Genomic DNA, 115,343 nt, shown 5'->3' with positions numbered 1-115,343 from the left:
ATCCTGGAACTGTTGGCGGAATTCAGGCTGGCATTCTGTGCGGTTCTGGATTGATACAGCATATTGCGCTGCCGTTGATTGCTGCTGACAATCAGTGAATTTTGTTCTTCTTTGTCCAGCCAGTCCTGCGAGGTCAGCACGCTAAGCGGAGAACCGGACAGGCTCAGGCCGGATGCGGCAATATCAGCCACCCGTTGCCCGCGCTCCCTTTTCTGCTGTTTGCGCAGTAATTCCAGTTCCCGCTCATTCTCCCTCTTTTCCAGGGCAACGTTGCGTTTAGCCGCATCATCAGCCAACAGTGCGTTCTGCTCCTGAATCTTGGCATTGTACTCCAACCCCTTGTTCTGGGAATTTGTTGAGGCAACGGTTCCCAGAACGGAAGCCCCCAGCCCCAGAGTTGATACAGTCTGACCGATGGCAAAGGCTCCGCCGGAACCGAACAGCCCGGCTGTTGCCGCTTCTGTGGCGGTTGCGGCCGCTCCAAGTAAAATTGATCCCATAGCTACACCACCCAGGCAAAAGTATAACGGTCCAGATGATTGGGACCGCATTTCCGGTGATACCCCTCACAAAGAAACCCCATTGCTTCCAGCATCCTGATGCTGGCGGCATGTTCGGGCAGCACCGTGGTTTCAATGCGCACAAGTTCGAATTCCCTGATCACCCGGCGCATGCCAAGTCGCAGAATATTCAGGAACTGAAGGGCGTATTCCGGCACCAGATCACTGGTCAGCATCCATCCTTGAGCTATTCCGTATCCGGTACATAGAGCACCTCCGCTGGCGATGATAACCCCATCCTCACGAACCAGAGTCACCGAAAACTGGGACTGTTCAAGTCTTATTCCCTGTTCAAACAGATCGACCCCTTGCAGGTCTTTCGCATCCAGATCCCGGAGCTTGATATCAATGGCATCAGTGGCCATGAATCTGCGTTTGCTTGTCTTCATGTTGATTCCTATGTGTTTAAAACCTGCGTCGGGACAATCATGAGCACGGTCATGGGCAGCGGCTGATCCTGACGGATGTGGATGCAACCGTCCTTGTTCCAGCCGGATGGAGACACGATTTCTTTATCTCCTGAAGTAATCGGAACAGCTTTACCCACGGCCATCTGTGAAGTTCTGGAAAATATGGTGTCCAGCTTTTCAGGGGAAAGTCCCACCTTGCCGCCGACAGTGTTGTAAAAGCGTACGGATATTTTATTGATGAACTTGGATTTGGTCTGCGCGGTCCCGCGCTGGCTGCCCACTTCCAGGGGCATGGGTTCAAGCACGGAAGCATAACCGAAACCCACGTGTATTTTCTTTCCACCATTCTTCAGTTCCAGTGTCCCGTCTTCCTTGACCGTCTGGGAGGGAACCACCGCCCCGTCCACCAGAATATCGACCTCGGCACCGGCCAGATGTTCCAGCTCGTCCAGATATGTCGTCTTTTCAGCCAGGTCGAAAGTCACCGCAGCATCTAGGAAAAACGAGTCTTCGACTGTTTCATCTTTCGCGCTGTTGAATTCAGCTTCCAGATATTCGACAAACCGTTTTGTCACTCCGTTTACCTCTCTGGCCACAACCGCCCAGAGTTCATCACGGCCGATACTGTCGTTATGGATTGACGCGATGGATTCAACCTTTCCGTTGGTGATGATCCGGCTCCAGGCCACCACATCCTGCTCACGCATGAAGGTGCAGGCCAGCAAAACTCCGTCATTGCGCAGGGCGTAGACGATGGAATCCGGGGCAGCGCAATAGGCCATCTCCTTCAGCCCGCTGCGGGAGATGTGCTCGGCAAAGATGGTCATGTCACGGGAAGGATAGTTGTCGGTCTGGTAGTAATAGGCCATTTCCATGACCTGCCTGCCGGAACGCTGAACATAGAGGGCCGAGTCCTGCACCAGTAGCGGCGCGGAAGGCCCCGCGCCCACGGTACTGGCCTGCTGCGCCCTGACTCCGTCCGGGGTGATGGTGTCGTCGATTCCGTATATGGTCCAGGTACCGCCCCGTGTGCCCACATAAAGTTTGTCTTTAGGTTGCAGGAATTCAATGCGGTTGCCCTGGCCGGAACGGATGGTCACTTCCCCAGCTTCATCCGCTGCCGGTTCTTCTGTTAAGGCTGGCTGGGTGAAATTCCAGTAATCCCCGATTTTGGAGAAATGAATGGCTCCGTTAGGCAGAGCCAGCCACAGACGATCCTGATAAAAACAGCAGGCAATGGCATTGTTCCCGCCATCGGTAGGTGCGCCGCTGATGGCGGTAAGCGTCCAGTTATCGTGATCCGTCCTGGTCAAACGCTGCGGAGTATGACCGGGGCAGACCAGCACCAGCACATCAAGGGACTGACAGAAGCGCAGCCCCTGAATGTCTTCGGCGGTATAGGGAGTCTCCCGTTCATAGATCGCGCCTTCCTCGTTCAGCACCGCGCCCTGATCATGGAATACCCTCATTTTCAAAGGCGAGAATTCAAGGATGTAGGTCTGGTCAACCGAGAATTCAAAAGAAATCAGCCGGGATTCATCACTCTGACTGGCGGCCTCCATCACAAAACGCATGCCGCTGCGCCGGGTTACGCCGCCATGAGGATGGACATGGAAATTTTCCAGCTTCCTGCACCCGGCAAAGTACTTGGCCACATCCACGCGTCCAGCCAGACGCGGGGAAATTTCACCGCTGGTAAAACTGGTAATTGCCGGTGTCGCTATGCTCATCATCTGCCTCCGTATTTTGCGGCCAGCCAGTTGGATTGCTGGACCACCTTGTGGTTGTTGCCGGTTTCCCTGGCATTCACGCCCCGCGCCTGTTGCAGGGTCCGCTCATATTGACCGCGCATGGCCTCGGCCATGGAAGTGGAGCCGGTCAGCGGATAGGCAATCTTGCTTGCCAGGCATTCAGCCAGTGCGGCTTTCAGCATTGAGTCATACTTTACCGGGCTATCCTCCCGGCGTACGTACAGCAGACACAAGGGGGACGGTTCATTACAAAGTATATCTCCTCCCACTCGCTTCCAGTTATCAACAACAGAACCGGTACTACCGGCCACTTCGGAAATCCTGAGCAAATCAACTGGAACCGGGTAAGCATAATCCCAGCCCCAGGCCGGCTTTTCAGCCTTGGCAGCCAAGGTGCGCAGTTCCTGACAGCATACCCAGTCATGGGAACGCAGAACCTCATCACGCACATTATTCCAGTGCAGTGCGCACAGCCGCGCCCCCTGGATTTCTTCACTTGTGGAAGCGATGGTATCGGCACCCAGCAGGGTCAGAGCGGAATTACAGATCTCAACAACGCTGGCCATAAAAAACTCCTAAATAAAAAAGGGGAAGCCGTGCGGCCTCCCCGTTGGTAAGTAATATTTCGGTCAAGGCCGCCAGTTTACGCGCCGGCCACCACGGTCACGGTTCCGTTTGTGTTTGTGGCCACCAGAGTATCCACTGCGGCCGCACCATTTACTCCTGATGTGGCGATGATGGTATCGCCGGTATCAAGGTTGAATTCCTTGACCGCATCGTTGAAGTAGCCGCTGGCCTTGATGGTCGCCGCCACATCAGTGCTCTTATACAGAAAGAGCTGCTGGCCGGGGATTCCATCCATACGTCTCATCATTTCCCAATTATAAGCCATGTTAAATCCTCCGTTTAAGCGAGAGCTGCATCGTCATCGCATTTGATTTCAACAACGCCTTCGCCATCGATAAGAACAGCACCGGCGGAAATGTAGCTGTTCACCAGATGCGCCGCTTTCATGGGAACCCAGTCGATTTTGCATTTTACGTCACAGGCTTCAGCCAGACCGATGGCGGTTTTGTGATACAAGAAGCAACTGCGCACCCCGTCAACCAACGGCAGATCCGGCAGCATCAGCCAGGTGTAGCCGTTCCAGCTTTTGCCTTCTATGAACTGAAGCCAGGGAAAAAGGTCTTTGGAGTAATCACTGGAAGCGAACTCCTTGATGTTCATCAATTCTTCCCACTGGTTCGGGCCGACAAGGGCAAATCTGTTGCCGTCCTGCGGAACGCTGTTTCCGTTCAGGATTTTGTTTCCCTGCTGGAGTTTGACCTTGCTGAACCCATTGGCTCCGTCACCGACGATGTTGGTTGTCAGGCCCGCCTGACCGATGATCTGTCCATCAATAACGTCACCTATAGCAGAAGCCGCAATAATCTGGGCTGTCTTGCGCTCGTCATGCTGCATTTTGAATTCATCCAGCTCGTCCACCAGTTCAGGAGCGTACCAGTCTTCCAGTACGGCCTTTGCTGTAGAATGATCCGGGTTCATCAGCGGAACATCACCATTACGAGTTTTTTTACCCGCCTTGCCTTTGCCCTTTTTTTGAAAAGTGGTGTCCTTGCCCTTTACGTTGGTCTTAAGGCGCACACTATTACGCAGTTTGGAACCGCCCTGAGCCGAATATGCGATATGCACTCCGTCTTCGAATTCGGAAACAAAACCGGCACTGACATCATTATCAGCCATATCAACCTCTCTGTTCGTTTAGTTTTTCATATCCGGCCCGCACCTTTTTCACGTATGCTTCATCCCTTTTTGCGGGATCGCTGAAGCGCGGGTCCTGTTGCATCTTTCGCAGTTCTTCACGGGTATAAACACCCGATTTACCTTTCTTCGGCCCTTTAAGTTTGCCTTCAGTCACCTGCGGGGCCAGACGGGCAAAGGCATTCAGCACAATGGCGTTATTTCCGGCAGGACCGAGTGCTTCCACAAATTCAGGGCCGCCCATTTCCAGAGCAGCATTCATGGCGTTATTGAGCATTTCTGAGCTTTTCTTGCCGTGTTCCTGCTGAAACAATTTCAACTGTTCCTTCTGGTCAATTTCAGATTCGGTTTCCTGTGCGGCTTCACCAAGCTCGGCTGCCTGTTTTGCCGCCCAGTCGCATACTCCTTCAAACTGTTCGGGAGTCAGTCCCAGCTCACGGGCCTTGCCTTTAAAGCTATCACTGACCGCGTCTTCAAGTTCTGCCATTGCTTCCGGCACCGAGTAGCCGCTGTCTTCTTCCGGCACTCCCATAGCCTTAAAGAATTCTGCCCGTTCTTCCGGGCTGGCATCAGGACCGGGAATGAGAAACTTCGGTCCATCTCCAGGAGCAGCTTCAGCTTCCGCGCTTTCTTCACCGGAATCCTCGCTACCTCCTTCAGCAGAGTTGTCCTGTTCAAGCTCGGCGGAACTGTCCGCACCGGCTTCAGTTTCAGATCCTTCCTTCAGTACGGTATCCTCGGAACCGTCCACGCCTCCGGCCCCCTGTTCAAGCAGGGATTTATTCATGGGATTCCTCCTTCTTAGTCGGGGTAAAATTGTTAATGTCAGTCATGTGCATGATATGATTGACCATGGAACGCCTGCCTTCGTTAAAGTCCGTGCGTCCCGGCTCCAGGGAAAAAGAGCTTCTGCTGTAAAAGCCTCTGGCTTTCAAATCTTCCAGCACCTTTTGCCCGTCATCAGTTTCAAACACCCGCAGGTAACGCCGGTGCATTTCCATCAACTCCGGACTTGCATCATTTTCCGCCATTTCCTTCCTCCAGTTGCTGTGCCTGCTGGGCTATATTCATCAGCTGCCCGGCTTCTGCCGTGGCCTGCTGAGCCTGCATGGCCTGTTTTCTTTGCGCCCGCCGTTCTTCCACCTCATCAGGGTCACGCAGGTAAGAGGCGGGAAGCGCGTGAGACTCACTCAGGTGCCGGGTGATCTTGTCGGTATCAAAGTTGTCCATTGCTTCAACATCTCCAGCCTGAATAAACGGAGCCAGCAGCCCTATTACCTGCGGCAGACCTTCGCTTTCCTGAGCCTTGCGCAGCCTGGTGATTGCGGTCTGAACCACCATGACAATCACATCCGCCGCTTTGGCTGACTCAAAGGCCGGCAGCCTCCCGGCGCGGTCCAGAATGCCCAGCACCCTGTTCAGCAGCGGGAAAAGATATTCCGATGTCAGCCGGGAAAGGACCGGGCCGACAATGCGCAGTTTCTCGCTCTGGCGGATCAACCATTCCGTGGCTGTGGCCGAAGCTTCAGGCGGTGACATGATCTCAGCCAGAAAGATACGCAGGATGGACTGCTTGCGCCGTTCCAGCATGGCCTCTGTGGCAGAGAGATCCACCCGCACGGGCAGTTGCTTCACATCATCGCCGGTTCCCGTGCGGTAATAGGAAAGCCCGCCAGGACCGGAACGAATAGGCCCCAGAAAACTGTCATCGGGAACAAGCATGGGCGGGTCAGCCATCTTTTCCGCGCCCATGAGTCCGGTCTTGGACATGGCGTTCAGCACACGTACATCGGAAAGAGCGGTCATACCCGGACCGCGCCCGTAGACTTCCCCGGCAGACTTCCCCCAGCGCGGAACCATGAAAGGAAATTCGTGGTAGCCGGATTCTTCCAATACGGTCTTGGAGTCCTTTTCCATGTACACGGAAGCGAAGGGCATATTCTTCGCGCCCGGATCTGTGCTTTTGTCTTCTCTGGGATAAACAGCGTGCAGAATGGACACCTTGGTTTCCGGCTTCTTTTCCGCCAGTTCCTTCACCTTATCCGATGCGGTTTCCCATTCCTGAAGCACGGCCCGCGCACTCATCTCGTATTCACGGAACAAAGTGTCCACACGGCCTTTGGATGATTCACTGACCACACACTGGGCAAGCGGCAGGGTGGAAAAGCGGACCACGGTTTCAGGGTCGGCTTCCACGTACATGACCCCGGTTCCCAGCAGGGCCACATCCAACAGCAGTTCATGGTCGTACTGGGCAAAGCCGGTGGAAGTGTTGCTGAAGATCAGCTTGAACTCTTCCTCCACTGCGGCCAGTCCTTCCTTGATCCTGCTGTCATCCGCGCGGTTCTGATCCTTGAACCGGGCCGAGTACCAGGAGTCGCTGCCATCAGTCAGCAGACCTCCCAGACCGGAAGCCAGCAGATTCAGCGCGTATTCAGGTGTGCTGTCAAAGACCTTTTCATCACCCACCTGCCCCTTGCTGATGGAGGACTGTTTCATGGGCATGAAATAGCTGAACAGTTCATCCCAAAGTCCGGTCCACTGGTCACGGTCCTTCTTGGCATCCGTGTAGTGGGCAAGGATTTTATCAGCGAGATCCATCTATGCTCCCAGCTTGGTCTTTAGACCTTTGGTGCTTACATCGGCCTGGCTTTCCAGTCCCAAGGCCCCGGTGGCCAGAGTGGAACCACGCCCACGCTTGCGCTCGTTGCGCTCCCGTCTGGCTTTATCCTCAGCTTCCTGAGCCTCTTTGGCTTCCTGGGCCAAACGTTCTTCCTCAAGCCTTGCGGCCTCTTCATCCGCCTTGCGCTGCGCTTCAAGCTCTGCGGCAGATGGTCCGCTGGAAACCTTCGGTCCCCCTCCAAAAATTGCTTCAACTACTCCGCCCATTACATGCTCCATATTGTGTTTTCAGCTCTTGCCTGCTGGTGATTGTTTCCCACTGCAAGGCCTATAGAACTGTAAGTGTTAATCGTGTGGCTCTGACGTGGTCCGCGCCTGCGATCCTCACGAAAACCAACTGCAAAATATCTGAAGGCATCAACCGCATGGGATGACCAGTCATGTAAAGGTTTGCTGGCAAAATCTCCGGCCTTTTCCCTGAACTGACGGCGGTAGTGCAGCAGAGCTTCAATGCCGAGATCACAGCGGCTCTGGTCAAAATAGCAGTTGGGAATCATGGTACGCACGGCATTGATACCGTCCTGCACCGGAATGTTGGGAGCCACGTCAAAACGGATTCCCAGAGAACGGGCCACCTCAAGCCGGCTTTTTCCCGTGCCCAGTTCACGCACCCGGATATCGTGGGGCGCAATGTGCCTTCCGTAGCTGTAAGGTTTCTCACTGAGCACGTTGGCGTAATGGTCCAAACCTTCCCCGCTGGCCTCGTAGTAGTCGATCACAGCGTACTTGCCGCCGGGATACGCCTGCACGAACCAGATGGATGTGGAATCGCTCATGCCAAGGTCCCATGAAGTGTGAACCGGCAAGCTGGAATCGTAAGAAACGTTTGCGATACGTTTGTCCCGCTCGGCATCGGCCATCAATCTGCCGAAGAACGCGCCCTTGATTGCAGCCATGAAACTGCATTCCATCTCCTGTTCGTATTCCTCAGGAGACATATCCGCCTTCATGGCTTCCAGTTCTTCAGGATCAAGAATCCCAGTCTCGGAAGCGCGATAAAGTGCCGCAAACCAGTTCGGGTCATTCTTGGCCCTCTGGTACAGTTTCCAAAGGACGTTCTTGCCCTTGGGTGTGCCGATGAAATCTGCCCAGCCCTTACGGTCTGCTAATGCAGGGCGAACGATTTCAGTCCATGTATTCCATGGCATCTGTTCAATTTCGTCAAAGATCACGCCGTCAAAATACAAGCCGCGCAGGCTGTCGGGATTGTTGGCTCCAAGAAGCTGAATGACCTTTTGCCGTCCCCTGGAATCTCTGGGAAAGCATGCTTTCAACTCTGCTTCATTGAAGCTGATACCCGGATAGTTCCACAGGTAATATTTCAAATACGGCCATGCCACCGCTTTAGCCTGGCGGTAGAGCGGCGCAATGTATGAGCTGAAACAGTCCGGCAGTTCAGATTGAATACTGCGCCGGATCAACTTGTTGACGGACATAACCGTCTTGCCGAAACGCCTATGGCAGATCTCGACAGAAAAGCGATACGGCTTTTGATCCTTGTAAACCTGACGCTGAAGAATGCGCGGGGAATAAGGGATAACGACTTTCTGAGGCATCTTACTCATCGTCTTCATCCTCATCCGCCCAGGTGACAACAATGTCTCTAGGCTCATTGTCCTCGTCTGCCTTCTTGGCATCACGGGCCAGCAGCTCGAACTTGGCGCAGTCCATGGCGGCCTTCTGGACACGCTGGACAGACAGCGACAGATCTTTGAGGGATTCAGCATCCAGCTCTTCACCGGCCAGCATTTTATTAGCGGTCTTGAAAGTCAGGGTGCGGACCATCTCTACAGTTGCTCGGCCCAGATCTGAGTGGCGCACGTCACCGAGATCGCCCACAATCTGCTCCGCAACTTCACGGGCAACGCGCACTTCACGCGCAGCTCGTTCCGTGGCCATGGCAAAACGGTTAAGAGCTGACCGGCTGATCCTCTCTTCCATTTCCAGCTCTTCAAGCAACTCATTGGCTTGTTCCATAATCTGCTTCTGGGACAAACGATTGTCCCGCAGCGCGTCCACAACAAAGACCCGAACCTCTTCAGGCAGAGTGTGGATGGATGAGAGCCGACCACGGCCAACTTTATTGTCAGCCACTACAGCCTCGGCTCCGGCTTCTTAACGCCGTCATGCTTCTTGCCGCCCGCCACGTCCGAACCACGCTTGGTCAGGGTGGCAATGTAGATACCGTTCATGTCCTTGAGTTCCACCAGGCCCTGATCTTCCAGCCAGCGCAGTTCCTTGCGCAGCCTTGCGCTGTCACGGTCAAAGGCATATTCAACGGTCAAATCCAACAGGATGTCTTCATTGAGCGCGTAGTTTGCTTCCTCCTGCAGGAAGCGCAGAATGGTAATGCGCAGGTGTTCCAGTAGGGTTTCCGAGTAAGCCACTATTTTCCTCCATTCAGCAGGTGATCTTCCTGCCGTTCAACAATGCGATCCACCTTTTCCACCAGATTCTTCAGCCCGCCCAGTTCCGCCCCCATGCCCACCACATCACTGCGCAGCCTTTCCACGGCCAGGGCCAGATCATGCATGGCCTTGTTGTCCGGGAGGTTGCACAGGGCGGCTTCGTTTCTGGTGATCCTCTCGTTAAGCTCCTTCAGCTCCTTGTCCTTCTTGGCCTTGAACTCGGCCATATCAGACCGCAGACTGCTGAATTGGCTGCGGATGTAAAGGAACAAGGGGACCACCACGACCTGAAGCCAGCGTAGGGCATGATCTACGGTGTCCATGTCAAGATTCACTTTTCTGCCTCCAGGTCTTGACCACTTTCTCCGCGCTGCGCCCGACCACGTAACCACCCAGCCCCAGCTCCATCAGTGACCAGAGCTGTGCGGGCAGCTCAAGGTGCGGGGCCTTGGTCCAGAACAAAGCAAGATACGGGTACAGCAGGTAGTTGTTGGCCACGATGGCGATGATGGTCAGCATGAGAATGGGCCGCCATGAACGCTGCAACCAGTTGCCGTTCATCTCAGCCAGCATGATTTTTAAGCGGCCTTCCAGCTCGGCAAGCTGCCCGGACTGCTGTAATTCCATCAGCTTGAGTTTGGCCTTTTCGCGTTCACCGGCATCGGGCCAGATCTTGTCGATGATGGTGCTGCCGAGATCAAGAATTGAATCGATCACGACACGCCCCAAATTCCGTAGGCAATCCAGGAACCGGCATCCAACACGATGACAAGAATTGCGATGATCAGCGGTACAATTCCGCCATATTTGTGAGTCCCTTTGAATCGGGGAGAGAAACGAGCCCAAGCGGCAAGCCCCAGTGCTACGCCCAGAAGTACCCAGTTGATCCACAGCCACATATCGCTGGCAATCCAGAGATAGAGGGCCAAAATGTAAAAAGCACAGCCCAACCCCAGAGGGATGAGGGATCTATCTTTTCCTTCAAATCTGGGGTCAACACAGGGCCATACAACCAGAAACGTTGCCAGAATTATGATTATCCAGTTGAGCCAGAAAGACATTCTATTCGCCTCCTTCCTGTTTCTGAGCTTCTTCTTTTGCTTTCTTGGGCTTGGCCTTCTCGCCCTTGCTGCCGTCAACGTTGATAACTGTGATCTGCGCGGTGGCCTCGCTATCGCCCATGGCTTTTGTGAACTTGCCGAAAGCCCGCGCGCTGAATTCGACTTCACGCCTGTTATTTTTGGTTGTTGGTAGTTCGCCGGGAAGTACACAGCCTGCGGTGTCATCAACCGAGTTGCCGATGTGGATACGCACGTAGGACCTGCCCGGCACATCCTTGATGGTCCACAGTTCACGCCCTTTGCTGGGGGAATGTTCCAATGCCAGCGGATAAGTCCCCGCAGGAATGCAGGACACATTGGGTTCATTCTCGCGCCACGGCTCTTCAAGGCACCAGCAGACGCCTTCTCCGTCCACGACAAGAACACCGATGGTCACCTCTTCGGACTGTTCGACACGCTTCAATTCTACCTTCTTCATTCTTTCAGCCTCCGTAATGTTGTTCGTGTGGCTCTCTCGATTTTTGCAAAAGGGTGCTGCCGGGTTTAAATCGTAAAAACGAACAACGGTCCCATATGGGAAACAAAAACCGGGAGAGCGCATTTTCAGACTGAAGAATAGCAGGGGAAGTTTTGTTCTGCTGAACAGTAGAAACGTTATGGTACAGAATAAAAAACCTCCCCCGGCATGAATCCGGGGGAGGTTGAGAGGGGAGTTATAGTTTGTGATTTATTCGTCTACGTTCATCATTTCAGCTTTCACGCTGGCGGCGGTCACCCGCCATGGAGAACGATGATGGCGAACCAGCACACCTTCTTGAGCCAGGCGGTACGCATAGTTCTTGCCGATGCGCAGGCAGTACATAACTTCGTCAATGCGAAGCAGTGTCTTTTTCTCAACCATTTCTTCAGGGCTGATTGAGAACTGTGGAACAGCCTTGTCGTCCTTCTCTTCGGGAACAATAAGAACTTCCTGAAAGCCTTCTGTTTTTTGAGGTACACAACGCTTGCTGCAACCGAAGCAGTGCAGGATCGGCCAGCGACAAATCCAGAAAGCCTTTTCCGGGTGCCTGCACTCAAGGCGCACGTAAACAGCGGGATCAATGATCCCATAGTACACACGGAAACCCTTGCCGTATAAATCTGCAAAGTCCTTCAGGTTGCGCGTTGTCATTTTATCTTCCTGTTTTCAATCTTCTTTCAACTCGTTCCTGCCACTTCTTCAGCCTCTCAACCAGAATTGATGCCTGTTTGGGAGTAAGCCAGTTGGGATCGGCACAGCCTTCAGGCTGCTCGTCACTCACTGTCTGTTTCTGCACCCAGCTCACCGTGGCCTCGCGCGATCCGTCTCTGATCTCGCCCAGCTCTGCAAGCTGTCTCCAGAGAACGAAGATAAGCCGGACCTGCGCTTGCGAGGCTTTGGGCTTGGGAGTCCTGCCTTTCTTCGTCTTCGGCTTGGGTGTCCAGCCGAATTGCCTCGCGTAGAGGCCGAGAAGATCACCAAGCTGCTTGACGCTGAGGGCTTTGGAGCTTTCCACTCCGTAGCGGGTTCTGAGCAGCGTGTAATAAGCTTCATCAGCAATGGGGATCTGGCGGCGGCCTATGGCTGCTTTTTGGATTAATGCTTTTTTATGGTTGGTCATGCTGCACCTACTTCCGTGGTTCAATGACGACATTTACCCAAGGGGTAATGATTCCATCCTGCTCGTCATCTTCCACCCACAGCACAGCTATTACGCTGAAGTATGCCCCATTGAATCTGACATCATCACCAATTCGTGGGACATGTGCTCTTGTTCTGGATGCATATTTGGATGCCGTTGTTTCATCATCTTCAAGAATGGAATAATCTATACGAATTTCGTTCATGGTAATTCCTTATGGTTAAGCCGCCCATCATCTGACAGGCGGCCTTGCTGTTAATCGACAATTGCTTTCACCACACCGCTGGTCATGATGGATTCCAGGACATGGCGGTAATCTTCCGGGCTGGCACCGCCTTCAACGCAGACTTTCTTCCAGGCATCTTTAGTGCGCGGACTCATCTGGCTGATGTCAAACTCCTCGGCCTCCCGGGCTGCCGGAACATCCCGATGAATGGTGACGCCGGGCTGTTCAACTACAATGCGTCTTGTTTTACCCATGACTCTTGACTCCTTCAGCCTGTTCGAGCAATTTGGTTGTCTTCCGGGTCCAGTCTTTCGGCATTGCTTCGCTATGGACGGCAATCTTAAGCTGCTTTGCCATTGACTGGGCCACCTTCGCATTCTTCATGGCCTGAGTTTCACAAGCCACCAGTCTTGAAAGCGGGACCATCTTTTCACTGTCTTTGGTGTAGATCCCTTCGGCTTTAAGATGGGACACGACAAACTCCTTCCAATTCAATGAGCCCATATTCTTCTGTCTCTCTAGCGGTCATGGCAACAGTACCACCTTCAATAAGATCATCGGGATCGAGCTTTACATCACCCTGATAGCTTTCAATATCGTAAAGTTCGTCGCAGTAATCATCAGCCCAATCTCGGAGTTCATCTTCATCAATAGGCTTGTCTGTGGTTACCTTGATTGTTTTGGTAGTAGATTTGGTAATTTCAATTTCATAAACATGTTCAGCCATGACCTAATCCTCCAGAGTCTCACGCTTGATTTCATAGTAGAAAACGTCTTCTTCCTTGCGACGCATGCCAACAGCTTCCAGACGTTCGTCAGGCCATTCACGCATGGCTTCCTTGTTCACGCTTTCCTTGACCTTGATGCCATCGGTCAGGCCGAGGTTGCGCAGGGTTTCAATGACTTCAATCATCTTGGTCTTACCCTTGGCCAGCAGCTTGGTGGACTTGCGAAAACCGATGATGCCGAAGGTGGTATCCATGCTCTTGCGGTCCTTGAAAAGCTCCTGTTTATTCAGGTTGGCGTACGCGCCCAGAGCGGCTTCAATGACTTTGATTCGGGCCAGCTTCGGCTCAACCTTGAGCTTGTACAGAGTCTTGGCCTCATCTATCACGGTGTTCATTTCAGCTTCACGGTTTTCAATTTCGCGGTTCAACTCGGCCAGCTCCGCCATGCAGGCATCGACGCCTTTCATGTCCTTCACCACAACCACTTCAGGTTTCTTTCTGTTCTTGGTCATTTTAATTTTCCATCCTTCTGCCATGAGCAAGCTCATCGGCGATCTGTTTTGAGTTCATGGGCAGCCTGTATTCCCGAACAGGAACGTGCTGCTCAATCTCTTCCATGTGCAAAGCGCAGCCCTCAAGCTGGTTGATTACGGCCTTCATGGTCAGGAAGTCTTCTTCATTGGAAAACTTCTGCGACAGGCAGCGCAATTCAAGAATTGCGGATCTCATCTTTCCACCAACAGGACTGGGGACCGGGGTAGCTTTCTTACAACTGGACATAGTTTTCTCCTTAAACCTGTTTAATGATTTCAGGGGTGATGCTGGGTGCGCCGATGTTTGCGGCCAGGTTCATGGCGGCGGTAAGCAGGTTGCCCACTGCCAGCGGGTAGACCAGTGAGACGGATTCACGTGATCCTGAGCGGGGAGCCGGGCCGGTGAGCCTATCCCGCAGGGCTTCCATGCCCTCGGCGGAGATGACCTTTGTGGCATCCATGTCCAAACGGTTGAAGCGGAACTTCACGTAATCGGACAGGCTGGCACCATCCATTGGCGGCAATTCGATTACCTCGCACCTCTGTACAACCTCGCGCACCTGCGGGTTGGTTTCCGAGAGCTTGCGGGCCAGCTCTGTCTGCCCCAGCAGGATGATGGACATCAGCTTGCGGAAGCCGGATTCCAGCTCCAGAAAACGCTTCAGGTGCTTGAGAGTGGGAATGGACAAGCCATGAGCCTCCTCAATGATCAGGCAATGCATGTTGCCTGCCTGAGAACTCGCCTTGAGAACTCCATGCAACTGGCGGAACCGGGCTTCCGGGCTGGACTTGAGTCCGGCTGTGGGGTCAACAACTTCCATGATGGCTTCGGCAATGTGCAGGGACTTAAGGGTCTTGCCCTTTTTGTCGTCATCTTCCATGCCCAGCACGTAAGGCTCGATAATGAGAATGTTTTTGTTTTCTCTCTGAACCCGGTCAATCAGATCACGGCGCAGCGTACTTTTGCCGGAACCGCTCTCACCGACCACAGCCATGAATCCGCCCTGCCGGGCTGTGTGGTAGATGGCCTCACGCACATAGCGGATGTCGCTGGACAGGAACACATCATCCGGGCTGTTGACTTCATCAAAAGGGTTGCGCACAAGTCCAAAATGCCGTTTTGCTTCCGGGAACAGTCCCTGTTTTCTCAGCAGCATGATTTCCTTCTCCTTCTTTTCTTCCGGTTTTTCTTCGGTCTTTTCTTCAGGTCCGAAAATGTTTTCAAAATCTGACTCTTCCGCGCCGTTCTCACGCAGCTTTTCCTTAATTTTTTCCTGAATCTGCTGGGCAGTTATGCCGAGCCGGGGCCATTTACCCTTATTGATCATGTGGCTGATGGTGGTGGGCGAATAACCGAGATGGCGACCGAGTTCAGACTGTGAAACGCCATGCGCATCCATCAACTCCTTCAGTTTCTTTAAACTTGTCATTTTGTTACTCCTGTCCGCCGACTACGCGCAGCGGGGTAATCTCTGTTTCGGGCTTTGAAAAACGTTCAACAATGGAATCCATCTCACCGTGGGGTACGGACTTTCCGTATCGTTGTTCAAGCCAGGTGTATCCGTTTCTGGGCCACTGATCCCCCAGCCTCTGCTTAAGGATCATGGCCGCTTCCACCAGCTCGTAAGGGGCGATTTCGCGCTTGCTGGCATCAAGACCCAGCTCACGGCCCCGGCGCGGCAAGTATTCCGGCGCGGGTTTGATGTCGGCCATGGGATCGACGTTTTCAGGCGGTGCGCAGTGAGTGGCTCCCGGCTTGATGCTGGCGGTTGCCATTTCCTCAAACTTGTCGAAAATCTTTTCGGCCTTGGTTTCAACGTGAGACTTGTATTCCTCACCGATAATGGCAGCGTTTTCCCAGAATCCGGCCTCGTCCTTCTTCACCGGCTCAACGGTCCAGACAGATTCGTCACCAGTAAGGGGATCGGTAACAGTTACATCCACTGCTGGAGCGCGGTAGGGGTTAACCACCACCATGACCTGCATCTGCGGCATGATTCCATTGACCATGCGCAGGTCGTAATCATTGCGGCCATAGCCCTTGATGGTGTGGGAAATAGACAGATCAGCCCCGACCTTGGCTTTTTTGGGCTTGGTGGTGACCAGCTCCCGGCACAGTTCCAGTGAAGGGGCAAGACGCAGCTGCTCTTCGGTTATGGTCAGCCACATGGCATTCCGGCTTTTCCCGGTGCGGCTGTGGATGGCGTTGGCGTTGTAGTGCTGCCTCCATTTGTCCGCCTCGGACTGAAGCTGCTCAATGGAATTGATTTCCATGAACCGCAGGCGTGATTCAAACTGTGTTTCCACTATATTGTTGGCACACTCAACCTGCCCCTTGGAACGGGGGCTACCGGCCTGATGCGTGTCCCACCTGATGTAGAGGCGGTCCAGCAGGTTGGTGAACAGATGGGCCATGTTCGCGCTGCCTTTATCCATATAAAGAAAGTCCGGCAGCCCATGCATGGGATCATGCGGTCCACGCTTGATAATCGCGTCCAGAAACACATCAACCAGACCCTGTGCGGATTCACCTGCGGCCTGCACATAGCGCACATAGATAGTTCCTGAATAGTGATCAGTGATGACGTACCGCCACACCCGTTCCCGCTCCGCTTTCTTGAGGTTGTCAGGCTTGTTTTTATAGAAAGCTTTCTCGTCCACAATCTTGACCTTGCCTTTGGGCAGATAGAAGAGGACGCACAGGGACGGGTCAACCTGCCAGCAATGATTCGGACGTAAGCTTTTCATATGAATATGCGGGTTGCCGTTTTTGAGCTGGTCAGGGTGACAGCCGAGATCTTTCATGGTGCGGATAACTGCTGAAACTGAAGGCATGGTCACTTCACCGGTTTCAGGATTCACGACCCCTTGCCCGGATTCTTTCAGTATGTCACACGCAGTGCTGATGCTCATGCGCTTCTTGCCTGCCGCGCTGGCTCCCTTGGTCACCAGATATGAAACTTTCATAGCCAGCTCTTCATTGGTTAAACGTTTTCCGTAGTCACTGCGCTGCTTGCGCTTTGAATCCCTGCCGACCTGTTTGAGCCTGCGGTAGACCGTCTGTTCCGAACAGTTCAGCAGCCTGGCCACTTCCTGCACCAACGGCTTGCGCTTGCCATGCCCGGCACCATCCAGCCTTACTGCAAGGTTTCGCAGCACATCTATTTCTCCCAGACTCAAAGTCATGGCCTACCAGCTCCCGTGTGCGTCGTTGGGTTCTTCGGTGTTTCCGGCTTCCAGATCGGCCTTTGCAGCCCCGCGCATCCATTCCGGGTAGACCATTTCTTGAAAATCAACCGGGATGGAGCAGTCCAGCAGGAACTGGTTGATGGCTCCGCAGACCTGACGGGTCTCAAATACGGCATGTTCCTTGGTATGGGCGGAGACATCACCGTCACCCAGCACTTCGGAAACCACCTGCATAAACGGCTTGATTGCAGCCAGAATGGCAACGTGCTCCTTGTGCAGCCGTTCCACGGCCTGTTCTTCACGTTTCAGCTTGAGCTCCAGATCAGCATCCGGGGGCAGGCTTTTGAGCTTGAAGAGTTCTGTTTCAGTCTTTTCCAGACGGGCTGATTTGTCCTTGAGCAGCTTGTCACGGGCTTCAAGGTTGGCCTTGAGTTCGTCTGATTCCTTCCTGGCTTCTTCGCGCTCCTGCACATGTCGCTCAGTCATGTCCTGAAGGATGTCCAAGACTTCTTCTTTGTTCTCAGCGGCAATGGCTTCCTTGACCACGGCCTGTTCGTCTTCGGGGAGAGCCTTCAAAGCGCGGTAATCTTTGTTTCGGAGGCCCATCTTTTCGGCAGATTCGTATAGTTCAGGGCCGAGGGTGCGGAGGTTCTGGGCAAGCTCATGCACACGGCGATAAGATTTGCCCAGTTTAATTCTGCAAAACTCCTCTAAATCTGAAAACTGTCGCAGATTTCCATTTTCGTCCCGATAAGTCAGTTTCTTATAAGACTTCGATTTCTTTATTCTTTCGAAAGCTTGCGCGATTATGGAATCTGAAACGGTCGCAAAAAATGTTGCGGTTTCAATTCTTCCAAGATCTCTGAAAGCCTCTTCAGCTTCTTCAACAGCCTGAGCAACCAGAGCTTCTGTATTACTGATAACAGTCAACTCCGCTGCGCGTTCTTCGCTGATCTCAGCAGGGACGTTAGCTTCCATGGTTTCGATTTCTTCTGCCATATCAAGGATGTCAGGATCAGCGGCAGAGCTGGCAAGGTCGTTAAATCTGAAAAGGTCGTCACACAGACCTTCCGGGTGGATGCATTTGCCGTGGTAGCTTTGAACCAATTTACCCTTTGCGGGGTTGGACTTTGACTTGTGGTATTCACAATCTGCGCATGGATGGGACATGGGTTACTCCTCGATGTTTACGCTGGTAATGGCGATGCCGTTCAGGTTGCCGTTGCACTGGATAATGCTGCCGCCATTCACATGACCTATGGCCTGCTGACACCCGGATATAGAGACAGTCGAAGATGTAGGCATCCCGGCTTCAAGCCATTCAATAAAGCATTCAACGACTTCGTCATTTTCCAGAGCAGCATCAACAACATCCTGCATGACCTGGGTTACTTCGCACGAGGCTTCATGCAGAAGGAGCTGCACCGAAGACAGGTAAGCCAGTTCCTTGGCTGCGCTATTGTCCTTATTGCGTTCCATGACGAACTCAGAACTATAGACCTCGGCCCCATCCTTGTCGGTAATTACCAGTTTGAAATCACTCATGATTCACCTCGTTAATTGTATGCGGCTGCCCCGGCGGCAACTCTCTGGTTAAGTTCCATGATCCTATTCTGCGCCCGGTCCACTTCGTTGGCGTGGGCCTGTGCGATCTGGAGCATGGTGATGGAAAGAACAAAGCGTCCGGTTTCAAGCTTGGTGACCAGCCCCACATCCTGCAAAACTGCCAGAGCGCGGGTGATATTCACCGGTGTTTCGTTCAACCCCTGGGCCAGTTCTGAATTAGACAACCCGTTCAAACTATGACCTTTGAGGGCCACAAGGACGTTCAGTGTGCGGTGGGCGGCGGTTATTTTTTGCATATTGATTTCCTTTGTTTGATCCTGTTATGAGTTTCGAAACAGGAGAATTCGAAAATGGATTATTCAAAAAAAATACAAGAATTAAATCGTGATATGGATGCAGTGTATGATTCGCTGCTCGTATTAAATGACGCTGTAACAGCTATTATGAAACACCTTCCTGCTGAGTCTGCTGGGCCTGTGACCAAGTGTCTCGACGAATGTCTTGCAGAGCCAAAGGGTGAAAATCCTCCTGGCGAGCTGGCAGAAACGACTCTTCGTGCATGGCGGAACATGGCTGCGAAAAAAGCAGGATTGCCTCGAAAGTTGAAGAAAACATGAGCCGCTTGCCGCTTTGGCGGCTAGCCTGCTCAAACAGCATTTTTTTCATTTCCCGATCTTGTCCCATAATTCCTTCTTCCTCTTAGTTCTTCGTTTATCCTCAGCCGCCATGATCCCCAGTTCGAAGTATGCAACTTCATCCGGGCCAAGCAGCTTGCAACCTGTGCCTTCCAGAGCGGCCTTGATCAGACCATAGTTTTCCGTTATCTCCGTGAGCGCAGCCACGAAGTGCAGCGGGATCGGGCGGTCTTCTTTCCCAAGCGCAGCCCAGTTGTTGAGCTGGTGGATGGAAACCTGATGCCCGGTCAGGCGCGTCAGCTCCTCCGCAACCACGTCACGCGAAAGCCCACACTCTTTCAGTGCGTTGCCCAAAGCCTCTTTGACAGCCTCCATCCTGCGCAGTGAGCCACTTTCAAGGCTTTGCGATGGGAGGCTGGACAAAGGCAGGGTTAATTGCACCATGCGGTTGTCTGATTTGCGGTTTCTATTAGACATTGCGGTGGTTGCTGCTGGCTGCTATAGATTAGGCGTTGATGGCGGTGGCGAGATCCTGCACGATCTCACCATCTTTAAGACCAAGCCTGACTGCGATCTGGTGGGTCTTACCCCGTGTGGGGTTCCTTTTATTATTGATAACCTCGTAAACGAGATTGGGAGAAAACCCATTGGCAACAGCCCATGCAGAAATGGAGATGCCCTTTTTACGGAATTCTTCTTTTACTTCCTTGGAGGTTCTAACCATAAGTTAAGCTCCTTTTTTTAGCCGTGTTTGTGTGTACTGATTTGAACGTGTTGTGTGTTTGTGTGAACTAGTTATGCACCATATTTGAAACATCGTCAATCTCAAATTTGGTGCAAAGGGATATTTATGCGGTTTGAACGTTTAGGGGAAAGAATTTCATCTGTTCGTGGCAATATAAGCCAAGCTGAGTTCGCTAAGACCTTAGGGGTTAGTAGGAACACCTTAATTCGTTACGAAAAAAATGAAACAGAACCCACTGCGGGGTTCCTTGTCGGCTTGTCTGTAAACTATGGCACAGACGTCAACTGGTTATTGTTTGGCGAGGGTGCACCAGATTTGGTTAATTCTGAATCAAGTTTGAGCAATTGTGCGCATTATGATGATCTTGAAAAAGAGCTTTCCGATAAGAAATCCGAAATCCGAGAACTGACTGAAGAAAATCGACAATTGGTAAAAGAATTTAGGGAACAGGCCAAAGAAATCAGAGAAATAGGCAAGGAGAATCGGGAGTTGGTGAAAGAAAACCGGGAGCTAATGAAGGAAAACCGGAACCTTGGTAAGGAAAACGCCAAGCTCGTGCGCCAACTGGCACGCCATGACGCTGAAGACCTTTCTTCCATGCCCCGTTCCAGAAACACAAGACTGCACTTTGCCATGCCCGGAGCCGCAGGCGAGCACTGCCTCTTACCCGAAGATGAGCGGAACCAAGATAAGTATGAGGAGCGCCAAGAGTGACTTCTAGAGAATGGCCCTACCCCTGAAACAGACTATGTGCAGGACCAGGGTGCCATGTATACCGATGTGTACAGGGATAAATATGCTGAACCCAGAGACTGGTGGGAAGACATGGCTGAAGAGTATAGCAGGGGTCAGGCATAGAGCGGTGAACTGGAGCCGGGTAGCTGCGGTTGGGAATATAGATTGGGGAATTTTTAGGTAAGAGAATTGGGTTAGAGTTGTACAAAGCTGTATCTGTGATTATTAAAAGGAGGTTAAATGCAAAAGGTAAGAAGCGTTGAGGAACTTTTGGAATATGCTTCTCAAGTCGCCAAAGGTGAAGTTGAATATCAGCCCGTAGAAATCACAGCCGATAAACTGCTGGTTGAATTGAAGATTGACGGGGACAACTGGGACAAAAGAATCAATGTTACTCATGCAAAATATCTGATAGCATTACAAAAAGAATTTGATTATCTCCTTGATGAGTTTGCTCCAGAAGTGAGGATCAGTGGTGAAGAACCTCTGGTCCAGACCGAGGTGAAGGAAGGCAGCACAGATCTCTGGCAAGATGTCAAAGAAATTTTAGTCCCATTGCTTAGTAACATGACTAATACCCAAATATTCATATTAGCTATGACTGGAGTAGCTGCTACAACCGGGTTCCTAGCTTGGGGGCGTTGGTTAAACTATAAGGTCCAGCTCAAAGAAAAAAACATTGAGCAAGAATCTTTAACTGAGCACGAAGAAACTAAACGCCAGATACTTCAGCCCCTTATCGATATGGCCAACGCAGCTCCACAAGAATTTTCTCGTTACGAAAGACCTGTTGGCGGTTTGTTTCGTGCCTTAGAAGACGAGGATTCTGTTGCCTTAGTTGGAGAAGGCTACATCCCCGCAGAATCTACCAAAAAACTTAAGCCGCCGAGGGTCCGGTCTGAAAAGATGGCTACAAGTTGTGATGGTGATTTCCAGCTTATGGATGCGGACTATTCCTCCGGTGAGTATATCTTACACGTCAAACAAAATGGCATCCCATTAAAGGCATACACGACTGCGTTGGACGATGAAGCAAAAGATCATCTCATTAAATTCATTGCAGACAAAACCAATGAAGGTGATTTACCTTTTGACGTCCCACTCCAGATTACCGTTGAGCATACAAGCAAGAAAATTTTGAGTGGTAACATTATTGGACTCGGAGCACCTCGCCCAGGCAGGGCAATAAAAACGCTCTCCCAGTTACTACCAGAGGACTAATTCAGGTCGGGGTGGTGGAAGCGTAGACATGTGAACTATGTAGGATCCCATATGATGATATAGACACGTCTGATTCAGCATAAAAAAGACCTGGAAAGAGTCTTTGAACTGTTTCATATAGTGAAACACTATTTCAAAAACCTTTCCCAGATCATTCCGTGTCTTCCCGGTTAATCCCGAATTATCTCATCATTCCCCTTAATTTATATCACCAGTCTTCATTCATCTGCCATCCCCCAAGTTGGCCCCCAAGTCACCCCCCCAAGTTAAAGCATTGATTAAAGCCATGTCTGGTGAAATGAACCGTGATGAGCTGCAAACTGCTTTGGCCCTTAAAGACAGTAAATCATTCAGGGAGCTTTATCTCAAGCCAGCACTGGAAGAAGGGCTTGTGGAAATGACTATTCCCGACAAGCCCAATAGTAGGAATCAGAAGTATCGGTTGACTGAGATGGGGCAACTGGCTTTATATTGCTAACTGGTCCTTTGCTGAGTATTTTGAAACAGGTCTGGAATGGTGTTCCAATTGCCGGGCTTTGTTGAGGGCCGGGATACAGTATGTCTGGTTTTTGTAGAAAATTTGCTGTTGAAGCTGCTGAAATGAATAGTTATCAATCGCCGGTACGGAGACGTTGAGATGAAATCGCATTTTAATTTTGAAGATCTGAGCCAGATTTTTGTAGGGGCGTTTGCATTGGCGGTACCGATTTCCTTTTCCGAGGAAGCCTGGAGTATAGGCCCCTCTCTACCGTTGTTGAATTTGCTTTTGATTTTTACCCTGTCGGTTTTATTTTTAGCTTTTTTCACCTATGAAAGCGTCTTTCGAGGGAACGTGAAGTATAGGGTCGGAGCTTTCTTTTTTCGTCTTCTTGTTGCCTATACTATTGCAAGCCTAGTGGTTGCGCTCCTTCTTTTTGCCTTGGATAAGTTTCCGTTATTTTCAGCTCCTGAAGTCGCACTCAAACGTCTGATCGTTATCACTATGCCTGCTTCTATGGGCGCTATTGTCGTAGACAGTTTTGATAAGGAATAAATTAGCCCAGCCTGATAGTGTGTGCTCCTCTTTACTTAGGCCTTTGGTAGATGGATATATATAGTTGTTATTTTGGGGTTGGACCATCATCATGGCTAAGTATGTTCCCAGTCCAGTTCCGATTTTTTTGCTAGATGTGACCTGTTTGTTGAAAAAAGTGTCTCTTATGCTTTATGGCACTGAACCGTAATTGCTAATAGAGATGGAGCAATACTTGTTTTTACTAAGAATTACTGAAATAGGCCTTCCTTGTGGGGAATCCCATATGTCTGTTACAATAGTTGCAAATGTTCCAATAAGAATACCAATGAGTAAAGTTCCCAAAAGTACTAATGCACGTGATATTTTAATAGTCCAAAATAAGAATGCGATCTGAATCTTTTCAGTATGTTGGATAATGAACAATACGAAAATAGATCAATATGACGATAGCCAGGTATGTTTTCTGTATTATTTTGCCTGGAGTCTCCAGCATGACAGTCTCAGGAAATGTCCATCTTTTTTAGATTAGGAGGTTGGTCCTTTTTGGGAGAGTATTTGCCGCACCAGTCGTTCTTTTGTACTCTTGGCCAAACTCCCATGGCGTTTTCTGATGTTGTTGAAACTGTTGGAGGTGAGAACCTGCAAATTCCGTCTTCTTTGTAGTCCATTTGGCTTGGAAGGTAGTAACTACAGTTTTCGCATGCTTTATCCATTGAATTATCTCCTTAAAAAAGTATCATTATGGGTAAAGTTGTCTTCTTTTTATGATTATATATTTAACTTTATGACTTATGTAGTCTTAGGTCAATCGACATGCGAAAAAATTAAGGCTCAGTCCTGAACCCGTTCCTTGTTTTTGAAAATGATGTTTGAGCCCGTCTTAGTCCCTATGCCCGGCAACCTCACTGGTCGGTTGCACAGCGTTATCACGCAGGTGGGCATATCTTTGAACCATGGCGGGTGTTTTGTGGGTGGGAATCTTCTGCAGGGTGTACATATCTACCTTCCCGGAGCTGGCAAGGGTAGAGGCGAATACATGCCGGAGTCTACGCATGGGGCGGAAGTCGTTGGGCAGCCCCGCATTGGTGCGGATACGTTCAAAAGGTTCGCGCATATCCTTGACGTGTCCTTCACTCCTGCCGGGGGCCATATTAGAAAGCTTGTAGCAGCCATACACGGAACACAGGGTCTACTATTCGCCACTGGCCATCTTTTGTCTTTTCAATGATGTCCTGCTCACTGAGATGTTTCCGGGCCGACTGAACTCCACCAAGTGTAAGTTTGTGTGCTTGGAGAAAACTATTTGCAGTGAGGGACGCCTGTCCTTCCTCTGCGATTCCACGGAGCAATTTCAATTGCCCGGCACTGACTCCCTGGATAATGGCCTGATATCCGTACCGTTCGTTGCTGATAAGAGATTCGTATGCTTTCTGCACATTCCCGGATGAGCATTCTTTTTCACACAGTTCAAATGCTCTGTATGCTAAAGCCTGAAGATAATATGGATATTGTTCAATCTTTTGAACGATTTCCACGGCAACACTTCGCGGACACTGCTTACCTGCCTGCGCAAATTGGTTCACAATAAAATCCACACCCTCATTTTCCGGAAGTGCCTCCAGCTCCATCATTGTTGCGCTTTGATAAAAAGGCCTGCCCTTGTTGTTAAATATGTCCAGGAGAACACGGCGGCGACTTCCCAGAAAAAAATATGAGGCTTTATGTCTTTGAATGTGTTCACGAAGGAGAGCTTCAACTCGTGGTTCTTTTATGTCGACGATATCCTGAAATTCATCCAGAGCTATGCAAACCTGAAAATTCTCTTTTTCGAGAAATCTACCGACTTCTTCCAGAACGTTCTCAAGGGCGATCATGGGATCTGTTTGGCGAGTGGACATCTGAACCCCGACTGAAGGTAGTCCTGTAGCCGGGTCTATAGTGAAGCTGGTTTGTATTGAGGGAAAATGGCCGAGCCATCTTTTGCCCTTTTCCAAAAGAGACTCGTGTTCATGCAGTCCGCTTATGATGCCTTTTGCCAGTCTGTGAACAAGGTCTTCAACTGAAACAAGCCGCATAAATTGTGCATAAATTACACAAATACCTTCCTTGCGAAGTTGATGCTGTACCCGTGTGACAAGCGATGTTTTACCATAGCGTCTGGGGGCAAATAGCACTACATTCATACCATTTCTGGCATGGCTGGCCAATTCACTCAGTTCTGCGACGCGGTTGCAGAAAGGCTGATCCGGTTCAAGCGTGTCTGTATGGAAAGGATTTCTCATGACTATTGTTTTTAAATTATTGTAAGGCAATAGTCAATGTTATTGTAAGGCAATTATTCAAAGTTAATAGTCGGCGGATTGTGAAGATGAAGTGCGCATTTCAGTCATGATCACAGGCTGTCAGTTGAAACAGCCTATGTTCGCCTCACATATGGTCTCCACACTTAATACATTAATCAGTAACAAGAACCTTGATGGGCTCAGTAACCCCGACTTTATGGGCAAACATATGGATACGGTCAATCTTGCCCTTATCCAATTCAAGGCTTTTTCTTAAAAGCATAGCGCCTTTGTCTGAAAGAATATCTTCATATAGAATCATTCCGGGATGCAACTCCTTGAGAGTTAGCGACTTTACTTCATAACGGGCTTCAACTCCAAGCATACCTTCCAGATAGTATAACAGCTCAGGATCATATACCTGAGCTTGTTCTTCAAGTTTTCCAAATGCAATACGCTGATTTTCATAAAGATTGAGATAAAGGTCATAATCAAGCGCGATCCGTAAAATTCTTCCTCCAAGTGGAATATTTTCGCCTTCAATTCCATCTCTGGGAGTGCCGGATCCGTCAAACCCTTTTAATTGATAGGAGATCATCTCGGCGATACTCTGCATTCTGGGCAGCTTTGCAACCAGATCCTTGGCGACTACAGGATGCATAGCGAATAGTTCTGTCTGTTCTGCCGTAAGCTCTTTTCCCGCAATGTACGCTTCCATAGTTCCCGGAGGAAGTATTAAAAGTCCGAGCTGGGAAAGCATTGCGGCTATATCAAGCCGCCAGAGAGCCTTGATTTCCTTTTTTTGGGCCAGATATTTTACATACCTGCGGACTCTGCTGATACGTTCACCGGCTTGGGGGTTCACCAGCGAGGTTAATTCGGTCAGCAATTCAACACTGCCTTTCAGGGTCTGCTCCAGCAGAATCCTTTTACTCGTAATCAACTCATACTGTTTAGCGGCTTCACGAATATTTTGAAGCAGAGTCTCTTTCTCGCATGGCTTAGTCAGGAATCTGAATACATGTCCATCATTCACAGCCATAATGGCGTTATCCAGGTCGGCATACCCAGTAAGAATCATGCGGGTCGATTCCGGGCTGCGTGATTTCACTTCTTTGAGGAATTCTATTCCATTCATCTGGGGCATTCTAAAGTCAGAAATGACCACGGAAAAGGGTTTTCCGTTTTTTAAGTCCACAAGAGCTTTTTCAGGATCATTTGCAGTATGAACATCGTAGTAAGCACGTAACTGTCTTTTCAAAGAAGACAGAATGTTCGGCTCATCATCAACTAATAGAATTCGGTGTTTCATGGGGTATCCTATTCTCTCAGAAGATTAATCATTTCTCGGTCCAGCACATTAAATTCAACAATTCCGTCCCAATTTTCTGCAATATGTGCGATCCATTCTTCTAGTTTTTCGCCTCCGGGCCCATGGAGCATATTTTTATCTACCACAATTCTGTGATAGTCTTCATTAATAATTATGCATTGGTGATCAATCATATTAGCAATTGAGACCAGCATTGAAATGCTCATATCAAATTTATTATATGAATGATGGTGTCCTATTCCATAAACAATTTCACCTGACATTCCCCATAACCCCATAAGATAGGCACCAATCTGGGCATGAGTTGTTCTAAAAACACTGAATTCGGCTTCTCGAACAGGACATTTACTTTCGGACACTATTTTTAATACTTCATGATATCTGACGGGAAAAGAGTGCGCCAATACCAGTTTACCAACGTCGTGCAGTAAACCCGTCATACGAACCTGGATGACTGTTTCTCTGTCGAGCTGTTCGTATTGCGCTATAATCCTGGCTATATTTGAAACTCTGAAGCTATGCTCCCAAAGCATATTCAAAGAGAATCCCGGCATAGACTCGGAGTCGTATATTGAAAACAGATGAGTTCCGACTACTAAGGCACTGATTGTTTCAAGTCCGAGCAGGGTTATAGCCTGCAGAATGGATTCCACCTGCGAGGGAAGACCAAAATATGGAGAATTGATAAGTTTGATAATTTTGGCGACAAGACCGATATCCATAGATATCAGCTTTGCAATTTTATGTATTGATGGCTCTTGAGAATCCAGCTCTTCTTTGATTGATTTAAATACATGAGGCAGTACAGGCAGACTTTCCACCTCTGTGACAAGTTCCTGCATTACTGGATCATTCAAGATGCTGCGTGCCTTAAGGGCTCCTTCGATTTTATGGACCAACACTTCAGCATCACAAGGCTTGGATATATACTGATGAACAGACCGAAAACTCTGTATTACCTCTTCAAGTCCCACCTGGCCAGATAATGCTATACGGATTGTATTATGATATTCAGCTTTTATCCGGTTCAGCAGTTCAGGTCCGTCCATCTCAGGCATTCTAATATCGGAAACAATCACGTCAAAAGGTTCCTCGGAAAACAAATCAAGAGCTTCTGCGCCTGATTGTGCAAAAGCGAGGTCCCATTCATTCCTCTTGTAACGAAGCATGCGCCTGATTGCTCCAAGCACGTTGGGCTCATCGTCTACAAATATGATCCGTATTTTTTTGTGCATCTTCCCTGATTTCCATCCGCGCTTGTTTTGATTAAATCTGAGCAATAAATGTCATTGTTTTATTTTGTGTTTAAATTCTTGTCCGTACAGCTGTCAACAAAGTCATTGGACGTTTCATAAAAAAAAAGTAGCATGATATAGTTTATTTTATCATATGAGTCCCTTATTATGAAAGTACCTTCTTTTTACATATAAACTCGAGGGTGGGAGAAGTATGCATATACGAAACATGATTACTGCTAATTCTGTTATACTGGCGATCCTTATAGTTTGTTCCGTTTTAGTGATGACCGTCAATTTTGTACTGGGAGTTATATGCTTATTTTCAGTGTTTGCAGGAGCATATTTCGCCCGGAAATGCTGTCATCTTTTCTGCAGACCTACCAATCAAAAAGAATCCGAATATCAGTATCTGGTAGAAAATGTCAGCTCATTGATTCTCAAAATTGACAACAAAGGGGTTATTTCTTTCGCGAACAGTTTTGCAGTCGATTTTTTTGAGCTGGACCATGACAGTTTGGTTGGAATGCCTCTTTTGATGATTCTGTCGGGAGATACATATACTGAGCAGGCTAAGTGTAATGAGGTCATTGATTATTTGGGAAAAGGAGTTGGTCCTCATGAACGCCCCTACACAAAGAAGAATGGTGATATTCTCTGGATTGCATGGCGGACAACGGTTTCCGTTAATTCCAATGGAAAGTGTGAGGAGCTTCTCTGTGTGGGAAACGATATAACCTCGAAGTATAAAGCTCTTGAAAAATTGAAGAACAGCGAGGCTCGCTATAAAAGTATTTTTGAAAATGCACCGCTGGGAATTGTTTACTTCAATAAAGCAGGGCAAATTTTCGACTGTAATGATAATTTGGGTAACATTCTCGGTTCAAGTAAAGATCAATTAATCGGGATTAGCAAAGAGAACATAACTGACAGCCAAATGCGTGGAGCAATCGAAACTGCAATGATGGGACAGAATTCTATTTTTGAAGATAGTTATACCTCCATAACAAGCGGCAGGGAACTATTTCTGAGGGCTATCTTCAGTCCGGTTATATCCATGTCTCCTCCTTTCGATGTAATAGGTACTCTTGAAGATATAACTCCGCGCAAAACTGTTGAGCGCCAACTGGCTAAAAGTGAGCAGAGATTACAAGGGATATCAAAAGCTTCTCCTGTTGGTATCATTATAACCGATAGTTACGGCAAAGTTCAGTACGCGAATATTCAGGCAGTACACATGTGTAACCTGACTCTCGAACAAATGAAAAAACATGGTTGGACTCATTCACTGGGCCTGAAAGATAAGCTGATTATATTTCAGAAATGGTTCAATTCTGACCTAAATGAAAAAGACAATATTGAATTCAGAGTTAAGAAAGACGATGAAAATTACCTCTGGCTGCTGGGACAGATTGTCGAGCTGGATAATGCAGATGAAGAAGCGTCCGGTTATGTGATATCACTGACGGACATAAGCGCTCTTAAAGCCGCTGAATTTGAGCACAAACGTCTTACGGCCGTGATTGATCAGGTTGCGGAATCAATCATGATAACAAATACTTCCGGAGTTATAATCTATGTTAATCCCGCGTTTGAACAAATCAATGGGTATTCTGCAAAGGAAGCAATAGGAAACACTCCCGGCTTCTTGGAAAGTGGGGAACATGATGATTCCTTTTATTCAGAAATATGGGCGTCCATAAATCGAGGAAGCATATGGAAGGGTAGAATCGTAAACAAAAGTAAAGAGGGTAAAAGGTGTACTCAGGAAACAACAATAGCTCCTGTACGTGATGAGAGTGGTAAGATAGTGAACTTTGTCTCCGTTGCAAGGGATATCAGTCAGCAACTGATAATTGAAGCTCAACTGCGCCAGGCCCAGAAATTGGAATCAATAGGTGAACTGGCTGCGGGAATTGCTCACGAGATAAACACCCCTACGCAATATGTAACAACCAATGTCAAGTTTCTGGAGGACAATTTCCCGGAAATACTTGAAAACCTCGATAAGCTAAATACGATCAGAAATATGGGTGCAGAAAATTGCTCATGGGAGAAAGTTGAACCTGTTGTTGCTGATATGATGGATGAAGAAAACCTCATATTCCTTAACGAAGACATCCCCGATGCTATAAAAGAATCCACTGAGGGATTAAGAAGAATCGCTGAGATAGTGAAGTCGGTCAAGCAGTTGGCCCATCCGGGAGAAATGCAGAAGAGTTATCATGACTTAAACGGAATCATATATGATGCTGTTACTGTTTCAACAAATGAATGGAAATATGTAGCAGAGGTAGAAATGGAGTTAGATGATAAATTGCCCCCACTGTATTGTCTAAAAGGAGAAATGGGGCAGGTCATTCTGAATCTGATTGTTAACAGTGCTCACGCAATAGAACAAAGCAGCTGCAAAGATTCATCCATCAAAGGAAAAATTCTGGTGAAAAGTTATATTGAGGGGGACGCGATCATAATTAAGATAAAAGATACAGGATGCGGGATGCCGGAGCATGTGAAGCAAAAGGCCTTTGATCCTTTTTTTACAACCAAAAAAATCGGAAAAGGTACAGGTCAAGGCTTGGCTATTGCCTATAATGTTATTGTGAATATCCATAATGGCAGCATTGTGCTAGACTCCGAGGAAGGAGTGGGAACAACTGTAACTATGACCTTACCCCTTGTATGATATTTGAATTAGGCTGCGGGGAGTCCCGAGATAATAATCAGAGGGTTGGAAAATGTCTGAAAGGGGCAAAGATGCGCTAACCGGTTTTGCTAAACATAGTGGGGATGCTGTGGTGAATTCTAATGATTTGCATGGAGCTAATACAACTATCTCCAGTATATTTGCTATATTGGATAAGCAATACAGAATTATATACGCAAGTGACGATTTTTATGCGAAGGTAGGCAGAGCTCCGGATATTCTCAAAAGTAAAATTTTTCTGATTCCTCCTCCTTTTCAGGAAAAAGATGAGGATGATTACAAGGTATCTTTGGAAAAATCGTTGAAAAAGGTTGCGACTAAATTGGTCCCAGACATGATGCAACTCAGGAAAAATGTGACTCCCTGTCAACCTGAGAGTGAGGATGAAACCAAAGAGCAGTATATCAGCTATTCCAATTACCCTGTCCTGACTGAAAATGGAGAACTGTCCTGTCTGGTCTTTAAGGCTGAAGATGTTACAGCGTATGTTCAGGCCGGGAAAAAACTCACTGGCAGCAACTCAAAATCCCCGAATAGTCCCTCTTGCAATGTAAAAGAAGAAAATTATTCTCCTCTTGTCTTACTTTTCAGCAGCAATCCGGAAATAGAAAGAATAATTTTTTCAGCCCTTGTAGACAACTATAGAATTTTTCAACCCACCAGTTGTGAACATGCTTTACGTAGCTTGCACAAATTGGACCCTGCACTGATTATAATTAATTACAACTGTTCTTATGAAAGAGAATCACTCATTGATTCGCTTCGGACAGAAAAAAAGTTAGCCAATGTTCCCGTGCTTGTAATTGAAAGCGACACGGTAGAAATTAATGAGATAATCAGCAGAGACAGTATGACAGAACTGATCTGTAAACCTGTGTCTGCTGAGCAGGTGCGGACTCAGGTCGATAATGCGATAGCAAAAAACCATCGTCTGCAAATTGAACAATCCCGCCTGGCGGCAATAGTCGAATCTTCAGATGACGCGATCCTGGGAGCCACTCTTGATGGAACAATTACAGACTGGAATGCCGGAGCGGAAAGAATTTTCGGATATACCCATGACGAAATAGTCGGCAAGTCTGTACAGATTCTGGTTCCGCCTGAGATATCTAAGGACAAAGGGAAAATTTTGAATCGTATCGCTCAGGGAGAGCATATTCAGCAGTATGAAACTATCCGCATGAGTAAAGAAGGTAAGCGGATCAATGTTTCGACCAGCATTTCACCTATAAGAAATCATAAGGGACACATAATCGGGGCTTCAGCCATTACCCGAGACATCACCCGGCGGAAGAAAATCGAGCAGGAGATGAAATCGCAGGCTTTCCTCCTTGAAGAAATGGGACAGCTGGCAAAAGTCGGCGGCTGGGAGTTCGACCCCGTAACCGGCAACGGCGCATGGACTCGCGAGGTTGCCAGAATCCACGAGATTGACCCTGATACCCCTGCAACAGCAGAGTTGGGGATCTCTTTTTTTCATGAAGAAAACAGAGAGAAAATTGACGCGGCACTGAAGGAGGCAATGGAAAACGGAACTCCATATGATCTAGAATTGGAAATGGTCACCGCGACTGGGCAAAAAAAATGGATCAGGACCATCTGCAAACCCCGGGTCGAGGAAGGAAAAGTTGTCTCCATTCGGGGAGCGTTCCAGGACATCACTGATATAAAACAGGCTGAATTGAGAATCCGGAGCAGTGAAAAAAAACTTTATAATATTCTGGAAGCTATTTCTGACTCTTTGGTAGTTGTTAATGAAGAAGCCCGGATTTTAATGGTTAATTCTGCGACAGTTGAAATGTTCGGATACTCAAGGGAGTTCCTTGTAGGAGAGGATGTAAATGTACTGGTCCCGGAGCCTTACAAAAAAGATCATGCAGACAAATGTAAGGCCTATTTTAAATCACCAGGGCTTCATTCACCATTATGGAATAAGAATATAAGTATTCAGTCCAAAGACGGAAAAGAAATTCCGGTAGATATTGCGTTATCCCTGACCTCAATAGAAGGCCGTCCACATGCGGTTGCCTCTATCCGGGACATAAGCAGGAGAAGAAAGGCAGAGGATGCTCTCAAAGTCTCCGAAACAAAATTCAGAGTAATAACCGAAAACCTTAAAGAACTTATCTATAGGGCTGATTGTGAAACTTTAGCTGTCAATTATGTGAACAAAGCGGTTGAAGATATATATGGATATACTCCGGAAGAAAGGCTCAAACAACCAAGAATCTGGGAAGAAACGATACACCCGGATGACAAAGATCAGGTTCTTGATTCCTTTTTTAAGGCTGCAAAAGAAGTTAAAGATGCAAAGTTAGAGTACAGAATCCAGGATCGAAACGGCAATACTCACTGGGTATACGACAGTATGACCTGGGAAAAAGATGAATCCGGTAATCCCGTTGCCATACTGGGAGCTATGACGGACATTACTGAACAAAAACAAGCCGCTATATATATTGAGGAGCAGGAGAAATTTCTTAGGGATGTGTTGCATGGCATTAAAGCGGCAATTTTGATTATAGATTTTCAAAAGAAATCTGTTGCTGATGTAAACGATGAATTCTTAAGAATTGTCGGCAGGAAGAAAGAGCAGGTGGTTGGTCAATCCTGCGCCAAGGTTCTGCAGTGTAATTCAAACTGCCCAAAGTGTGGCGTAGATGAAGAAATAGTCCAAAACTACGTCTTTAGAGAGCGCAGCAGTATTAGAAATTGTGAGGGGAAACGAATCCCGCTGGAAGAAAGTTTTATCCCGGTAACAGTCCGTGGTCAAAAACAGGTTGTAGCTGTCTTGTTCGATGTAACTGAACAGGAAGACCTTGAACACCAACTGGCGTATGCGCAAAAACTGGAATCAATAGGGCAGCTCGCAGCGGGACTTGCCCATGAAATAAATACTCCAGTGCAATATGTTGCAGGCAATCTTGCTTACCTTCAAGAATCTTTTGCCAAGGTGATGAAACTTCTGTTTTTCTGTGATGATTTCTTCAGAAATATGGAGCTGGATATTGACCCGTCCATCCTAACGGAATGGGAAAAATCCAAAACCGATAATGATCTTGAATTTCTTCATACAGACGTTCCTGAAGCCTTCAAGGAAACATTGTTCGGAGTAGATCAGGTCAGTTCAATTGTTAAAGCGATGAGGAAATTTTCACATCCCGGCTCAGAGACAGAACAGACCATCAAGCTTGAAGAAACAATTGAAAATATAATCACGGTTTCACGTAATGAATGGAAATACTGTTCCGAGATTAAAACGGATTTTGAACCGGAGCTTACAACAATTTCATGCATGCCCGGAAGTTTTAATCAGGCCATATTGAATGTGCTGGTCAACGCGGCACACGCAAACGCAGATGCAGCTGTAAAAGGACAGAAAAAGAGTTTGACAATTAAGACGCACAAGAAAGGAAAATTTGCTGAAATCAGTATCAGTGACTCAGGGAAAGGAATTCCTGCCAACATACAGCACAGAATTTTCGATCCGTTTTTTACAACTAAAGAAGTGGGTAAAGGAACCGGCCAGGGATTGGGGATTGTACATTCTATAATGCAAAAGCATGGTGGAAATGTCAGTTTCAAGACCGTTGCTGGAGAAGGGACCACTTTCACTTTACGCTTTCCGATTGAGTCAGAACCGGAAGATTAATGGGTACAAATGAGTTTAAATGCCGGCTGATTTCCAAGGTTCAAAATTTGTAGGGGAATACTATGGACGACTCTTCCGTGAATATTAGCACCGTTTTGTTTGTAGATGACGAAAAAAGGATTTTAAGTACCCTTAAACGGCTTCTTATGGGCGAACCATTCAAAGTGCTGACTGCCGATTCCGCTGCTGCAGCCTTGAAAACACTCGAATCCACACCGGTGGATATTATAGTCAGCGATGAAAGAATGCCCGGCATGCGCGGGAGCGACCTGCTTACAGAGGTTAAGCGTCTTTATCCTGATATATGCAGAATAATGCTGACGGGGCATGCAAGTCTGGAGGCCAGCATAAGCGCAATAAATTCAGGCCGGATTTTTAGATTCCTGCTTAAGCCCGTAACAAAAGCAGATCTACTGGAAGCCCTGCATCAAGGGCTTGATGAACGTTTTCAATACAACAGATTGTTAAGTCTGTCTCAACAGGCAGGTAGTGTCTGCAGCTTCGAAATCAAAATTGACCATAAAGGGCGGCAGATATTTACCCGCTGGTCGGAGAACGCCCGGGACATGCTTGTTCTGGATAAGGATCGGCCATTGGATAATCTGGATATCCTCTTCGAGAAAGTTCATCCTGATGATGTTTCAACCGCGCGCAGAGGCAGCCTGTTCTGCATGGATAACAATCAATGCCCCTCCACGGAATTCCGCATAATACTGCCTGACGGACAATACAGGTGGATACTTCAGACAAGTGACATTGTTATGGATGTAAACGGCAATACTCTGCGTTTGCTTTCTGTCTTAACTGACATAACCGAACGAAAAAAACAGCAGGAGCAACTTGAATACCAGGCTTACCATGATGAGCTTACAGGGCTTGGTAATAGAGCACACCTGCTTAAATACCTAACTGAAATACTGAACAATACATCTGACACCAAGCGACAGATTGCCTTGCTTTTTATTGATTTAGATAATTTTAAATTGGTTAACGATAGTCTTGGTCACTCTTTTGGAGATTTGTTGCTCCAAAATTTTGCAAATCGTCTGATCTCCTTAATGCCTTTAGACACAGAAACTGTGCGTTTGGGAGGCGATGAATTTGCAATCATTTTTCGGGGATCAGAAACAGAGGCTGTCGCTCTATCCGAAAAGATTCAGCAAGCAATGGAACTGCCTTTCAAAATAGGCAAGATTGAAATTTATGTATCCAACTCAATAGGCATTGCATTTAATCAAGATCCAAATGACTCAGCCCTTAAAATGCTTCGAGATGCCGATACCGCAATGTATGAAGCCAAAGCACAGGGGAAAAATTCTGTCCGTATCTTTGATGAAAAAATGCATGATAAGGCTGCCCGGTATTTCAAATTGACAGGAGATATACGTAAGGGGATAGCTAATAACGAATTTTATCTGCTTTTTCAGCCGATAGTGGATATGAGTTCCCTGCGGGTAAAGGGATATGAAGCCTTGTTGCGCTGGCAGCATCCTGATGAAGGATTGATAATGCCGGAGATATTTATTCCGGTTGCGGAAGAAAGTGGATTGATTCTTCCTCTTGGGGATAAAGTAATAGAAATGGCCTGTAGACAAGCCAAGGAGTGGGCTGCCCGCGATTCTTCAATCCCGCTTTTCATCAGTTTCAATGTCTCGGTACACCAATTAAGGCAGACCGATTTTGCGGCACGTGTAACAGATACAATTAAAGCTTATGATCTTGATCCATTTTTGCTGAAAGTGGAAATTACGGAAAGTGGAGTAATGGAAGACGCAGAAGCATCTCTGCGTTTATTGCATAGTCTGAAAAAGGAGAACCTACATCTCCAGATTGATGACTTTGGGACAGGGTACTCATCCCTGAGTTATCTACGGAAAATACCGGCTGATAATTTGAAGATTGACCGCTCATTTGTTGATGGAATGGAAAATGATGACGATAAAATGGCTATAGTCAAAACAATTATAACTCTTGCAGATTCACTGGGCATGAACGTTGTTGCTGAAGGTATAGAGACTGTTGAGCAGTTGATTCGGCTACGGGAACTGGGGTGTAAATATGGTCAGGGTTTCCTTTTTGATAAGCCAATGAGCAAGGAAGAGGCTTTAATTAAGAATAGTTATTATGATATTTTAAAATAAACTATATGCAGCACTGTGCTTCATGCTGGCTACGGCATTTTAAAATAAAGCCTTTTTACTTTGTGTGGCAATTTTTCTTAGATTATAAAGTGTAATGATATCTGTTAAAACAAATTAAAATTATAATTAAATTCTTAAAAGTCGATAAAGTCATAGCGCTGTGTTTTTTACTGCCAGCATTTGATTGTTTTTTAAATATATGAGTAAATGAGTTTAAATAATTCAAAAAACTCATCACTTCTTAGGTACTGGATTGCCGGAAAACAGAAAAAGCCCTCGGGCTCTAATGCTGGCAATAAAAGACTATTGATTACGAAAGAAGTCGAAGATTCTTAAGCAGAATGCCCAAAGTCCAGGGCAGTTTAATGGAGTGTCTGTTGATTAAAAAAGTGCTGCCCCGAATCGCAATCATTTTCATTTTTATTCTGGCTTTGGATATTTTTCTGATAGGCCAGCTTTCAAGGGAAGAGTTGAGTGACAGCAGGGTGGACGTTTCCCTGCGACTCGCCGCTCTCAGGGCACGTCTGGAAAAGGAAGTCACAAAGAACCTGCTCCTTGTTGAAGGGACTGCCAATTATATTGCAGTTTCTCCTGATATGTCTCAGGAGCGATTTGCCCGGTACGCCAGGGAGGTGCTGTCTGGAGACAACCTCCTTAAGAATCTCGGTGCTGCTCCTGATTTCGTGATGCGCTTTGTATATCCGATTGAAGGAAACGAGGCGATTATCGGTATTAACTACAGAGAGTTGCCGAAGCAGTGGGGTCAGGTCCTGAAGGCTAGGGAATCCAATGAAATGGTTATTGCGGGGCCCTTGAAGCTGCTACAGGGCGGTACAGGGCTGATCGGTCGCGCTCCAGTTTTTGTGCAAAATGACACAGAGTCAGAATTCTGGGGTATTGTCTCTTCGGTTATTGATATTGAAAAGCTTTTTGAAGTTGTGGGGATAGGCGATTTCGATCTGGATATCGCAATTCGCGGAGTTGATGGTCTGGGTAAGGAAGGAGGTGTCTTTTACGGCGATCCGCAGCTTTTCACAACTGAAGGCGTGGTGCGTATGCCAGTCACATTACCGTCTGGAAACTGGATTATTGCCGCCATGCCACATGGCGGATGGACAAGCTCTCCTCCCATGGTATTTGTCGTCCACTCCCTTTTGGGGCTGCTTTTGGCTGCATCCTGTTTTGGCGTGTACCGTTCGGTAAAGCGGGATTCAGCAATTCAGGAAGTTCAGAAAAATTTGAATCATGCCCAATCCATAGCCCACCTCGGCAGTTGGCAGCTTAACCACTTAAGCGGAGAAGTATGGTGGTCGGATGAGACCTACCGTATTTTTGGTGTAGATAAGGAAGAGTTCATTCCTTCGCTTGATAATTTTCTCAAGATGGTTCACCCGGAAGACAGGCAAGAGGTTCTTGATCTGTTTCATACGTCTACTGAAACATGTTCCGGTTATGACGTGGATCATCGGATAATACGCCCTGACGGTGAAGTCCGCCATGTTCAAGAACGGGGTGAGACCGTTTGCCTTCTCGGCAGGAAAACACCGACACTTGCTATGGGAACCGTTCTTGATGTTACGGAACGTGTATTGGCTGAAGAGGAGCTACGGTCCAGTGAAGAGAAAATGAGGGCTATGTCCGAAGCCTCTAGTGATGCGGTCATTGTTGTAGACGTTGACGACATCATTTCGTTCTGGAATTCCGCAGCCGAAGAAATGTTTGGCTGGAAAGCGGAAGAGGTAATCGGCCAAAAACTCCATCCTTTGATTACCCCGGAAGAGTACCATGAAAAAATAATTCGCGGCATGAAAGAATTTGCCCAAACCGGGCAGGGGGAGGTCCTTGGGCAGGTTAAGGAAATGCCTGCGATCCGAAGAAATGGCGAAGTATTTGTTGTGGAAAGGTCTGTCACTTCTTTCAAGCTTGGCGACGCCTATCTGGCAGTGGGGAACTTACGTGACATTACAGAACGTAAACGTCTTGAGCAGGAGCTTCGAAACTATGCCAACCGTCTGACCCTTGCCTCAAAAGCAGGTGGAATCGGTGTTTGGGAATGGAATTTAAAGACCAATGTGCTGACATGGGATGACCAGATGTTCAGGATTTACAATCTGGAATCCGGTAGCTTTGACGGTATTTATGAGGCCTGGCAGAGCCGGGTGCATCCTGAGGATCTGCAGGAGGTAGAAAAGTCCCTGAAGAAGGCGATGGATTTTACCGGTTTTTGGGAGTCGGAATTTCGTGCGATATTGCCGGGCGGAGCGGTGCGTTACATCAAGGCTGCGGCACTTATTGAGAAAGATGAGAATGACAACGATGAATTTTTAATTGGAGTGAACTGGGACGTCACCGAGTCCAGAGAGAAAGAAAAGCAGTTACAGCTTATGGCCACTACGGATGATATGACAAAGCTCCACAACCGTCGCTACTTCATTGAACTGGCCAAACGCGAAATAGACCGGAGTATACGTTACACCAGACCGTTCTCGCTTATCATGTTCGATGCGGACAAGTTCAAAGTGGTTAATGACACCTACGGTCACGATGTAGGAGATATGGTGCTTAAGGCCATAGCGTCCACCTCCGGCAATGTTTTGCGTGATGTTGATATTCTTGGACGGCTCGGCGGAGAGGAATTCGCGGTCGGGCTTCCCGAAACCGACCTTGATGGTGCCATGGCTGTGGCGGAGCGGTTGCGTGTGGCCTTAGATGAAGCATTTGTTGAGCTTGCCAGCGGGGAACGAGTTGATTTCACAGTCAGTCTCGGGGTTGCCGTGCTCGATGATTCCAGTGCTGACGTGGATATCCTGCTCAAGCATGCGGATCTGGCGCTTTATGCCGCCAAAGAGAATGGCCGTAACCGCGTGGAGGGGTATTCCGAAACGATGGGGGCATAGCCATCATCATATGGGATTCGGGTTAATCTTCTACTAATCCGCAGGACAGTGGATTTGGACATTGGTTCTTCAACAACTCCCCGAAGGGGTGAGCCCTAGGACAGGGCGAATCAATCCTGCCGGGGTCACCATCTAGTACAAAAGTAGTACAATATTAAAGGGTTAACTTATTTTCTGGGTTAACCCTTTTTGTTTTTGGGGGAGTGTTAGCCAGAAGTGTGACACTTAATGCCAATGCTATTAGATTTTATTTTATGATTTTAATTTCGTCTGAGGTGGTGAGCTTGGTTTACCTAAGATCTCGGTGGAGTGGTAAACCAAGCAATAGATCCCGTAGCGGAGTACGAGATCTATTGCTGAACTTGATGAGTAGTGTAGAGCTAAGTTTAAAGAAAATTATATTGTCTTTTTTAGCGCATATTTGTTATGATTAATGTGTTATTCTGTAAATACAGGCAAAAATAAGTAAAATAGTTTAGAGGTTTATCACATATAATTGAATGTGGTAGGCTTTAATGGCTAATTCAGAATGTAAGTGTGTGGGTTTTGTCTGTTGTGATAAACGTTTTTATGAATGTGAGGTGGCGGTAATGAGATCTTCTGGTAAACTGAGCTTAAAAATCAAATTTTTGGTTTTAACTATTGTAACTATATTTCTTTTTGTAGGACTTGGTTTACTAGGTCATTTAGGTGATAAAAATATAATTTGGCCTGTTGTTCTCGGTGCAAGTGTTATTTCTCTGTTTTTTTATTTTTTGCAGATTAAGATGCTGATTAGTCCGTTGGCTGAAATTGAAGAGGTTGTTAATCTCGTAAAGCAGGGGGATTTGGAAGCCCGTCTTGATGTTGATTCTAGTGATGGGATTGGTGGTCTGGGTGCTAATTTGAACCTTGCTTTGGATAAGGTAATGGACAAAATTTATTGGTACGAAAGTATGCTTGATGCAATCCCGTGGGCTATTTCGGTTACTGACATGGATATGAATTGGACATTTATAAATAAAGCAGCAGAAGATATAACTTCTGCTACTCGAGAAGAGGTTCTTGGTAAGCAATGCAGTAACTGGGGAGCAGATATTTGCAAGACAGAACGATGCGGAGTTGAATGCTTGAGACGAGGAGAGGATGTATCCTTTTTTACTCAACCTGGGCTTAATATGGATTTTCAAGTTAATACCGCATATTTGACTGATAAAGAAGGAAATAACGTAGGTCATATTGAGATTGTTCAGGATATTACTGAAGCAAACGAGATGAAACGTAAAGCAGAACGGGCATTGAAGGATGGTATGCTCATGGCTGCGGATAAATTAGGGAGTATTGTCGAAAATATTACTTCTGCCTCTGAAGAACTTTCCAGCCAAGTTGAAGGAGCTAGTCAGGGGGCAGATACTCAGCGAGAACTTGCGGCTGAGACTGCAACAGCAATGGAAGAAATGAATACTACTGTTCTTGAGGTCGCTCGTAATGCCGGTGATGCCGCATCCAATGCTGATACCACACGTTCCAATGCGGAAGAAGGTGCTGAAGTAGTTGATAATGTGGTTAAATCTATTGCAGAAATTAGTAAACGAGTGGAAGGGATGCAGCAGAATGTTAATGAGTTAGGAGAACAGGCTCAAGGCATTGGTCAAATCATGAACGTGATTACGGATATTGCAGATCAAACTAATTTACTCGCTTTGAATGCTGCTATTGAAGCTGCTAGAGCTGGAGAAGCCGGCCGCGGGTTTGCTGTTGTCGCTGATGAAGTTCGTAAGTTGGCAGAGAAAACTATGCAGGCTACTACTGAGGTCGGGCAATCCGTCTCAGCAATTCAAGGTGGGACTAAGAGTAGTATAGAAAATATGGAGATGGTTGTAGATGTTGTTAATAAGAGTACTGACCTTGCTCAAAAGTCAGGAGTCGCTCTTGAAGGAATACTAAGACTTGCTGAAGGCACCTCAGATCAGGTGAGTGCAATTGCTACCGCTTCTGAAGAGCAGGCTGCCACTGCTGAAGAAATAGCAAGGCACACTGGACAAATAAATCAGATTTCCTCTGAGACAAGTGCTACAATGAGCGAGGCAACAGAGGCAATAACAGATTTGGCAAAGCAAGCGGGTGAGCTACAGAGATTGATAGAAGAATTGCGCAACGCTTAGTTCTTGTAGCTTATTTTATTATGAAGCTTCATCCTGAGATTCTTCACCAACGCCCCGAGGGGTGAGCCCTAGGACAGGGCGAATCAATCCTGCCGGGGTCACCATCTAGTACAAAAGTAGTACAATATTAAAGGTTTAACTCATTTTCTGGGTTAGCCCTTTTTTGCGTTTATTTGCGTTTTTTTTGGTGTGCTGCCAAGCTTTGGTGCCAACCAGGGTGGATGAGTAGTGTTGTGATTGTTGTTATAGTGTGTATTTACTTTGAGCTGTTTTGATTTGATAACTGTGTGATGTTTTGCATATAATTAGTAAAAAAATCTCTTCTTGTGGCATCCATATCTGGAGTATCCAGTAAGTGATTATTAATTGTTTGCTCAAGCGTATTTATGTTAAAGAGCTGTCTTAAAATTTTAAGTTGGAGATCATGGGGATAATTGTATTCTTGATTTCCAAAAAAACCGTTTGCTGTCATTAAAAAAACATGTAAGTTACAGTGATTTCTTGATATATTATTTGTAAAGTTTTGTATAGTATGGTTTTTATAAAGAATAATGCATGTTGCTACTGTTTTGTATGCACTTATGCTATCAATATTAGAAAAATTATTTTCAATTTTATGTAATAATTTTTTTGCATTACTTTTTTCTATTCTTTCATAGTCCTCTTGTTTCGTTGTCGTTAGAGTGTGTAATGCATGAGCTAGAACAATTATGTTATGATAATCTTCATTAAAACATGTTAGTGTTTCGATTGTGAAGTTTTTATCCTCAATATAGTAATATAGTACTCGCTCTAACCTCGATTTGATATGTTTATTGGTCTCATGAAACTCAAGATGAATTAAAAAAGACAAGTAACCACAAAACTTTTCATGTTCGTCAATATGTTTAAGGATATCTCCAAATGTATCAATTACTAACAATTTTGGGTGTTCTGTCGTGAGTTCATTATAAATATCAATTATAGACTCAGCGTCTTGTGCATACAAAAGTTTGCTTTTTTTGTATTCAGGAAGGTTTTGGTTTATATTTAAAATAAAATACTTGTCGAATGATTGGCTGCTAGATATGCATGCACTTGGTGAAGAATTAGGGCCAGCGGGCAACAGTGACTTCACTATCCTTTGAAATATATGTGCATAATTAGAATTTTTATAGGGGTATAAATCATCTAGCTTGATTTTTCCTTGTAGTCTATATATCTCATCATGTAGTTGAGGCTCAAAATATTTTATCCACTCTATGCATAGAACATCTATAAGGTCACATTCTAAATATCCATCATGAATGTGTAACGGTATAATTGTTCTTATTAAGTTGCAGTATCTTTTTACATCTCTGATAGTTTCAAATGGCGCTAGAAACCCCTTTTCAATGATGCCCCGAAATCTTTTTTCATCGAATCCTAGCCGATCATTGCTGCTCACATGCTGTTCAATTGCTAGTTTAATAATTTTTTCAGCATAATTATTTATGTTAATCTTATTTGATTTTGGCAACTCTATTGAGTGTTGAACTATTTTACTTAAAAAATTACTTGAGCTTACCTCTGGGTCTTTGGAAAGTAAGTTTTCGAGAATTGCCCTGTCAAATGATAGTAAGTAATTAGTGTTACAGAAATCAGCATTAATTTTTATCATGAGTAACAAATTTCTAACTTCAGATTTCGTGAGTCTATCAATATCGTCTATTATAATAATAAGTTTTTTTTCTTCTTTTTGCAGTATGTTTTGAATTTCGTTTTTTATATCTGAAGTTGATTTTGTTTCTGATAGAAAATTAAAATAACTTAAGACCGGATTGGCTAGAACTCCTAGGATAGGTATTGATATTAGTCCAATTGCAAAATATGGAGCAATTTCAACTAACAAGTTTATTTTTATGTAATTTAGGCTGTTGCTGAAACTCGGGTACATGGCACATAGTGTTCCGAGTCCAAGGAGTATATTGCTAAAAGTTTGGATTTCATTTTTTGTTTTTATCGTTCCGCCAATTAAATTTTTATATAGTTTAATTTTCTTTGCTGTTTTTTTGTAGTTGCCAGATGTTTTTACTTTGAATAATTTTGCAAGTTCTTCAAAAAAAGTATCTTGAATTTTGTTAGTTTCTGCAAAAGATGCAGGGTTAAATTCAAATATTAATTTGTCCTTGGATTCAAGTTCTTGTTTTACCAAGTTTATCACTGATGTCTTGCCTTCTCCCCATTTTCCAGTAAGTGCTACAATGAAAGTTTCATTTTGACTTCCCCAATTGAGTAAGCCATGTGCTAAATTTTTTACGAAATTTTCACGCTCAAGTTTATCTTCAGCTAAAGATTGGATTGGTCCATGTTTGTAGGAATTATCATCCCTGATTTCTGATTGGTGCTCAGACGACGATGTGATTTTAGAAAATAATTCAGTGATGCAATGTGGAAAGTATTGGTGGTATAGAAAAGGCACAAATTGCTCCGACTGTGATTCGTATTTGGTGAAATTTAAATTCGGTATAGCATATATCATTAACTGATTAAGATCGTCAAAATATAAGTTGTATGTATCAGGATACGTCACCGTCACCTTCGGTCAACCGAAGAGTTCACCACAAACCACACCACACATCCGATCCACAGAATCACCAAAAAAATCAACCCACCCCAGTGACCAAATCAAACCAATCAGGATAACCTTCAATTTTCATGATTATTCAACAATATGAAATTGAAGGAGATTTACTGATGCATGGACTTGACGATTCACTGTGGAGCGTAATCTTTTCCTATACCAGAAAACAAGCAATCGAAGACGGAAATTTAATCGATGTGACCGAACAGGCCAAACAGATCGGATTCAAGGTTTATGTCTTCCCCTGTTCTGTATCGGTTAACCCCAGAGAGGTTCGTCCTTCTGACTCAAACACGAATCATCATAATGAGTGATGGGTTGTTTGTTGTGCGATAGTATATTGCTATTATTTATTTTGGTTTAAAATATAAAGTTTTGTTAATGATGTGACGATATGGCTTATAATTAGTTTACTTTAATTATGTTGTTGGAGAGCACAATGACAGACGCCATATCATTTTCAGGATTCAAAAATATATATGTTTCGCGAGAGCCGATTGATGCGACTTCTTCTGCTGGTCAGGATTCAAATGATAAAGTTCAAAGAAAAAAGGATATTATAGACCTCTCCAAGGAAGCTGAGATTATCTTGAATGAGAAATCCAGAGAACCGACAGAAGAGGACCACTCCTGGGCTGCTTTTGGATTCGGGGACGGAAGCTTTAAGCTTGATAATGGCAACCATCAGCTGGTGACCATAAAAGATTCAAATCTCATTATTGAAGAATACGATGATAAAAACAAACTCGTGAGAAAAGTAGAAGGTAACCTGACTGATGAGGGTGCGGTTCTTAATACTCAGATATTCAACAAAAATAATAAAGTAATTCAGGAGATCACAACAAGTTTCACGGGGCTCACTACAGGCGATAACAGCTCCGCCAGAGTTTCTAGATTTGCGCAGTGGTTTGATGACGGCAAGGTGAAGCGGACCATGGAAGATTCCATGCTGCTCAAATCCAGATCTGTTGATATAGACTCTATGATGTCGTATGGAGCGCAAAAAATTACGGATGATTTTAATTCATTACTCGCAAAACAGACTCATGATTTAAATCGCACCAAGTATGAAGCTGCCATTGTTGAATACAATAACGGCAAGAAATCCAAGGAAGTTCATATTGAACAGAAGGGACAATTTGTTAATCAGAGCAACAGATCGTATCTGAAAGTGGATGGTATGGACGGCAAAACGACCAGAGAGTTATCCCAGAGTTCTTCCCTTGAATTAGTCACCGTGGATTATGATCTTGATGGAAATATTCAGCGGCAGGCCCGTTGGAATGAGTCTTTCTCGGATTCCATCGATTCGACTGGAGGGATTTTAAGACAGGGAATGGATGTGTCCTGGTATAACGATGGTGAATTGGTCAAGAATGAGCACAGTTCGGTCAAGGTTGAGGAAACAGAATCATCCAAGCTCCCGAAGAGGCCGAATATTCTCGAGGTGCTGGGAATTTCTCAAGAGGATTACACCCGTGGAGATACCCCGAAGTCCGCATCGCAGCTTTTGGCAGATCCGTTAATGGACAGTTCCGCCCGTTCTTCCTTTTTTGTTGATAATATAAAGAAGCATACTTCAAAAGGTGATTACAAAACTGCATCGATGGTTGAAAAAGATAACGTAGCGGACCGGCCTTATGATATGCAATGGTCCAACACTATTTATAAAGACGGCAAAATAGTCGCCAAACAGGAAGATACTGAAAAAGCCCGCAAGAATCCCCTTAAGCATGGCCTTGAATTCTGGACAGGCCACGGCCTGACGGAATCGGATGTGCCGGCAACTATAAAAAGTGCCTCACATACTGACATTAGTTATGAAAATGGGCAGGAGAAAAATTCAGCGACCATAAAAATATCCGAGAACGCGAATCTTAATCACAATGGTCCGGACTCCATAACAACTGATGTGCACGGAACGCAGAAAAAAGGCTTTCAGCAAACAGATATCCACAAGTCGGTTCACGGCAGAATCGAGGCAGCGGATACAGACCTTCACGCCGGTTCAAAAAGAATTTCAAAACTTGAAGGACAGCTTCTGGAAGATACCCTTGAAAATTTCAATCTGCTGGATAAAAATAATCCTGCACCAAAACTGAAAGAATATCATGTCCGACTTAAAACAGATTATTAACGCATATGCCCTAGTCTAATAATTTAGATTTGAAGAGTTCCGTTTCACTGTACAGTACAATAACGGCTGTATGTTTACTTCGGAGCTCTGTTCAAATTCCCATACAATTTCCCCTCGTGGTTTATTTAATCCCTCTATTATGTTATAGTGGATACAGCGGGCTTTTATCTGCCTGAGCAGTTCGGCACATGACCGGGTATCAGTCTTTAATAGAGGGAACGGGGTATGAGGTTTCGGTATTTATTTTTAGTTATCTGCCTGTTTTTATTCAGCAGCGCGGAATCAATGGCGGGAACTGTTGTAATCTCAACAGGGGAATATCCGCCTTTCTGTGGAAGTTGTCTGCCCCATCACGGTTTCATAAACCATGTGGTCAAGCGTTCTTTCGAGCGGGTGGGGATGAATGTCCGTTTTGAGTATTACCCCTGGGCAAGGGCTTTCAAGCTTGCTTCAAGCGGCGCTGTGCCCGCTGTTTCCTACGTTTATAATACTGAGCAGAGAAGAAAGAGTTTTCTGGTCAGTGAACTGATTACCTATGAAAAAATACATTTCATGCTGCGAAGAAACACTTCATTGAAAGGCGGGAATCTGAAAAAATCCTTCAGGGGCATGACAGTTGGACTCACAGTGGACTACTCCCAGCCGGAAGAATTCATGAAACTGGTAGATGCCGGGGATGTGAAATATGAATATGCCAAGAACGACCGCTTGAACATAGCCAAGCTGCTGAAGGCCAGAATAGACGCTGTTCTGATCAACAAGAATGTGGGAACCATCATACTGGAAAAGCATTTCCCGGAACAGATCACGAAGGTCTACTTTGATAAAAGGTTCATGTTCAAGCAGCAGGGGGTTCTCGGGTTTCCACTTCATCATCCTGATTCCGCTTTTCTGCAGAGAAAGTTCAATGAAGGATTACATCAGGTCAGGAAATCCGGGGAGTATGAGAAGATGTTCAAGGATTTTTTGAAAGGTGAATATTCTGAATGCCGCTGATATCCTTGCGATCAGGACGTTAGCTGATATGACATAAATTTTAAAAACTTCGCAGGGCGGACCTGAGTTGGGTTAAATATGTCCGCCCGCGGGGGGTATCCTGTTCTTTGAGCACTGGTGAAATGGTTCGCAAGTGCAAAAAGAAACAGGAGAAATTTATGGCAGTATCAGAAATCAAGATCTGCAACCTCGCTCTGCGCAAGCTCGGGGCAAGGCTCATTGAATCGCTCAGTGACAGCTCACAGGAGGCTGTTACCTGCAATCTCTTTTATGAACAGGTCCGTGACGCGGTCCTTCGTGAGCATCCATGGAACTTTGCCGCGGCCCGTGTGCGGCTGGCAAAGCTCGCCGATGCTCCGGCTTTCGGTTATTCCTTCCAGTATCAGCTTCCGGTGGACTGCCTTCATCTGCGACAGCTCAATTCGGCAGAAGACGAGTTCGTGGTGGAGGGCGACAAAATCCTCACCAACCGGGACGGCGCATCAGCTGTCTACACCATGAAAGTCACCAATCCGGTGCTTTTTGATCCTTCCTTTGTCATGGCCGTCTCGGCCCGTCTGGCCGCTGAGATGGCTGACGATATCACCGGTTCCACCAGTAAGGCCCGTGAGATGTGGACCCTCTACCTAAATGCGATGCAGTCGGCACGTCTGGCGGATTCCGCTGAAGGGCGTGAGGATGAAATCCTCAATGATCCGTGGCTGGAGGCCCGAGGCCTTCACGGCATTGATTCACCGCTGTGGAGGGCATAAACATGTCCGTTTCACTTATAATGACCAACTTCAGTGCGGGTGAGCTTTCTCCCCGGCTGGGCGGGCGTGTAGACCTCGCCAAATATACCAACGGGCTGTCCCTGCTGGAAAATATGTTCACCCATCCGCACGGCGGGGCTTCAAGGCGTCCGGGATTCCGTTTCATCTGTGAATCTCTGGGCCGCAACCTCGTGCCGGAGGGAGCTTTTGACGCTGATACAGACTGGACGGCAGGCCCGGGCTGGACTGTCTCCGAAGGCAGGGCCGCAAGTGACGGAAGCCAGAGCGCGCCATCGGTTCTCAGCCGTGACATCGGACTGGCGGAGGGTAAGTTGTATGAGATCGCCTTCACCGTCTCGGGCTGTGTAGCGGGTGAGTTGACCGTCTGCGCGGGAGGAGGGGCCTTGAGTATCCCGGTCACAGCTGACGGAAGCTACACTTTCCGTTCGGTCTGCGGAGCTTCATCTGCGGTTGAAATGACCGCGGACACAGATTTCACAGGTGCGGTCGAGGGATTTATCGTGCGTGAAACCGGACCGAAAACCCGGCTAATACCCTTTGAATTCTCCACCGAGCAGGCCTACGTGCTGGCCTTTACGGACAGGAATATCCGCATATTCAAAAACGGTGGTATGGTGGTGGATGAAGAAGGGCGTCCGGTGGAGATTTCAAGCCCTTATACCGAAGCCGATCTGGCGGGACTTCGTTACACCCAGTCCGCGGATGTGATGTATCTGGTTCACCCCGAAGTGCAGCCCTACAAGTTGTCACGCAGTTCGCATGTGGACTGGAAAATGGAGATCGTACCTTTCACCTCACCGCCTGCGGAATGGAACAGTGAAAAGGGCTATCCCTCCTGTGTGACGTTCTTTGAAGAGCGGCTGTGCTTTGCCGCCAGCCCGCAGAAGCCGCAGACCGTCTGGATGAGCAAGAGCGGTTCATACGAGGATTTCGGCATTTCCGATCCGCTGGTGGATGATGATGCCTGCACTTATACCCTTTCGGCGGATCAGGTTAACGCCATCCGCTGGATGGTCAGTTCCAAGAAGCTGATCATGGGTACTTCCGGCGGAGAATGGTGGCTCGGCGGGGGCAGCAGCGCGGATATGGTCACGCCGAACTCGGTCATGGTGCGCCGTGAAACCACCCACGGTTCATCTTCCATACCCCCTGTGGTGGTCGGCGGGATAATGATTTTCCTGCAGCGTGAAGGGCGCACTGTCCGTGAGCTTTCCTATTCGTTTGAAGCTGACGGTTATATCGCCCCTGACCTGACCATACTCGCGGAACATCTGACCCGCTCCAATTCCATAACCGAATGGGCCTACCAGCAGTCCCCGGATTCCATCATCTGGATGATCAGGGATGACGGCATGCTTATCGGGCTTACCTACCAGCGCGAACATGAAGTCGTTGGGTTCCACAGGCATGGCACTGATGGGCGGTTCCGCTCGGTCTGCACGATTCCCGGACCCACTCAGGAAGAGGTCTGGGCGGTGGTGGAGCGTGAGGTGGACGGCATAACCCGCTGTTATGTGGAACGCATGGAGAATCAGTTCGTCGGAGAGGACAGCCGTGATGCCTTTTTTGTGGATTCCGGCCTGACCTATGATCAGGAGATTGCGGATACCGTATTCACCGGGCTTGACCATCTTGAGGGGAAAACAGTCTCTGTTCTGGCTGACGGTGCGGTCCGTCCTGATGTTCCGGTTGTCGGCGGGAGCATCTCCCTTGCTGCTCCGGCAAAGGTCGTTCATGCGGGGCTGCCCTACACATCAAATATGCAGACCCTGCGTCTTGAGGGCAGCTCCATGAACGGCGGCACGGCGCAGGGACGCAAAAAACGCATTTCGCATGTGACGGTCCGGCTGTTCCAGTCTCTGGGGCTTCAGGTCGGTTATGACAGCGAGCACCTTGAGCGTGCTCCGTTCAGGACATCGGCGGATAAGGTAGGCGGAGCCCCGTCCCTTTACAGCGGCGATTATGAGGTCAAGTTCAACCGAGGTTACGACCGTGACGGACAGATCTATATCCGCCAGGATCAGCCCCTGCCCATGACGGTACTGGCCCTTATCCCTGAGGTTTCGGTCTACTCATGAGCAGGATGGGCAGAAAAACAAAGGTCACTCTGGGCATACCCACCATGGATGATCTGGAGTTTGTGGCGGCTATGGTGCGTCCTTCGGACAGGAATGACATGGAGGGGCTGCATCCGGGCAGGCCGCTCAAGGAAGTTATCCTTGAAGATGTGGAACATTCCCGAATGGTTTACGGGCTTTATCTCGGAGGAGTGGTGCATGCCGTTTTCGGTGTAATCCCCAGAGGGGAGGGACGTGGTACCCCATGGCTTGTGGGAACGTCCGCGGTGGAGCGTTGTCCCCTGCCGTTCACCAGAGCTTCCCGGGTGCTTCTGGATATGATCCAGAAAGTGTTTCCACTGCTGGATACATGGGTCTGCGCGGAAAATGAAATAAGCATCAACTGGCATTGCTGGTGCGGTTTCGAGTTCGCACCGGAACCTGTCCGGCTGGGGCGGGATCTTTATTACCGGGCGGTGCGAAGAATCAACAGCAAAGAATAATGGAGAATTGATAAATGGCAACAGGAGTAATGACAACAATGGCAATCAGCGCGGCAACCAATGTCGCGGTGGGAGTGGCCGGAAATGTGTTTTCCGGTCAGCCGGTGAGCATGGGCAGTGTTGCGGGCGATGCCCTGAACGGGGCCGCTAGCGGTGGAGCTTCCGCGGTCTCCGGTGGCGGCGGTGCAGGAGGCGGGGGTGGAGATTTCACCGCCAGTGACGCTTTTGGTATGATGTCCAGTTTCGGTAAATCCGTTCTGGGTAACAGCAAGGCTCTGGGAGAGACGCAGTATAATTCGCAGATGGCTGAACTCCGCAACTACCGGACCATGCAGCAGGGTATTTACGGTCACAATGTCAGCCGCAAGGAAGCTGAGATAGTCAAGAAACAGGCGGACATCAGGCTTGCCGCGCTTCGCAGGGAGATGTACCGCCGCAACCATTCAGTCGGCGGATACCGTGGGGTAAGGCTTGATTCCGGTTCGGTGGTGGCCGCAGAAGAGGATCTGATCAAACAGGCCGAATATGACATGGAGCTGGTCAAGTATCAGGCCGACATAGATGCCGGAAGGCATGAGGATCAGGGAAGAATGTCTCTCTGGAACGCTCAGAGTTCGACCACCCTGAACCAGAATGAGATTGATAAAAGGGAAAGTGATGCAAGGTCGTCCATCGGCCAGTCCGTAAAGAATTCAGGCATCAATATGGCTGAATCACTTCTGTCAGCAGGATAAGTTCATATTGAGACGAAATTGCTTTTTCGGCCTGCGGTTTGAATGATCTTTGACATATGTGCACAGCACTCGAAAAAACTGCATTTTTTTGCAAGGGCGGACCTGAGTTCTATGAACTATGTCCGCCCTTTTTTTTACAGTTGGAATCAAAGGCAGGAGCTGAACTAGTATTAATCAATAAAAGGAGATTTTTATGACAGTTGTTTCAAGTGGGAACACCATAACCTTTGCCGGGGACGGTGTTCAGACTTCCTTTGATTTCAATTTCCGAATCTTTCGGGAGGATGACCTGTGCGCTGTTTTGCGCAGCAGTTCCGGTGAAGAGCGGAAACTGAATCTTGGAAGTGATTTTCTGATCGTGTCCGGAGTGGGCAGCGATTCCGGGGGGAGAGTAAGTTATCCGGTTTCAGGCAGTCCCCTCTCTGAAGGGGAAACCATCACCCTTTACCGGGAGATTCCTTATTCACAGGAACTGGAACTGGTGGATAACGATCCCTTTTCCGCTTCACTGCTTAACGAGGCTTTTGACCGCGGCGTTATGCGTGACCAGCAGTTGCAGGAACAGGTCGACCGCGCACTCAAGTATGACATATCGACTCCGCTTGAGGAGCAGCTTTCACCGCAGGAATTCATGCGTTCCGTCAGGCAGACCCGTGACAGCGTTTCAGAGTCCATGGAAACGGCTGAAGCGGCCAGAGCGGGAGCGGTTGAAGCTGAAAACGGGGCATGCAGGGCAGAATCAGGTGCTCAGGATGCCCGTTCGGGAGCTGAGGCGGCAAGGGATGAAGCGCAGGCCGCCCGTGACGCCGCCCGTGAGATCGCCCTCGGGGATGTGGCGGCGTTGCGCAGTCCCACACCTGTTCTCTCCGGTCCTGTGGAAGCAGCCGAGGGAACCGCCATATCAATACAGATTACGGATTATCAGGAGGATCCGGTAACCAGTTACGACATTGATGTTTCAGGTTTCGGTTCCGTGTCCATTGCCGGGGGCGAAATTAGCTGGCAGCTCGGTAATGTTGATGCGGACGCAAACCGTTCCATAGAGGTGCTGCGCAGAAAACGGGGCGAATTCCATTCCGAGCTGGCCCGTCATACCGTGCTGGTGAGGAAGGTGGCTGTTCAGGACGGGCCGACAGTGGTCTTTGCCGACAGCTGTGCCGGATGGGATAAAGATCCTGATCAGGAAGGTATTCAGCCACCGGCCCGCTCTGTAGCAGCGGAAAACACCAATCAGGTGGCTTCCGCGCTTATGGAAATCACCTATACCGGAAGCGAAATTGCTGTACTCGCAGGAACAACAGCGGATGTTCTCCAACTGGCTGAACCTGTAGCAGTGAATGAGTTTCTTATTACCGATCAGGGGGAGACAAGTGTAGAGAGTGTCGCGGAAAACCAAACCGCAGGGGCGACAACCTTAAAGGAATACTGGGGAAGTGGTTCCGGTATTTCCTATTACACGCATATAGACACGGAGAACCCTCTTCCGGCAAATGCGACATTAACAAGAGCAAGAGGTAACTTTAATACCGGAGCTGTTTCCGTCCCGGCATGGTGTGTGTTCCGTCATGATGGAGGGGATAATTATACTTGCGTTTATCGTAAGGCATTCACACCAACTACGGGTTTTGTCCCTTGCGACTATAAAGTGCCGGACGATGGAGGTACTTATTATTTCGGCGTCACCACTGCCAGTATGAGTATGTACGGCGGTGTTTCAAGGGCGGGTGCTGTTTCGAACGCGACAGGTTTCAGTGCAGGCAACAGTGGATCTTTCATAGCGACACAAACAACGATGAGCACTGATTTTGAGTACACAGTTCCGGGTGTCACTGACTACGCCGCAACCATAAGTACAGCACTCCCCGCAACTCCGACAAAGGTGTTCAGGAATCCGCTCTGGCGGCCTTTGGCTCTGACTGGCACACAATCAGTCACAACCTTGAAAACTCAGGATGAGGTTGTTCAAGGCGAGAAACTTAAGTTGCCTGAAAAGGAAGTTATTGCGGGAGTAGTGGCCGAGGAGGTGATAAATACTGTTTCCGAGCAGCAACCTTTTGGTGACGATTCCTGCCTTGCTACCTATCAAATGAATAACGATGGTAACTGCCCGAGCCTTGGCCCTAATGGGGATACGATTTCCTCAGGGGTCGTTAGATGGGAGCCGGGAAAGTATGGGGAAGGTGCGGTCATAGGCCCAACTACTTCACAGGATTACGGGATAACCGTTGACTTCAATAACTTTGCTATAAGTTGGTATATTAACACAGCTAAGGGCGACACCAAGAGTTCTGTTATGAACTTTGCTGACGCTAATAGCTATGTAGGTCTATGGGTTAATCCAGATGCTTATGTTGAGTTGTTTGGTGATTCTCTTACGTTTGATACAGCCCTAGTTGATGATGGAACAGATCATCATCTGGTAATCACAGGAGACAAAACCAACGGACTGAAAGTCTACATTGATGGCAATGAGGTAGCGTCTAAGGCGACATACGGCACAACAGCCACCATCCCCTTGTATAAGTTTGGATACGGGGCGGGTAACGCAGCTATGTACTACGACCAACTTCGTTTCTTCAACAGGTCTTTGACTAGCGAAGAGGTTCAGAAGCTAACAAACGAGGTATCCACTATTTACTCCGTAGACCTCACCCACGAGAACTTGACACAGGTTCCCACAGCGGCAGCAAAGAAGTCTGACATTGCGCTAAAACTTGGTGCGGGGATAGCTGGTGAGTACCTTGGGCCGGAAGTGCCTTTGTCTCTAAAGAAGGTACAAAACGTAATTCCTGACATGAATGCTGCAACTACACAAGGATGCACAATAACTGCCTCAAGTATCTTGTCGCAGGATTATGTTGCTTGGCTTGCAGGCGCTCACGATCATCCGAATTGGGGATGGATTGCGGACAACTCTCTTTCTCCCCAGACTCTAACATGTCTGTTCGACTCTCCAGTTGATATCTATGAATATGAGATACAAGCTATCAATCTTAATTCGGTTGATTACAAAGGTACACCTACCGAATTTAGTGTAGAAACTTATGATGGCTCAACGTGGATGCAAGTCGACTATCAATCCGGCTTGGCAAATTGGAGTCAGGAAGAGAAACGAAAGTTTACTCTCTCAGCATTACAGGAAAATTGCTATGGAATAAGGATAAACTGCATGGACGCTGAAAGGCCAGAGTATAAGTCTATCGGTCAGTTCTCTGTTTTTCCAAAAGCAGAGTCAACAGCCTCAACCCTCGTATTCGAGTCCTCTGAATCCATCAAAGATAGAATATTTGTCAGTGGTGGGCTTCACAATGATATCGAAATTGACGGGGGCAGGCATGAATTATCGGCGGTTGCAGAAAACACTACCCAGATTACTGAAGGTGTTACACCTGCCCGAGACTTTTATTCATATGGATACGTTCACAAATACTATGTCAATAACAGGGTAAAAGTCCCGAATGGAAAAACCATAAGCGAGCTTGGCATATGGACAGATAGCGAAAACACTGTTCCTTATCGTTTGTGCATCTTTAAAAAGCTGAGTGGAGATAACCTTGAGATTGTTGCAAGAACCGCATCTCATGCTTTCTCTACTGGTGAAGAGTGGCAGCCTCTTGAATCTCCTTTCACTGTTCCTCAAACGGGGGACTACTATGTAGGTGCGGGGGTTCCCAGTGGTGCTAATGAAGGTCGTATAACATGGCCAGAAGCAACGGACCCGTTCAGTGGATGGTTGTGTGAAGACTTTGCATCTGATGCATTAGGGTCGACAGGGGCGTTTACCCTTTATCAATATACCTCAAATGTCGGGTATCGGTTTGCAGGAAGTCTATACACCACAACCGCAACCCTCGTGACCCCTCTTGCTCAGGCTCCCACCGGAACGGAAACGGTAATTATACCGGACCGCTGTAATTTGAGCCCTGCATCACTGGCCGCTCAGGTGGCAGGCGAAGAGCTCAAGATCACATCCGATATGATAACTCTGGAACAGGATCCGAATCTCAAGCGTTTGGCGATGGCGGTTAACGGACCTTCTGAAATGCGTTTCAAGTCCGGTAAAATCTACATTAAGGAGAATGTCTGATGGCCGATTACAAACATTTAGTGGAAGAGGGGAACGGGTATTCAATTCACCGTGAAGTCCCGGCCAAGCGGACTTCCGATGATTTTGATCTTACCCAGATAAGCAGTGAAACCAGACTGGCTTGCCGCAGGGTTATGATTGATGGCGGGGCCACCCCGGCAGATTACCGGCATGTGTTCGAGTCCCTTCTCGGACGGGAACTTGTGGAAGAAATATTGAAATAATAAAAAGAGGTTGGTCCGTAGGGGCCAACCTCTCCAACTGTCCGCATTCGGCAGTAACTCAAATAGAATCAGTCTATTGCTTTTCCATAAATGCCTTGCAGCGTAATTCTACATTTTCCTTAACATTTCCGAAAAAGAAGTCGTAATCATAACGATGGTAGACCTGTTCGCCAAGAGACATACTCAGCAGCACCGCAACATCCTGTCTGGGTGGAGGTATTTCAAGCGCGCCTTGACTGTTGATACGCGCGGCAGTGAACCCCGCAATCTGAAGCTGTCTTCCGGGAGCCAGAAAGATTCTTGCCATCCTGTTCATTGATGCCGGATATTCCTCCATGTCCGTAGTCCATGAAAGGGGATTCACACAGCGGGCTCCTTTCATGACGGTGGGGGATATCCCTCCGGGACCGATGGTATTCCAGGTCAGCAGGCATCCGGTCTGGTCGGGGCTTTCACCAAGGGGCAGGTTCATTTTTTCCAGATCGCTGTCAGTAAAAGTCCAGCCGGGCATATATGCTGCCACCAGTTTTGATTTATCCAGCAGATCCGGATTCTTGATAAGAACTTCCTGCAGAATGTTTGATCCCTGACTGTGGCTGGCAATGATAAAAGGGCGGCCCTTGTTCAAATTGGCCAGATAATACCTGAAAGCGTTTTCAATGTCGCTGATGCCCGCGGACATATATTCTTTCTTGTGTTTATCATCCATCTTCATGACTTCTATGTTCACCTGACGGTAGCGCGGTGCGAAAATATTGCAGCTGTCCTTGAATGCTTCGGTTATCCATTGCACCGTATCACGGTCAGTGACCATGTTAAGCTCTTCGTTATCAAGATCGGCGACCATTTTGTCATTGGCGGGCGGACCGTATGTGGTGGGGTGTACGAAGAAAACGTCTATTTTTTGGGTCGGTTCATCCTTGATGGACCAGTACCTGTCATTGGAATAGTCAGGGGCGGCGGGAAAAGAAGTATTGTTGTCAAGATAGCAGGCCACAAGCAGTGAAAGTCCTATTGTCGCTGATAAAAGTCCGAATACATTTTTCAAATTCATGGCATCCTCCCCTACAATGAATTTACACAAATGATATCATGGGCATAATCGAGATTAACCTACAATAGAAAAGTATATTGTTATTAATCTTTGTTTCTTTATCACACCCTATCTGCTTTGTCCTGATAAATTAGAGCTTTTTTTTTAAGTAAAATCATGGTTGCTATTCCGGCTTATGAGTTTTACCTTCTTTCTTTCATATTTTGAGCTTATATCCGATTATCTTTTAATACTTCCCTGACCAGCCAGGAATGCCGGAATTCGTTTTATATGGCCCCGAAAAGTATATACCGCCGCATAGAAGGCGAACTCAGCGAACTTCAATCCGCTTCGGCCCTTCGTACCGTGCCGCCGGTTGAGAATGGTGCGGATAAGGTCCTCTCTTTCAAAGGCAAACCGCTTCTCAATCTCGCCTCCAACGACTATCTCGGTTTTGCGGGAGAACAAAGTCTTAAGGATGCTGCCCGGGATGCTGTGAAGGAGTACGGCTGCGGAGCTGCCGCGTCACGTCTGGTTACCGGAAATTTCAGGCTTTATGATGAGTTGGAGCAGGAACTCGCAGACTTTCACGGTTACGGGGAAGCCATGCTTTTCAGCTCCGGCTATGCTGCCAACCTCGCCATAATGGACGCTTTTGCTGACAGGAAAAGCGTCGTTTTCTCCGACAAGCTGAACCACGCCAGTATCCTTGACGGAATCAGGATGTCCGGTGCAAAGCAGGTCCGCTACAGGCATAATGATCCCGAGCACCTTGAAAAACGTCTGGCGGCGTTCAGTTCCGTTGAAAACAAAATTCTGATCACGGACACGATTTTCAGTATGGATGGCGACCTCGCTCTCATGGAGCGTGTTGCGGAACTCTGCGACCGAAACGATGTAATGCTGGTGGTGGACGAGGCCCATGCCGAAGGCGTTTTCGGCGGCGGTCGAGGGTTATGCCGGGAAAGGGGGATCGCTGACAGGATCGACCTGCATATGGGAGCATTCTCCAAGGCTTTCGGTTCACTTGGCGGGGCTGTATCCGGCAGCAGCGATCTTATTTCCTATCTGCGTAACAAGGGTCGTTCTTTTGTCTTCAGCACCGCGCTGCCTCCGGCTGTTATCGGAGCCGCACTCGCGGGATTGCGTCTGGTGGTTTCCGAACCTTCACGCGGTGAAAGGCTTTTGAAAATGAGCGCTGAGCTCAAGGAATTTCTTGAATCGCTGGGATTTGACTGCGGCGATTCGCAAAGCCAGATCATCCCGGTAATTCTCGGTGATAACGATAAGGCTCTTCAGGCTCAGAAACTGTTGATGGTCGAGGGGCTCTATGTTGCCGCCATACGTCCGCCGACTGTCCCACCGGGAACGGCAAGACTGCGACTGTCACTCCGGGCTGATTTTGAGGAAGCCGACCTTGAGCGGATAAGAAAGGCTTTTGGCGTTCTGCAAAAGGAGGCCGCCCTGTGGAAATGATTTTTGTTACCGGATGGGCCGGAGATTCTGCCCAATACCCGTTGATTTCCGGGCAGTCCCGTTTTCTGGTCCCTTTCAAGGATTTTGAGCCCGGAGACTTGTCCCCCATGCTTGAAGAAGGCGGGGATGTTCTGGTGGGCTGGTCCACCGGGGCTCATATTTTGCTCAAAGAATGCCCGCACCTTTTTTCGAAGTTCAGGCGGGTTGTTCTGGTCGCTCCTTTTATGGCATTTACGGATTCATTCCCTGAAAGGCTCCTGCGGAACATGATTGCGGGCATGGATGATGATCCGGCTGAAGTTGTTTCTTCATTTCATGTAAATTGCGGTGAGGAACTGGAACTGGATTTTCAGGTTTCAAGAATCCCGGAACTTGTCAGGGGACTGGAGTTTCTTATCACTTCCAAAATAGAAAATGCTGTTCCGCCGGATTTCAGTAATCTTACTATCGTTCATGGGAAGAAGGACAGAATTGTAAGAAAAAAAGCTTTCAAGCGGGTAATGGAAACCGTTACCGGAACTGATATTATTGAACTCGATTGCGGTCACAAGGTCCCGGAAGACTTTCTGCTGCGTATTATAAACAATGAATGATTGCCTGAAGCTGTTTTTTGTAGAGTCGACAGGCCGGTACATAACAGAATCGTTTTTGGTTAAATTTTAAAAAACAGGTTTCTCTTTTATACTTAATCTTCAGCCGGGCTTTGCTGGTTTGTTCGTTGACTCAATTTATATCTTTGCAGATCTAAGCATTCTGAAGAGCTTTGGATTTTAAATCCCTTCGAAGTTTCCATACATCCGGAGGGAAGGGAATCACAATAAACGTTAAGCGCATTAAAATATTAATGAATTGTAACAAAGAAAGAATCCGCCAGTGTTTCGGCAAGGCCGCCGCAAGTTACAGCGATGCTGCTTCGGTCCAGCGTGAGGTCGCGGCCCGTTGTGCCGCATTGTGCCCTGCGGGTGATTATTCGAGGGTGCTTGATATAGGTTCCGGTGTGGGCTTCCTGCATGGCGAGCTTGAAAAGCGGATAGGTTTCGGTGAGTATGTTTCACTCGACCTTGTAAGACCTATGCTGCTTGAGCAGCGCAAGGTGGGCAATGCTTCGCTGGTGGCTGCAGACGGTGAACTCCTGCCTTTTGCTGAGAACAGCTTTGATCTTCTGGTAAGTTCTTCGGCCATGCAGTGGTTCAGTGATCCCGAAAAATCCATTGCTGAAAGCTTCAGAACTTTGAAACCCGGCGGAAGTTTCAGCATAGCCATTTTCAGCCGGGGGACACTGCGGGAACTTGCCGATGTCAGCGAAAGGACGGGATTCGGGTCGGTAAAGGAATTGAAAGATGATTCTTTCTACCGTGATATTTTCTCTTCAATTGAAGGTCTTGAGGTCAGTTTTGCCGAGGCTGCCCATGAAATCTGTTTTCCTTCAGTGAAGGCTTTTCTTAAAAAGCACAAGATGACCGGGGCGGTTGCTTCCAGCGGTAATATCTCCTGGGGCAAGAAAAAATACCTTCGGTTTGTTGAAGAATATGAGAGATTATACAGGGGAGAAGCGGGAATCAAGGCCACTTACATGGTCTTTCTCGCTTACGGACGGAAGTTGTAGCAGAGATTCAGTGAGAGTAACTCTGCCGCTGTGTATGCTTTCCAGCCGTGTTAAGTGAAAATTATCAGAAATATCTAGATGATGAATTTCAGGAGTTTTGTATGTTAGTAGGGGACTGGATGACCGAAGAGGTGTTCACCATTCTTCCGGGGGCACCTGTTTTCGAGGCCATGGAAATGATGCGCGACGCGGGAATAAGACAGATTCCGGTAGTGGAGCCCTCCGGGCTTGTTGCCGGTATTGTCTCGGACCGTGATGTGCGTGATGCCATGCCGTCCAAATTTCTGCCCGGTGACACAGCCAAAGCTCAGGGTGAAGGGCTCCTTGCTCTTAAGGTCAAGGATATCATGACCCACGATCCGATAGTTGTGGCTCCGGAAACATGTATGGAAGTGGCCGCCGAACTGCTGCTTGAAAACAAGATCGGCGGATTGCCTGTTGTTGATGATTACGGTCTGGCCGGGATTGTTACCGAGGTGGACATCTACCGTTTTCTGACCACCGTCACCGGCGTTGGCAAGGGCAGTTCACAGTTTGCTTTCGTACTTGAGGATACAGCCTCCGCACTGGAGGAACTGCTCAGTGATTTATGGGCGCGCGGCGTAAGGCTTTCAACTGTTTTCACATCCTACGAGAGGGTTGATCCCGGTCAGCGCAGGGTGTTTGTCTGGGTGCAGCGCATGGATGACAATACAGTTGAACAACTTGTGCTGCATCTTAAACGTGCTTACGATCTCAAGTACCACGTGCACCGGGGGCAGACCTACAAGACCGAATTCTAGTTCCCGGATGATTGTGCAGGCAAAAACGAACCCCGCCGTATCATGCTGATGCGGCGGGGTTTATCATGAAGTCTTGTTTTTACTGGTCCTGATACTTTTTGCGGACTTCCATAATCTTGTCCAGATTATCGAAGAACAGATCCACCAGATCGGGGTCGAACATTGTTTCACGGTTTTTCTTGAGATATTCCAGTGCCTGGTCAACAGACCATGCCTCCTTGTAAACTCTTTCGCTGCAAAGCGCGTCGAAAACGTCCGTTACGCAGAGAATACGTCCCGCGATACTTATCTGGTCACCTTTAAGTCCTTGCGGGTAGCCAGAACCGTCCCAGTATTCGTGGTGTTCGTGGGCAATGGTGGCCGCTGTCTTGAGCAGTTTGCGGTTGCTGGCCCGCAGGATGTTGTAGCCTATTTCAGTATGCGTGCGCATTACCTGGAGCTCTTCTTCAGTGAGCTTGCCGGGCTTGAGAAGAATGGAGTCGGGAATGCCTATTTTACCCACATCATGCATGGGTGAGGCGTAGTAAAGTTCATCCACTTCCATCTGATCCAGACCGCTGGCAATACCCAGAATTCTGGCAATTTCGGAGACTCTTATAACGTGAAATGCTGTTTCCTTGGACCGGAACTCGACAACTTCACCGAGCATTCTCACTATTTCCTTCTGGGTATCCAGAATTTCCTGATTCAGATAGATATTGTCGAAGGCGACACCTACATTGTCAGAAAAAATACGCAGCAGGTCTTCATCCTGTTCACAGAAATTTCTTTGCCCGCCCTCAACAAAAAGCAGATGCGATCCTTTCAATCTGGTCGGCAGGTATCCGATGTAATTGTTGCCCATGAAACAGCCGTGTCCAATCTTGCATACTTCTTCAAGTAAAGTTCTACTTTCATCTGTGAGTTCCTTGCATTCGTCAACGGAACTGGTGCAGGAGGAATATTTTCCGGTAGAGGCTATTATCTGCATTTCCTTCTTGTCCGGGCTGGAGACGGCGACCCCGTTTCCTTCCATGTATACGGAATCACGCAGCCCCATCAGGGAAATGACCTGAGTCAGCACCCCCTGAGCCAGTCGGCTTACTGATTTCTGCTGAAAAAGATTACTTGAGGCTTCAATGATGTGCTTAAGCCCCATGCGGTTCTGTTCAATGATCTGGATATCACGATACGAGCGGAGAGCGGAAAGCACTGAAGTGAATAGCCTCTGGGCTGTCAGTTCGGCCTTATGCTTGTAATCGTTGATATCATATTCAAGTATCACCTTGCGCTCCGGAGCCTGACCGGGCTGTCCTGTACGCAGGATTATCCTGACCCTGCGGTTTTTAAGTTCACCGCGTATAATGCGGACCAACTCCAGGCCTGCGTGGTTGGTTTCCATGACAACGTCAAGCAGTATAACCGCAATGTCATGGTCATTCTTGATAATTTCCAGAGCTTCTTCAGCGGTGTACGCACTGAAAAATTCCAGTCTGGCCCCTTCGAATTCAAAGTCGTCCAGAACAAGGCGGGTAGTGCTGTGCACGTCTTCTTCATCGTCAACGATGAGAATCTTCCAGCTTTTGGTTGGCCGCTTAGAATCCTCTTCCTCAACTGGGGTTTCTTCGGCAAACAGGAGTTCATCATCGTCAAATGGTCTGTCGTCAGCTATCATTTACTACCTCACTCTGATTATCACAGACAGTTACATTGGTATTCTCAGAGAAAATACAGCTCCATTTTCATCTGAGCGGCCGACATGCAGCATCCAGTTGTATCCGCTGACTATCCGGTCCACAATGCTCAGTCCCATACCCACAGCTTCCGGTCTTTTGGTGAAAAATGGATCAAAAATAAATGGCAGGTCAGTCTCGCTTACCCCGTCACCATTATCGCTGATGTCAATGATGCAGGAGTTGGGGGTTGCTTTTGCTGCGACCTGAACACGCGGAGAAGATTCATTGCAGAAAAACACCGCGTTTATCAAAATTTCTTCTAGAGTCTTCTGGAAAAGATCGGGCTTGGCATCGATCTCAGCATCCGCAAGCGAGACTTCAAATTCAACATTTTTGCCCATTTCCCGGGCATAGTCCCGTGCGGTCTCAACGGCTGCCTCAGCTACTTTACGCAGGTCGGTATCTGAATGATCACAGTAGCTTATTGCCGCGAACTCTGAAACGCTGTCCACTATTTCTTCCAACCTCCCGGATTCCTCGGAGATTGTTTCCAGATATTTGAGGGCGTCAGGCTGGCCTTCAATTTTTTTGGAAGCCAGATTGGCGAATCCGTTTATGGTCATGGTCCTATTGCGGATCTGGTGGGCTACTGACATGGCAAGCTGGGCAAGGCTGGTCCGGTTCTTCTCTATTTTGAGCAGATCACGGTAGGAGCGTAGGGCGGTTGTCATGGAAGTGGACAGTCGCTGGGATGTTATCTCCGCTTTCTGCCAGTAGTCGTTTATATCCAGTTCGGTGATTACCTTCTGTTCAGGAGCGAAGCCGGGTTGCCCTGTCCGCAGGATAATCCGCATGAACTGGTTGTTGAGGACTTCCCTTATCTGGCGGGCTACATCCAGTCCCGCTGTATTGGTTTCCATGACAACATCAAGAAGAATTATTGCAATTTCAGGGTCTTCCTTTATAATTTTCAGTGATTCTTCCCCGCTGTAGGCACTAATAAACTCGAGGCTTCTTCCTTCAAAAAAGAAGTCTCCGAGAACCATGCGGGTCATGGAATGAACGTCCGGTTCATCATCAACAATAAGAACTTTCCACTGGGTAAGCTGATCCGGCTCCAGTTCTTCTTCTGATTCTTCTCCGGAAAAGAGCAGTTCATCGTCTTCAAATATATCTGAGGTCTGCATTTAAGTCCTTTTGGAATCATTTTACATATAATTAATACCTTGGTTTAGACATTACCCTACTTTAATGAAAAGTTAAACATGTACTTCCAAGAAAGTTCAAAAAGTAGGTCCGATAAAATATGGTTTAATATGGTGTCATTATTGTAACATTTATTTTTTCTTGAATAATCGGAAAGGATAACTTAGTCTCCCGCAAGTAAGTAAAAAAAGGATGTGATTATGGTCGAACTGGTTTCAATAGCAGTTGCCTTTGTGGTGTTCGCATTTATTGTTTTCTCCACATATTCTTCAAGGAACGAGAAATTTGTCCAGCGGAAAAAAGCGTATGAACTTAAAGAAGCACATATGAGCAAATCCATGGATATGGTACGGTCCGAGATAGCTCTGTTGGAAAAGGAAATTCTTTCGACCCAGTCCCGTTTTGAAGAACTGGACAGTTTCTCCGGCTGATGCCGCTCAACCTGATACCGGAATTTATATTTCATGATATTAGCACTGATATTGATAACGGTCGGAGCGGTGGCTACGGTTCTGGCCTGCAAATCCATAATCTCCGGGTTTGAAGCCAAAGACGAAGCTCTTGACGGAAAGGAAAAGGCTCTCAATGATGAGCTCAAGGAGCTTCGGGAGAAACGCCGTGCCCTTAAAAGGGATCTTGAAATGCTGCAAAAGGAACTCAAGGACGGAGACAAAGCAGCTAAAGAAAAATCTGCCGCACCCAAAACATCACTGAAAGATTGGATGATCGACACCGGACAGATTGAATCCGTACAGTTTCAGAAGGCTGAAAGGTATGCGGATGAAAAGAACCTGGACCTGCTTTCGGCTCTCCTTACCTTGAATATGATCACTGTAGATACTTTTGAGAAAGCCAAGAAAATGAAGCTTAAATAAAAATATTTTTGCAGAATAATTAAAAGCCCCCGTTTTTCCATGAAAAAACGGGGGCTTTTAATTTTGTCTTTCAAGCGACTATTTTTTCTTCCAGGATATTTCCTCACCTTTGGCAAGCCGCTGGATGTTGGCGCGGTGGGTCCAGAAGAGGAGCAGTGTTACACCGCAGGCCAGAGGGACCATGCCGATTTTGCCGGTGATCAGGCAGAAGACCGGAAGGACTACAGCCAGAGTAAGTGAACCCATGGAAACAAATCCGGACAGGTAGATAACAGCAAAAAGGCAGATGATTGAATAGAGAATTGCAGCCGGGGCAAGGGCGAAGAAAACCCCTACGGTTGTGGCTACGGCCTTGCCGCCTTTCATGTCCATGAACATTGAGAAGACGTGCCCCAGAATAGCGGCCGCGCCCACCAGTGAAATGAAAATCCAGTTGTGGCTGTACTGTGAAGCCATGATCACCGGAATGAATCCTTTGGCTACATCAAGTACAAGAGCCGCGACACCGTATTTGAAGCCGCAGAGGCGGGCAACATTTGTCGCGCCGGTGCTCCTGCTGCCGTCATTGCGGATATCGATTCCGCAACAGATTTTACCGATGAAGAGCCCGAAGGGTATTGAACCCAGGAAATATGCGAAAATCAGCCAGAATATCCAGAGCATGCGCTAACTCCTTTCAGTCTTTTCCGTTTCCCGTCCCCGCAAGAGGGGTATGACACCTCTTTTCCGCATCAATGAAGTGCCGGCCATTGCAGGGAGCGTATATTTGATTGGTTACTGTCCGGTTATAAAGCCTTGAACGATGTATGTAAGTCGTTACTGTCTTTAAAAACCTGATTACATATATGATAAATTCAGCCAAAAAAACAGTCTGAAATTTCAGCCGCAAGACCCGGCTATTCCTCAAGAGCCTCCGCGACCCGCAGTTCGTTTGTAAGTGGATCAATCCGGTTGAAGCGGATCTGGAACATCTGTCCGGGATAAAGCTTCTCGCCGAGCATGGGCTTGGGAACACGCACGTTGATCTGTATATCGGGCATGGCCAGAGTCGCGAGCGGGCCGCTGGCGTCCACCAGTACGGAATGCTGCCACTTCTTTTTGTTCTGAAGCAGGTAAAGCAGCTTCCAGTAGCGAGGCCTGAACCGCTGAATCTTCAGCACCGACTGCAAGCGCAGCTGCAGTGAGTCTGCAAGCTCCTTGAGTTCGGCGACATCCCACCGGGGCTGTCCTTCAATCAGGAAATGGCTGAGCTGGGCCATGTTCAGAAAATCAGCGTAGCGTCTCAGGGGTGATGTTATGGGACTGTAGCCCTTAACAGCAAGCGTAGCGTGTTTTTTGGGCTGGGTGTCCATCTGGGGCGGAGTCATCTGCCGGACCCGTTCATATATTTCATGCGGCTCGGTTACTATGCCGCTGAGATCGGAAGGAAGCACGATATCCTGTGTGCGGTAAAGCAGGGGGAAGTCGTTCTCCCCGGCAAAACGGCCCAGGCCGGAGTTGGCCAGAATCATGAATTCACTGATGATCTGGTCGGCCCGGGTGGTCTTTTCCTTCTCACTCATCACCACTTTGGCCTGCTGGGGCCAGTTCTCAAGGGAAATTTCAGGCTCTGGTCTGCGGATAACAACAGCGCCTTCCTTGATACGGTTGGCCAGAAGCTTTTCGGAAAGTTCGAAAGCCAGCGCCATCTCATCGTCCGTGCCGTCTTCAAGCATCTGCTCAACTGCGAGATAAGTGGAGTTGTCTGTTATTTTCACCCAGCCGTTATGCGGGATAATTGAATCGGGATTGCCGCAGGAATCCAGCTCGAAGGTCGTGATCAGAGCTGGGCGGACTTCGCCGGAAAAAAGGCTGAACGCGCCTATCCCGAGGGCTTCGGGGAGCATGTGGCTGGTTCCTTCAGGCAGATAGATGCTTGTGCCGCGGTTCATGACTGCATGGTCCAGCGGGGAGCCGAATTCCCAGTCCATGCAGGGCCGTGCAAGGGCAATGGTCAGTGTATAACCGCCGTCTTCACGCTTTTTGAGATTAAAAGCATCATCAATGTCTTTGGTAGTGGCGGAGTCAATGCTGCGCATGGGAAGCGGATGGGGATCGCCCGCCTTTTCCTCCACGGAGCGGATGAGCTTTTCAATGGCTTCCCGGTGCTCTTCAGCCCATGAGTCGTCAAAAGAGTAATCAGCCTCATCAAGCAGAAAGTTGTGGTGGGGGTAAAGGATGCCCCAGCCCTGAGCCAGCAGAAGGGCAAGGTGCGGATGATCCGGAAGACCTTTTTTAAGTACTGTCCACATCTTGTTGGATTTTTCGTCCCCGTTACCGGAAATCCGCTCCATGAGCAGTTTTTTCAGGCCGTCCTTGACGTCTTCGGGCATGTCCGGGATGCGGTCGGCAGTTATCTGTGCCCCCTGTTCGCGGGCAGTCCAGATGTTTTTGAAAAGCTCCTGCCCGGCACTGAGAATTTCTTCGTAGGCTTTTTCTTCAGCCTGCTGCCTGAGGCGGGCTTCAACCTTCTCAGCGGTATAGATGATAAATTCGGGCTGCTGATATTTGAAATGGGTCTTGGCGGCGATCATAGCCCTGCCGAGCGCTGAAATCCTGTCGGGGTCCGGATCTTCCCAGATCAGCCCAGCAAACCACTCAAGGGGGGCTTTTTCCAGTTCTCCCTGAGACAGTTCCCAGATTTCCATGGTATCCAGACCTGCCTGAAGTTCACCCCTTTTTTCCTGATGGGTGACCATGTAATCAAGCATTTCCTGCCGTGTGGCTTCGGCGGAATATTGTGGTCCCACCCAGGGCAGCACTCGTGCCGCAGGCATTTTCATTTCACGCTTGTTGATGGTGTAGAGCTTGAGTTTGCCGGACTGTTCTTCCATTACAAAAGCAAGCTGCGGCTGGTTGCCGTGCATGAACTCCACAATATTGCCGGGCGCCACATAACGCCCATCCTTGAATAGGGACATGTAAATCCTTTCGGGAAAACACAGTTTCCCGCGCTCCGCCTGTGTCTCCGGCAGAGGGTCTATCTTTAAAAAAATGAAAATCCCGGATGCCGCGACCGACATCCGGGCAATCATTAACATAAATGTCCGATTATTGAAATGAGCTGAAAAGGGCAAAAATTGAAGAATTTATAAAAGTGAATTGGTTTGTAAAAAATAGGCGTATTTGTTGATATATATCTATAACGTTATATGTTGACTTTTTATTTTCAGTATTACAAAGATAAGTATGCGTGTGGTTATTTTGTTTTTATAGCTAGGATAGATTGTGAAAGAAATGAATTTTATTTTCAAATTATTTTTAACTCTTAATACTTCAGTCTTTATTTTAATTATTTATTTAATTAACAAGGATATAAACTTATTAGGAATTTATGTCATTCCTCAACCAGAAATGATTGGAGACTGGTGGTATAACGTCTACGTTTCCCTAGTTAAGCTCGACTATTTTAATTGGTTTGTTTATTTTTTGATACCTCTTTTGTGTTCGTATGTATCGATAAGATTATGTCGATTGCTGAGTTGTGATGAGGTAAAGGATGTGAAGAGTATAGAAATTGCGAGTAGTAATTTCTTAGTTAATTATTTAGCTCTTTTTTTTGTTGCTCTTAGTATAGAAAGTACAGGTCCCCTTATAGTTGTGTTCTGCCTGTCTTCTCTATTGATATTTATATCTACGGAAAATTACTTCAATCCCATGTTTTTGTTGTTTCGCTATAATTTTTACTATTTATATACAAATGAAAATGCCAAAGTACTTCTAATTACTAAAACAAAATTAAAAGCTCCCAATGATTTTCAAAGGATAGAAGCTAGTCGTATCAATGATTTCACATTTATGGAGGTTTGATTATGAATTTTGTGCTTGGAAAAGTGCGTGTATATAAAAAGATTTTAAGCCAAGCCGAAGAAATAATACCTATTTTTGATGATAATCAAATCTCTTCAGTTGAATTTACTAATGATTACAAGCTGGATGAGGAAGAGTGGTTCAAAATTTCAGCTTTTTCTGAAAGTTCTTTTGCGATTGATTTGTGCTCTAGCAGTCATAGCACCGCCAGTCTCATGGAGCTACCTACTAATGAGTTTTGTAAAATAAAAGTGTTAGTAATAAAGCAAAGTAACTCTTTGTATTTTCAACGTATTCTACCTTCTTTGTACATTTCGTCCAAAAAAATATTATGGACAATATCAGGAACTCCTTCGATAGTTGAGCAGCCGGAGCACATCGAAATTAAGAATGTTTCTGACGCTGTGTACCAGTCTTCGACCGACATCCTTTATTTTAAAGATTTAGCTAGAGTTAAACCTATTTTTCCTGGCATAGGAAGCCTACAAAGAGAAGCAACTCAAGCTGAAGTGAATGAATTTATGTCTATAAATGTTATTGAAATGAAAAATAATTATAGTTCGGATAAAGTCGATGTGCCAAATAGAAAGAGGATTACAAGTATTTTAGAAAAATACACAGAGTTGGATGAGAATAAAAAAGAAGTCTTACATGATTATGCAGTGAAGAATTCAGGTGTTGAAGTCGCAGATGGCAAATTTCAATTAACTTCAAATGAAGACTTGAAGAAATTGATATTCGCTTTAGATCAAAGATATTATACTGCTGAAATATATGATGAAAATAGAGTTGCTAATTCTATAAAAGTAATCTCAAAAACTAATTGAACTCATATTTTATGTTTCCATTTTTATAGTCCTAAAGGGCGCCACATAACGCCCATCCTTGAATAGGGACATGTAAATCCTTTCGGGAAAACACAGTTTCCCGCGCTCCGCCTGTGTCTCCGGCAGAGGGTCTATCTTTAAAAAAATGAAAATCCCGGATGCCGCGACCGACATCCGGGCAATCATTAACATAAATGTCCGATTATTGAAATGAGCTGAAAAGGGCAAAATTTATTATTGCGCTATTCAGTGAAAGTTCCTGACAGATTTCCGGCAATAAACATCGCTGAAGCGTGATAGACAGCATCCACAAGATCCTGTTCAGTCCAGCCTTCCGCTTTTAAATCCTCTAGGTCCTTCCTGTTGACCGCTTTAGGATTCTCGATGGAGTCTTTCACAAATTCAAGCAGCATGAGCTCTTTTTTTTCAAAAGCGGAATCTATGGGGGAATTGTTCAGCGACCGGACATCATCACTCTCCATACCCATAGCCGTCAGAAGCCCGGAGTTGAAATCAATGCAGGGCTGAAATCCTTTGAGGCTCGATACAATATAGCGGATGGCGGCAAGCATATGCGGTTCGAGAGTCTCATGGCCTGCAAAGTATTCCAGAATATTTGCATGCCGTTCGAAAAGCTTCGGGCTGGCGGAAGCTATGAGCAGTGGAGCCGGAATGTCAAAAGCTTCAGGAATTTTATCATAAAATTCTTTAACTTTGCTTTGTGCATTTTCACGGGTGCTGTGGTTGACCATGTACATTATCAATCTCCTTTTCCTGCTAGTAGACCAGTCGTCTATAAGTTGGTTAAAAAAATGACCCGAGAGTGAAACGGGTCCAAAATCCAATTATTTCAGAATATGTTCGAAAACAGTGTGCTCAAAATTATCTAGCGGATCTCCGTTTTTGTAGACTTTCATCTGGATCAGCGCTCCCTGCCATGCACCAAGAATGAATCTGGCTGTTATTGCCGGATCAAGCGATTTTGAAATCTGTCCCGAGTCTGCAGCTTCTTTGATCACCGCAGCCAAAGCCCCGGTCATGCCATCGAATATTAGTGTCAGCTCGGACTGCAATTGCTCGGAAAGATCGCCCATTTCCTGCGCAAGATTACCGATGGGACAACCGCGTGACCAGCCCTGTTCTTCGAAGTAGCAACGAAAGAATCCGAAAAACTTACGCAACCTTTGAAGCGGTGGCAGTGTCCCATCACGCAGAAGATGTCCGGAATTCTCAGCAAAACGGCTTGCGAGATACTTGGCAACTTCAACACCAAAAGCTTCCTTGGAATCAAAGTAGTAATAAAAAGATCCCTTGGGAACTCCACTGGCTTTGAGTATCGCCTGAAGCCCGGTATTGCTGAATCCATTTTTGTGGATAAGATCAGCTCCGGTTTCAATTATGTGCAGCTTGGTGTTTTCGCTCATATGGATTTAGAAATAGACCAGTCGTCTAGTAGGGTCAATACGATATTTATCGTAAAAGAGGGCGAAGCCTTAATAAAAGTTTCTGAAGGGGATGGGGTCCGGGGAAGGGGAAACTCTTGCAAGAGTTTCCCCTTCCCCGGCCGCCGGAGGCAAAATCCTAATGCTTGAAAGAACGCTGGCCGGTGAAGACCATGGCGACCTGCGGGGAGGCTTCGTTCACGGCCTGAATTACTTCATGGTCGCGGATGGAGCCGCCGGGCTGAGCTATGGCGGTGATGCCTTGAGCCATGCACAGGTCCACGCCGTCACGGAAGGGGAAGAAGCCGTCTGAAACGAGAACAGACCCTTTGAGTCCGCCTTTTTCAGCTACAGCCTGAGCTTCTATTTCAGCGAGATCTTTAGCAGCCTGCTCGTCCTTGAGGGCTTTGAGCTTCAGTTCGAACAGGGACATCTGGAATTTATCAAAGCAGATACCGTCAGCATACTTGGTGCGGGCCTTGGTGACTGCGAGTTCAACGCAGCCTACACGGTCCTGCTCACCGGTTCCGATGGCGGTGGTAGCACCGTCTTTCGCAAAAATAACGGAGTTGGAAGTAACACCCGCTTCAACCGCCCATGCGAAAAGCATGTCGTCAGCTTCCTGCTTGGTGGGGGTGCGTGCGGAGTAGGTGGAGCCGTCCTTTTCCGCTGTTGCGGGGATGAAATCTTCTGCATCGAGAATACGGTTGCGGAAAGAGAACTGCACAACCATGCCGCCGTCCATGAGCGACTTGATATCGAGGAAAGGCTGCCCGAGGAGCTTCTCAAGATCGTTGATACCGGGGATCTGCAGAATGCGCAGGTTCTTGCGCTTTTTGAGTACATCGAGAACACCGTCTTCGTAAGCGGGAGCTGCAACTACTTCAAAGTATGCGGAGTCCACAACTTCGGCAGCTTCCATGGTCATGGGACGGTTTACAACGATTGCTCCGCCGAAAGCGGCGATACGGTCGGCGTTGAAGGCATTGCGCAGAGCTGTGCCGACGCCTTCTTCGGTCCATGCCGCGCCGCAGGGGTTGTTATGCTTGAGGATAACTGCCGCGGGCTTTGCAGTGAGGTACTGCAGAATGTTGAGGGCGTTGTCCACATCGGTGAGGTTGGTTTTACCGGGATGTTTACCGGCCTGAATCATGTGATCTTCGGTGAGGGCGGAAACAAGTCCCTGACCTTCGCCGCGAAATTTGATTCCGTCATATTCAAGCGCACCTGAGGCAAGCTCGTAAAGTGCCGCGGGCTGATCCGGGTTTTCGCCGTAACGCAGACCTTTGGTCTCGCCGTCGATATCCCAGGTTCTTTTTTTGAAGGTGAGTTTCTGGTCGCCCATTGTGAGGGTCATGTCAGCGGGAAAGGGGTCCTGCTGCAAGGTCTTGTACATCTTTTTAAGATCGCTCATTTTAGTTCTCCGATAAGAGTTTACTGGAAGGTTGATGCGCTCATAGCATAGGCTTTTCCGGTGGGCAATTTTTTAAATTGCGGTATCGGGGACCTTTTTGCTAGGATCATTGCGCCGGAATGGTTAGAAAATTCAACAATATTTTTAACTCTTCCGATTTATCACCACTCAGGGAGAATATATGTCAGAAGGTTATATGGAAAAGGCTCTTTTGAAGCTTGCAAAACAGCTCAACGCCTACGATGAGGCTTCATTGGTCGAATTATGGAATAAATATGAAGCCGAGGTTGCCAACTTTGAGCCCACCCGTAAATGGGAAGAAGCCGCGGTTGTTTTCGGGATGATACAGGCTGTGCGTCTCAAGAACCAGCTTTTTAATTACCACTGGGCCGAATCCTGCGGACCTGAATCCATGTCTCCGCGTCCCGACTTTGTTCCCGGTAAGGGAGAGAATGACCTCTTTGAAGGAGCCCCTAAAAAGGACGGCAAATCATCAGGAACTTCCGGCAAGGGGGGCAAGGTACTTACGCTCAAGCCCCGGAAGGACAGCTAGTCCTTTCATAATATAGTAGTAGTAACGAACACTGTCCACGTAATCCACGGCTTCATACCCTCGTGTGTAGCCGTGGCGTGTTTTCGAATGGTATTTACTGCTGGTGAGCAGGGGGAAAACCTGTTTCAGAGAACGCCATGTCGCGGGATTCTTGCTAATGTATTTAGCGATATCAATGGCATCGTAAACGTGTCCCAGCCCCTGATTGTAAGCGGCAAGGGTAAACAGCCAGCGGTTCCATCCATCCACGTCCCTGTTTTCGAATTTATCCCATAAAAATCTCAGATACCGGGCACCGCCATAGATCGCCTGTTTGGGGTCTAGCCGGCTACTCAGTCCCAGAAGTTCTGCCGTATCCCGGGTTAGCTGCATCAGTCCGCGTACTCCGGTGCGGCTGTGCGCAAGGGGGTCAAAACGGGACTCCTGATACATCACTGCCGTAAGCAGCAGTGGGTCGACTTTATATTTTCGGGCTGCTTTCAGGATGTAGCCGGAGTAGAGCGGAAGCTTCTGCCGGATGTCCTTGCGCAGTGAATAAAGATCATAAAAGTCGGTTTCTTCGGGAATGAACCCGAAGTACATTTCCCTTTTGTCAGCCAGTGTTCCATTGCTGCTGACCATGTGCCAGTAGTCCTCAACGGTCTGGCTCAGACCCTGAACATCTTTGCGCAGGTACCAGCGGTATTCAAGATCGTCACCGAAACTGTCCGTGATGCGCAGCCTGTGCAGAAAGGGCTTGATGGGTTTCAGTGCTCCGGTTTCCACCAGTTGAAAGCGGACGGACTTGTCCTGATTCAGCTTTAACAGGGGGCCGAGATGGGTGGCGTTGTCAGTGGTAAGGAGTTGTGGATTACAGTCGAGATGTTCCTTGAGACCCTCAAAAACTTCAAGAAGGTCTGAGTTTCCGGGAACAAAAACTTCAAGTCCGCAAAGCTCGAAGGGGGTCCGCAGCTCAAAACGGCGGATGTGGTGCAGCATGGTCGGCGGATTCTTCTCATAGACCGGCCCCTTGGCGATGGGTACAGAACGTGGCAGGGAGTCGGGGTTGTATCCGCTGGCGAGCATGATGTCGGCTTCACCGGAGAGCAGTGCGCCAAGTGCTTCCCTGTGTGTAGGGAAGGCTGAGATTTCAATCTCAGATCCGCTGAAAGTCCCGAAGTCGTCAATCAGCTCGCGGTCAAAACCCGGTCCCCAGGGAGAAAGCCGGGGGAAAACTCGTTCAGTTTTGACAGCCGCAACACGTAAAATTTCGGGAAGAGGGATTTCATGTTTGATAAAATACAAGTGGTTAAAAAAAACAAAAATACCTAAATACACAACAATATTGACTAAATGTTGTGAAAAAAGTATCAAAGTCCCCCTCAGAGGGTGATTTAATTTACTTTGATGTATTGACATTTCCCCTAAAGATTTTTTACGCATAAAAACCCGTCTGCCGTGCTTTATGCTAGCATACCCCGTTCATGTGAGGTATCAAAATGATCGGCCGATGAAAAAGGATTTTTATTATGTACGCGTAATGACCCCTTTTTCAATTATATACGTCAGACGCAGTGCCGCTAGCAAGTAATCAAATTACAGAAAAAAATCCCGGTCTTCGGATAAGGCTTGAGGAAATACTGTAGAAGGAGCGCTTTAGCAATGTCTAATACCGTTATTGTTGGAACCCAGTGGGGGGACGAAGGCAAGGGTAAGATCGTCGATATGCTCGCTGAAAAAGCGGGTGCGATTGTTCGTTTTCAGGGTGGAAACAACGCAGGGCATACCCTTGTTGTAGAAGGGGAGCAGTGTATCCTGCACCTCATTCCTTCCGGAGTGCTCCATGAAGGGAAAAAGTGCCTTATCTCAAATGGTGTGGTTCTTGATCCCGAGGTATTCCTCAAGGAGATTGACGGACTGGCCGAAAAAGGTGTCGATGTTTCTCCTGAAAGACTGATGATCTCCAAGAAAACCCAGATCATCATGCCTTATCACAAGCTGATGGATAACTGCCGCGAGTCCATGAAATCCGAAGATAACAAGATCGGAACCACCGGCCGCGGCATCGGTCCCTGTTATGAGGACAAAATGAGCCGCATCGGTGTACGCGCCGCTGACCTCGCCGATCCCGAGCTGCTTCGTGATAAAATTGAAGCAGGGCTTATCGAAAAGAATGTTCTTTTTGAAAAACTTTTTAACGTGGAGCCTCTTGATGCCGAAAAGGTTTATCAGGACATGCTGCCCATCGCCGAACGTGTTGCCCCCTATCTCGCTGATGTTTCCAGCGTGATTCAGGATACAAACAAGGAAGGAAAGGACGTGCTTTTCGAAGGAGCGCAGGGCGTTCATCTCGATATCGATCACGGAACCTATCCTTTTGTTACCTCCTCCAACGTTGTAGCAGGTAACGCTGCCGCCGGTTCCGGATGCGGACCGCGTCAGCTTGAACGCATCATCGGTATCTGCAAGGCGTACACCACCCGTGTCGGTGCCGGACCTTTCCCCACCGAACTTTTTGACGAAGTGGGCGAAACCCTGCAGCAGAACGGTCACGAGTTCGGCGCAACAACCGGACGTAAACGCCGCTGTGGATGGCTTGATATGGTCGTTCTGCGCGAAACCGCGCGTCTCTGTGACCTCACCGAGTTCGCACTGACCAAGCTGGACGTACTTTCCGGCCTCGACGAAATCAAAATCGCCGTAGCCTACAAGTACCGCGGCGAAGAAGTTGCCTATCCTCCCCAGGAGCAGAACGGTATGGCCCACGTGGAACCTGTCTACGAATCCATGCCCGGCTGGAAGGAAGATATCACCAAGGTCTCATCCTACGATGAACTTCCCGAAGCTGCACGCAACTACATCGCGCGCATTGAAGAACTGTCAGGCGTAAAAGTGGGCATCGTATCCGTTGGCCCCGACCGCGCTCAGACTATTGTAAGATAATTTGGATGCCTCCGGCGGCTGGGGAAGGGGAAACTCTTGTAAGAGTTTTCCCTTCCCCAGACCCCTTCCCCTTCAGAACTTTTTATTAAAGCTTCGCTGCTGGGGACTTCTAAGAGTACATAATTTATTATATTTTTCTTTCCCTCGTAATTTCTGGCGCGGGATTGATTTTCCGGCTTCGAATCTGTTCTGTGAATAACTGGCGGGTTGCGAAGCTTTATTTTTTCGAATAATTTCTCAAAGTAATTGAAATTATATTTACCCAGACTTTACCGTTCCCGTTGTCGAAGACTTGTTAAAACGTCTTTTGGAGAGAGGGGATGGTGTAATCACCTTTGCAGAAATTTATTTTCTCAAAGTAATTTGAAATTATATTTACCCAGACTTTACCGTCCCCGTTGTCGAAGACTAAGTAAAACGTCTTTTGAAGAGAGTGGATGGTGTAATCACCTTTGCAGAAATTTATTTTCTCAAAGTAATTTGAAATTATATTTACCCAGACTTTACCGTTCCCGTTGTCGAAGACTTGTTAAAACGTCTTTTGGAGAGAGGGGAAGGGGAGTCCAGAGGGGAAGGGGAGAGTCCCTTTTTGGGCGTTAGCAAAAGGGTCTCTCCCCTTCCCCTCTGGCCGCCGGAGGCACAAAGTGTTCACTAGTATCAGAGAAACAGTAGACAGACAGAGTCTGGTTATACCGAGATTTGCTAAGCTTGCTTCCAAGCCGCCGCAGTGCCTGCTTATTGAGGGCGGCAGTGCGGAAGAGCGTCTGGACATGGCCCGTTACTGGGCCTGTGTGCTTAATTGTGAGCAGGGTCAGGACCCTTGCGGCAGTTGCCAGTCCTGTGTCCAGATTGCTGAGAATGCTTTTAATGATTTCCTGCTCATTGACCGTGAAGAGGACGAGAAGACTGGCAAGCTCAAGCAGGACATTTCCATCGAATCTATCAGAGAGCTTCTTCCTGTGTGGGGCCAGCCGCCGAATGGTGGCGGAACCCGTGTTACCGTTGTAGTGGAAGCCCAGAACCTGAATGGCAACTCCGCCAACGCCCTGCTGAAGACTCTTGAAGAACCGCGCCCGGGTAACGTATTTGTTCTGACTGCCCCGCAACGTGAAAGACTGCTGGAAACATTGGTCTCACGCAGCTGGGTGGTAACTCTTGCATGGCCTACTGATGCTGAAAATTCTCAGGAAGTGGCGGACTGGGTTGACGGCATGTTGAGATTCTGGCGTTCGGGGCAGGGCTGGTTTGAAAGGACATCCGCGAAAGGTGCCCTAGATAAGGAATTGGGCCTGAAAGTGGTGAACGGCTGCCAGCGAGAGCTCAAAAACGCGCTACTGAATCCACGATCCACACGCGCGGCAGACACTCTGTCCGGCCTGTTCGATCCAAAAGGATTGCGCCGCCTTGACCTTGTACTTGGTAAGGCGCAGGAATCACTGAACTATAATGTCAACCCCGCTTTGGTGATGGACTGGGTTGTTACTGCCGCCATGCCCAAGCGTAGGTAGGCGGAGTAACCCACTACTAAGATATTTTTTGATCAGTTCTCATTTAGGAAGACTCAAAACACCCGTGAAGCATTCTCTGCTTCACGGGTGTTTTTTTATGTGATCATACTGTTTCATTCTCACATCTGCAGGTTTGATAATGGTGCATAGTTAAAGTTGAATTTTTTTAATCATACTGATGGACTCTGCAATATCAGATGCCTTTTTGAATTGACTTGCCTTGGATTAAATCTATAATACATTGACTTTAATGTGAGGTGCTTATTTTGGAAATTGAAATATTGCTCGGGTTCTCGTTACTCGGCCTGTCACTCTATGCTGTTTCATATCTGGGTAGGAAAAAAGCCAGGCTTCCTGTCTGCAGTTGCTACGCTAATGGTAAAAGTGCTACCCGGCTTTCATCTACGCTTCACAGTTGCTACACTGACGAATCCATTTCTTTTTATATCTGCCAGTGTCAGGTCTGCGGAGGGGTGACCGGGCATCCGCTACCTCAGTTCAATCATTTTATGTCCCATGCCGATTCCGCTGAAATTGATCAGCTTATGGATAAATTCTACTCATCGATGCAGACCCCGCTTTAAATACGGCCCGCCCTGAATCAGAAACGGGCCGGAACTCTGTCCTTACTTCATGCCCCGTTTAGATGCTTTGAGCGGGTTCATCATTTTGCCTTTCGAAGCTGTGGTGGTCTTGATCAGATGCCTGTTCTCTTCAAACAATTCCGCCACATCAAAGCCTTTTTCATCCAGCAGCAGCCATACTTCCTGACGGCTGACACCATACCTGTTGATATCTGCGTGTTTTTTATCCACCCTGTGTTTATCTGTCAGGTAGATTCCCTTGTTATCAATAGCCATAAGCCTGTTTTCCCCGTCCATTTCCACTTCCTGAATGATCATGTCAGAGGTGGTTCCGAATCTGTTGATTCCGTCCAGCATAATGTGCTCCGTTAAATTTTATCTGGTTAATGCCTGAAAGGGCAGCATGCACCAGTGATAATCAATCTGTTTTGCTATCCCTTTTTTATATTACTGTGTTTATGTTGCGAAAACGAAATTCATTTTCAATTAATACTGAAGAATCAGGATGTCAACGTCATAAAACATTAACGTCCAGATAAGATGTCTGGCTAAAGAAAAAGGACGCACCTTTATATTTTAAAGGGCGTCCTTTTAGGGGGATGCGGGATTGATTGATATTAATAAACTTTTCTTCGTGAAAAACTGGAACCGATCACGGCGAACGTGTTTTCAACGATGAAGAGCACTTTGTCATCATGGCGGAAGGCAATTTCTTCGAGACGTTTAAGCTGAATGTTGTTGACTACGGTCATAAGGATGTTTTTGTCCTCACGAAGGTAGGCTCCCTGTCCCTTGATAAAGGTCGCACTCTGTTTGAGTTCATGCAGGATGTCGTGACAGATCATCTCGGCGTTATTCGAAATGATGAAGACTACTTTTCTCTGGTTGAACATGGAAAGCGTCTGCTCAACAACCTGCGCCGATATGTAGACGAGTATGAGAGAAGCAATGATTATATCGAGCGAAAGTTCAAGCAAACTGAAGCTGAACAAGGTGGCGTTGAATATAAGGTATACTTTGCCGATGCCGATATTGAAACGTTGGAAAAGGTAAACAGCAAGCACGTCCAGACCGCCGTTAGATCCCAGTGTCCTGAGCACAGTGCCGGCTCCGAAACCAAGCATAGCGCCGCAGGCTACCGCGGCATACAGATGGTTATGCACGGGCATGGGGATAGTCAGCAGTTCGTAAGCAAGGGTGGCAATTATTGTTGAGTACAGACTGTACCAGAAAAATCTCCTGCTTACGTGTACCCATGCGAAAACAAACAACGGTATACTGAGGATCATATAAAGCCAACCCGGCGAAAGTATATTCAGCTTGTAATAGACCAGGGAGGCGAGTCCGAAAATTCCACCCGCAAGGAACTCGTGGGGCACAGCGAGACTTTTCACCGCGATCGAGCATATTGTCGACCCGATAGTGATCAAAAGAAGGTTCCACCAGATAGAGTAGGTGAAATCGAAATTTATTGATGTTCCTTTACCAAGAACGGACTTGACTGGTTCGAGCATTTTTATCTTCGTGGTTTTGGGTTCAAGAAAAAACAGCTACGGACTAACAGGGATGGGCTTATGGTTCAAGCTCTAAAACCAATAGTATCAAATAAGTTATATCTGATTGATTTAATGTGATTTAAAGGTGTTTGTAACCCTCGTTTAACGCTTCTGTATCTTCTTTGTCGGGTATTTATCTGCAAATTGTTCCATTATTATCATAATGGAATTGATAACTGTAGTCATCTTTCAATCTGAGAAGGAGCGGATATGGACCCTTTGAGCAGATACTTCTGGAGCAAGGATGTCGATTCGGTGCTTGCGGAACTCAGCACCTGTACAGACGGTCTGATTGATGTCGAGGCCGGACAACGGCTTGAAAAATTCGGTCCCAATACTCTCAGGGAGACAAAAAGCCACGGCACAATGAGCCTTCTCATAGCTCAATTCAAAAGTCCCATCATCATAATTCTTATTTGTGCCGCTCTTTTATCCGTGGCCCTTGGCGACAGCACTGACGCGATCATAATCATGGCCATCATTCTGGTCAGCGGGCTTCTCGGCTTCTGGCAGGAGAAGGGGGCTGCGGGCGCGGTCGAATCGCTCCTTGAAGCAGTGGAAACCAAGGCTGAAGTCCTCAGGGGGGGACAGCACATGCAGGTTCCCGTGGACGAGGTTGTCCCGGGAGATGTGATCAAACTTCATGCGGGTAAAGGCATCCCCGGTGACTGCCGTATAATCGAGTCCCGTGACCTTTTTGTGAACGAGGCCGCTCTGACCGGGGAAACGTTTCCGGTGGAAAAGGAAAACAGCATATGTGAAAAGGACACACCACTGGCAGGCAGGATCAACACGCTTTTCATGGGAACCCATGTGGTCAGCGGCAAAGGCAAGGCTGTTGTCGCCGCCACCGGACTGGATACAGAGTTCGGTAAAATATCTAAACGCTTGAAGCTGCGTCCCGCAGAAACGGAGTTCGAGCGCGGAATCCGCAGATTCGGCTACCTGCTGATGGAAGTCACCCTTGTGCTGGTAGTGATCATTTTTGCGTTGAACGTTATTTTCCACAAACCAATTCTGGACTCCCTTCTTTTCTCACTCGCCCTCGCGGTGGGGCTTACCCCTCAACTGCTTCCCGCAATCATCAGTGTGAACCTTGCCAACGGTGCGAGACTTATGGCCGATCACAAGGTCATTGTGCGGCGTCTGTCATCCATCGAGAATTTCGGGAGCATGAATGTATTGTGCTCGGATAAAACAGGAACACTCACAGACGGAACGGTGCGGTTGAAGGGAGCGTATTCAATCAGCGGACAGGAGAATAAGGATGTACTGCGCCTTGCTTACTTGAATTCAAGTCTGGAAACCGGATATCCTAGCCCCATAGACGAGGCTATCCGGGTAAGCGGGGAATTCAATATTTCGGAATACGTCAAGACCGATGAGATACCTTACGACTTTATCCGTAAACGCCTTTCCGTGCTGGTCAGGAAGAACGGCGAAGATGGTTCAATGCTGATTTCAAAAGGCGCGTTGAGCAATATCCTCGACTGCTGCGCGAAAGCCTTGACTGCTGACGGCAGGAAAGTGGATGTCTCCGAAGTGAGGACTGAGGTCCAGGACAAGTTTGAGGAGTTCAGCTCTCAGGGGTTCAGGGTTCTGGGGGTGGCTACCAGAGATTTTCCCGCCGATGCGGAGGTCGGTAAGGATGATGAACAGGAGATGACTTTCCGGGGCTTTCTCGCTTTCTGGGACCCGCCCAAAAAGGGTATAGTGGAGACTGTCGCCAAGCTCGGGGCCATGGGGGTTTCCCTCAAGGTAATCACCGGGGATAACAGGCATATCGCGGCAAAGGTGGGCCATGAAATTGGTCTAAGAAATCCTGTTATTCTTACCGGAACCGAGATCAACCACATGCATGATGACGCGCTGGTCCGCAAGGTTCGCGAGGTGGATGTGTTCGCCGAGATTGAGCCTAACCAGAAAGAGGATATCGTACTTGCGCTCAAACAGGCCGGAGACGTGGTCGGCTACATGGGGGACGGCATCAATGATGCTTCTGCGCTGCGTGCCGCTGACGTGGGGATATCTGTTGACAGCGCGGTTGATGTAGCCAAGGAAACCGCTGATATTGTCCTGCTTGAAAAGGATCTCGCGGTTCTTGAACACGGTGTCATAGAAGGCCGGAAGACTTTTGCCAACACGCTGAAATACGTTTTCATGGCCACAAGTGCCAATTTCGGAAATATGTTTTCCATGGCCGGAGCAAGCCTGTTTCTTTCATTTCTGCCGCTGCTGCCCAAGCAGGTGCTGCTGACCAACCTTTTCACCGACCTGCCTGAAATGACCATTGCCACAGATAACGTGGATAACGACTACATTGACCGGCCCCGCCGCTGGGATATCTCTTTCATCAAAAAATTCATGATCGTATTCGGGCTGGTCAGCTCTGTGTTCGACTATCTGACCTTCGGGGTGCTGCTTTATATTCTGAATGCTTCACCGGAAGAGTTCAGGACAGGGTGGTTTCTGGAATCTATAGTTTCCGCGACACTCATTGTACTGGTGATCAGAACAAGATTGCCGTTTTACAGGAGCAGACCCGGCAGACACCTGATTCTGGCAACACTTGCGGTGGTTGGGCTTGTTCACCTGATTCCGTTCAGTCCGCTGGCCGGAGTGATGGGATTCAAGCCCTTGTCCTTCACTTTTCTGGCGGCCATGTGGGGAATTGTCGGTCTGTATGTCCTCGGTGCGGAATATGCCAAAAAGAAATTCTATGAAAAGGTGGGCGGATAGGGACGGATCATTTTTCGGGAGATTCGCCTGCAGCAGGGCGTTCTTCAAGGTTTCCGACAAGCTCAAGGATAACCTTGTTGATTCTTTGGATGACTTCCGGGGCTACTGATTTGGAAAAGATCAGGTATCTTTTGTTCCCTTTGGGGATGTCATCAAAGGAGATATGGGTAAAATTGTCCTGCTTGAATCCTGATTTTTGTATTAGAGGCTGCATCTCTTCCGGAGCAAGGATGACTCCGTCAACCCGTCCCGCCATAAGCATCCTTATCATCTGGATTTTGGTACCGGATATTTTTGTTACGTTTTCAGGGTGCTGTTTAAGTATCGGTTCCATGTAAGGTCCGGCAGAATGGCCCTTAAGATGTCCAATCTTGTAATTAGTGTTTTCCAGCAGAGATGCTATTGTGGAAAAATCTGAAAATTTATGGCGGTCTTTGAATCGTACAAGAAGGCCTATAGGTTTATTGATGTAAATCGGCAGTGAGAAGTTAGCGAATTTTTCTCTTTCCTTGTTTTTGAACCACCCGACCGAGGCATAGTTTTCAAGATATTTGAGATTGAGGAGGATTCTCGGGGCCGGAACTTTTAAATAATTGTACTCAACCCCGGCTTTATTGAATATTCTGTTTGTTAGTTCAATCAATGTGCCGTTGGCGGTTCCATTTTCAGTTGTGAATGAATGGGGCGGGAAATCAACATATCCGACATCAAGTTTGTAGGCATAGCTATTCGAAATAAAGATGATTTTGAAGGCAGCGAGTAGAGCAAGACTGAAAATAAATATTACTGCTACTCTTGATCTGTTGTTTCGAATTGATTTGTTAGGCATAGGACTGACAACCGGATTCTGGTGATTTTTGAAAATTATTCATATCCCAGTATGACACCTGTGGCGGTTTAAGTCTATTGGAGTTGTGTTTTGCTTTGCCATTTAATAATTCTTCAGCGGTAATGCCCGAATAATCAGTTAATTAGGGGCGTTTTCTTCGCGAACTTCATTTATCGCTTTATTTATCCTTCCAATGGTTTCATCCGAAACATTTTTTGAAAACATAAGGTAGCGCTTGTTGCCGACCGGAATATCATCAAGTGATCTGAAGATGTATTTGTCAGGGATGCAGCCGCATTTTTCAATAATCATGCGTACTTCTTCCGGAGCCAGCAGGCAGAAGTCGAAACGTCCGGCCTTTAACATCTTGACCAGCTGTTCCTGCTTTCCGGAAATATAACTGGTGTTGGCCGGAGAGCCTGAAATGAGCGAATCAATGTATTTTCCTTCCGAATGCCCTGAAATTAACCCCACCTTTAGTGACGTTTTCTGCAAGATATCCCGCAAGGTGTTGTAGTCCTTGAACTTGCGTTCATCTTTTTTCCGAAATAGAATTCCGATAGGTTTATTTTGATAAATCGGAATGGAGAATTTTGCGAAATTTTCACGAGCTGCAGTTTTGAACCATCCTATCGAGGCAATCTGGTGTCCATTTCTGATTCTGTACAGGATTCTTTTTGACGGCATGGAAATATATTTACAATTGACCCCGGCTTTCTTCATTACTTTTTCAGTCAGATCGAGAAGTAAGCCGGAAGGTCTGCCCTCGCATGTAAAATAGTAGGGTGGATATTCAATGTATTCGACACGCAAGGTTTTTGCGTAGGATTTATGGGCACAGGAAGTCAGAAAAATAAAAACGATGCAGGAGATCAGCAGCGGCAGGTTGATTTTTTGTAAAATGGTGATCTTATGTGTCACTTTCTTGCCTGCTTCATCCATCCGGTTACTCCAATCTTTAGGGTCGCTACAAATTCACAATCGTTATTGTTGTTTTTGCGTTACACAGTTGTCTGGAAATGTCTACAAATTAACGTACAGCTTTGTATTTCATGAATATTAAACATGTTGCAGGTTGTTGTCATAAAACTCGCCTTTGTTCCTGGCGTAAAATGCTTGTTTTTTGTCATTGCTGCCAAATCTGTATTCACTTAATCTTCAGTCATGAAGAAGCAGGTGGAATTTTATCTTTATGACGGTGTTGTCTCTCTTGATGTAAGCGGTCCTCTTGAAGTTTTTTATGCAGCAACGACTCTGCTGCACAACGGGGGGAGGACTGGGCACGGCTATGATGCTATTTTTTCCTCTTCGGTCCCTGGTCCGGTCCGGACTTCATCAGGACTGACCATGATTGCCGACTCTCAGGCGGGCAGCCATTCTCCGGATATTTTTGTAGTTCCGGGCGGGCTTGTTGCGGAGTCTGTTTCAGAAGATCCGGCTATACTTGAGACCGTTAAGAAGGCGGCAGCCAGAGCTGAGCGAATCGTTTCAGTGTGCAGCGGGGCGTTCATACTTGCAGCCTGCGGTCTGTTGGACGGCAGGAAGGTTACTACCCACTGGCTTGTGTCTGATCGTCTGGCCCGCCGTTACAGCTCACTTAAAGTGGATCCTGACGCAATTTATATTCAGGACGGTAATATCTCCACTAGCGGCGGGGTTACAGCGGGGATTGATCTGGCGCTGGCGATTGTCGAGGACGATTTCGGTCCCGAGCTGGCCATGGAGGTGGCCCGGATGCTTCTTCTTTACCGCAGACGGCCCGGAAACCAGAGCCAGTTCAGCGCTCCTCTTGCCATGCAGATGCGTTCGGGCAGCAGATTTTCCGGTCTCATTCATTGGATGGAGCAGAATCTTGACCGGAAGCTCACCGTGGATGAACTGGCAGAGCAGGCCAATATGAGCCCGCGTACTTTTTCACGAATTTTTCCGTCGGAAACGGGGTTCAGCCCCAGCCGTTTTGTTGAGCAATTGAGGATCGATCGTGCGCGCGAACTGATCGAATCCGGTGCTGATTCGCTTGATACGGTGGCACAGGAATCCGGCTTCGGCCGGGAGGAGAGGCTGCGCCGGGCTTTTCAGAGAAGGCTCGGAGTCAGTCCTGCCCAGTACCGGGCGCATTTCATAAATGGAGATAATCATGACTAAACAGATGACTTACGGAATATACATATATGAACAGGTGGCGGAGCTGGACTTCGTGGGACCGCAGCAGGTCTTCGCGGTTTCCAATCAGCTTGCCGGAGGCGGCAGGGTGGTCACCATAAGCCTCGGCACAGAGCCATTGCGGGGCATAGGAGGCTTGAAGATTATTCCCGATTATTCACTGGAAAACGCACCAGAGCTCGATGTGCTGCTCCTTCCGGGAACAGGTGAGGTCGAAAAATATGCCCTTAGCTGTCAGGAGGCCATTGAATGGGTGAAGGCTCAGTATGACAAGGTGGATTACATGACCGCTGTATGCACCGGAGGGCTTATCCTGCAAAAGGCCGGATTGCTCAAGGGGCGCAGGGCCACCACCCACTGGCAGCTTATGGATTACCTGACTAAGGATCCTGAAGTGACTGAGCTGCCCGAGATGCGTTATGTCCGTGATGGAAAGATAGTGACCTCGCAGGGAGTATCTGCGGGGATCGATATGGCCTTGTGGCTGGTGGGACAGATTCACGGTCCCGACCATGCCCGTACGGTTCGCAGGATTCTGCAGTATGATCCTGCTCCGCCATACACGGCTGAAGTGTAGGGAAAAAAGAAACCCCGGCCGGAACTTGCGTTACGGCCGGGGGCTTTTAAGATTTGCTTTAAGATTACTTAGTAACGCGTTTCAACCAAGTTAGCGGTTATTTCCAAATTGCTTTTGTACTTGCGCGTTCCAACCATGATTAGCGGTTGTTTTATCAGTTTTTTATACTAACGCGCCTTAACCGTTTGATTGTTTGTTACAAGTTGACCTTGCTACGAATTCTTGCCGTTCAAGAGGGGGGACCGTCTTCGCATTGCCGGAATAACCGGCGATTTCAGTCGCTCCTTGGGGCCCTCAGGAGGTCTCAATGAACTCTCGCGTTTGGCTCCCCTCAAATTGAGCCTCTACGTCAGGCTCTGTGTTGGAAAGTGACATCAGCGTTGATTTCACTCCCGTTGAGGGTTGATGATACCCGCCTTACTTCGGCGATTACCTTTGCCTTTGATTAGAACTTAACGCTGTTAAGTGGACTAGTCAACACCAAAAAAATATATTTTTTAAAAACTGGTTCATTTTTTTTAATCAGTAATTTTTTGATCATAAATAAATATTAAATATCAGATGTTTATATCACAGTAGTTTGTCACTGGTTAAGTGCAGATTCTTTGTTTCTGGACGGATTTTCTTGCCTTTGAAGGGCGGGTGAGCCGTGGTTTCTCGATTTTTGACTCAGGGCGGACCTGAGTTGCCTGATTTATGTCCGCCTTATCTCCTATACTGAATATTGAAACGGGTAAGGAACAGCTTTGAATCATTGGGATTATCACCAGATACCCCGCAATATCAAATGTAAGGAGAAAAAATGAAATCTATCGACCATTACAAAATGGAGCTTAGGCCCCGGAGTGAACTCACAACCGGACTTGTGCTTTACGGTGAGAACGAACCTGCTGAGAAACAGATTGAAAATCTCTGGAAGATCGTGGACCGCAGGACAGGGGAAGAACTATCAGAGCCGCAGATCGATTTTTCTGAATTTACAACCGGGGACATTCTATACCCTTCCATGATGAAGCCTGAAGTCAAAAGCAGATGGGACCGGAAGCAGTACGAGAAAGAGGAAGCCAGAGCGGCTTTTGCCCGGCTAAAACGCATGGTCCATGCCGAGTTCATGGAGCAGAACCCTAATCTGCCGGTGGTGCAGAAACTGAGGCAAACAACCTATGGCAATCAAATTCTGAACGAATTCAGGGGCCATTTCAAAGGCAGCGGTTCCACATTCAAGCCCGGAGCATTTCAGCCCGCAGCACCTCAGATTGGAACAGGAAAATCTATCCGTGATGAAATGGAACGTGACAATGTGGACATCAATGAAATTGCGGATGAGGTTTTACAGTTCCTGACACCGAAAACAGAAAACACCTACGCGGTACTTGCGGTCAACCGTGATGAAAATTTAAGGATTAAAGACAAGCTACTTGTGTCTGAGCAATCCAGTCACGTCCTTGAATACCAGTACGATGAAGGCGGGCGAATCCGGCTGGTCAAATACAACGGCGGTAATGTGGAAATATACGGGTACAACCAGCTGGGGCAGCGTGTTTCATCCCATGTCGCTGGTGGTAGGAAGCTGGAATACATGTATAACAATCTTGGGCAACTGGTCAGAGCCGGAGATACAACCTATATGTATGATGCCGATGGTGATCTGTCCGAAAAGAAATCATCCGAAGGTATCACCAGCTACGAATATCTGGAAACAGGTCAGCTTTGTGGAGTCCTGCTGCCGGATGGAACCGATATTGAATACCGTTTCGATGAACGAGGGTTCAGAACAGCCAAATACATCAACGGTCAACTTGTACAGCGCTATCTCTGGAAAGATTTGACCACCCTCGCAGCGGTAGAAGATGCCGGGGGTGTCAGCAGATTCTACTACAACGAACATGGTCGTCCAATAGGAATGGAACGCAATGGACGGGTGTTCCTTTTCGCAACCGATCAACTGGGCAGCATTTTTAATGTTGCCGACCCGTCAGGAAACAGTGTACAGGATATTCTATACGATTCTTTCGGTAGAAGGGTATATAACAGCAATCCCGAACATGAAGCGGTGCTCGGTTTCGGTGGCGGGCTGTATGATTCAGATACCGGCCTTGTGCATTTCGGTTACCGGGAATACGACCCTGTAATCGGGCGTTTCATTTCTCCTGATCCGCTCGGTTATGATGGCGGTGATGTAGATGTTTACGGTTTCTGTCTCGATGATCCGATTAACTTTGTTGACCGGGATGGGTTGAAGAACAGGACACAGGCTGCCGATGAGGGAGAGGAATCAGAGTCTGAGGATCAGGAATCCCGGAGTGATGAATCCAGTAAAAGGAAAAACGACTCCATTACTGGAATGGACATGCGCAAAGAGCTTCAGGCCCTGAAAAAGAGGAATGATAAACAGGAGTCCGAGACTGAATCCGAGAAAAGTGAATCTGCTCTTACGCAGGATAATAACAAGTATATAATAGGAGGTGGTGGGTCCGCAGCTATTCCAGGATTTGAGGGTTCTATAGGGCTTGATGCTGCATATATCAATAAAGATGAAGCTGCGGTATATTTCACATATGGACTGAAGGGCTCTTCTGGCTTTGGTTTTTCGGCAGATATCTCAGCAGGTACACATAATGCCACTAAAGCTAGTGACTTGGAAGGGGTTAGTACAACTGCATCCGGGGGGATAGCGATTCCGGGAACGCCTCTTGCCGTAGGTTATAGCAAAGATGTCAGCGAATCTAGTCAAGTCGACAAGCTGACCCTAAGTATAGGAAAAAAGAATCAATATCCACGTCCGGAAGTGAGTGGAGGGAGAGTTTATTCTAAAAAAATGTTCACAATTGATCCTTCCTTCGATGAACTGGGAGAGTCGGCTCAGAAAGCGGTTAGACTGATGAAAAAAGTGGCTCCTGAATCAAATAGTGTAGTTGATAAAAAATTAAGAAGACAAATTTTGGACAGAAAATTAAAATCAACAACTAAGACCATAACTAAAAAATAAGTATTAAGTAGAAGTATAATGATGTTTAAAATTATTAAAAAGAAATGTCTATGTTTATAATTAATTTGCAAAATAACATTATGTTGTTATTATGGTTAATAAGTGTAGTTTTTGGTGTATATGCAATGCTTATAGGAGGAGAGGTGGATGTCTTGTCTATATCTATTTCTTCTTTGTTGGTTCTCTTGGCATTAAAAACTAATATACTTATGTCTGAGTGCGATGAAAAAAAAGTAATTTTGAAATTCAGTGTATTCAAAATAAAAATATATACTGAAGATATAAATAAAATTGCACGACACGAAATTTTGATTTATCTCTCTCCTGGAAGATTAGACTCTTTCTTTTTATCAAGTAGAAAAGGATGGTATATTGTCAAATGTAATTCGCATCTAAATTGCTATTCATATCTTGAAAAAAAAATTATATGAAAATGTAAAATAAATATAAATTTAACTTATTATCATGTAATTTTAGGTGGTTTAATAGTAAATTATGGTTATTGTGTGGATTACCAAAGAGAAAACATGATGATTCAATATATATTGATATGATTTGCCCAAAATGCCAGCAAGTCTATCTGGCAGGACAAGCCCCTAAAGATTCTTGCTGCGAATCATGCGGAGTTAGTCTTGAGCCTCTAGAAGGATTTTATGAACGGCATCCAGAGCTGAGAGATGCTCCGGAGCCGTTTACCCAAGCAGAGAATGATTAATGATGACCCCGGACTTCGGTTCGGGGTTTTTTATTATGATTTCAGGCCCATCTCACTATTGCCGACCCGTCAGGAAACAGTGTACAGGAAATTCTATACGATTCTTTCGGTAGAAGGGTATATAACAGTAATCCCGAACATGAAGCGGTGCTCGGTTTCGGTGGCGGGCTGTATGATTCAGATACCGGCTTTGTGCATTTCGGTTACCGGGAATACGACCCTGTAATCGGGCGTTTCATCTCTCCTGATCCGCTCGGTTATGATGGCGGCGATGTAGATATTTACGGTTTCTGTCTCGATGATCCGATTAACTTTGTTGACCGGGATGGGTTGAAGAACAGGACACAGGCTGCCGATGAGGAAGAGAAAGCGAATGAGAGTTTGGAACCTGAAGGTGATGTATCTAGTTCAAACGAGCTTATAGATGCTGAACAGGGCACGGAAGTCGAAGATAAAGAAGAAAAATCTTCTGAAACAGAAAATGAAGAATCTAATGGAAATGAACAACAACCCCGATACGATAAAAAAGCCGGAGCGGATAATTCAAGACCTGCACCTTTAAAGAAGAAGTTTGCTGGCGCTGACCGAGAGGTCGTTAAGACAAAGAATAAACAGAAACCTAAGTTGACGCTTAAAGACCTTGGTAGTGCTGCATTTGAAGGTGTAGTGAAAGGAGCTCCAATTGGGGCTGTGTACGGTGGGACACTGGGCCCTTTGGGAAGTGCCGCAGGAGGGGCTACTGGGGCTGTTGCTGGTGCATCTATTAATATGCTTTACAAAGTGGGAGGACTAGTTCTATCCGAACTAACAGGAATAAACGAAGATTCTCAAAAGAGTTTGCGGGAAGCAATGGAAAAAATAAATGGTAATACTTCAAAAAGACCTAAAAAATGATTATATATATACTGTATACTTTATTCGGAATAGCTACAATTGCTGGTATGATTGTATATCTGACAAAATCAACGAAAACGATTGCATGTAAAAATTGCAATCAAGAATTTGGAGCTATTCCTAATAAAAATATGACCATAGTGTCTGTCTTTGTTTTTTGGGAGCTATTGATTGCTGGCATATTTATATTTGGTCACGGAATTTCATTTATGTGTTTACTCGCTGGCATTACAGTCATTTACTATCTTTTTAAAAAAGAGGGCTACAAGTGCCCGAACTGTAAAACAATCAATCAGCTATCATAAATCAATCACAACATATAATATATATGCCCCGGACTTCGGTTCGGGGTTCTCTTCTTGCTATCCATAAGTATTTAGGTGTCAGAAGATTTGCCCCACATCCATATCCGACTCTAGGTGGCGCAGTTAGTGCGATCAAACATTTCGTTGAAAAAGCAAAAGAAACTATAGATGATTATGGTAAATAAAAGAATAGAATCGCAAAACACTCGAGCTAGTAACGGCGGAACAGGTAGACTAATTCTTATTTTGTCAGGATGGTCTTTTTTTCTGTCTGGGGCTTTAACTCCCCTCGTTGGTGGAGGAGAATACAAAGGTTTTGAAGTATACGATTATGTGGGTTATATACAGTTGGTCGTAGGTTTTATAATACTGATTTATTTATGGAAAACTAAAGATGTCAGATCATTTAATTCTGACGGTAATATTGACCCAGAATATATAATTTGCCCAAAACGCCAGCAAGTCTACTTGGCAGGACAAGCCCCTAAAGACTCTGCATGCGAATCATGCGGAGTTAGCCTTGAACCCCTTGAAGGATTTTATGAACGGCATCCAGAGCTGAGAGATGCTCCGGAGCCGTTTACCCAATCTGAGAATGATTAATGATGACCCCGGACTTCGGTTCGGGGTTTTTTATTATGATTTCAGTCCCGTCTCACTATTGCCGACCCGTCAGGAAACAGTGTACAGGAAATTCTATACGATTCTTTCGGTAGAAGGGTATATAACAGTAATCTCGAACATGTAGCGGTGCTCGGTTTCGGCGGGGGGCTGTATGATTCAGATACCGGCCTTGTGCATTTCGGTTACCGGGAATACGACCCTGTAATCGGGCGTTTCATCTCTCCTGATCCGCTAGGTTATGAAGGCGGTGATGTAGATGTTTACGGTTTCTGTCTCGGTGATCCGATTAACTTTGTTGACCGGGATGGGTTGAAGAACAGGACGCAGGCTGACGATAAGGTATCAGAGTCTGAGGATCAGGAATCCCGGAGTGATGAATCTAGTAAAAGGAAAACCGACTCCATTACTGGAATGGACATGCGCAAAGAGCTTCAGGCCCTGAAAAAGAGGAATGATAAACAGGAGTCCGAGACTGAATCCGAGGAAAAAAACTCTGAGAGTGAGGAAGAAGAAGGAGCTCTAGAAAAGATTTATGATGGTATAGGCGAAGCCCTAACCAAAGGTGGTAAAGCAACAATTGAAGCCACATCCAAAGCAGGAGAAGCAATTATTAACGACCCAAAGATATTGGGCACTACTGTTGGTGCAGCTATATTACCTGCGGTAATTGCAGGAGGAGTACTTGGTGGTAAAGATGTTCTAGCTGCAGGAGCGGCAGGTGTCAGAAGATTTGCTCCCCATCTAGAAAAAGGTGTAAGCAGAATCAGTAAGGTTGTTAAGCGCGGCAGGAGTTTTATACGTGATGCAGAGAGTAAGGCTGATATAGGAATACGTACAAGCAAGATTGGAGAAAAGCATAAATTAAATCTTGAAAAAGTCGGCGAAGCAGCAACTGGACTTATTGATAATCAACCTCCTACCCCGACTCTAGGTGGCGCAGTTAGTATTGGTAAGGCTATCATCGAAGCAGGTGTCAAGTACATAGATGAATACTCTTCGAGAAAAGTTCAAAGTAAATAAAAAAAGAATTATTAAAATGAATATTGCAACATTGAAAATTGTTGGATGGTTGATAATCGTTTTTGGATTAGTCACTGCTTTGGGAGATGGCTCTTATTATAAAGGTTTTTATGTCTCACCTACCATTGGTTATGTAGAAATTGTTCTCGGTGTGATCATATTGCTATGGATACATAAAGATAAAGTAAATAAGATAGAAGATTCACAACGACCTGAGAGGACGAAAGATATGATTTGCCCAAAATGCCAGCAAGTCTATCTGGCAGGACAAGCCCCTAAAGATTCTTGCTGTGAATCATGCGGAGTTAGTCTTGAACCTCTAGAAGGATTTTATGAACGGCATCCGGAGCTGAAAGATGCCCCGGAGCCGTTTACCCAAGCAGATAACGATTAATGATGACCCCGGACTTCGGTTCGGGGTTTTTTATCATGATTTCAGCCCCATCTCACTATTGCCGACCCGTCAGGAAACAGTGTACAGGAAATTCTATACGATTCTTTCGGTAGAAGGGTATATAACAGCAATCCCGAACATGAAGCGGTGCTCGGTTTCGGCGGGGGGCTGTATGATTCAGATACCGGCTTTGTGTATTTCGGTTACCGGGAATACGCCCCTGTAATCGGGCGTTTCATCTCTCCTGATCCGCTCGGTTATGAAGGCGGCGATGTAGATGTTTACGGTTTCTGTCTCGATGATCCTATTAATTTTGTTGACCGGGATGGGTTGAAGAACAGGACACAGGCTGCCGATGAGGAAGAGAAAGCGAATGAGAGTTTGGAACCTGAAGGTGATGTATCTAGTTCAAACGAGCTTATAGATGCTGAACAGGGCACGGAAGTCGAAGATAAAGAAGAAAAATCTTCTGAAACAGAAAATGAAGAATCCAATGGAAATGAACAACAACCCCGATACGATAAAAAAGCCGGAGCGGATAACTCTAATCCGTCCCCACTGAAAAAGAAACTGGCTGGAGCAGATCGGGAACAGAAACCAGATGAATCCAGTTCCAAAAAGAAACCCAAATTAACTCTAGGTGACCTTGGAGAAGCCGCATGGGATGGGGCAAAAAAAGTTTAGTTCCCGGAGCAGTATATGGAACTACACTCGGTCCATGGGGTACCGTTGCTGGAGCTGCAACAGGGGCGGTCGCAGGTGCATCTGTTAATATGCTTTACAAAGTTGGAGGACTAGCAATTTCAGAGACAACAGGAATTAGCGAAGATAATCAGAAACGTTTGCGCGATTTTATGGAAAAATCAAATAAAAACCCCCGAAATCCTAAAAAGAGATAATGTCTTACTTAGTATATTCAATTGCGGAAATAGCATTCATTATAATCTTGGGCATTGTGCTTTCAAAAAAAACAACAATGATAACATGTAAAAACTGCAACCAAGAATTTGGAGCAATTCCTCAAAAAACAATCATAATTGTATCCTTTCTTGTTTTTTGCCAAATGTCCCTTGTAAATATTTTTATATACGGCAAAGGGCTATCTTTTATGTGCTACTTAGCTGGAATAACAGTTATTTACAATCTGTTCAAAAAGGAAGGGTATAAATGTGTCAACTGTAAAACAATAAACCAGTTACCTTTTATCAAGTAGGAAAGGATGGTATATTGAAAAATGTAATTCACATCTAAATTGCTATTCCTATTTTTAGTATCTCCACAACTGTTTATTAGGCAAGCCTAACTGTAAAAGCCGCATGGGGGTGTAGGCGAAGCCCAATGAATATTTTTTACCGTCTTTGGTTCTCTTCCTCGTCGATATAGAGGTAGCGCTTGATTTTTTTGGTGGGCGTTTTTTCAAACGGCTCTACCTGTTCGATTACCTTGGAGAGCTTTGCAAAGCTGGATACTTTACCGTTAACGGTCTTCTTGATGGAGTCGAGATGCTTCTGCACGGTTTCGCTGGCTTTGGATTCAATCATTTTGCCGGTGCCGAGTTCTTCATCAAGTTTCTCAGAGTCGAGATGAACGCGGGCAATGAGCTTGCCTTCAGCGCGATAAACAAGTGATTCCAATACATAGTCGCATTCGCCGATAATGGATTCGACTTCTTCGGGATAAATATTTTCGCCGCTGGGACCGATGATAACATTCTTCAGGCGACCGCGCAGGAAAATGTAGCCGTCTTCGTCAATGTAGCCGAGATCTCCGGTGCGCAGGAATCCGTCTTCCATGAGAACTTCTTCCGTTACTTTAGGAGCCTTATAGTAACCCTGCATGACGTTGGGGCCTTTGACCAGGATTTCGCCTTCGCCTGTTTCGGGATCAGGGTTGTCTATTTTTATTTCCATGCCCTTGAGAAGGCGACCTGCGGAACGAAAACGGGTGGTGCTGGCAGGCTCACCGGAGACAAGGGGGCTGGTCTCGGTCATACCATAGCCAACGGAATATGGCAGACCGGAGTGCATGAGAAATTCCTCGACTTCAGGAGCCAGAAACGCACCTCCGATGGGCATGCAGCGAAGTTCTCCGCCAAAGGCTTCCATGAGTTTTTTCCCAGCCACCCGGTAGAGTTTTTTTCGGGCGGCACCGAGCTTCATGACGTTACGCATGATACCGGAGCCTTTGAGTTTGGGCTGGACACGGTTCTTGAATATTTTTTCAATAATCAACGGTACGATGAGCAGAAAAGTTGGCTTGACCTTGCCCATAGCCGGAAGCAGGGTTTTGGGGGTGGGCGGCCTGTGAAGATAATGAATGGAAGCACCACGGATAATAGGCAGCACCATGCCCAGTGTGCATTCAAAGGTGTGTGCCAGCGGCAGGACTGAAATAAGACGGTCCTCTGTTGTTACGGCAACCATATCGGCAGTTCTGCTGGCGTTGAATACGATATTGCGGTGGGTGAGGATTACACCTTTGGAACTTCCCGTGGTTCCGGAGGTATAGAGTATCGCGGCAACGTCATCAACTTCTACTTCTGTAGACGGGCGTATGTATTGCTTGCCCTTATCAGTATATTTTTCAATTTCTTTGCTGATTCGTTCCTTGATCTGCTCTTTCACTTGTCCAAATGACTTGTATGCTTGAGCCATGCCTTCCTTGAAAGTCTGGCGCAGCCCGTCTTCGGTGTAAAGTGAAAAGTCATTGAGAATGATAATGGTGCGAAGGTTCTCAGATTCGTACTCCTCCAACTTGTGCATCAACCGCTTGGAAACGAATATGGCCTTGGTTTCGGAGTGGCGTAAAATGTGATGCACTGCACCTTCGTGAAATTCAGTCAGGATCGGAACGGCGACGGCGCCCATACAAGTGATGGCAAGGTAGGCTGCAGCCCAGTTGGGCATGTTTTCACTCAGGATGGCAACTTTGTCGCCCTTTGTGATGTCGCGGCTGTGGAGCAGCAGGGAAACGTCGTCTACCAGCTGTTTGAATTCGCGGTAGGTCATGGGGTTTTCACCCACAAAACAGACCGCGGGACGATCGGCATATTTTTCGGCACTAATTGTCAGCGCATTTTTCAGGGTCGGGGTGTCTTGCAAGGTCAAGGTCCAGTCTCCTTAGATGTAAATTGGTCAGTCAGTAGTGACCGCTAAATTGCATCGGGTCAAGTGCAACACGCAATCTGCTCTGTTAAAACCATAGATCATGATGGTTTAAAGTAGTCCAATTTACTGCATCTCAAACAGGAAAAGGGTGCAACCTCAAAGATTGCACCCTTTATTTTTAGTGGTTGCAGCAGAACTACATATTGCTCCAGCACTTATCCACATGTTCTTTGCCAAGCTTTGGCGTAACCATTGCCACCCCGATCGCCAGAGCAAGAGATACGGGCAGTGCAACCACGTTGGGGTCAACCCACTGCAGGAGCCATACCCATGAACCTTTGGCCGCGGATGATACCAGAGTACCCTGTCCGGTGAGTAACTGACAGAGTCCGATTGCTGTGGCTTCCTTGGCGTGCACGAAGAGCAGCCAGAACATGGAAGCGCAGAATCCGCCCACAAGTGATACCTTGGCGGCTTTCTTGGTCATCCCTTTCCAGTAAAGTCCCAGCAGATAGATGGGCAGGAACGATGCCGCACAGAGCCCGAAGAAGAATGCAGTAGCCCTTGCGATAATGGACGGCGGCAGCACCCATGCCCAGACAATTGCTGCCAGCAGGGTGATGGATACACCAAGCTTGGTGATCTTCACGGATTTTTCATTGGAGACTTTGACGAACCGTTCAAAGAAGTCACGTCCAAGGGCGGTTCCGCCTACGTGGTACTGGGAAGAAAGGGTGGACATACCCGCGGCAAGCATTGCCAGCAGGAAAAGGGATGAGAACCAGTCCGGCATCATCTGTTCTATGTAGAGAGGGATAATCTTGTCCATGTTTCCACCGGCGACAGCAATGGATATCTTGCCCAGTTCCTTGTAGAAAACAGCGTTGGAGAGTGCTCCGGTAAGGAAGGCCACCCCGGTCATGAGCGGGATGAAAATTCCACCGTAGAGAACGGCCCGGTTGAGTTCACGGTCGGAGGGAACGGTCATGAAGCGCACAACAAGCTGCGGCTGGGCCAGAACACCGATGCCTACTCCGTAAACAATAGTGGTATAGATAACCAGCCAGAGCGGGGTCCCGAACTCTGCTCCCTGAGTCCAGCCTATCATTCCGCCTTTTATAAGCTTGTCAGGCATGAGATGGACCATGTCGGTCAGGGTCTGATGTGCTTCGGTTATTCCGCCAAGCATGGAGTAGGTGGAAACGATGAGGATAAGCATCATCACCGCCATAATCATTCCCTGAAACGCGTCAGTGTACATTACCGCTTTCATGCCGCCTGTAATAACATAGACAGCCAGTATGAGACTGATGACGATAAGCGCTGTAGCATATGGGATACCGAATGATATCTCCATCATGCGGGAAATACCGATGAGTACCGCCGCGGCGTAAACGGGAATGAAAAGAAAGATGATTCCGCCCGAGAACCCCTGAATGAATCTGGAGTTGTAACGGCGTCCGAGCAGTTCGGGGAAAGTGTGGCTGCCGAGGGCGAGCCCCATGCGGCGGGTGCGTTTACCGAAGAAAACCATTGCGGTGAAGATACCCACAACGATTGTGGCAAGTGTGAGCCAGAGCAGGGGGAAACCGAAAAGTCCTGCCGCGCCGCCGAAACCGATAATTGCGGAAGTGGAGACAAAGGTGGCTCCGTAGGACATGGCCATGATGAAAGGGTTCATCTGCCGCCCTGCGAGCATGTAGTCAGTAGATTTTTTGGTTGATTGCCAGCCCTTGAATCCGAGGTAGAAAATTACAGCTAGATAAATAAGGGCGATGATAATTTTAACAGTCATTATTCCTCACCCTTGCCTTTCACTTCAACATTCAGGGCAGTGGCTTCAGGTTTGCCCTTGTTATTCCAGTTCAGGATTCCGTAAACCACACATCCGAGCGAAGAGAGCAGACACAGCCAGAAAACGACTGCTATCTCGACGCTTCCGAGTCCTAACATCATTTCAAAGCCTCCAGTTTGTTAAAAATGTAAAAAGTTGCCTTTGCAGAAGAAAATGAAGGAGATTTATCGAGGGGCAGGATGAAACCGGAGAACCCGGGCAATAAAAAAGGCCGCGGGCTTGGTGCCTGCGGCCTGGGTAAAACTCTTTCAGTTCGCGTTTACGCGAGTGAACACCTCCAGACCACAGGGCTGGTAAAGCTAAAAAAGTTAAAAAAGAAAAATAGATCTTTTATGGTGTTCATGAGGCTATAACTAAACGAGTATTTACTCACTGTCAACTTGTGCATGTTACAAAATTGGATCAAAGAGTAAGTTAATGACGATCAGTCTTTCAATAGACTGAAAATGAAGTAGAAAATGTGTCTACCCTTATTCGGCTGTATTTGATTCGTGAAATTTGGAAGTCAGGCAAAGAAAATTTTCAACACATAGGTCGTGACTCCTGTTTATCATCATTAAGTAAAAATTACATATTTGGCAAAAATATCGTGAAAAATAAAAGAGGTCATTTTTTTAAAAAGATGTGTGGACTTAGTCGTTTAGTGGTGGAATAAAGAAGTAAAAATTAATTGATGGCTGCTGAATTTTAATCTTTCAACTGCTTAAAGCCGATCAGGAGGCTTTGAATGGATATTTTGGAACTGGTCAAAAACAGGGACCCTAATGAACGTGAATTCCATCAGGCTGTGAGCGAGGTTGTAGAATCGATCAAGCCTGTTCTTGACCGCAACCCGGAATACCGCAGTGCCGGGATTATGGAGCGGATTGTGGAGCCGGAGCGGGTGATCATGTTTCGTGTTCCCTGGGCGGACGATGATGGTGATGTTCATGTCAACCGGGGCTTCCGGGTTGAAATGAACAGCGCGATAGGTCCCTATAAAGGCGGTCTGCGTTTTCACCCTTCGGTGAACCTCGGCATTCTCAAATTTCTGGCCTTTGAACAGGTCTTCAAGAACGCGCTGACTTCGCTTCCCATGGGCGGCGGCAAGGGGGGCTCCGATTTTGACCCCAAGGGCAAGTCGGATATGGAAGTGATGCGCTTCTGTCAGAGCTTCATGCTTGAGCTTTCCCGTCACATCGGCCCGGATACTGATATCCCCGCCGGCGATATCGGGGTCGGGGCTCGTGAAATTGGTTACATGTTTGGCATGTACAAGAAAGTGCGTAACGAGTTCACCGGAGTGCTTACCGGAAAAGGTCTCAACTGGGGCGGAAGCCTGATCAGGCCCGAGGCCACCGGTTACGGTTCGGTTTACTTTGCGGCTGAGATGCTGAATGCCAAGGGCAGAACCCTTGAAGGAACCACCTCGCTTGTTTCCGGTTCGGGCAACGTTGCCCAGTACACCATGGAAAAGTTGCTTGAGCTTGGTTCCATTCCGGTCACCTTTTCCGATTCATCCGGTTATATTTACGATGAAAAGGGCGTGGACCGCGAAAAGCTGGATTATATCATGCAGCTTAAAAATGTCCGCCGCGGCAGGGTGAAGGAGTATGTCGAAAAGTATCCTGAAGCTGTTTATACTCCCGTGGACCCGGATGGCGATTACAATCCTCTCTGGAGCCACAAGGCTGACTGCGCCTTTCCTTCCGCCACCCAGAACGAAATCAATGCCAAGGACGCAGCCAATCTGGTGTCCAATGGTGTAAAGGTTGTATCCGAAGGCGCGAATATGCCCACCATGCCCGAGGGTGTGGATATTTTCCTGAACAGCGGACTTCTCTACGGCCCGGGCAAGGCCGCCAACGCGGGCGGCGTGTCCGTATCCGGTCTTGAGATGAGCCAGAACAGCATGCGCCTGAACTGGACCCGTGATGAGGTGGATGAACGTCTCAAGATTATCATGCACAATATTCACAAGTCCTGCCTGCACACTGCTGAAAGCTACGGCACTCCCTTCAACTATGTGAACGGCGCTAATATCGCCGGATTCTCAAAGGTGGCTCAGGCGATGATTGATCAAGGTGTTGTGTAAAAACGTTCTGTCTTATATTCTGTGCTTTAATTTCCTGAAAGGGCGGACGGCGGAGCTCCCGCCGTCCGTTCCTGACAGTCTGTAAAGCACTGGACGCGGTGCAACCGGATAAACACTGAAACTTTTGTATAAGCAGTTATACTTTGTTCCGGTGTTTTCTTATTTTATAGCCCACGGGGGCAGTCTGCGGGGTAATCTCTGGGGCGGACCTCGGAAGATTTATGCGGTATGCTTCTTTTTATTGAATTCTTATGAATTACGGCAAACTCAGGTGAACAGCAGGCAGGGAGCGATGGAAGATAAAATGACCTTTCTGGAGGGGCAGAGCGGCAAGTTCACTCTCTATCATGATCTGATGCAGATCAAAGTCAGGGATATACTGCTTATCTCAAGCCCTTATGACGCATGGGTGATGGAAGAGGACAGCCGTATCTCCGAGAGGATCGTCAGCGAGTACCGAGGACTGAATCTCAGCCGTCCGCCGAGGCTCACCTGGGTCTCTAATATTGAAGAAGCACTGGACCTGCTGGACGTGCGCTTTTTTGATCTGGTCATCCTGATGCCGCATCTCACCAATATGAACTGCTGTTCCATGGGCAGGAGAATCAAGGAGAAGATTCCCGGCATTCCGGTCGCCATGCTTGCCCATAAGCAGCTTGCGGTATCGGATGAGGAGCTCTGCGACGGAACCGACCGCCAGTTTGTATGGTCCGGTGACGCCGAACTTCTGGTGGCCATCGTCAAAAACCTTGAGGACCTGCTGAACGTCGAGCACGATACCAGTGAGGTCGGAATCCGGGTCATTATCGTTGTCGAGGATTCCCCCCGTTATCTGGCATCCCTGCTGCCTATCCTCTACAAGGAACTTGTGCGCCAGACGCAGGCATTGATGGAGGAGGGACTTAATTCCGAGCACCGTTTACTGACCATGCGAGCCCGTCCCAAGATTCTTACGGCCAGAACATACGAGGAGGCTGTCGGTCTTTTTGAAAAATACGAGCCTTATATTCTCGGGGTAATTTCCGATGTGCGTTTTCCGAGGATGAACAGGCTGGACGGCAATGCAGGGATTGAGCTGCTCAAGGAAATCAAATCTCACCGCGCGGATATCCCTCTGCTGCTGGCGAGTAACGAGCCGGAAAACAGGGAACGGGCTGAATCGCTTCAGGCCTGTTTTGTGGATAAGAATTCACCGGAGCTGATGAGCGCGGTCCGCAAGTTCGTGGTCGACCATCTGGGGTTCGGTGATTTTGTTGTGCGTGACCTTGATGACAACGAGGTCGGACGCGCCGGAAGCCTGTATACTCTGGAACGCATTCTCGAAAACATGCCCGAGGATATTTTCAAGCGGCATTGCAGCCGTAATGATTTTTCCCGCTGGTTCTACGCCCGTACGGAAATCACTCTGGCCAACAGGATAAGGCCTTTGCGGGCCGGGGATTTTCCCGACTGGGAAAGCCACCGCACCCACCTCATCGGGCTTATTCGGCAAAGACGCATGCAAAGACAGCAGGGCGTCATTGTCTCCTTCAACCCCAAAGATTTTGATCCGGATACGGATTTCCTTAAAATCGGTTCTGGTTCCCTTGGCGGCAAGGCGAGGGGAATCGCTTTTATCTGTTCCATGATCAACCGTAACCAGTGGCTGCATGAAAAATATTCCGGGATGGTCATAAAGGCCCCCAGGACATTGACTATCGGAACATCAGGCTTTGATGATTTCATGGAGATGAACGACCTCTCCTACCTTGCTACCGCAGATGTGGAGGATGAGAAGGTTGCCGAAATTTTTGACGAAGCCTTTTTCCCCGGCTGGATTGAAGCTCAGCTCTGGGCTTATCTGCATGAAGTCCGCTATCCGCTTTCCATCCGTTCATCCAGCCTGCTGGAGGATGCCCAGTATCAGGCTTACGCCGGACTTTACTCCACCTATATGATTTCCAACGACCATCCGGATATCGAGCAGCGGCTGCGGCAGCTTGTGGATGCCATCAAGCTGGTCTGGGCTTCCACTTACTATAAAGCTCCGAAGTCGTTTTCCCGGCGGGTGAACCAGCGGACCGATGAAGAGAAAATGGCGGTCATTATTCAGGAGATGGTGGGCGAAAGGCATGGAGATTACTATTTTCCAGCCTTGTCCGGTGTGGGGCAGTCCTATAACTATTATCCCTTCGGTAAGATGAAGCCGGAACACGGGGTTGCCACAATCGCCCTCGGCATCGGAAAATCCGTGGTGGACGGGGAACAGTGTATCCGCTTCTCTCCCAGGTATCCCAAGATTCTGCCGCAGTGTCCGACCCTTTCCGATTCTCTCAAGAACGCCCAGACATCATTTTACGCCCTGCAGATGCAGAACGGGGAACTCCACAGCATTCACGACAACGCCAACCTCGAAAAACTCGACATCGCTGATTTTGAAGACTCCACTCCGGTAAAAATGCTTGCTTCCACCTATATTCCGGAAGAGGAAAGGATAAGGGATACGGCCCATGTCCCCGGCCCCAAGGTCATTCTTTTTGCTCCGGTTCTCAAACATAAACTGATTCCTCTGGCCTCGGTGCTTGGAGACGTGCTCAAACTGGCGGAGAAAGGTATGGGCGGTCCGGTGGAAATCGAGTTCGCGGTTAAGCTTTTTGAAGACAGCCGCAAACCGGAATTTCATCTGCTGCAACTGCGCCCCATGAGTGCTCGTGCGGACCTTAATCAGGTCAGTATTGAAGAGGATGATTTAAAAAATGCGGTCTGTATATCAACGCATGCCCTCGGCAACGCCGAAAAGACAGACATCGAAGACATACTCATCGTCCGCCCCGATTCCTTTGACGTTGCCAAAACCCGTGAAATTGCTCTTGAGATAGCGTCAATGAACGGTGCGCTGGTCAAACAGGAACGCAAGTACCTTCTTGCCGGTCCGGGGCGTTGGGGGTCCGCGGACCACTGGCTGGGTATTCCAGTTGAGTGGCCTGATATTTCCGGCGTTTCCGCCATAGTTGAAACTTCCACCGAAAGCCTGAAGGTTGAACCTTCCCAAGGCTCGCACTTTTTCCATAATATCACCACTCTGGGCATCAACTACCTGATGGTGCTTGATAAACCCGGTAATCTCATGGACTGGGACTGGTTCACTTCGCAGCATGCGGTCGAGTCCGGTAAGTATGTCAGCCACATCCGCCTGCCCGCTCCCATCACCCTTAAAGTTGACGGTCGCTCATCTCAGGGCGTGGTTCTTCCCGCAAAGGGCAGTGATGAATACTGCCTGCTGCAGGAGTGCGTTACCTGATTATCCTGCCGGAATATACCAGCAATGATTTTATTCTGACTTAACTTGGACTGATTGCTCATTATTAAGCCCAACTTCTTGTTTCTGTTTATTTTATATGTAAATAGCATTCCAAAACAGTATGTTTTTTGCTATGGTTTTCTCAGATATATGGAAACCATGCCGTACTGTGAATTGAGGGAGGGAGATTTTCAGTAAATGTAGGCACGGTTGCTGCAGAGAACGTATTATGACTAACATAGCAGAACGTAACATAAATACCGGTAGAGGGGTCAACATCCGGAATTTACACGCAAATCCGGTAGGACAAAATAATGACACAGGTCGGGATCTTGACCTGGACATCAATCATGTTGTTGACACTCCCTTTGACCTGATCGAACGCCAGAAGGGTGAATTCACCATTTTTGCGCCCAAGGGACCTCTCAACAACGCAACCAGAAAGTTTTTCAAGAAGGTTCTGTATAATGCTGCCGATGAGGTGGGCTGCAAGATTATCATCAACCTTCGGTTTGTGGATTCCATTGACAGCGTAGGGCTCGGCATTCTTATAACCGCTCATAAGAAGGCTAATGAAAACGGCGGTATGGTCGTTTTTACCGATATGAGTGAAAGAATCTCCAAGAATATGAAGATGCTGTACATGGACCGTTATTTGAATATCCGCCCTGACATGAAGAGTGCGGTAGAGATGATGGACTGGTAGTTTAACTACTGATTGAAAAGTTTAACTTACAACCCCGGACTGATGAATTTCAGTCCGGGGTTTTATTTTGCTGATCCGGTGTTTTCCCGGATTCTATGTGCTTATCCCTGATTGTCGAATTTGTGCGGGATACCGAGTAGTTCACGCTTGGCGCGGCCGCGTTCATAGGACCATTTCTGGTAGGAATCCATGTAAGTGTAAACTACAGGGGTAAGATAGAGTGTCACCACCTGCGATAGAATCAGTCCACCCACGATCGCAAGTCCCATGGGCTGGCGGGCCTGTGCTCCGGCTCCGAGGCCGAGGGCGATGGGCATGGCTCCGGCAATGGCGGCTATAGTGGTCATCATGATCGGTCGGAATCTTTCCAGTGATCCTTTCATGGCCGCTTCTGAGGGCGAAAGGTTGTCTTTCTCCTCTGCCTCCAAAGCAAAGTCCACGACCATGATAGCGTTTTTCTTGACGATACCGATCAGCATGATAACCCCCACAATGCCGAAAAGGTCGAGGTCCTTTCCGAACAGGGTCAGGGTCAGCAGTCCGCCGATCGCCGCCGAGGGCAGACCGGAGATGATTGTGATCGGATGGATTGCACTTTCATAGAGAATCCCCAGAATCATATAAATCACAAAGACCGCCACAATCAGCAGGAAAAATACGCTGGACATGGATTTCTGGAATTCGTCCGCTGTTCCTTCGAAGTTCGAAACAACGGTATCCGGCAGTTTGTCGAGCGCAAGTTTGTTGATGGCTCCGGTGGCGTCACTGAGTGAATAGCCGGGGGCAATGTTGAAAGAATAGGTTACAGAAGGCAGCATACCCGTATGGTTGACCTGCATGGGCCCGGGTTTTTCCTCAAATGTGGCAATGCTGTCCATGCGGATAAGGTCGCCATTTTTGTTGGCTACGTGCAGTTTCATGAGATCACGGGGGTCCCGCTGGTTGTAGGGAAGAACCTGCAGGATAACCCAGTACTGGTCAGTATCGCCGTAGATTGTTGAAACCTTGCGTTCCGAGTAAGCGGAGTTGAGAGTATTTTCAATATCATGGGCGGTTACATTGTAGAAGGAAGCCTTGTCCCGGTCTATCTTGACCCAGAGTTCCGGGTTGCTGTCCATGAGGTCCGAGGTCAGTCCGGTCAGGAACGGAATCTGCCGCAGGTCCATTTCGAATTCCGGAGCGATGGAATAAAGTTCCCTCTGGTCCGGAGCCTGCAGGGTATACTGGTACAGGTTCTTGGTTGATTTTGCCGAGAGCCTGATCATGGGCGGATTCTGAATCCAGCACATTATACCGGGGCTGTTGTTAAGCTTGTACATCAGGTTTCTCGCCACTTCATCAGCGGTCATCTTGCGTTCTCCGGGCGGAACGAGCATGGGGAATATGTAGCCCTGGTTTTTGACGGGTGCTCCGGCAACGGTAACAACGTCCTTGATGTTTTTGTCTGCCATCAGGATGGGCTCAAGTTCTTTGATGTGATCCTTCATTGAATCGTAGGATATTCCCTGTTTGGCCTGTGCGAATCCCTGACAGTAGCTCATATCGTCCGTTGGCAGAAAACCTTTGGGGATGGCGATAAAGAAATGGATGGTGGCGAGAAGAATCAATCCCGCGGCAACCATTGTCCAGTGCCGGTGGCGCATTACAAAGTGCAGGGAGCGGTCATACTGGCGGAGCAGGAAGTCAAAGAAGGGGTCTGATTCCGAAAGCTTGCTGCCCGGTTTGAGAATGCGGCTGGCCAGCATGGGGGTCATGGTCAGGGAGACAACGCCGGAAGCGAGGATTGCCACGGTGATGGTCATGGCGAATTCATGCAGTATGCGCCCGATGATCCCGGACATGTACATCAGCGGAATGAAGACCACCGCCAGTGAAAGGGTCATGGATATAATGGTGAAGGTGATCTGCTTTGCACCTTCCAGAGCGGCCTGATAGGGTTTCTTGCCCATCTCCAGATGGCGGACGATGTTCTCGATCATGACCACAGCGTCATCCACCACGAATCCCACCGACAGCGTCAGTGCCAGCAGCGAGAGCGTATCAAGCGAATAGCCCAGCACATACATGATGGCGAAAGTGAAAACGATGGAAACCGGAACCGCCACCGAAGCGATCAGTGTTGCGGAAAAGTTTTTCAGGAAAAAGAAAATTACGCAGATTACAAAGAAAATGGCCAGCATCAGGGTTACCTGAACATCATCCACAGCTTCTTCGATGGGAATTGAGCGGTCGTAGAGGACCTTCATGTTGATTCCGGCCGGAATCTGCTGCCGGATGGTGGGCAGCATGCTGATGATGGTTTTGCATACTTCTATTGTATTGGAGCCGGGCTGTTTCTTGATGGCGATGATGATAGCCCGTTTGCCGTTAACCCATGAACCGGACTTGTCCGATTGGACAGAGTTGATCACTTCACCGATTTCGGAAAGACGCACCGTGCGCCCGTCTTTGGATTCGAAAATCATGGGCATGAATTCATCGGCATTCTTGAGCTGCCCGGTGGCTTCCACGGTTACCGCCTGGAGTTTGTTGTCCAGTGTTCCCACAGGCTCCTTGACGTTCTGTTCTGCGATTGCCTCGCGTACGTCATCAATGTCTATTTTGCGGGCGGCAAGCTTCTGGGGATCGACCCTCACCCTCACCGCAAGCTTTGATTCACCGTATATATCGACCTTAGACACACCGTTGACCATTGAGATGGAGTCGGTCAGAAAAGTGGTGGTGTACTCGTTGACCTTGTGGATGGGCATTGATTCGGACCAGATAGCCATATAGAGCACCGGGTCGTCCGCCGGGTTTACTTTTTCGTAATAGGGGGGCTGGGGCAGGTCCGAAGGCAGGTTACCGCTGGCCCTTGATATGGCGGCCTGAGTATCCGAAGCCGCTCCGTCAATGTCCCGGTCAAGATCAAACTGCAGGGTGATCTGGGTCTGGCCCTGCGAGTTTACTGAACTCATGGAACGCAGTCCCGGGGTTGAAGTGAATTCCTTTTCCAATGGCGTTGCGACCGATGATGCCATGGTCGAGGGACTGGCTCCCGGCAGCGAGGCCGTTACCTGCAGGGTCGGGAATTCCACGGCGGGCAGGTAGCTCACCGGCAGGTTGAGGTAGCCGACTATCCCGAAAAACACCATGCCTATGACCACCAGTGTGGTCATGACCGGACGTCTGATAAAGGTTTCGGTGATATTCATGGCTAATCACCGCTTCCTTCTGCCGCGGTCCCGCCGGAGCTTTCAGTTTTTTTAACCGCTACTTTCGCGCCGGGGTAGAGCCTAAGCTGCCCGTCAGTAACGATGGTTTCCTGATCCTTGAGTCCTTCGGTGATGATATCGACCTTTCCGGAGCGGCGCTGCACAGTTACCGGGCGCATATCAACTGTGCTGTTGCTGTGCATTACCCAGACAAATTTTCCTTTCGGTCCGGTGCAGGTGGCCTGCATGGGAATCTGGATAACTTTTTCATTATAAAGTCTGAGCCTGATTTCCACATAGTTGCCGGGCCACAGGATGTGATCGCTGTTTTCAAAAGTTGCCTGCATCCAGACGGTTCCAGTGTTTATATCCACATTGTTATCAATGAAGTTCAGACTTCCGATTTCAGGGTGTTCGACTCCTTCGGTTATGGCGGTGACTTCCAGAGTGGCATTGGCGGCGTATTTCTGGACTTCCGGCAGGTATTTCTGCGGCAGGTAGAAGTTGACGGCTATGGGGGAGATTTTGTTGATTACAACCAGTTCGTCCTTGTTCTCTTCAATGAGGTTCCCTGCTGTAAGGTTGATGTATCCGGCAAGGCCGTCAATGGGGGAGCGGATAAAGCAGTAATTGAGATCGTTGCGCGCATTCTGCAGTTTGGCCTGTGTAACCGCAATGGCGTCACTGGCTGTTTTCATGTCCAGCCGTTTCTGTTCAAAGTTTTCTTCACTTACTACTTTACGCCTGACGAGGTCTCTGTACCTGTCGTAATCCTTTTTGGCCTGCTGGTATTTAGTGGTGTCTGAGGCAAGCTCAGCCTTGAGCTGGCGGATTGACGCCTCATAAGGGGATGGGTCCATGGTGAAGAGCTGCTGTCCTTTCTTGACGTATTCCCCGTTCTTTATGAAAATTTTGCTCAGGTAGCCGGTAACACGGGAGCGGACCGTGATGGAGTCGATGGCTTTCACGGTTCCGATCGCCTGCAGGTAGTAGGGAGTGTTCTTCAGTTCAGATTTACCTATTGCGACAGGGGCGGGCGGGGTCTGCTGTGTGGGCTGCTTCTTCTTGTCACAGCCGTACAGAATAGAGCATGTGAGTGACAGGGAAAGCATTAAGGCAAGTACCACTTTAACGGGAGGTGATTTTCTTGTTGTGCGGCCTTTCATCTGAAGAGTCTCCTTACACTTAAAATATTTGAACAAGATATACACCAAAGCTGAGCTGCTTTGAAGCGTCTTTGTTAAATTTAGTTGAACAGAAAAAGACATTGTTGTATTTATTTGCAAAATAACTTGCAAAGATACCCCATTGAAGGCACTAAGGGAAAGCCTGTGTTACATTATTGACACATGCTTTTCGAAAACATTAAGCCAGTCATAAATATATGGAATCAGCAAATACCGTAAAAATCGATTATGTTGACGGTGTGAGATTCAGAAGAGGGGTCGTGGCTGCTGCAAGCAAGCTTATCGCCAATTCTCCGCATCTGGATGCCATCAATGTCTTTCCCGTTCCCGACGGAGACACCGGGGCCAACATGGCCGGAACCATGCACAGTATCGTGAGTTCCACAGGTAAATCCGTAGAACGTTCACTTGAAAAAATGAGCAACATCATCGCGGAATCCGCCCTTGATGGAGCCAAAGGTAACTCCGGCGCGATTCTGGCGCAGTTTCTGTGCGGTTTTGCGGAAGGAGTCAAAGACCTTTCCAAGATTTCTCCCGCGGATTTCTCCCGGGCTGCGTCCATGGCCGCAAAGCGTTCATGTGAAGCTATTTCCGAGCCAAAGGAAGGAACCATTCTCAGTGTAATCAGAGATTGGGCCGCCCATCTGGACGCCAATGAGTCCAAATACAAGGACTTCTACCATCTTCTTTCCGATTCCCTTGAATTCGCGCGTGGATCTGCGAAATCCACCACCGAGAAACTCGCGGAACTCAAGACCGCCGGTGTTGTGGACGCCGGAGCGCAGGGCTTTGTTTACCTCCTTGAAGGTATTATGGAGCTTCTGGATAAAGGCAGAATCGAGAAAAGTTTTCTTTCCACTAAAAATTCCTCTCTGGATGTTCAGGGTGTTCAGGACAAAGTCGCGGTTGATAAACTGGACTTCAGATACTGCACCGAATTTCTCATCAAGGGCGAGTCCGTTGATAAGGAAGCTATCCGTGAGAACATCCGCGAAATGGGCGACAGCCTGATCGTGGCGGGTATGCCCGGTTCCGTTAAGGTGCATATCCATACCAACGATCCCGACGCGGTGGAGAAGATTGTTTCCGGTTACGGAAGAGTGGACAAACGCAAGGTTGATGACATGCTCGTTCAGCACAAGCGTCTGCTGGATGATAATGTTAAAGTGGGCATTGTTACAGACAGCACCTGCGATATTCCTGCCGAGATTTGTAAGGAGTATGACATCCGTGTTGTTCCCATGCGTCTTTCCATTGACGGTCGTGAGTTCATCGATCAGGTGACCATGACCCCGGCTGAATTTTACAAGGCGCTTCCCGATACTGAAAAAGCGCACACCTCCCAGCCTTCTCCGGGTGACATGAAGCGGGCCTATGCCGCTGCCAGTTCCGATTACAATGATGTTGTTTCATTGCACGTTGCAAAGGCTCTCAGCGGTACTTACCAGAATGCCCTGACAGCCAGCAGTTCTTTTGAAAATGTACGCGCCTTTGATGCCAAGCAGCTTTCGGTAGGTCTTGGACTCCCGGTTCTTGAAGCTGCCCGCGCCGCCAGAAACGGTGCTTCCGCTGCTGAAGTCAAACGTGTCGCGGACCGTGCCATTGAAAATGTCAAAATTTTCGTGACCATTGATACCCTTGATTATGCTGTCCGCGGCGGCCGCATGAGCAAAGGGCAGGGCTTCATTGCCAAGGCTCTCAATATCAAGCCGATTCTGCAGTTTGCCGGTGAAGGTAAACCCCGGGTTGTGGCTAAGTCCTTCGGACGTAAACGTCAGGAAGACGCTCTGCTGAAAATAGTCCGGGAAAACGCATACGGAAAAGGCAATATGCGCTACGCCATCTCTCACGCTGATGCTCCGAAAACTGCCGAGCATTTTGCCAGAATTCTTAAGGATGAGTTCGGTGTTGCGCCGGAGTTCATCACCGAAGCTTCCCCGGTGCTTGGCCTGCACAGTGGTCCCGGAGCCTGCGCGGTAGCTTTTATTGTCGATGATTAGAATTTAAAGTGTGCTGTTGATGGTGTTTTAAAGTTGCGGCTGTACAGTCGAAGCTGAATAAAAAGACTGAAACTCACGGGTGTCCAATAACGCTTCGTTGCGGTATGTTACCTATATATGGCATCTGGCACTTTCTAGCGATTGTTTTTAAATTAGTTGTCAGACTCAGGCGGGTCCGGTTTTACCGGGCCCGCCTTTTTTATGAGATGCGTTGTTAGCCGCCGTTCCTGATTTTATTACTGTTTCTTAGGGATGTTGCCGATTATTTCCTTTGAGTGCATGTATCCGATGCACAGTATCTTATTCGTTCAGAAATTCGAAAAGTTCCCGAATCAGTCTCGAGTGGATTTGGAATCTCCATTTCCTGTGCCTTTTAACCGAATTACTTTGGGAAGATTAAAGGCTTCATCTGTAGATTGTTTGATCAATCAACAAAATAACAACTTTGGAAAATCTGGTTTTAGCGTTGATTTGGGTGACTGGCTTGCGAAAAGCGGGACAGATAAAGGGATGTGTGGGGCAGGGGTGCTTCTTGGACGGGTAGAGCTCTTGGAGCATTAAGGAATTTTTGTCGGGATTAGCTTAAAATAGCACATAGTTCTTTGGTTTATTATTAAAAATAAGGAAAAAAAATATTTTTTCCTGTGTGACGCGGAAAAATATTTTCTTTTTTGTATATTTATTTTCTTCCTGTCAGGAAAGATGTTATAGAGTTCATCAGGTTGGCAGGTCTTGATTTTCAGGGCTTTGCATTCATTGGTGTATGTCTGTTATAGAAGGTCTATTTTCGCGGTTTAGCAAAATGGGGAGATTATTTTCACTATTGTACATAAATGGAAAAATGGTGCGATTTCCTTGACTTTTCCTTGTTTTAGGCTATAAAAATTTCTCACTCTTGAATTCTGGGCGTTCTTGCCGGGAATCTTAAAAAAGGCTGCCTCATCTTTAAAAAACCGGCTTTTTTCTGCATACGCAGCCTGTCCTGAATTTATAAACGGTACGGGAGTTTGGAGTTAAGCACTATGTCTATGATTGAAATTAAGAATCTCCACAAGTGGTACGGGGATTTCCATGTACTTAAAGGTATCAACGACCATGTCGATAAAGGTGAAGTTCTCGTAATATGCGGCCCCAGCGGGTCGGGTAAGAGTACCTTCATCAGATGTATCAACAGACTTGAAGACTACCAGAAAGGCACTATCACTTTCGACGGCAAGGACATTCTTGACAAGAGTGTAAACATCAATGAACTGCGGGCCGAAATCGGTATTGTTTTTCAGCAGTTCAACCTTTACCCCCATCTTTCTGTTCTCGATAACGTTACCCTCGCCCCTCTCAAGGTGCGCAATATGCCCAAGTCCGAGGCCGAGGAAACAGCACTTTACCTGCTTGAAAGGGTCGGCATCCACGATCAGGCCCATAAATATCCCGCTGAACTTTCCGGTGGACAGCAACAGCGTGTCGCCATTGCGAGGGCGCTTGCAATGAAGCCCAAGGCCATGCTCTTTGACGAGCCCACTTCTGCGCTCGATCCGGAAATGATCAACGAAGTTCTCAACGTAATGAAGGATCTTGCCCGTGAGGGCATGACCATGCTCTGCGTGACCCACGAAATGGGCTTTGCCCGTGAAGTGGCGGACCGTGTAATTTTCATGGATGGCGGGGAGGTTATTGAACAGGCTCCTCCTGAGGAGTTCTTCAAGAACCCCAGTCATGAAAGAACCAAGTTATTCTTGAAGGAGATTTTGTAGTCGCCAGCACGGACGGCGGCATTGAAACGGTAACCTTAACCTGTCCAGGAGGACCTGATGAGAAGACTCTCAATTGTTGTTGCGTTTGCTCTGGCAATGGCTCTTTGCGCATCTGCCGCAATGGCCGACAGACTGCAGGAAGTTAAAGAACGCGGTGTTCTTGTATGCGGCGTTAAAGACGCGGTTGTTCCTTTCGGTTATATTGATGAAGATACCAAAAAACTCGTTGGTATGGACATCGATATCTGTAGCTACATCGCCAAGGAACTCGGTGTTAAAGCTGAATTCAAGCCTGTTACTTCCGCAACCCGTATCCCCATGATTGTACAGGGCTCCATTGATCTGGCCGCTGCAACCATGACTCACAAGATCGCCCGCGATGACACCATCGACTTCTCCATCACATACTTCATGGATGGTCAGAAACTTCTGGTCAAGAAAGGTTCCGGTATCAACTCCGCTGCCGACCTCAAAGGCAAGAAAGTGGGTACTGCTAAAGGCTCCACTTCCGAGCAGAACATTCAGGCCGCACAGCCCGACTGCCGCGTGCTTTCCTTTGAAGGGTACCCTCAGGCTTTCCTCGCTCTCAAGCAGGGTAAGGTCAAGGCTGTAACCACTGACTCCACCATTCTCCTCGGGCTCAAAAATTCCGATCCCAATCCCGATAACTGGCAGATCGTTGGTGAGTTCATCTCTCCCGAGCCTTACGGTATCGGTCTTCCTGAAAATGAATCCAACTTCCGTGATGCAGTCAACGTTGCTCTCATCAAAATGTGGAAGAGCGGTGACTACAAGAAGATCTACAACAAGTGGTTCGGCGCAGACACCAAATATTACCTGCCTCTCACCTGGAACATGGAAGTTTGGCCTTAGCAGGTCAGCCGTCTAGGGAATTAGTGTAGATAACGGGGGGGCTCTGCTTGAAGGGTCCTCCCGAAAACAACGGATAGATGCTTTGAATTATCAGTTTGATTGGAATCTGGTTCTAACCGGCAAGAACGGTCAGTGGTTCATCGACGGGGTCATCACCACTTTACAGATCTCGGGTTTATCCATCGTGCTTACTCTGCTTCTGGGCACAGTTATCGCGGTGATGCGTATGTCCAAGTTCAAGCCGTTTGAGTGGTTCAGTTTCGCTTTTGTCGAATTTTTCCGGAATACCCCTTTGCTTATCCAGATATTTTTCTGGTATTTCGGCTCATATTCCATCCTGCCCGAAGCGGTGAACGAATGGCTTTACGACCATGATTTCGAATTTGCCGCCGGGGTTATCTCCCTGACCGTTTATACAGCCGCTTTTGTTGCCGAAGAGATCAGGGCCGGGATTTATTCAATTCCCAAGAACCAGCTTGAAGCTTCCCGCGCGACAGGGCTGTCTTTCCTGCAGGCCTACCGCTACGTGATTCTGCCGCAGGCGTTCAGAATTATTATTCCGCCGCTCATTTCACAGTCGCTCAACCTGATCAAAAACTCGTCTCTGGTTATGACCATCGGCGTTATGGACCTGACCTACATGGCGCGTCAGATCGAATCCTATACCTTCCATGGTTTCGAGGCATTCACTGTGGCGACCCTGATCTATCTGTGTATTTCGCTGATCGTGTCTTTCATGATCAATATGTACAACAAGCATTTCCTGCTGCAAATTAAATACTAGGAGTGGCGTCTCGTGCAATGGGATGTAGTTTGGAACAACTTTGATTATTTTCTCTGGGGCGCCTATCCTGATGGTCCGCTGGGTGGTCTGGCTGTCAGTATCATTCTGGCCGTGCTCGGTATTTTCGGTGCTTTCTGGATCGGTCTTGCCGCCGGACTGATGCGTCTTTCCCGCAATAAGCTGGTAAAAGGGATTTCGGTCTTCTATATTGAAGTCATCCGCGGAATTCCACTGCTCATGCTTATCTTCTGGTTTTACTTTCTTGCCCCGGTAATTTTCGGGCAGTCCCTGCCGGAATTTGACTGCGCGCTTGTGGCCTTCATCATTTTCACTGGAGCCTATATAGGTGAAATTGTAAAAGCCGGTGTACAGGCTCTGCCCAGCGGTCAGATGGAAGCTGCACGGGGAACAGGGCTTTCCCATGTTCAGGCCATGCGTTATGTTATTCTGCCTCAGGCTCTGCGAAACATGATTCCGTCCTTTGTGAACCAGTTTGTTTCTCTCACCAAGGATACCTCGCTGGCTTATATCATCGGGGTTAACGAGCTTACCCGCACAGCGACTCAGGTCAACAACAGGACGCTTACTTCACCGACAGAGATATTTCTCACCATCGCGTTTCTTTATTTCATTATCTGTTATGTGCTCACCTTTGCCAGTCGTAAAATGGAAGCGCATCTTGCAAGGTATCAGGCAAGAGATCGTTAACGCAGATAATAATGTTTTATTCAAACAGATTCTGGCATAGAATTAATAAAGAGCCCCGGTTTTGACCGGGGCTCTTTATTTTACTCAGCAGTTTAAGTTTCTTTTGACCGCATTCACTAATTAACATACTGTTTGTTTACTGGGAGATTTGCTTTAATTCCGGAAATAGTGTCTGTGGATGCAGGAGGGCTGCGCCACAGTTCCTTTTTGTGTTCCGGTAAAAAAAGGGAGAAGGTTATGGAGATTATCGAAAATCTGGCCGGGTACATTGATCACACTTTACTTGACGTTGCCGCGGGGACCGAAGCCGTGGAACAACTGTGCCGAGAGGCTGTACAATATGGGTTCGCTTCGGTATGCCTTCATCCCTGCCATGTTGTGCAGGCCGCGGAGATTCTGAAAGGCAAAGCACCGAAAGTGTGTTCTGTAATCGGCTTTCCCTGCGGTTCGAATATGTCCGAGGTAAAAATGCTGGAGGCCATGCGGGCGGTGGCAAAAGGCGCGCAGGAACTGGATATGGTGGTTAACCTTTCAGCGCTCAAGAACGGGGACCGCAAAACTTTCATGAACGATATTCTCATGACCGTTGAAGGAGCTGACGGTGTTCCGGTCAAAGCCATCATAGAGACAGGGCTGCTGGATGATGATCAGAAAAAGACCGCCTGTGAACTCGCCGCCGCAGCGGGTGTATCTTATGTGAAGACATGCACCGGGTTCGGTCCCGGATGTGCCAAAGTTGAAGATATCCGGCTGATGCGCTCTGTCGTGGGTGACTCCATCGGAGTAAAAGCCAGCGGTGGTATCAAGACCTATGAGCAGGCTTGCGAACTCATAGAGGCAGGAGCGTCAAGACTCGGAACCTCATCTTCAATCAATATTATAGGGAGCTGATTTTTGTCCGGAAAAGTAGAGCTGATGGCCGTGGGAAGACCCGGCGATATTGAGAAAAAATCGTTTGAAATAATAGATTCAGAAGTTCCCGAACCAAGAAAATATACAGGACTGCACTGGCAGATCGTGCGGCGTATGGTCCACACCACTGCGGACTTCGAGCTGATTGATCTGGTCCACTTTCATGAACTGGCGGTGGAAAATGGACTGAAGGCTCTCAGAAAGGGCTGTACCGTGGTCACTGATACGGAAATGGCCCGCTGCGGTATTCCTGTGCGGCGAATGAATCCGCTGGGCTGCGAAGTGCGCTGCCTGATGAATGATCCGGAGGTAATTGCCGCCGCCAAGTCGAACAATACCACGAGGGCCCATGCCGCTCTGGATATGATCGCCAACACGCTCAAGCCGGCGATTCATGTTATAGGCAATGCCCCAACTGCCCTGATCCGGCTGATCCGGCTTATTGAAGAGGGCAGGATGGATGTTCCGGCACTGGTTGTGGGAATGCCTGTAGGCTTTGTGAACGCAGCCGAATCCAAGGCCCTGCTTATGGATTACGCTGAAATTCCATATATCAGCATTGAAGGGCGTAAGGGAGGATCTGCCCTTGCTGCCTGTGTCATAAACGCGCTGGCCGAGGCTGTCCTTGCTGAAAAAGGGCTTTCGGGAGAAATGTGATTTTTCTGTGAATATTCAGTCCGTTCGTTGATCAGGATCTTTTTTGGGGTAATAAAAGCATATTTCTACTTTCCGGTGTGTGCGTCGGTATGGACTTTTTGTTCCAAATATGAATATTATGCCTGCATCTACTTGAATTTAAATCAGTAAATATCTACTTGTGGTGCTCTCTAAATGACGGAACAAAAGGCAGCTCGTAAAAAAAATATTTTCCCGTTCAAAAGAGGGGAAAGGTCAATCTCCAGAGATCTATCTGCATGTCTGGTTTTTGCCTTGGCTATAATTATCGGGCTAGTCACCGCCTATGAATATTTCGGGCGTTCCAAG

General features: G+C 47.6%; 108 protein-coding genes and 1 pseudogene (2 of these 109 running past the window's edge). 52 read left to right on the top strand and 57 right to left on the bottom strand.

Annotation, left to right across the window (positions count from 1 at the left end; genetic code table 11):
• The 30 genes from ACZ5PW_RS15150 to ACZ5PW_RS15005 all read right to left on the bottom strand — a co-directional run.
• A protein-coding gene (locus ACZ5PW_RS15150) for a hypothetical protein (protein ID WP_464555216.1) crosses the window boundary here: on the bottom strand, positions 1 to 500 show its 5' portion. Its footprint begins 73 nt before the window's first position; the window shows 500 of its 573 coding nt (coding positions 1-500); it begins with the start codon at positions 498 to 500; its stop codon lies beyond the left edge, outside the window.
• Between the two features lie 2 nt (positions 501 to 502).
• The gene (locus tag ACZ5PW_RS15145) at positions 503 to 949 is read right to left on the bottom strand and encodes a GNAT family N-acetyltransferase (RefSeq protein WP_464555213.1); all 447 of its coding nucleotides are present in this window, start codon (positions 947 to 949) and stop codon (positions 503 to 505) included.
• Between the two features lie 8 nt (positions 950 to 957).
• Positions 958 to 2,700 (bottom strand): phage tail protein, encoded by a 1,743-nt coding sequence (locus tag ACZ5PW_RS15140; RefSeq protein WP_464555211.1) that lies wholly within the window; start codon positions 2,698 to 2,700, stop codon positions 958 to 960.
• On the bottom strand, positions 2,700 to 3,287 hold the full coding sequence (locus tag ACZ5PW_RS15135; RefSeq protein WP_464555209.1) for a phage connector family protein: 588 nt from the start codon (positions 3,285 to 3,287) through the stop codon (positions 2,700 to 2,702). Before ACZ5PW_RS15135 ends, ACZ5PW_RS15140 begins: the two co-directional genes overlap by 1 nt.
• 77 nt (positions 3,288 to 3,364) lie before the next feature.
• Complete coding sequence (locus ACZ5PW_RS15130; protein WP_464555206.1) at positions 3,365 to 3,613, bottom strand: hypothetical protein; 249 nt, start codon at positions 3,611 to 3,613, stop codon at positions 3,365 to 3,367.
• Positions 3,614 to 3,627: 14 nt separating this feature from the next.
• The gene (locus tag ACZ5PW_RS15125; RefSeq protein WP_464555205.1) at positions 3,628 to 4,464 is read right to left on the bottom strand and encodes a phage capsid protein; all 837 of its coding nucleotides are present in this window, start codon (positions 4,462 to 4,464) and stop codon (positions 3,628 to 3,630) included.
• Position 4,465: 1 nt separating this feature from the next.
• Positions 4,466 to 5,269 (bottom strand): capsid assembly protein, encoded by an 804-nt coding sequence (locus tag ACZ5PW_RS15120; protein WP_464555204.1) that lies wholly within the window; start codon positions 5,267 to 5,269, stop codon positions 4,466 to 4,468.
• Positions 5,262 to 5,513 carry a Bbp19 family protein gene (locus ACZ5PW_RS15115; protein WP_464555203.1) on the bottom strand — a complete coding sequence of 84 codons (252 nt, stop codon included), beginning with the start codon at positions 5,511 to 5,513 and terminating at the stop codon, positions 5,262 to 5,264. Before ACZ5PW_RS15115 ends, ACZ5PW_RS15120 begins: the two co-directional genes overlap by 8 nt.
• Entirely contained in the window at positions 5,500 to 7,083 is a 1,584-nt protein-coding gene (locus ACZ5PW_RS15110) for a portal protein (protein WP_464555202.1), read from the bottom strand. Before ACZ5PW_RS15110 ends, ACZ5PW_RS15115 begins: the two co-directional genes overlap by 14 nt.
• Positions 7,084 to 7,371: a hypothetical protein gene (locus tag ACZ5PW_RS15105; RefSeq protein WP_464555201.1), complete on the bottom strand. Its 288-nt coding sequence runs from the start codon at positions 7,369 to 7,371 to the stop codon at positions 7,084 to 7,086.
• Positions 7,371 to 8,729 carry a terminase large subunit domain-containing protein gene (locus ACZ5PW_RS15100; protein WP_464555199.1) on the bottom strand — a complete coding sequence of 453 codons (1,359 nt, stop codon included), beginning with the start codon at positions 8,727 to 8,729 and terminating at the stop codon, positions 7,371 to 7,373. Before ACZ5PW_RS15100 ends, ACZ5PW_RS15105 begins: the two co-directional genes overlap by 1 nt.
• On the bottom strand, positions 8,722 to 9,258 hold the full coding sequence (locus ACZ5PW_RS15095; protein ID WP_464555198.1) for a phage protein Gp27 family protein: 537 nt from the start codon (positions 9,256 to 9,258) through the stop codon (positions 8,722 to 8,724). Before ACZ5PW_RS15095 ends, ACZ5PW_RS15100 begins: the two co-directional genes overlap by 8 nt.
• Entirely contained in the window at positions 9,258 to 9,551 is a 294-nt protein-coding gene (locus ACZ5PW_RS15090; protein ID WP_464555197.1) for a VpaChn25_0724 family phage protein, read from the bottom strand. The genes ACZ5PW_RS15095 and ACZ5PW_RS15090 overlap by 1 nt, the downstream gene beginning before the upstream one ends.
• Positions 9,551 to 9,907 carry a hypothetical protein gene (locus ACZ5PW_RS15085; protein ID WP_464555196.1) on the bottom strand — a complete coding sequence of 119 codons (357 nt, stop codon included), beginning with the start codon at positions 9,905 to 9,907 and terminating at the stop codon, positions 9,551 to 9,553. Before ACZ5PW_RS15085 ends, ACZ5PW_RS15090 begins: the two co-directional genes overlap by 1 nt.
• Positions 9,897 to 10,289, bottom strand: a complete 393-nt coding sequence (locus ACZ5PW_RS15080) for a holin family protein (protein ID WP_464555195.1) — start codon at positions 10,287 to 10,289, stop codon at positions 9,897 to 9,899. The genes ACZ5PW_RS15085 and ACZ5PW_RS15080 overlap by 11 nt, the downstream gene beginning before the upstream one ends.
• Positions 10,286 to 10,633, bottom strand: a complete 348-nt coding sequence (locus ACZ5PW_RS15075; RefSeq protein WP_464555194.1) for a hypothetical protein — start codon at positions 10,631 to 10,633, stop codon at positions 10,286 to 10,288. Before ACZ5PW_RS15075 ends, ACZ5PW_RS15080 begins: the two co-directional genes overlap by 4 nt.
• Before the next feature lies 1 nt (position 10,634).
• Positions 10,635 to 11,111, bottom strand: coding sequence for a DUF5675 family protein (locus tag ACZ5PW_RS15070; RefSeq protein WP_464555193.1), 477 nt, complete (start codon positions 11,109 to 11,111; stop codon positions 10,635 to 10,637).
• Positions 11,112 to 11,360: 249 nt separating this feature from the next.
• Positions 11,361 to 11,804 carry a helix-turn-helix domain-containing protein gene (locus tag ACZ5PW_RS15065; protein WP_464555191.1) on the bottom strand — a complete coding sequence of 148 codons (444 nt, stop codon included), beginning with the start codon at positions 11,802 to 11,804 and terminating at the stop codon, positions 11,361 to 11,363.
• A gap of 1 nt (position 11,805) precedes the next feature.
• On the bottom strand, positions 11,806 to 12,273 hold the full coding sequence (locus ACZ5PW_RS15060) for a phage protein GemA/Gp16 family protein (RefSeq protein ID WP_464555189.1): 468 nt from the start codon (positions 12,271 to 12,273) through the stop codon (positions 11,806 to 11,808).
• Between the two features lie 7 nt (positions 12,274 to 12,280).
• Positions 12,281 to 12,499 carry a hypothetical protein gene (locus tag ACZ5PW_RS15055; RefSeq protein ID WP_464555187.1) on the bottom strand — a complete coding sequence of 73 codons (219 nt, stop codon included), beginning with the start codon at positions 12,497 to 12,499 and terminating at the stop codon, positions 12,281 to 12,283.
• A gap of 50 nt (positions 12,500 to 12,549) precedes the next feature.
• Positions 12,550 to 12,774: a hypothetical protein gene (locus ACZ5PW_RS15050; RefSeq protein WP_464555184.1), complete on the bottom strand. Its 225-nt coding sequence runs from the start codon at positions 12,772 to 12,774 to the stop codon at positions 12,550 to 12,552.
• The gene (locus ACZ5PW_RS15045) at positions 12,767 to 12,994 is read right to left on the bottom strand and encodes a hypothetical protein (protein ID WP_464555182.1); all 228 of its coding nucleotides are present in this window, start codon (positions 12,992 to 12,994) and stop codon (positions 12,767 to 12,769) included. The genes ACZ5PW_RS15050 and ACZ5PW_RS15045 overlap by 8 nt, the downstream gene beginning before the upstream one ends.
• Entirely contained in the window at positions 12,981 to 13,247 is a 267-nt protein-coding gene (locus tag ACZ5PW_RS15040; protein WP_464555181.1) for a hypothetical protein, read from the bottom strand. Before ACZ5PW_RS15040 ends, ACZ5PW_RS15045 begins: the two co-directional genes overlap by 14 nt.
• Positions 13,248 to 13,250: 3 nt before the next feature.
• Complete coding sequence (locus ACZ5PW_RS15035; RefSeq protein ID WP_464555179.1) at positions 13,251 to 13,760, bottom strand: host-nuclease inhibitor Gam family protein; 510 nt, start codon at positions 13,758 to 13,760, stop codon at positions 13,251 to 13,253.
• A 1-nt stretch (position 13,761) separates the two neighbouring features.
• Complete coding sequence (locus tag ACZ5PW_RS15030) at positions 13,762 to 14,028, bottom strand: hypothetical protein (RefSeq protein ID WP_464555176.1); 267 nt, start codon at positions 14,026 to 14,028, stop codon at positions 13,762 to 13,764.
• Positions 14,029 to 14,038: 10 nt separating this feature from the next.
• Entirely contained in the window at positions 14,039 to 15,211 is a 1,173-nt protein-coding gene (locus ACZ5PW_RS15025; RefSeq protein ID WP_464555173.1) for an AAA family ATPase, read from the bottom strand.
• 4 nt (positions 15,212 to 15,215) lie between these two features.
• On the bottom strand, positions 15,216 to 16,967 hold the full coding sequence (locus ACZ5PW_RS15020; protein WP_464555170.1) for a hypothetical protein: 1,752 nt from the start codon (positions 16,965 to 16,967) through the stop codon (positions 15,216 to 15,218).
• A 3-nt stretch (positions 16,968 to 16,970) separates the two neighbouring features.
• On the bottom strand, positions 16,971 to 18,140 hold the full coding sequence (locus ACZ5PW_RS15015) for a hypothetical protein (RefSeq protein WP_464555166.1): 1,170 nt from the start codon (positions 18,138 to 18,140) through the stop codon (positions 16,971 to 16,973).
• Positions 18,141 to 18,143: 3 nt separating this feature from the next.
• Complete coding sequence (locus ACZ5PW_RS15010; protein ID WP_464555163.1) at positions 18,144 to 18,515, bottom strand: hypothetical protein; 372 nt, start codon at positions 18,513 to 18,515, stop codon at positions 18,144 to 18,146.
• 11 nt (positions 18,516 to 18,526) lie between these two features.
• Positions 18,527 to 18,832, bottom strand: a complete 306-nt coding sequence (locus ACZ5PW_RS15005; protein ID WP_464555159.1) for an IclR family transcriptional regulator — start codon at positions 18,830 to 18,832, stop codon at positions 18,527 to 18,529.
• Positions 18,833 to 18,886: 54 nt separating this feature from the next.
• On the opposite strand from ACZ5PW_RS15005, the gene ACZ5PW_RS15000 reads away from it, so the two are divergent.
• Complete coding sequence (locus ACZ5PW_RS15000; RefSeq protein ID WP_464555158.1) at positions 18,887 to 19,153, top strand: hypothetical protein; 267 nt, start codon at positions 18,887 to 18,889, stop codon at positions 19,151 to 19,153.
• 45 nt (positions 19,154 to 19,198) lie between these two features.
• On the opposite strand, the gene ACZ5PW_RS14995 is transcribed toward ACZ5PW_RS15000, so the two are convergent.
• On the bottom strand, positions 19,199 to 19,648 hold the full coding sequence (locus ACZ5PW_RS14995; protein ID WP_464555156.1) for a hypothetical protein: 450 nt from the start codon (positions 19,646 to 19,648) through the stop codon (positions 19,199 to 19,201).
• Between the two features lie 28 nt (positions 19,649 to 19,676).
• The gene (locus tag ACZ5PW_RS14990; RefSeq protein WP_464555155.1) at positions 19,677 to 19,895 is read right to left on the bottom strand and encodes a DNA-binding protein; all 219 of its coding nucleotides are present in this window, start codon (positions 19,893 to 19,895) and stop codon (positions 19,677 to 19,679) included.
• A 126-nt stretch (positions 19,896 to 20,021) separates the two neighbouring features.
• On the opposite strand from ACZ5PW_RS14990, the gene ACZ5PW_RS14985 reads away from it, so the two are divergent.
• The 4 genes from ACZ5PW_RS14985 (at position 20,022) to ACZ5PW_RS14970 (ending at position 22,905) form a co-directional block, all read left to right on the top strand.
• Complete coding sequence (locus ACZ5PW_RS14985; RefSeq protein WP_464555152.1) at positions 20,022 to 20,630, top strand: helix-turn-helix domain-containing protein; 609 nt, start codon at positions 20,022 to 20,024, stop codon at positions 20,628 to 20,630.
• A gap of 261 nt (positions 20,631 to 20,891) precedes the next feature.
• Positions 20,892 to 21,872, top strand: a complete 981-nt coding sequence (locus ACZ5PW_RS14980; protein WP_464555149.1) for a hypothetical protein — start codon at positions 20,892 to 20,894, stop codon at positions 21,870 to 21,872.
• Between the two features lie 286 nt (positions 21,873 to 22,158).
• Complete coding sequence (locus ACZ5PW_RS14975; protein WP_464555147.1) at positions 22,159 to 22,350, top strand: Fic family protein; 192 nt, start codon at positions 22,159 to 22,161, stop codon at positions 22,348 to 22,350.
• A gap of 159 nt (positions 22,351 to 22,509) precedes the next feature.
• Positions 22,510 to 22,905: a DUF2391 family protein gene (locus ACZ5PW_RS14970; protein WP_464555144.1), complete on the top strand. Its 396-nt coding sequence runs from the start codon at positions 22,510 to 22,512 to the stop codon at positions 22,903 to 22,905.
• A 171-nt stretch (positions 22,906 to 23,076) separates the two neighbouring features.
• On the opposite strand, the gene ACZ5PW_RS14965 is transcribed toward ACZ5PW_RS14970, so the two are convergent.
• From ACZ5PW_RS14965 to ACZ5PW_RS14940, 6 genes are all read right to left on the bottom strand, one after another.
• Positions 23,077 to 23,310 (bottom strand): lipopolysaccharide assembly protein LapA domain-containing protein, encoded by a 234-nt coding sequence (locus ACZ5PW_RS14965; RefSeq protein ID WP_464555142.1) that lies wholly within the window; start codon positions 23,308 to 23,310, stop codon positions 23,077 to 23,079.
• 77 nt (positions 23,311 to 23,387) lie between these two features.
• Positions 23,388 to 23,600, bottom strand: a complete 213-nt coding sequence (locus ACZ5PW_RS14960; protein ID WP_464555141.1) for a hypothetical protein — start codon at positions 23,598 to 23,600, stop codon at positions 23,388 to 23,390.
• A gap of 167 nt (positions 23,601 to 23,767) precedes the next feature.
• Positions 23,768 to 24,001 carry a tyrosine-type recombinase/integrase gene (locus tag ACZ5PW_RS14955; RefSeq protein WP_464555140.1) on the bottom strand — a complete coding sequence of 78 codons (234 nt, stop codon included), beginning with the start codon at positions 23,999 to 24,001 and terminating at the stop codon, positions 23,768 to 23,770.
• Positions 24,002 to 24,038: 37 nt separating this feature from the next.
• On the bottom strand, positions 24,039 to 25,169 hold the full coding sequence (locus ACZ5PW_RS14950; RefSeq protein ID WP_464555138.1) for an AAA family ATPase: 1,131 nt from the start codon (positions 25,167 to 25,169) through the stop codon (positions 24,039 to 24,041).
• Positions 25,170 to 25,341: 172 nt separating this feature from the next.
• Positions 25,342 to 26,481 carry an HD domain-containing phosphohydrolase gene (locus ACZ5PW_RS14945; protein WP_464555136.1) on the bottom strand — a complete coding sequence of 380 codons (1,140 nt, stop codon included), beginning with the start codon at positions 26,479 to 26,481 and terminating at the stop codon, positions 25,342 to 25,344.
• Between the two features lie 8 nt (positions 26,482 to 26,489).
• Positions 26,490 to 27,671 (bottom strand): HDOD domain-containing protein, encoded by a 1,182-nt coding sequence (locus ACZ5PW_RS14940; protein WP_464555134.1) that lies wholly within the window; start codon positions 27,669 to 27,671, stop codon positions 26,490 to 26,492.
• A gap of 280 nt (positions 27,672 to 27,951) precedes the next feature.
• Between ACZ5PW_RS14940 and ACZ5PW_RS14935 the strand changes: the two genes are divergently transcribed.
• The 6 genes and pseudogenes from ACZ5PW_RS14935 (at position 27,952) to ACZ5PW_RS14910 (ending at position 41,278) form a co-directional block, all read left to right on the top strand.
• Positions 27,952 to 30,423: a PAS domain S-box protein gene (locus ACZ5PW_RS14935; protein ID WP_464555132.1), complete on the top strand. Its 2,472-nt coding sequence runs from the start codon at positions 27,952 to 27,954 to the stop codon at positions 30,421 to 30,423.
• A 112-nt stretch (positions 30,424 to 30,535) separates the two neighbouring features.
• Positions 30,536 to 34,096, top strand: a complete 3,561-nt coding sequence (locus ACZ5PW_RS14930) for a PAS domain S-box protein (protein ID WP_464555129.1) — start codon at positions 30,536 to 30,538, stop codon at positions 34,094 to 34,096.
• A 62-nt stretch (positions 34,097 to 34,158) separates the two neighbouring features.
• A pseudogene (locus ACZ5PW_RS14925) lies at positions 34,159 to 34,461 on the top strand (response regulator); the annotation flags it as partial.
• A gap of 201 nt (positions 34,462 to 34,662) precedes the next feature.
• Positions 34,663 to 36,237, top strand: a complete 1,575-nt coding sequence (locus tag ACZ5PW_RS14920) for a bifunctional diguanylate cyclase/phosphodiesterase (RefSeq protein ID WP_464560431.1) — start codon at positions 34,663 to 34,665, stop codon at positions 36,235 to 36,237.
• Positions 36,238 to 36,614: 377 nt separating this feature from the next.
• Positions 36,615 to 39,134 carry a diguanylate cyclase gene (locus ACZ5PW_RS14915; protein WP_464555128.1) on the top strand — a complete coding sequence of 840 codons (2,520 nt, stop codon included), beginning with the start codon at positions 36,615 to 36,617 and terminating at the stop codon, positions 39,132 to 39,134.
• 515 nt (positions 39,135 to 39,649) lie between these two features.
• Complete coding sequence (locus tag ACZ5PW_RS14910) at positions 39,650 to 41,278, top strand: methyl-accepting chemotaxis protein (RefSeq protein ID WP_464555125.1); 1,629 nt, start codon at positions 39,650 to 39,652, stop codon at positions 41,276 to 41,278.
• A 256-nt stretch (positions 41,279 to 41,534) separates the two neighbouring features.
• On the opposite strand, the gene ACZ5PW_RS14905 is transcribed toward ACZ5PW_RS14910, so the two are convergent.
• Complete coding sequence (locus ACZ5PW_RS14905; protein WP_464555123.1) at positions 41,535 to 43,718, bottom strand: KAP family P-loop NTPase fold protein; 2,184 nt, start codon at positions 43,716 to 43,718, stop codon at positions 41,535 to 41,537.
• A gap of 275 nt (positions 43,719 to 43,993) precedes the next feature.
• Between ACZ5PW_RS14905 and ACZ5PW_RS14900 the strand changes: the two genes are divergently transcribed.
• From ACZ5PW_RS14900 to ACZ5PW_RS14860, 9 genes are all read left to right on the top strand, one after another.
• Positions 43,994 to 44,194, top strand: a complete 201-nt coding sequence (locus ACZ5PW_RS14900) for a hypothetical protein (RefSeq protein ID WP_464555120.1) — start codon at positions 43,994 to 43,996, stop codon at positions 44,192 to 44,194.
• 125 nt (positions 44,195 to 44,319) lie between these two features.
• On the top strand, positions 44,320 to 46,017 hold the full coding sequence (locus tag ACZ5PW_RS14895) for a hypothetical protein (protein ID WP_464555118.1): 1,698 nt from the start codon (positions 44,320 to 44,322) through the stop codon (positions 46,015 to 46,017).
• Between the two features lie 285 nt (positions 46,018 to 46,302).
• Complete coding sequence (locus ACZ5PW_RS14890) at positions 46,303 to 47,013, top strand: substrate-binding periplasmic protein (protein ID WP_464555116.1); 711 nt, start codon at positions 46,303 to 46,305, stop codon at positions 47,011 to 47,013.
• A gap of 158 nt (positions 47,014 to 47,171) precedes the next feature.
• Entirely contained in the window at positions 47,172 to 47,765 is a 594-nt protein-coding gene (locus ACZ5PW_RS14885) for a phage connector family protein (protein WP_464555114.1), read from the top strand.
• A 2-nt stretch (positions 47,766 to 47,767) separates the two neighbouring features.
• Positions 47,768 to 49,864: a phage tail protein gene (locus tag ACZ5PW_RS14880; RefSeq protein WP_464555113.1), complete on the top strand. Its 2,097-nt coding sequence runs from the start codon at positions 47,768 to 47,770 to the stop codon at positions 49,862 to 49,864.
• Positions 49,865 to 49,869: 5 nt separating this feature from the next.
• Complete coding sequence (locus ACZ5PW_RS14875; RefSeq protein ID WP_464555112.1) at positions 49,870 to 50,346, top strand: hypothetical protein; 477 nt, start codon at positions 49,870 to 49,872, stop codon at positions 50,344 to 50,346.
• Positions 50,347 to 50,360: 14 nt separating this feature from the next.
• Positions 50,361 to 51,080, top strand: coding sequence for a hypothetical protein (locus ACZ5PW_RS14870; protein ID WP_464555109.1), 720 nt, complete (start codon positions 50,361 to 50,363; stop codon positions 51,078 to 51,080).
• Between the two features lie 193 nt (positions 51,081 to 51,273).
• The gene (locus ACZ5PW_RS14865; protein ID WP_464555107.1) at positions 51,274 to 55,167 is read left to right on the top strand and encodes a LamG-like jellyroll fold domain-containing protein; all 3,894 of its coding nucleotides are present in this window, start codon (positions 51,274 to 51,276) and stop codon (positions 55,165 to 55,167) included.
• Complete coding sequence (locus tag ACZ5PW_RS14860) at positions 55,167 to 55,391, top strand: hypothetical protein (RefSeq protein WP_464555104.1); 225 nt, start codon at positions 55,167 to 55,169, stop codon at positions 55,389 to 55,391. Before ACZ5PW_RS14865 ends, ACZ5PW_RS14860 begins: the two co-directional genes overlap by 1 nt.
• Before the next feature lie 73 nt (positions 55,392 to 55,464).
• Here the strand turns inward: ACZ5PW_RS14860 and ACZ5PW_RS14855 are convergent, their stop codons facing one another.
• Positions 55,465 to 56,445 (bottom strand): DUF3089 domain-containing protein, encoded by a 981-nt coding sequence (locus tag ACZ5PW_RS14855; RefSeq protein WP_464555102.1) that lies wholly within the window; start codon positions 56,443 to 56,445, stop codon positions 55,465 to 55,467.
• A 270-nt stretch (positions 56,446 to 56,715) separates the two neighbouring features.
• Here ACZ5PW_RS14855 and ACZ5PW_RS14850 point away from each other — a divergent pair, with 270 nt between their 5' ends.
• The 4 genes from ACZ5PW_RS14850 to ACZ5PW_RS14835 all read left to right on the top strand — a co-directional run bounded on the left by ACZ5PW_RS14850 (position 56,716) and on the right by ACZ5PW_RS14835 (position 60,288).
• Positions 56,716 to 57,900, top strand: a complete 1,185-nt coding sequence (locus ACZ5PW_RS14850) for an aminotransferase class I/II-fold pyridoxal phosphate-dependent enzyme (RefSeq protein WP_464555100.1) — start codon at positions 56,716 to 56,718, stop codon at positions 57,898 to 57,900.
• A complete protein-coding gene (locus ACZ5PW_RS14845; RefSeq protein WP_464560429.1) occupies positions 57,897 to 58,493 on the top strand; it encodes an alpha/beta hydrolase in 597 nt (198 codons plus the stop codon). The genes ACZ5PW_RS14850 and ACZ5PW_RS14845 overlap by 4 nt, the downstream gene beginning before the upstream one ends.
• Before the next feature lie 251 nt (positions 58,494 to 58,744).
• Positions 58,745 to 59,506, top strand: coding sequence for a methyltransferase domain-containing protein (locus ACZ5PW_RS14840; protein ID WP_464555098.1), 762 nt, complete (start codon positions 58,745 to 58,747; stop codon positions 59,504 to 59,506).
• Positions 59,507 to 59,607: 101 nt separating this feature from the next.
• Entirely contained in the window at positions 59,608 to 60,288 is a 681-nt protein-coding gene (locus ACZ5PW_RS14835; protein ID WP_464555095.1) for a CBS domain-containing protein, read from the top strand.
• A 79-nt stretch (positions 60,289 to 60,367) separates the two neighbouring features.
• On the opposite strand, the gene ACZ5PW_RS14830 is transcribed toward ACZ5PW_RS14835, so the two are convergent.
• Entirely contained in the window at positions 60,368 to 61,942 is a 1,575-nt protein-coding gene (locus ACZ5PW_RS14830; RefSeq protein WP_464555093.1) for a DUF3369 domain-containing protein, read from the bottom strand.
• Positions 61,943 to 61,972: 30 nt separating this feature from the next.
• Positions 61,973 to 63,130, bottom strand: a complete 1,158-nt coding sequence (locus ACZ5PW_RS14825; RefSeq protein WP_464555092.1) for an ATP-binding response regulator — start codon at positions 63,128 to 63,130, stop codon at positions 61,973 to 61,975.
• 219 nt (positions 63,131 to 63,349) lie between these two features.
• On the opposite strand from ACZ5PW_RS14825, the gene ACZ5PW_RS14820 reads away from it, so the two are divergent.
• Positions 63,350 to 63,580, top strand: coding sequence for a hypothetical protein (locus ACZ5PW_RS14820; RefSeq protein ID WP_464555090.1), 231 nt, complete (start codon positions 63,350 to 63,352; stop codon positions 63,578 to 63,580).
• A gap of 33 nt (positions 63,581 to 63,613) precedes the next feature.
• Positions 63,614 to 64,024, top strand: coding sequence for a hypothetical protein (locus tag ACZ5PW_RS14815; protein WP_464555088.1), 411 nt, complete (start codon positions 63,614 to 63,616; stop codon positions 64,022 to 64,024).
• 78 nt (positions 64,025 to 64,102) lie between these two features.
• Here ACZ5PW_RS14815 and plsY read toward each other — a convergent pair whose 3' ends face one another.
• Together plsY and ACZ5PW_RS14805 are read right to left on the bottom strand one after the other, a co-directional pair.
• On the bottom strand, positions 64,103 to 64,687 hold the full coding sequence (plsY, locus tag ACZ5PW_RS14810) for a glycerol-3-phosphate 1-O-acyltransferase PlsY (RefSeq protein ID WP_464555086.1): 585 nt from the start codon (positions 64,685 to 64,687) through the stop codon (positions 64,103 to 64,105).
• A gap of 233 nt (positions 64,688 to 64,920) precedes the next feature.
• Positions 64,921 to 66,984: a ribonuclease catalytic domain-containing protein gene (locus ACZ5PW_RS14805; RefSeq protein WP_464555084.1), complete on the bottom strand. Its 2,064-nt coding sequence runs from the start codon at positions 66,982 to 66,984 to the stop codon at positions 64,921 to 64,923.
• An 891-nt stretch (positions 66,985 to 67,875) separates the two neighbouring features.
• Between ACZ5PW_RS14805 and ACZ5PW_RS14800 the strand changes: the two genes are divergently transcribed.
• Positions 67,876 to 68,700 carry a hypothetical protein gene (locus ACZ5PW_RS14800; protein WP_464555081.1) on the top strand — a complete coding sequence of 275 codons (825 nt, stop codon included), beginning with the start codon at positions 67,876 to 67,878 and terminating at the stop codon, positions 68,698 to 68,700.
• 242 nt (positions 68,701 to 68,942) lie between these two features.
• Here the strand turns inward: ACZ5PW_RS14800 and ACZ5PW_RS14795 are convergent, their stop codons facing one another.
• The 3 genes from ACZ5PW_RS14795 to ACZ5PW_RS14785 all read right to left on the bottom strand — a co-directional run bounded on the left by ACZ5PW_RS14795 (position 68,943) and on the right by ACZ5PW_RS14785 (position 71,556).
• Entirely contained in the window at positions 68,943 to 69,458 is a 516-nt protein-coding gene (locus tag ACZ5PW_RS14795) for a carboxymuconolactone decarboxylase family protein (RefSeq protein WP_464555078.1), read from the bottom strand.
• 87 nt (positions 69,459 to 69,545) lie between these two features.
• Positions 69,546 to 70,124, bottom strand: coding sequence for a TetR/AcrR family transcriptional regulator (locus ACZ5PW_RS14790; protein WP_464555075.1), 579 nt, complete (start codon positions 70,122 to 70,124; stop codon positions 69,546 to 69,548).
• Positions 70,125 to 70,281: 157 nt separating this feature from the next.
• Positions 70,282 to 71,556, bottom strand: a complete 1,275-nt coding sequence (locus ACZ5PW_RS14785) for an IMP cyclohydrolase (protein ID WP_464555072.1) — start codon at positions 71,554 to 71,556, stop codon at positions 70,282 to 70,284.
• 181 nt (positions 71,557 to 71,737) lie between these two features.
• On the opposite strand from ACZ5PW_RS14785, the gene ACZ5PW_RS14780 reads away from it, so the two are divergent.
• The gene (locus tag ACZ5PW_RS14780; RefSeq protein WP_464555069.1) at positions 71,738 to 72,109 is read left to right on the top strand and encodes a hypothetical protein; all 372 of its coding nucleotides are present in this window, start codon (positions 71,738 to 71,740) and stop codon (positions 72,107 to 72,109) included.
• Here ACZ5PW_RS14780 and ACZ5PW_RS14775 read toward each other — a convergent pair.
• A complete protein-coding gene (locus ACZ5PW_RS14775) occupies positions 72,050 to 73,393 on the bottom strand; it encodes an MltF family protein (protein WP_464555068.1) in 1,344 nt (447 codons plus the stop codon). The genes ACZ5PW_RS14780 and ACZ5PW_RS14775 overlap by 60 nt on opposite strands.
• A gap of 357 nt (positions 73,394 to 73,750) precedes the next feature.
• Between ACZ5PW_RS14775 and ACZ5PW_RS14770 the strand changes: the two genes are divergently transcribed.
• From ACZ5PW_RS14770 to ACZ5PW_RS14760, 3 genes are all read left to right on the top strand, one after another.
• Positions 73,751 to 75,031 (top strand): adenylosuccinate synthase, encoded by a 1,281-nt coding sequence (locus ACZ5PW_RS14770; protein ID WP_464555065.1) that lies wholly within the window; start codon positions 73,751 to 73,753, stop codon positions 75,029 to 75,031.
• A 644-nt stretch (positions 75,032 to 75,675) separates the two neighbouring features.
• Positions 75,676 to 76,539, top strand: a complete 864-nt coding sequence (locus tag ACZ5PW_RS14765; RefSeq protein ID WP_464555064.1) for a DNA polymerase III subunit delta' — start codon at positions 75,676 to 75,678, stop codon at positions 76,537 to 76,539.
• Between the two features lie 266 nt (positions 76,540 to 76,805).
• A complete protein-coding gene (locus tag ACZ5PW_RS14760; protein ID WP_464555062.1) occupies positions 76,806 to 77,123 on the top strand; it encodes a hypothetical protein in 318 nt (105 codons plus the stop codon).
• A 42-nt stretch (positions 77,124 to 77,165) separates the two neighbouring features.
• Here the strand turns inward: ACZ5PW_RS14760 and ACZ5PW_RS14755 are convergent, their stop codons facing one another.
• Entirely contained in the window at positions 77,166 to 77,480 is a 315-nt protein-coding gene (locus ACZ5PW_RS14755; protein WP_464555058.1) for a hypothetical protein, read from the bottom strand.
• Between the two features lie 260 nt (positions 77,481 to 77,740).
• On the bottom strand, positions 77,741 to 78,637 hold the full coding sequence (locus ACZ5PW_RS14750; RefSeq protein ID WP_464555055.1) for a YitT family protein: 897 nt from the start codon (positions 78,635 to 78,637) through the stop codon (positions 77,741 to 77,743).
• Positions 78,638 to 78,889: 252 nt separating this feature from the next.
• On the opposite strand from ACZ5PW_RS14750, the gene mgtA reads away from it, so the two are divergent.
• Positions 78,890 to 81,418 carry a magnesium-translocating P-type ATPase gene (gene mgtA / locus ACZ5PW_RS14745; protein ID WP_464555052.1) on the top strand — a complete coding sequence of 843 codons (2,529 nt, stop codon included), beginning with the start codon at positions 78,890 to 78,892 and terminating at the stop codon, positions 81,416 to 81,418.
• Positions 81,419 to 81,425: 7 nt separating this feature from the next.
• On the opposite strand, the gene ACZ5PW_RS14740 is transcribed toward mgtA, so the two are convergent.
• The gene (locus ACZ5PW_RS14740) at positions 81,426 to 82,247 is read right to left on the bottom strand and encodes a substrate-binding periplasmic protein (protein ID WP_464555048.1); all 822 of its coding nucleotides are present in this window, start codon (positions 82,245 to 82,247) and stop codon (positions 81,426 to 81,428) included.
• Positions 82,248 to 82,385: 138 nt separating this feature from the next.
• Positions 82,386 to 83,189, bottom strand: coding sequence for a substrate-binding periplasmic protein (locus tag ACZ5PW_RS14735; protein WP_464555046.1), 804 nt, complete (start codon positions 83,187 to 83,189; stop codon positions 82,386 to 82,388).
• A 234-nt stretch (positions 83,190 to 83,423) separates the two neighbouring features.
• On the opposite strand from ACZ5PW_RS14735, the gene ACZ5PW_RS14730 reads away from it, so the two are divergent.
• The 9 genes from ACZ5PW_RS14730 (at position 83,424) to ACZ5PW_RS14690 (ending at position 92,827) form a co-directional block, all read left to right on the top strand.
• On the top strand, positions 83,424 to 84,392 hold the full coding sequence (locus ACZ5PW_RS14730; RefSeq protein WP_464555044.1) for a GlxA family transcriptional regulator: 969 nt from the start codon (positions 83,424 to 83,426) through the stop codon (positions 84,390 to 84,392).
• Positions 84,385 to 84,987 (top strand): DJ-1/PfpI family protein, encoded by a 603-nt coding sequence (locus ACZ5PW_RS14725; RefSeq protein ID WP_464555042.1) that lies wholly within the window; start codon positions 84,385 to 84,387, stop codon positions 84,985 to 84,987. The genes ACZ5PW_RS14730 and ACZ5PW_RS14725 overlap by 8 nt, the downstream gene beginning before the upstream one ends.
• An 802-nt stretch (positions 84,988 to 85,789) precedes the next feature.
• Entirely contained in the window at positions 85,790 to 87,976 is a 2,187-nt protein-coding gene (locus ACZ5PW_RS14720; protein ID WP_464555040.1) for an RHS repeat domain-containing protein, read from the top strand.
• Between the two features lie 772 nt (positions 87,977 to 88,748).
• Positions 88,749 to 89,585 carry an RHS repeat domain-containing protein gene (locus tag ACZ5PW_RS14715; RefSeq protein ID WP_464560427.1) on the top strand — a complete coding sequence of 279 codons (837 nt, stop codon included), beginning with the start codon at positions 88,749 to 88,751 and terminating at the stop codon, positions 89,583 to 89,585.
• Between the two features lie 473 nt (positions 89,586 to 90,058).
• Complete coding sequence (locus tag ACZ5PW_RS14710) at positions 90,059 to 90,493, top strand: hypothetical protein (protein ID WP_464555036.1); 435 nt, start codon at positions 90,059 to 90,061, stop codon at positions 90,491 to 90,493.
• A gap of 57 nt (positions 90,494 to 90,550) precedes the next feature.
• Positions 90,551 to 91,534 carry an RHS repeat-associated core domain-containing protein gene (locus ACZ5PW_RS14705; protein ID WP_464560425.1) on the top strand — a complete coding sequence of 328 codons (984 nt, stop codon included), beginning with the start codon at positions 90,551 to 90,553 and terminating at the stop codon, positions 91,532 to 91,534.
• Positions 91,500 to 91,928, top strand: a complete 429-nt coding sequence (locus ACZ5PW_RS14700; RefSeq protein WP_464555032.1) for a hypothetical protein — start codon at positions 91,500 to 91,502, stop codon at positions 91,926 to 91,928. The genes ACZ5PW_RS14705 and ACZ5PW_RS14700 overlap by 35 nt, the downstream gene beginning before the upstream one ends.
• A 57-nt stretch (positions 91,929 to 91,985) precedes the next feature.
• Positions 91,986 to 92,612 carry an RHS repeat domain-containing protein gene (locus ACZ5PW_RS14695; RefSeq protein WP_464560423.1) on the top strand — a complete coding sequence of 209 codons (627 nt, stop codon included), beginning with the start codon at positions 91,986 to 91,988 and terminating at the stop codon, positions 92,610 to 92,612.
• Complete coding sequence (locus tag ACZ5PW_RS14690) at positions 92,588 to 92,827, top strand: hypothetical protein (RefSeq protein WP_464555028.1); 240 nt, start codon at positions 92,588 to 92,590, stop codon at positions 92,825 to 92,827. The genes ACZ5PW_RS14695 and ACZ5PW_RS14690 overlap by 25 nt, the downstream gene beginning before the upstream one ends.
• Before the next feature lie 450 nt (positions 92,828 to 93,277).
• On the opposite strand, the gene ACZ5PW_RS14685 is transcribed toward ACZ5PW_RS14690, so the two are convergent.
• The 3 genes from ACZ5PW_RS14685 to ACZ5PW_RS14675 all read right to left on the bottom strand — a co-directional run bounded on the left by ACZ5PW_RS14685 (position 93,278) and on the right by ACZ5PW_RS14675 (position 96,991).
• Entirely contained in the window at positions 93,278 to 95,035 is a 1,758-nt protein-coding gene (locus ACZ5PW_RS14685; RefSeq protein WP_464555026.1) for an AMP-binding protein, read from the bottom strand.
• A gap of 196 nt (positions 95,036 to 95,231) precedes the next feature.
• Positions 95,232 to 96,830, bottom strand: coding sequence for a sodium:solute symporter family protein (locus tag ACZ5PW_RS14680; protein WP_464555025.1), 1,599 nt, complete (start codon positions 96,828 to 96,830; stop codon positions 95,232 to 95,234).
• Positions 96,830 to 96,991 carry a symporter small accessory protein gene (locus ACZ5PW_RS14675; RefSeq protein WP_464555022.1) on the bottom strand — a complete coding sequence of 54 codons (162 nt, stop codon included), beginning with the start codon at positions 96,989 to 96,991 and terminating at the stop codon, positions 96,830 to 96,832. Before ACZ5PW_RS14675 ends, ACZ5PW_RS14680 begins: the two co-directional genes overlap by 1 nt.
• A 626-nt stretch (positions 96,992 to 97,617) precedes the next feature.
• Here ACZ5PW_RS14675 and gdhA point away from each other — a divergent pair.
• The 3 genes from gdhA (at position 97,618) to ACZ5PW_RS14660 (ending at position 102,950) form a co-directional block, all read left to right on the top strand.
• Complete coding sequence (gene gdhA, locus ACZ5PW_RS14670; RefSeq protein ID WP_464555019.1) at positions 97,618 to 98,964, top strand: NADP-specific glutamate dehydrogenase; 1,347 nt, start codon at positions 97,618 to 97,620, stop codon at positions 98,962 to 98,964.
• A gap of 292 nt (positions 98,965 to 99,256) precedes the next feature.
• On the top strand, positions 99,257 to 102,244 hold the full coding sequence (locus ACZ5PW_RS14665; RefSeq protein WP_464555016.1) for a PEP/pyruvate-binding domain-containing protein: 2,988 nt from the start codon (positions 99,257 to 99,259) through the stop codon (positions 102,242 to 102,244).
• Positions 102,245 to 102,473: 229 nt separating this feature from the next.
• Positions 102,474 to 102,950: an STAS domain-containing protein gene (locus ACZ5PW_RS14660; RefSeq protein WP_464555013.1), complete on the top strand. Its 477-nt coding sequence runs from the start codon at positions 102,474 to 102,476 to the stop codon at positions 102,948 to 102,950.
• 101 nt (positions 102,951 to 103,051) lie between these two features.
• Here ACZ5PW_RS14660 and ACZ5PW_RS14655 read toward each other — a convergent pair whose 3' ends face one another.
• Together ACZ5PW_RS14655 and ACZ5PW_RS14650 are read right to left on the bottom strand one after the other, a co-directional pair.
• Complete coding sequence (locus ACZ5PW_RS14655; protein WP_464555008.1) at positions 103,052 to 106,144, bottom strand: efflux RND transporter permease subunit; 3,093 nt, start codon at positions 106,142 to 106,144, stop codon at positions 103,052 to 103,054.
• Between the two features lie 2 nt (positions 106,145 to 106,146).
• Complete coding sequence (locus ACZ5PW_RS14650; protein ID WP_464555004.1) at positions 106,147 to 107,310, bottom strand: efflux RND transporter periplasmic adaptor subunit; 1,164 nt, start codon at positions 107,308 to 107,310, stop codon at positions 106,147 to 106,149.
• A gap of 218 nt (positions 107,311 to 107,528) precedes the next feature.
• Here ACZ5PW_RS14650 and ACZ5PW_RS14645 point away from each other — a divergent pair, with 218 nt between their 5' ends.
• The 8 genes from ACZ5PW_RS14645 to ACZ5PW_RS14610 all read left to right on the top strand — a co-directional run.
• Positions 107,529 to 109,331, top strand: a complete 1,803-nt coding sequence (locus tag ACZ5PW_RS14645; protein WP_464555001.1) for a DAK2 domain-containing protein — start codon at positions 107,529 to 107,531, stop codon at positions 109,329 to 109,331.
• Positions 109,332 to 110,353: 1,022 nt separating this feature from the next.
• Positions 110,354 to 111,082 carry an amino acid ABC transporter ATP-binding protein gene (locus tag ACZ5PW_RS14640; RefSeq protein ID WP_464554999.1) on the top strand — a complete coding sequence of 243 codons (729 nt, stop codon included), beginning with the start codon at positions 110,354 to 110,356 and terminating at the stop codon, positions 111,080 to 111,082.
• Positions 111,083 to 111,139: 57 nt separating this feature from the next.
• The gene (locus ACZ5PW_RS14635; RefSeq protein ID WP_464554996.1) at positions 111,140 to 111,955 is read left to right on the top strand and encodes an ABC transporter substrate-binding protein; all 816 of its coding nucleotides are present in this window, start codon (positions 111,140 to 111,142) and stop codon (positions 111,953 to 111,955) included.
• Between the two features lie 82 nt (positions 111,956 to 112,037).
• Positions 112,038 to 112,739 carry an amino acid ABC transporter permease gene (locus ACZ5PW_RS14630; protein WP_464554995.1) on the top strand — a complete coding sequence of 234 codons (702 nt, stop codon included), beginning with the start codon at positions 112,038 to 112,040 and terminating at the stop codon, positions 112,737 to 112,739.
• A gap of 12 nt (positions 112,740 to 112,751) precedes the next feature.
• Positions 112,752 to 113,447, top strand: a complete 696-nt coding sequence (locus ACZ5PW_RS14625) for an amino acid ABC transporter permease (RefSeq protein WP_464554993.1) — start codon at positions 112,752 to 112,754, stop codon at positions 113,445 to 113,447.
• A gap of 237 nt (positions 113,448 to 113,684) precedes the next feature.
• Positions 113,685 to 114,338 (top strand): deoxyribose-phosphate aldolase, encoded by a 654-nt coding sequence (gene deoC, locus ACZ5PW_RS14620; RefSeq protein WP_464554990.1) that lies wholly within the window; start codon positions 113,685 to 113,687, stop codon positions 114,336 to 114,338.
• Between the two features lie 3 nt (positions 114,339 to 114,341).
• Positions 114,342 to 115,016 carry a precorrin-8X methylmutase gene (locus ACZ5PW_RS14615; protein WP_464554988.1) on the top strand — a complete coding sequence of 225 codons (675 nt, stop codon included), beginning with the start codon at positions 114,342 to 114,344 and terminating at the stop codon, positions 115,014 to 115,016.
• 174 nt (positions 115,017 to 115,190) lie between these two features.
• Positions 115,191 to 115,343, top strand: partial view of an EAL domain-containing protein gene (locus ACZ5PW_RS14610; protein WP_464554985.1) — the 5' end (the start) only. 2,667 nt of this gene lie beyond the right edge of the window; the window shows 153 of its 2,820 coding nt (coding positions 1-153); the start codon lies at positions 115,191 to 115,193; the stop codon falls past the right edge of the window.

This window comes from Maridesulfovibrio salinus (assembly GCF_055394525.1).
Note: the sequence above shows the minus strand (reverse complement) of the source record. Positions and strands in the feature narration are given on the sequence as shown.

Bases quoted from the DNA above. Each gene is read 5' to 3' on its own strand.
- ACZ5PW_RS15145 (WP_464555213.1), bottom strand. From the start codon at position 949: ATGAAGACAAGCAAACGCAGATTCATGGCCACTGATGCCATTGATATC.
- ACZ5PW_RS15140 (WP_464555211.1), bottom strand. From the start codon at position 2,700: ATGAGCATAGCGACACCGGCAATTACCAGTTTTACCAGCGGTGAAATT.
- ACZ5PW_RS15135 (WP_464555209.1), bottom strand. From the start codon at position 3,287: ATGGCCAGCGTTGTTGAGATCTGTAATTCCGCTCTGACCCTGCTGGGT.
- ACZ5PW_RS15130 (WP_464555206.1), bottom strand. From the start codon at position 3,613: ATGGCTTATAATTGGGAAATGATGAGACGTATGGATGGAATCCCCGGC.
- ACZ5PW_RS15125 (WP_464555205.1), bottom strand. From the start codon at position 4,464: ATGGCTGATAATGATGTCAGTGCCGGTTTTGTTTCCGAATTCGAAGAC.
- ACZ5PW_RS15120 (WP_464555204.1), bottom strand. From the start codon at position 5,269: ATGAATAAATCCCTGCTTGAACAGGGGGCCGGAGGCGTGGACGGTTCC.
- ACZ5PW_RS15115 (WP_464555203.1), bottom strand. From the start codon at position 5,513: ATGGCGGAAAATGATGCAAGTCCGGAGTTGATGGAAATGCACCGGCGT.
- ACZ5PW_RS15110 (WP_464555202.1), bottom strand. From the start codon at position 7,083: ATGGATCTCGCTGATAAAATCCTTGCCCACTACACGGATGCCAAGAAG.
- ACZ5PW_RS15105 (WP_464555201.1), bottom strand. From the start codon at position 7,371: ATGGGCGGAGTAGTTGAAGCAATTTTTGGAGGGGGACCGAAGGTTTCC.
- ACZ5PW_RS15100 (WP_464555199.1), bottom strand. From the start codon at position 8,729: ATGAGTAAGATGCCTCAGAAAGTCGTTATCCCTTATTCCCCGCGCATT.
- ACZ5PW_RS15075 (WP_464555194.1), bottom strand. From the start codon at position 10,633: ATGTCTTTCTGGCTCAACTGGATAATCATAATTCTGGCAACGTTTCTG.
- ACZ5PW_RS15070 (WP_464555193.1), bottom strand. From the start codon at position 11,111: ATGAAGAAGGTAGAATTGAAGCGTGTCGAACAGTCCGAAGAGGTGACC.
- ACZ5PW_RS15065 (WP_464555191.1), bottom strand. From the start codon at position 11,804: ATGACAACGCGCAACCTGAAGGACTTTGCAGATTTATACGGCAAGGGT.
- ACZ5PW_RS15060 (WP_464555189.1), bottom strand. From the start codon at position 12,273: ATGACCAACCATAAAAAAGCATTAATCCAAAAAGCAGCCATAGGCCGC.
- ACZ5PW_RS15055 (WP_464555187.1), bottom strand. From the start codon at position 12,499: ATGAACGAAATTCGTATAGATTATTCCATTCTTGAAGATGATGAAACA.
- ACZ5PW_RS15050 (WP_464555184.1), bottom strand. From the start codon at position 12,774: ATGGGTAAAACAAGACGCATTGTAGTTGAACAGCCCGGCGTCACCATT.
- ACZ5PW_RS15040 (WP_464555181.1), bottom strand. From the start codon at position 13,247: ATGGCTGAACATGTTTATGAAATTGAAATTACCAAATCTACTACCAAA.
- ACZ5PW_RS15035 (WP_464555179.1), bottom strand. From the start codon at position 13,760: ATGACCAAGAACAGAAAGAAACCTGAAGTGGTTGTGGTGAAGGACATG.
- ACZ5PW_RS15030 (WP_464555176.1), bottom strand. From the start codon at position 14,028: ATGTCCAGTTGTAAGAAAGCTACCCCGGTCCCCAGTCCTGTTGGTGGA.
- ACZ5PW_RS15025 (WP_464555173.1), bottom strand. From the start codon at position 15,211: ATGACAAGTTTAAAGAAACTGAAGGAGTTGATGGATGCGCATGGCGTT.
- ACZ5PW_RS15020 (WP_464555170.1), bottom strand. From the start codon at position 16,967: ATGACTTTGAGTCTGGGAGAAATAGATGTGCTGCGAAACCTTGCAGTA.
- ACZ5PW_RS15015 (WP_464555166.1), bottom strand. From the start codon at position 18,140: ATGTCCCATCCATGCGCAGATTGTGAATACCACAAGTCAAAGTCCAAC.
- ACZ5PW_RS15010 (WP_464555163.1), bottom strand. From the start codon at position 18,515: ATGAGTGATTTCAAACTGGTAATTACCGACAAGGATGGGGCCGAGGTC.
- ACZ5PW_RS15005 (WP_464555159.1), bottom strand. From the start codon at position 18,832: ATGCAAAAAATAACCGCCGCCCACCGCACACTGAACGTCCTTGTGGCC.
- ACZ5PW_RS15000 (WP_464555158.1), top strand. From the start codon at position 18,887: ATGGATTATTCAAAAAAAATACAAGAATTAAATCGTGATATGGATGCA.
- ACZ5PW_RS14995 (WP_464555156.1), bottom strand. From the start codon at position 19,648: ATGTCTAATAGAAACCGCAAATCAGACAACCGCATGGTGCAATTAACC.
- ACZ5PW_RS14990 (WP_464555155.1), bottom strand. From the start codon at position 19,895: ATGGTTAGAACCTCCAAGGAAGTAAAAGAAGAATTCCGTAAAAAGGGC.
- ACZ5PW_RS14985 (WP_464555152.1), top strand. From the start codon at position 20,022: ATGCGGTTTGAACGTTTAGGGGAAAGAATTTCATCTGTTCGTGGCAAT.
- ACZ5PW_RS14980 (WP_464555149.1), top strand. From the start codon at position 20,892: ATGCAAAAGGTAAGAAGCGTTGAGGAACTTTTGGAATATGCTTCTCAA.
- ACZ5PW_RS14975 (WP_464555147.1), top strand. From the start codon at position 22,159: ATGTCTGGTGAAATGAACCGTGATGAGCTGCAAACTGCTTTGGCCCTT.
- ACZ5PW_RS14970 (WP_464555144.1), top strand. From the start codon at position 22,510: ATGAAATCGCATTTTAATTTTGAAGATCTGAGCCAGATTTTTGTAGGG.
- ACZ5PW_RS14960 (WP_464555141.1), bottom strand. From the start codon at position 23,600: ATGGATAAAGCATGCGAAAACTGTAGTTACTACCTTCCAAGCCAAATG.
- ACZ5PW_RS14955 (WP_464555140.1), bottom strand. From the start codon at position 24,001: ATGCGCGAACCTTTTGAACGTATCCGCACCAATGCGGGGCTGCCCAAC.
- ACZ5PW_RS14950 (WP_464555138.1), bottom strand. From the start codon at position 25,169: ATGAGAAATCCTTTCCATACAGACACGCTTGAACCGGATCAGCCTTTC.
- ACZ5PW_RS14945 (WP_464555136.1), bottom strand. From the start codon at position 26,481: ATGAAACACCGAATTCTATTAGTTGATGATGAGCCGAACATTCTGTCT.
- ACZ5PW_RS14940 (WP_464555134.1), bottom strand. From the start codon at position 27,671: ATGCTTCGTTACAAGAGGAATGAATGGGACCTCGCTTTTGCACAATCA.
- ACZ5PW_RS14935 (WP_464555132.1), top strand. From the start codon at position 27,952: ATGCATATACGAAACATGATTACTGCTAATTCTGTTATACTGGCGATC.
- ACZ5PW_RS14920 (WP_464560431.1), top strand. From the start codon at position 34,663: ATGCTTGTTCTGGATAAGGATCGGCCATTGGATAATCTGGATATCCTC.
- ACZ5PW_RS14910 (WP_464555125.1), top strand. From the start codon at position 39,650: ATGGCTAATTCAGAATGTAAGTGTGTGGGTTTTGTCTGTTGTGATAAA.
- ACZ5PW_RS14900 (WP_464555120.1), top strand. From the start codon at position 43,994: ATGCATGGACTTGACGATTCACTGTGGAGCGTAATCTTTTCCTATACC.
- ACZ5PW_RS14895 (WP_464555118.1), top strand. From the start codon at position 44,320: ATGACAGACGCCATATCATTTTCAGGATTCAAAAATATATATGTTTCG.
- ACZ5PW_RS14890 (WP_464555116.1), top strand. From the start codon at position 46,303: ATGGCGGGAACTGTTGTAATCTCAACAGGGGAATATCCGCCTTTCTGT.
- ACZ5PW_RS14885 (WP_464555114.1), top strand. From the start codon at position 47,172: ATGGCAGTATCAGAAATCAAGATCTGCAACCTCGCTCTGCGCAAGCTC.
- ACZ5PW_RS14880 (WP_464555113.1), top strand. From the start codon at position 47,768: ATGTCCGTTTCACTTATAATGACCAACTTCAGTGCGGGTGAGCTTTCT.
- ACZ5PW_RS14875 (WP_464555112.1), top strand. From the start codon at position 49,870: ATGGGCAGAAAAACAAAGGTCACTCTGGGCATACCCACCATGGATGAT.
- ACZ5PW_RS14870 (WP_464555109.1), top strand. From the start codon at position 50,361: ATGGCAACAGGAGTAATGACAACAATGGCAATCAGCGCGGCAACCAAT.
- ACZ5PW_RS14865 (WP_464555107.1), top strand. From the start codon at position 51,274: ATGACAGTTGTTTCAAGTGGGAACACCATAACCTTTGCCGGGGACGGT.
- ACZ5PW_RS14860 (WP_464555104.1), top strand. From the start codon at position 55,167: ATGGCCGATTACAAACATTTAGTGGAAGAGGGGAACGGGTATTCAATT.
- ACZ5PW_RS14855 (WP_464555102.1), bottom strand. From the start codon at position 56,445: ATGAATTTGAAAAATGTATTCGGACTTTTATCAGCGACAATAGGACTT.
- ACZ5PW_RS14850 (WP_464555100.1), top strand. From the start codon at position 56,716: ATGGCCCCGAAAAGTATATACCGCCGCATAGAAGGCGAACTCAGCGAA.
- ACZ5PW_RS14845 (WP_464560429.1), top strand. From the start codon at position 57,897: ATGATTTTTGTTACCGGATGGGCCGGAGATTCTGCCCAATACCCGTTG.
- ACZ5PW_RS14840 (WP_464555098.1), top strand. From the start codon at position 58,745: ATGAATTGTAACAAAGAAAGAATCCGCCAGTGTTTCGGCAAGGCCGCC.
- ACZ5PW_RS14835 (WP_464555095.1), top strand. From the start codon at position 59,608: ATGTTAGTAGGGGACTGGATGACCGAAGAGGTGTTCACCATTCTTCCG.
- ACZ5PW_RS14830 (WP_464555093.1), bottom strand. From the start codon at position 61,942: ATGATAGCTGACGACAGACCATTTGACGATGATGAACTCCTGTTTGCC.
- ACZ5PW_RS14825 (WP_464555092.1), bottom strand. From the start codon at position 63,130: ATGCAGACCTCAGATATATTTGAAGACGATGAACTGCTCTTTTCCGGA.
- ACZ5PW_RS14820 (WP_464555090.1), top strand. From the start codon at position 63,350: ATGGTCGAACTGGTTTCAATAGCAGTTGCCTTTGTGGTGTTCGCATTT.
- ACZ5PW_RS14815 (WP_464555088.1), top strand. From the start codon at position 63,614: ATGATATTAGCACTGATATTGATAACGGTCGGAGCGGTGGCTACGGTT.
- plsY (WP_464555086.1), bottom strand. From the start codon at position 64,687: ATGCTCTGGATATTCTGGCTGATTTTCGCATATTTCCTGGGTTCAATA.
- ACZ5PW_RS14805 (WP_464555084.1), bottom strand. From the start codon at position 66,984: ATGTCCCTATTCAAGGATGGGCGTTATGTGGCGCCCGGCAATATTGTG.
- ACZ5PW_RS14800 (WP_464555081.1), top strand. From the start codon at position 67,876: ATGAATTTTGTGCTTGGAAAAGTGCGTGTATATAAAAAGATTTTAAGC.
- ACZ5PW_RS14795 (WP_464555078.1), bottom strand. From the start codon at position 69,458: ATGTACATGGTCAACCACAGCACCCGTGAAAATGCACAAAGCAAAGTT.
- ACZ5PW_RS14790 (WP_464555075.1), bottom strand. From the start codon at position 70,124: ATGAGCGAAAACACCAAGCTGCACATAATTGAAACCGGAGCTGATCTT.
- ACZ5PW_RS14785 (WP_464555072.1), bottom strand. From the start codon at position 71,556: ATGAGCGATCTTAAAAAGATGTACAAGACCTTGCAGCAGGACCCCTTT.
- ACZ5PW_RS14780 (WP_464555069.1), top strand. From the start codon at position 71,738: ATGTCAGAAGGTTATATGGAAAAGGCTCTTTTGAAGCTTGCAAAACAG.
- ACZ5PW_RS14770 (WP_464555065.1), top strand. From the start codon at position 73,751: ATGTCTAATACCGTTATTGTTGGAACCCAGTGGGGGGACGAAGGCAAG.
- ACZ5PW_RS14755 (WP_464555058.1), bottom strand. From the start codon at position 77,480: ATGCTGGACGGAATCAACAGATTCGGAACCACCTCTGACATGATCATT.
- ACZ5PW_RS14750 (WP_464555055.1), bottom strand. From the start codon at position 78,637: ATGCTCGAACCAGTCAAGTCCGTTCTTGGTAAAGGAACATCAATAAAT.
- mgtA (WP_464555052.1), top strand. From the start codon at position 78,890: ATGGACCCTTTGAGCAGATACTTCTGGAGCAAGGATGTCGATTCGGTG.
- ACZ5PW_RS14740 (WP_464555048.1), bottom strand. From the start codon at position 82,247: ATGCCTAACAAATCAATTCGAAACAACAGATCAAGAGTAGCAGTAATA.
- ACZ5PW_RS14735 (WP_464555046.1), bottom strand. From the start codon at position 83,189: ATGGATGAAGCAGGCAAGAAAGTGACACATAAGATCACCATTTTACAA.
- ACZ5PW_RS14725 (WP_464555042.1), top strand. From the start codon at position 84,385: ATGACTAAACAGATGACTTACGGAATATACATATATGAACAGGTGGCG.
- ACZ5PW_RS14720 (WP_464555040.1), top strand. From the start codon at position 85,790: ATGAAATCTATCGACCATTACAAAATGGAGCTTAGGCCCCGGAGTGAA.
- ACZ5PW_RS14710 (WP_464555036.1), top strand. From the start codon at position 90,059: ATGATTATGGTAAATAAAAGAATAGAATCGCAAAACACTCGAGCTAGT.
- ACZ5PW_RS14700 (WP_464555032.1), top strand. From the start codon at position 91,500: ATGAATACTCTTCGAGAAAAGTTCAAAGTAAATAAAAAAAGAATTATT.
- ACZ5PW_RS14690 (WP_464555028.1), top strand. From the start codon at position 92,588: ATGGGATGGGGCAAAAAAAGTTTAGTTCCCGGAGCAGTATATGGAACT.
- ACZ5PW_RS14680 (WP_464555025.1), bottom strand. From the start codon at position 96,830: ATGACTGTTAAAATTATCATCGCCCTTATTTATCTAGCTGTAATTTTC.
- ACZ5PW_RS14675 (WP_464555022.1), bottom strand. From the start codon at position 96,991: ATGATGTTAGGACTCGGAAGCGTCGAGATAGCAGTCGTTTTCTGGCTG.
- gdhA (WP_464555019.1), top strand. From the start codon at position 97,618: ATGGATATTTTGGAACTGGTCAAAAACAGGGACCCTAATGAACGTGAA.
- ACZ5PW_RS14665 (WP_464555016.1), top strand. From the start codon at position 99,257: ATGGAAGATAAAATGACCTTTCTGGAGGGGCAGAGCGGCAAGTTCACT.
- ACZ5PW_RS14660 (WP_464555013.1), top strand. From the start codon at position 102,474: ATGACTAACATAGCAGAACGTAACATAAATACCGGTAGAGGGGTCAAC.
- ACZ5PW_RS14655 (WP_464555008.1), bottom strand. From the start codon at position 106,144: ATGAATATCACCGAAACCTTTATCAGACGTCCGGTCATGACCACACTG.
- ACZ5PW_RS14650 (WP_464555004.1), bottom strand. From the start codon at position 107,310: ATGAAAGGCCGCACAACAAGAAAATCACCTCCCGTTAAAGTGGTACTT.
- ACZ5PW_RS14645 (WP_464555001.1), top strand. From the start codon at position 107,529: ATGGAATCAGCAAATACCGTAAAAATCGATTATGTTGACGGTGTGAGA.
- ACZ5PW_RS14640 (WP_464554999.1), top strand. From the start codon at position 110,354: ATGTCTATGATTGAAATTAAGAATCTCCACAAGTGGTACGGGGATTTC.
- ACZ5PW_RS14635 (WP_464554996.1), top strand. From the start codon at position 111,140: ATGAGAAGACTCTCAATTGTTGTTGCGTTTGCTCTGGCAATGGCTCTT.
- deoC (WP_464554990.1), top strand. From the start codon at position 113,685: ATGGAGATTATCGAAAATCTGGCCGGGTACATTGATCACACTTTACTT.